The 115,343-nt window shown below is 67.8% G+C and carries 69 protein-coding genes and 1 tRNA gene (2 of these 70 cut by a window edge); 34 read left to right on the top strand and 36 right to left on the bottom strand.

Translation table 11 applies throughout. The features are described from left to right. Positions 1-548, top strand: partial view of a ribulose-phosphate 3-epimerase gene (gene rpe, locus ODR01_RS05350; protein ID WP_316976576.1) — the 3' portion only. 112 nt of this gene lie to the left of the window's left edge; only the last 548 of its 660 coding nucleotides appear in the window; the start codon falls outside the window, past its left edge; the stop codon is at positions 546-548. A gap of 96 nt (positions 549-644) precedes the next feature. Here rpe and ODR01_RS05345 read toward each other — a convergent pair whose 3' ends face one another. After that, positions 645-848, bottom strand: coding sequence for a hypothetical protein (locus ODR01_RS05345; RefSeq protein WP_316976575.1), 204 nt, complete (start codon positions 846-848; stop codon positions 645-647). A 147-nt stretch (positions 849-995) separates the two neighbouring features. On the opposite strand from ODR01_RS05345, the gene ODR01_RS05340 reads away from it, so the two are divergent. Beyond that, the gene (locus tag ODR01_RS05340) at positions 996-1,937 is read left to right on the top strand and encodes a hypothetical protein (protein ID WP_316976574.1); all 942 of its coding nucleotides are present in this window, start codon (positions 996-998) and stop codon (positions 1,935-1,937) included. Positions 1,938-1,974: 37 nt separating this feature from the next. On the opposite strand, the gene ODR01_RS05335 is transcribed toward ODR01_RS05340, so the two are convergent. From ODR01_RS05335 to ODR01_RS05325, 3 genes are read right to left on the bottom strand one after another with little or no spacing between them, the layout of a single operon-like run. After that, entirely contained in the window at positions 1,975-2,472 is a 498-nt protein-coding gene (locus ODR01_RS05335; protein WP_316976573.1) for a universal stress protein, read from the bottom strand. Between the two features lie 4 nt (positions 2,473-2,476). Then, a complete protein-coding gene (locus ODR01_RS05330) occupies positions 2,477-3,241 on the bottom strand; it encodes a TIGR02186 family protein (protein WP_316976572.1) in 765 nt (254 codons plus the stop codon). Next, positions 3,238-4,152, bottom strand: coding sequence for a sulfite exporter TauE/SafE family protein (locus ODR01_RS05325; RefSeq protein WP_316976571.1), 915 nt, complete (start codon positions 4,150-4,152; stop codon positions 3,238-3,240). The genes ODR01_RS05330 and ODR01_RS05325 overlap by 4 nt, the downstream gene beginning before the upstream one ends. Before the next feature lie 417 nt (positions 4,153-4,569). On the opposite strand from ODR01_RS05325, the gene dsrE2 reads away from it, so the two are divergent. Next, a complete protein-coding gene (gene dsrE2, locus ODR01_RS05320) occupies positions 4,570-5,076 on the top strand; it encodes a sulfur carrier protein DsrE2 (RefSeq protein WP_316976570.1) in 507 nt (168 codons plus the stop codon). Between the two features lie 40 nt (positions 5,077-5,116). Beyond that, the gene (locus ODR01_RS05315; RefSeq protein WP_316976569.1) at positions 5,117-5,338 is read left to right on the top strand and encodes a sulfurtransferase TusA family protein; all 222 of its coding nucleotides are present in this window, start codon (positions 5,117-5,119) and stop codon (positions 5,336-5,338) included. On the opposite strand, the gene ODR01_RS05310 is transcribed toward ODR01_RS05315, so the two are convergent. From ODR01_RS05310 to ODR01_RS05295, 4 genes are all read right to left on the bottom strand, one after another. After that, on the bottom strand, positions 5,314-6,195 hold the full coding sequence (locus ODR01_RS05310; protein ID WP_316976568.1) for a metallophosphoesterase family protein: 882 nt from the start codon (positions 6,193-6,195) through the stop codon (positions 5,314-5,316). The genes ODR01_RS05315 and ODR01_RS05310 overlap by 25 nt on opposite strands. A 14-nt stretch (positions 6,196-6,209) precedes the next feature. Further along, the gene (locus ODR01_RS05305; protein WP_316976567.1) at positions 6,210-7,634 is read right to left on the bottom strand and encodes a hypothetical protein; all 1,425 of its coding nucleotides are present in this window, start codon (positions 7,632-7,634) and stop codon (positions 6,210-6,212) included. A 101-nt stretch (positions 7,635-7,735) separates the two neighbouring features. Beyond that, positions 7,736-8,032 carry a hypothetical protein gene (locus ODR01_RS05300; RefSeq protein ID WP_316976566.1) on the bottom strand — a complete coding sequence of 99 codons (297 nt, stop codon included), beginning with the start codon at positions 8,030-8,032 and terminating at the stop codon, positions 7,736-7,738. A 36-nt stretch (positions 8,033-8,068) separates the two neighbouring features. Further along, positions 8,069-8,596 carry a glycine cleavage system protein R gene (locus tag ODR01_RS05295; protein ID WP_316976565.1) on the bottom strand — a complete coding sequence of 176 codons (528 nt, stop codon included), beginning with the start codon at positions 8,594-8,596 and terminating at the stop codon, positions 8,069-8,071. Between the two features lie 224 nt (positions 8,597-8,820). Between ODR01_RS05295 and ODR01_RS05290 the strand changes: the two genes are divergently transcribed. Next, on the top strand, positions 8,821-9,915 hold the full coding sequence (locus ODR01_RS05290; protein WP_316976564.1) for a hypothetical protein: 1,095 nt from the start codon (positions 8,821-8,823) through the stop codon (positions 9,913-9,915). 1 nt (position 9,916) lies between these two features. Then, positions 9,917-10,696 carry a DUF2927 domain-containing protein gene (locus ODR01_RS05285; protein WP_316976563.1) on the top strand — a complete coding sequence of 260 codons (780 nt, stop codon included), beginning with the start codon at positions 9,917-9,919 and terminating at the stop codon, positions 10,694-10,696. Here ODR01_RS05285 and ODR01_RS05280 read toward each other — a convergent pair. Continuing rightward, positions 10,638-11,093: an NUDIX hydrolase gene (locus tag ODR01_RS05280; RefSeq protein WP_316976562.1), complete on the bottom strand. Its 456-nt coding sequence runs from the start codon at positions 11,091-11,093 to the stop codon at positions 10,638-10,640. The genes ODR01_RS05285 and ODR01_RS05280 overlap by 59 nt on opposite strands. Before the next feature lie 96 nt (positions 11,094-11,189). Between ODR01_RS05280 and ODR01_RS05275 the strand changes: the two genes are divergently transcribed. The 3 genes from ODR01_RS05275 (at position 11,190) to ODR01_RS05265 (ending at position 13,850) form a co-directional block, all read left to right on the top strand. Further along, the gene (locus ODR01_RS05275; protein ID WP_316976561.1) at positions 11,190-11,594 is read left to right on the top strand and encodes a Crp/Fnr family transcriptional regulator; all 405 of its coding nucleotides are present in this window, start codon (positions 11,190-11,192) and stop codon (positions 11,592-11,594) included. A gap of 120 nt (positions 11,595-11,714) precedes the next feature. Next, complete coding sequence (locus ODR01_RS05270) at positions 11,715-12,500, top strand: DUF502 domain-containing protein (RefSeq protein ID WP_316976560.1); 786 nt, start codon at positions 11,715-11,717, stop codon at positions 12,498-12,500. A 63-nt stretch (positions 12,501-12,563) separates the two neighbouring features. Further along, on the top strand, positions 12,564-13,850 hold the full coding sequence (locus ODR01_RS05265; RefSeq protein WP_316976559.1) for an MmgE/PrpD family protein: 1,287 nt from the start codon (positions 12,564-12,566) through the stop codon (positions 13,848-13,850). Positions 13,851-13,853: 3 nt separating this feature from the next. Here ODR01_RS05265 and ODR01_RS05260 read toward each other — a convergent pair whose 3' ends face one another. Beyond that, positions 13,854-14,324, bottom strand: coding sequence for a nucleoside deaminase (locus ODR01_RS05260; RefSeq protein WP_316976558.1), 471 nt, complete (start codon positions 14,322-14,324; stop codon positions 13,854-13,856). Between the two features lie 17 nt (positions 14,325-14,341). Continuing rightward, a complete protein-coding gene (recG, locus tag ODR01_RS05255) occupies positions 14,342-16,426 on the bottom strand; it encodes an ATP-dependent DNA helicase RecG (RefSeq protein ID WP_316976557.1) in 2,085 nt (694 codons plus the stop codon). 71 nt (positions 16,427-16,497) lie between these two features. On the opposite strand from recG, the gene ODR01_RS05250 reads away from it, so the two are divergent. The 3 genes from ODR01_RS05250 (at position 16,498) to ODR01_RS05240 (ending at position 21,938) form a co-directional block, all read left to right on the top strand. Further along, on the top strand, positions 16,498-16,761 hold the full coding sequence (locus tag ODR01_RS05250; protein WP_316976556.1) for an FAD assembly factor SdhE: 264 nt from the start codon (positions 16,498-16,500) through the stop codon (positions 16,759-16,761). Between the two features lie 4 nt (positions 16,762-16,765). Continuing rightward, a complete protein-coding gene (gene mfd / locus ODR01_RS05245; protein ID WP_316976555.1) occupies positions 16,766-20,251 on the top strand; it encodes a transcription-repair coupling factor in 3,486 nt (1,161 codons plus the stop codon). A 73-nt stretch (positions 20,252-20,324) separates the two neighbouring features. Then, a complete protein-coding gene (locus ODR01_RS05240) occupies positions 20,325-21,938 on the top strand; it encodes an MBL fold metallo-hydrolase (protein ID WP_316976554.1) in 1,614 nt (537 codons plus the stop codon). Here the strand turns inward: ODR01_RS05240 and ODR01_RS05235 are convergent. The 6 genes from ODR01_RS05235 to ODR01_RS05210 form a co-directional block, all read right to left on the bottom strand. Then, on the bottom strand, positions 21,935-22,585 hold the full coding sequence (locus tag ODR01_RS05235; RefSeq protein WP_316976553.1) for a DsbA family oxidoreductase: 651 nt from the start codon (positions 22,583-22,585) through the stop codon (positions 21,935-21,937). The two genes, ODR01_RS05240 and ODR01_RS05235, sit on opposite strands and share 4 nt — an antisense overlap. Positions 22,586-22,595: 10 nt before the next feature. Continuing rightward, complete coding sequence (locus tag ODR01_RS05230) at positions 22,596-23,945, bottom strand: diguanylate cyclase domain-containing protein (protein WP_316976552.1); 1,350 nt, start codon at positions 23,943-23,945, stop codon at positions 22,596-22,598. A 129-nt stretch (positions 23,946-24,074) separates the two neighbouring features. Next, the gene (locus ODR01_RS05225; protein ID WP_316976551.1) at positions 24,075-25,523 is read right to left on the bottom strand and encodes a TrkH family potassium uptake protein; all 1,449 of its coding nucleotides are present in this window, start codon (positions 25,521-25,523) and stop codon (positions 24,075-24,077) included. 187 nt (positions 25,524-25,710) lie between these two features. Beyond that, the gene (locus ODR01_RS05220; protein ID WP_316976550.1) at positions 25,711-27,246 is read right to left on the bottom strand and encodes a GNAT family N-acetyltransferase; all 1,536 of its coding nucleotides are present in this window, start codon (positions 27,244-27,246) and stop codon (positions 25,711-25,713) included. Between the two features lie 26 nt (positions 27,247-27,272). Then, positions 27,273-28,265, bottom strand: a complete 993-nt coding sequence (locus tag ODR01_RS05215) for a D-alanine--D-alanine ligase family protein (RefSeq protein ID WP_316976844.1) — start codon at positions 28,263-28,265, stop codon at positions 27,273-27,275. Beyond that, on the bottom strand, positions 28,265-29,494 hold the full coding sequence (locus ODR01_RS05210) for a KamA family radical SAM protein (protein ID WP_316976549.1): 1,230 nt from the start codon (positions 29,492-29,494) through the stop codon (positions 28,265-28,267). Before ODR01_RS05210 ends, ODR01_RS05215 begins: the two co-directional genes overlap by 1 nt. A 415-nt stretch (positions 29,495-29,909) precedes the next feature. Between ODR01_RS05210 and ODR01_RS05205 the strand changes: the two genes are divergently transcribed. After that, a complete protein-coding gene (locus ODR01_RS05205) occupies positions 29,910-31,340 on the top strand; it encodes an FAD-dependent oxidoreductase (RefSeq protein WP_394356806.1) in 1,431 nt (476 codons plus the stop codon). Between the two features lie 4 nt (positions 31,341-31,344). Here ODR01_RS05205 and ODR01_RS05200 read toward each other — a convergent pair whose 3' ends face one another. The 7 genes from ODR01_RS05200 to ODR01_RS05170 form a co-directional block, all read right to left on the bottom strand. Beyond that, positions 31,345-32,451 carry an ABC transporter permease gene (locus tag ODR01_RS05200; protein ID WP_316976548.1) on the bottom strand — a complete coding sequence of 369 codons (1,107 nt, stop codon included), beginning with the start codon at positions 32,449-32,451 and terminating at the stop codon, positions 31,345-31,347. Further along, positions 32,448-33,275, bottom strand: a complete 828-nt coding sequence (locus ODR01_RS05195; protein ID WP_316976547.1) for an ABC transporter ATP-binding protein — start codon at positions 33,273-33,275, stop codon at positions 32,448-32,450. The genes ODR01_RS05200 and ODR01_RS05195 overlap by 4 nt, the downstream gene beginning before the upstream one ends. 81 nt (positions 33,276-33,356) lie before the next feature. Continuing rightward, positions 33,357-34,403: an ABC transporter substrate-binding protein gene (locus ODR01_RS05190; protein ID WP_316976546.1), complete on the bottom strand. Its 1,047-nt coding sequence runs from the start codon at positions 34,401-34,403 to the stop codon at positions 33,357-33,359. Positions 34,404-34,540: 137 nt separating this feature from the next. Beyond that, on the bottom strand, positions 34,541-35,731 hold the full coding sequence (locus tag ODR01_RS05185) for an HD domain-containing phosphohydrolase (RefSeq protein ID WP_316976545.1): 1,191 nt from the start codon (positions 35,729-35,731) through the stop codon (positions 34,541-34,543). Beyond that, entirely contained in the window at positions 35,728-36,966 is a 1,239-nt protein-coding gene (locus ODR01_RS05180; RefSeq protein WP_316976544.1) for a response regulator, read from the bottom strand. Before ODR01_RS05180 ends, ODR01_RS05185 begins: the two co-directional genes overlap by 4 nt. A 16-nt stretch (positions 36,967-36,982) precedes the next feature. Then, positions 36,983-38,848, bottom strand: a complete 1,866-nt coding sequence (locus ODR01_RS05175; RefSeq protein ID WP_316976543.1) for a sensor histidine kinase — start codon at positions 38,846-38,848, stop codon at positions 36,983-36,985. Between the two features lie 42 nt (positions 38,849-38,890). Beyond that, positions 38,891-39,766, bottom strand: coding sequence for an ABC transporter substrate-binding protein (locus tag ODR01_RS05170; protein ID WP_316976542.1), 876 nt, complete (start codon positions 39,764-39,766; stop codon positions 38,891-38,893). 185 nt (positions 39,767-39,951) lie between these two features. On the opposite strand from ODR01_RS05170, the gene ODR01_RS05165 reads away from it, so the two are divergent. Further along, positions 39,952-40,998 (top strand): DNA-binding response regulator, encoded by a 1,047-nt coding sequence (locus ODR01_RS05165; protein WP_316976541.1) that lies wholly within the window; start codon positions 39,952-39,954, stop codon positions 40,996-40,998. A 16-nt stretch (positions 40,999-41,014) separates the two neighbouring features. Here ODR01_RS05165 and ODR01_RS05160 read toward each other — a convergent pair whose 3' ends face one another. Further along, the gene (locus tag ODR01_RS05160; protein WP_316976540.1) at positions 41,015-42,169 is read right to left on the bottom strand and encodes an acyl-CoA dehydrogenase family protein; all 1,155 of its coding nucleotides are present in this window, start codon (positions 42,167-42,169) and stop codon (positions 41,015-41,017) included. Between the two features lie 208 nt (positions 42,170-42,377). Between ODR01_RS05160 and ODR01_RS05155 the strand changes: the two genes are divergently transcribed. Next, entirely contained in the window at positions 42,378-43,085 is a 708-nt protein-coding gene (locus ODR01_RS05155; protein WP_316976539.1) for a winged helix-turn-helix transcriptional regulator, read from the top strand. Positions 43,086-43,119: 34 nt separating this feature from the next. Here the strand turns inward: ODR01_RS05155 and efp are convergent, their stop codons facing one another. Further along, positions 43,120-43,689: an elongation factor P gene (gene efp / locus ODR01_RS05150; protein WP_316976538.1), complete on the bottom strand. Its 570-nt coding sequence runs from the start codon at positions 43,687-43,689 to the stop codon at positions 43,120-43,122. Positions 43,690-43,808: 119 nt separating this feature from the next. Between efp and epmA the strand changes: the two genes are divergently transcribed. The 4 genes from epmA (at position 43,809) to ODR01_RS05130 (ending at position 47,326) form a co-directional block, all read left to right on the top strand. After that, positions 43,809-44,852 carry an EF-P lysine aminoacylase EpmA gene (gene epmA, locus ODR01_RS05145; RefSeq protein WP_316976537.1) on the top strand — a complete coding sequence of 348 codons (1,044 nt, stop codon included), beginning with the start codon at positions 43,809-43,811 and terminating at the stop codon, positions 44,850-44,852. Next, entirely contained in the window at positions 44,825-45,883 is a 1,059-nt protein-coding gene (locus tag ODR01_RS05140) for a lysine-2,3-aminomutase-like protein (RefSeq protein ID WP_316976536.1), read from the top strand. Before epmA ends, ODR01_RS05140 begins: the two co-directional genes overlap by 28 nt. 227 nt (positions 45,884-46,110) lie before the next feature. Next, positions 46,111-46,509, top strand: coding sequence for a DUF1801 domain-containing protein (locus tag ODR01_RS05135; RefSeq protein ID WP_316976535.1), 399 nt, complete (start codon positions 46,111-46,113; stop codon positions 46,507-46,509). A 58-nt stretch (positions 46,510-46,567) separates the two neighbouring features. Further along, entirely contained in the window at positions 46,568-47,326 is a 759-nt protein-coding gene (locus tag ODR01_RS05130; protein ID WP_316976534.1) for a 4'-phosphopantetheinyl transferase family protein, read from the top strand. Here the strand turns inward: ODR01_RS05130 and ODR01_RS05125 are convergent. Then, positions 47,284-48,120, bottom strand: coding sequence for a metallophosphoesterase family protein (locus tag ODR01_RS05125; RefSeq protein WP_316976533.1), 837 nt, complete (start codon positions 48,118-48,120; stop codon positions 47,284-47,286). The two genes, ODR01_RS05130 and ODR01_RS05125, sit on opposite strands and share 43 nt — an antisense overlap. 144 nt (positions 48,121-48,264) lie before the next feature. On the opposite strand from ODR01_RS05125, the gene ODR01_RS05120 reads away from it, so the two are divergent. The 7 genes from ODR01_RS05120 to ODR01_RS05090 all read left to right on the top strand — a co-directional run bounded on the left by ODR01_RS05120 (position 48,265) and on the right by ODR01_RS05090 (position 54,745). Further along, a complete protein-coding gene (locus tag ODR01_RS05120) occupies positions 48,265-49,068 on the top strand; it encodes an FkbM family methyltransferase (protein ID WP_316976532.1) in 804 nt (267 codons plus the stop codon). Between the two features lie 21 nt (positions 49,069-49,089). After that, complete coding sequence (locus ODR01_RS05115; protein WP_316976531.1) at positions 49,090-50,340, top strand: cytochrome P450; 1,251 nt, start codon at positions 49,090-49,092, stop codon at positions 50,338-50,340. Further along, positions 50,340-51,596, top strand: a complete 1,257-nt coding sequence (locus ODR01_RS05110) for a hydroxymethylglutaryl-CoA synthase family protein (RefSeq protein WP_316976530.1) — start codon at positions 50,340-50,342, stop codon at positions 51,594-51,596. The genes ODR01_RS05115 and ODR01_RS05110 overlap by 1 nt, the downstream gene beginning before the upstream one ends. Before the next feature lie 24 nt (positions 51,597-51,620). After that, positions 51,621-51,869, top strand: coding sequence for an acyl carrier protein (locus tag ODR01_RS05105; RefSeq protein ID WP_316976529.1), 249 nt, complete (start codon positions 51,621-51,623; stop codon positions 51,867-51,869). Next, positions 51,847-53,085, top strand: a complete 1,239-nt coding sequence (locus ODR01_RS05100; protein WP_316976528.1) for a beta-ketoacyl synthase N-terminal-like domain-containing protein — start codon at positions 51,847-51,849, stop codon at positions 53,083-53,085. Before ODR01_RS05105 ends, ODR01_RS05100 begins: the two co-directional genes overlap by 23 nt. Continuing rightward, the gene (locus ODR01_RS05095; RefSeq protein ID WP_316976527.1) at positions 53,075-53,830 is read left to right on the top strand and encodes an enoyl-CoA hydratase/isomerase; all 756 of its coding nucleotides are present in this window, start codon (positions 53,075-53,077) and stop codon (positions 53,828-53,830) included. Before ODR01_RS05100 ends, ODR01_RS05095 begins: the two co-directional genes overlap by 11 nt. A gap of 216 nt (positions 53,831-54,046) precedes the next feature. Further along, on the top strand, positions 54,047-54,745 hold the full coding sequence (locus tag ODR01_RS05090; RefSeq protein ID WP_316976526.1) for a hypothetical protein: 699 nt from the start codon (positions 54,047-54,049) through the stop codon (positions 54,743-54,745). A gap of 91 nt (positions 54,746-54,836) precedes the next feature. Here the strand turns inward: ODR01_RS05090 and ODR01_RS05085 are convergent, their stop codons facing one another. The 8 genes from ODR01_RS05085 to fabD all read right to left on the bottom strand — a co-directional run bounded on the left by ODR01_RS05085 (position 54,837) and on the right by fabD (position 103,812). Next, positions 54,837-56,579, bottom strand: a complete 1,743-nt coding sequence (locus tag ODR01_RS05085; RefSeq protein WP_316976525.1) for an AIPR family protein — start codon at positions 56,577-56,579, stop codon at positions 54,837-54,839. A gap of 648 nt (positions 56,580-57,227) precedes the next feature. Continuing rightward, on the bottom strand, positions 57,228-59,198 hold the full coding sequence (asnB, locus tag ODR01_RS05080) for an asparagine synthase (glutamine-hydrolyzing) (RefSeq protein ID WP_316976524.1): 1,971 nt from the start codon (positions 59,196-59,198) through the stop codon (positions 57,228-57,230). Positions 59,199-59,201: 3 nt separating this feature from the next. Continuing rightward, positions 59,202-59,456, bottom strand: coding sequence for an acyl carrier protein (locus ODR01_RS05075; RefSeq protein WP_316976523.1), 255 nt, complete (start codon positions 59,454-59,456; stop codon positions 59,202-59,204). A gap of 206 nt (positions 59,457-59,662) precedes the next feature. Then, a complete protein-coding gene (locus ODR01_RS05070; protein ID WP_316976522.1) occupies positions 59,663-60,658 on the bottom strand; it encodes an acyltransferase domain-containing protein in 996 nt (331 codons plus the stop codon). Beyond that, positions 60,655-80,295 carry a non-ribosomal peptide synthetase gene (locus ODR01_RS05065; RefSeq protein WP_316976521.1) on the bottom strand — a complete coding sequence of 6,547 codons (19,641 nt, stop codon included), beginning with the start codon at positions 80,293-80,295 and terminating at the stop codon, positions 60,655-60,657. Before ODR01_RS05065 ends, ODR01_RS05070 begins: the two co-directional genes overlap by 4 nt. Continuing rightward, entirely contained in the window at positions 80,292-81,617 is a 1,326-nt protein-coding gene (locus ODR01_RS05060; RefSeq protein WP_316976520.1) for a flavin-containing monooxygenase, read from the bottom strand. The genes ODR01_RS05065 and ODR01_RS05060 overlap by 4 nt, the downstream gene beginning before the upstream one ends. Beyond that, on the bottom strand, positions 81,614-101,509 hold the full coding sequence (locus ODR01_RS05055) for an SDR family NAD(P)-dependent oxidoreductase (RefSeq protein ID WP_316976519.1): 19,896 nt from the start codon (positions 101,507-101,509) through the stop codon (positions 81,614-81,616). The genes ODR01_RS05060 and ODR01_RS05055 overlap by 4 nt, the downstream gene beginning before the upstream one ends. Continuing rightward, complete coding sequence (gene fabD, locus ODR01_RS05050; protein WP_316976518.1) at positions 101,509-103,812, bottom strand: ACP S-malonyltransferase; 2,304 nt, start codon at positions 103,810-103,812, stop codon at positions 101,509-101,511. Before fabD ends, ODR01_RS05055 begins: the two co-directional genes overlap by 1 nt. 395 nt (positions 103,813-104,207) lie before the next feature. Here fabD and ODR01_RS05045 point away from each other — a divergent pair, with 395 nt between their 5' ends. From ODR01_RS05045 to ODR01_RS05035, 3 genes are read left to right on the top strand one after another with little or no spacing between them, the layout of a single operon-like run. Further along, the gene (locus ODR01_RS05045) at positions 104,208-105,836 is read left to right on the top strand and encodes a cyclic peptide export ABC transporter (RefSeq protein WP_316976517.1); all 1,629 of its coding nucleotides are present in this window, start codon (positions 104,208-104,210) and stop codon (positions 105,834-105,836) included. 2 nt (positions 105,837-105,838) lie between these two features. Beyond that, positions 105,839-107,488, top strand: a complete 1,650-nt coding sequence (locus tag ODR01_RS05040; protein ID WP_316976516.1) for a cyclic peptide export ABC transporter — start codon at positions 105,839-105,841, stop codon at positions 107,486-107,488. 31 nt (positions 107,489-107,519) lie between these two features. Beyond that, the gene (locus tag ODR01_RS05035; RefSeq protein ID WP_316976515.1) at positions 107,520-108,509 is read left to right on the top strand and encodes a prohibitin family protein; all 990 of its coding nucleotides are present in this window, start codon (positions 107,520-107,522) and stop codon (positions 108,507-108,509) included. Positions 108,510-108,518: 9 nt separating this feature from the next. Here ODR01_RS05035 and ODR01_RS05030 read toward each other — a convergent pair. After that, positions 108,519-108,608 (bottom strand) — tRNA-Ser (locus ODR01_RS05030). A gap of 215 nt (positions 108,609-108,823) precedes the next feature. Between ODR01_RS05030 and ODR01_RS05025 the strand changes: the two genes are divergently transcribed. From ODR01_RS05025 to ODR01_RS05005, 5 genes are all read left to right on the top strand, one after another. Further along, complete coding sequence (locus tag ODR01_RS05025) at positions 108,824-110,758, top strand: DUF2207 domain-containing protein (RefSeq protein WP_316976514.1); 1,935 nt, start codon at positions 108,824-108,826, stop codon at positions 110,756-110,758. 117 nt (positions 110,759-110,875) lie between these two features. After that, positions 110,876-111,856 (top strand): potassium channel beta subunit family protein, encoded by a 981-nt coding sequence (locus ODR01_RS05020; protein WP_316976513.1) that lies wholly within the window; start codon positions 110,876-110,878, stop codon positions 111,854-111,856. Positions 111,857-112,073: 217 nt separating this feature from the next. Continuing rightward, the gene (locus ODR01_RS05015) at positions 112,074-113,363 is read left to right on the top strand and encodes a lactate racemase domain-containing protein (protein ID WP_316976512.1); all 1,290 of its coding nucleotides are present in this window, start codon (positions 112,074-112,076) and stop codon (positions 113,361-113,363) included. A gap of 61 nt (positions 113,364-113,424) precedes the next feature. After that, positions 113,425-114,903, top strand: a complete 1,479-nt coding sequence (locus ODR01_RS05010; protein WP_316976511.1) for a mannitol dehydrogenase family protein — start codon at positions 113,425-113,427, stop codon at positions 114,901-114,903. Positions 114,904-114,978: 75 nt separating this feature from the next. Beyond that, a protein-coding gene (locus ODR01_RS05005; RefSeq protein ID WP_316976510.1) for a YdcF family protein crosses the window boundary here: on the top strand, positions 114,979-115,343 show its beginning. 436 nt of this gene lie beyond the right edge of the window; only the first 365 of its 801 coding nucleotides appear in the window; its start codon is at positions 114,979-114,981; the stop codon falls past the right edge of the window.

Here is a 115,343-nt window from a genome sequence, read left to right as displayed (position 1 = left end):
TCATGGACGGGCATTTCGTGCCCAATATCACCATCGGTCCCGCCGTCGTCGCGGCCCTGCGGCCGCACACCCAAAAGCCGCTCGACGTGCACCTGATGATCTCGCCGGTCGACGCCTACCTCGAGGCCTTCGCCAAGGCCGGCAGCGACATCATCACGGTGCACGCCGAAGCCGGCCCCCACCTGGATCGCAGCCTTCAGGTCATCCACGCGTTGGGCAAGAAGGCGGGGGTCTCGCTCAACCCGGCGACGCCGGCCTCGGTCCTCGAATTCGTGCTCGACCGGATCGATCTCGTCCTCGTCATGACGGTCAATCCGGGCTTCGGCGGCCAGGCCTTCATTCCCGCGCAGGCCGCCAAGATCCGCGATATCCGGCGGATGGTCGGCCAACGCGCCATCGAGATCGAAGTCGACGGCGGCATCAACGAGAGTACGGCCGGGACGGTCGTCGAGGCCGGCGCCGACGTGCTGGTCGCCGGCAGCGCGGTCTTCGGCAAGGGAAGTTACGCCGACCGGATTGCCGCCCTCCGGGCGGCGACGCGCCGATAATCTGTCTCGACCCTTCGGGTCGTCTCGCTGATTCTCCATTACAGCTCCGGCCCCACGAAGGGGCCGGAATGTCTTTTGACCGCCTGGGGCGGAAGCCTACTGCGCCAGGCAGTACGGCCATCTGTTGCTATAAGCCGTGGCGGCCAGCCCGTCGTCGGCGCCGTGGGCGCAGCGGTAGACATCGGTCATCGCCGTGGCCGCCAGCCCGTCGTCGCCCGTTTCCGGCCGCGCCGCCGGCGCGTTGAGGGCGCCGCCGCTGGCCCGCCAGGCCGCCATCAGAGTGCCTTGGACTTCTTGCATCGTCGTCCTCCGCGTCGATTTGTTTTCAGGAATTCGTTCCGCCGATCATAGGCGCAATTGCGGATTGCGCGCAATCCCGCCCGGGCTTGCGGCGCCGCCCCTTCTTGCATCAGACTGCGCCGCGCCACAAAAAGAAGGGCCGTCCCCATGGTTCTGGTTGCGATCGGCGAGGCCAACATCGATGCCTACCTCGCCTTCATTTTCGAGGAGGCCGACGAGAATGGCCGCGAGTTCATGGCGACCATCGACTTGCGCGGCGCCGTGCTGCGCCGCCGCCAGGACCATTTCTATCTCGAGGACAGCCGGCCGGCGGCCTCGCTTTCGGTCGACCGCAAGGAGCGCCCCGACGGCAGCCTGATGGTCAGCCTGACCATCACGCCCAAGGGCCGCCAGTCGGGCCCGCTGCTGGCCGCGCTCGCCGAGTTCCTGGCCGTCGAGGAGAAGTCGGCACCGCGGCTGCGCCGCTACCGGCTGACCGCGCCGCCCGAGATGACGATGCCCGAGGCCGGGCTGGCCCGCCTGGGCTTCGCGGCCCGCCCCGGGCGCGTCAAATACGTGCGCGATCCCGGACCGCCCAACGAAGGCGAGTTCCCGGGCGCCGAGGCGGCGCTCGCCAAGGGCTACGCCATCGCCGAGATCGACGAGGCGATGATCGCCGCAAACCCCGCCCTCTTCGCCACCGTGACCGACATCTTCAACCGCGGCTTCGCCGGCCAGGCCGGCATCTCTGCGCGCGACGAGGCGGTCATGCGCGAGCGCCTCACCGCGCCGGGCTGCGGCACCCTGCTGGCGATGAAGGGGGCGGCGATCACCGGCTACATGCACTTCACCAAGCTGGCCAAGGAGGTGCTGGTCGGCGAATACGCCAGCGTCCGCCGCCACTGGGGCAGCGGCTCGGTCGACTTGATGTGCCGGCGCATGGCCGCCCTGGTCGACGAACGCTGGGGCGGCCCCATCGTCGGCTACGCCGACGTCACCAACGCGCCGTCCTGCGCCGCCATGGAACGCGCCGGCATGCGCCGCGCCGAGGAATACCCGGTGTGGGAATTGAGAGTCGAGGCGGGCGCCCCGATTGGCCCCATCCCCTGACCGGTATGGGCGAGATCCGGGACAAGACGTCCGGCCGTCAGCTCAGGGCGTCGATCTCGTCGTTGGAAAGATTGCCCGGCACGATGGTGATCGGCACCCGAAGGCCGCCCGCCTTCTTTTGGACCAGGTATGAAATCAGCGGCCCGGGGCCATCCGGTCCGGTGGCGGCGCCCAGAATGAGCAGCGAGATGCTCTTCTCCTCCTCGATGACCGCCAAGAGCTCGTCCTTCACGTCGCCCTCGCGAATGTAAAGGACCGGCATCTTTCCGGTTTGCTTCTGAACGGCAGTGGCGATCAATTGGATCGTTTCCTCGGCCTCTTCCCGCCGTTCCTCGCGCATCAGATCGCCGATCGCCAGCCAATGCTGGAACTCGGCGGGTTCCACCACGCAAAGAAGGCCGACGCGGGCGTCCTGGCGGTTGGCCTTGCGACAGGCGAACCGCAGGGCCGGCCACAGTTCGGCCGTTTCGTCGACAACGCACAGGAAAACGCCGCCGTCGGAAGGGGTTGCGCCTTCAGCCTCAGTCTCAGCCATTCCTCTACGCCTTGCTGCGGAAAAAGACGCTGGCCAGCCATCCTGCCACGCAGGCAATCGCGATGGCAAGAAGCCCATAGGCCAGCCCGTTGGTATGGGCGAGATCGAAAACCCGGGCCTCGAATCCGGCCCGGGACAGGATGAGAGGGGTACTGGCCGATCTCACGACTTCGCCCCCCTTGATCAGAAAAACGGTGACCCGATAAGGCCCGACCGAGGCGTTGGCCGGGAAATGGATGTCGGTGCGGAACAGACGGCTGCCCAGGAACTTCACCTCGGTCGGCTCGGCCGGAAACAGGTTGACGCGCTGTTTGTTGCGCACCAGCGCCGTCCGGAACGCGCTGGCCTCCTGCTCCGCGATTTTTTCGGAAGGCGTCAACCACAGATGATCGACGCCGATCCTCTCCTGGGCCTGCTCCTCGGGGGGCAGGATCTGATCGAGAGGGGCGCTGCTGGCCAGGGCATAGAAGGCCGGCACGTTGCTGAAAACCACCTCGTCGCTGTTCAGCCAAATCCCGCCGACGCGTGCCTTGCGCCGCACCACCTCGGTGCGGCGCGGTCCGCGAACCTCGACCACCACGTCGCCGGCCCCCTCCGTCGCCCCGAACAGCACCAGCTCCGCCCCGGCGTAGTTCAGCGCGACCGACACCTCGTGCCGGGACAGGTCGATCACCAGTTCGTCATGGCTGAGTGGAACGGCGACGGCAGCCGGCTGGGCCCCGAAAAGAACTGGAAACATCCAGGCGGCGAGGTTGAGGCCCTCGATCATTGCGACCCCACGATGCCGAGCGAATAGAGATCGCCCGGCGTCCTCACCAGATCGAACACCAGCTGCGCGCAGACGGTCAGCACGAGAGCCGCCAGAAGGACGCGAAGCTGGTCGCCCGGCATCTTGGCGCCGGCCCGCGCCCCGAACTGGGCGCCGATCACCGCGCCGACCAGCAGAACCAGAGCCAGCATGATATCGACGGTCTGGTTGGTGACGGCCTGCAGAACGGTGACGTTGGCCATTACGAACACGATCTGGAAGAGCGACGTTCCGATGACCACCGTGGTCGGCATGCCCAGCAGATAGATCATCGCCGGAACCATCACGAAGCCGCCGCCCACCCCCATGATGGCCCCCAGAATGCCGACCAGGAAGCCGATGCCGATGGGCGGCAGGACGCTGATGTACAGGCGCGACCGCCGGAACCGCGTCTTGAACGGCAGGCCGTGAATCCAGAGGTGGGTATGCTGGCGCCGGCGGACCTGCCTCTTGCGGCGGATCGCCGCACGCACGCTCTCGACGAACATCAGGCCGCCGATGACGCCGAGGAAAATGACGTAGGCAATCGTGATCACCAGGTCGATCTGGCCGATCTCGCGCAGAAGGGTGAACAGCCAGACGCCGAAGACGGACCCCAGGATGCCGCCGACCAACAAGACGGATCCCATCTTCAGATCGACGTTGCCGCGCCGCCAGTGCGCGATCGCCGCGGAAACCGACGCGGCGACGATCTGGTTGGCGCCGGTGGCCACGGCGATGGGCGGCGAGATGCCGATGAACATCAAAAGCGGTGTCATCATGAAGCCGCCGCCGACCCCGAAAAGGCCGGAGAGGAAGCCGACTCCACCCCCCATGCCGAGGATCAGAAAGAAGTTGACCGACATCTCCGCGATGGGGAGGTAGACCTGCATGGCGGCTCAGTCACGCTCGAAAGGCAGGGAACGCGCATCCCCGACGCCACAACACCGCCGCCGGGAGCCACGCGTCTCGCCGACTTTCTGCTGCACGGCCATAGCGTCGCCTTCCATGGCAAGATGCCCGACGTGTCACCCCGTCGTTGCCGATGGTGGGGAAACCGTCCCAGCCAACCAAAACCGGGTCCCCGACGGGGGTCTCCGCCGCCATTCCCTCGCGGAACAAGGGGCTGCGTCATCTAAATGACCCCTCAACACCTTGTCAACTCGGTATTCTGCGGCGGGTGGGGCCTTTTCCCCACAATCCGAACGGGATGTCTTCCATCCGTCATCGCAGGGTGGATTGTCGATCCGCTTTCCGCTATTTTAGATTTTCCTAATGTTCTCATCCCCTATCGCCAGGAGACGTCCGCCATGAGCGGGGAAGACGCCATCGCCAAGCAAAAACAAATGACCATCATCGTCACCAAGGGCACCCTCGACTGGGCCTATCCGCCGTTCATCCTGGCCACCACCGCCGCCGCCATGGACGTCAACGTGTCGATGTTCTTCACCTTCTACGGCTTGCAGCTTCTGAAAAAGGATCTCGGCCACCTGCGGGTTTCGGCCCTCGGCAACCCGGCCATGGAGATGCCGCTGGCGGGCCTTCATCTGACGATGCCCAACGTGGCCGCCGCGCTGCCCGGAATGGACGCCCTCAGCACCACCCTGATGCGGAACCTGATCAAGCGCAAAGGCGTGGCTTCCATCGAGGACCTGCGCGAGGCGGCCCTCGATTCCGAGGTCGAGATGATCGGCTGCCGGATGACCATGGATCTCTTCGAATGGACCGCCGGGGACCTGGTCGAAGGCATCGCCATCGGCGGCGCCGCCACCTATATGGAAAAGGCCCTGAAGTCGGATATCAACCTGTTCATCTGATCCGCCGACGGCGGAAAACCTGGTCAAAAGGAGAACCTCCATGGCGGAACTCGACGCCCGCGGACTGAACTGCCCGATGCCCATTCTCAAGGCGAAGAAGGCGCTCAAGGAGTTGGCGGCCGGCGACACCCTCAAGGTCGTGGCGACCGACCCCGGCTCGGTCAGCGACTTTTCCGCCTTCTGCCGGACAACCGGAAACGAGCTCGTCGAGCAGAGCGAAGAGAACGGCGTCTACACCTACGTCATCCGCAAATCCACCTGACATCGTCCCGGCCAACGAAGGGAACCGGCGGCGATCGGCAATCCTGTCCGCTGCCGCTCGGCATCCGGCAGGATGTCGAGATTGGGCCACAGGCCGGTCTCCAGCCCCCGCGCATACCCCTCCGGCAGGCCGCGCGTGCGCATCTTGCGGGCCTGGACGGCGTGATCGTAATCGAGGGATCGGTGCTCGACGGCAATGTCGCCGCCCTCCGGGCGCAGGACGCTGTACCAGCCGCGCGGCGTACCGTCGTTGGCCGGCATGCCGATGACGCCCGCGTTGTGCCACAGCCGGCCGCCGACGATGCGGCTGAACGGCAGGCCGCAATGCCCGGCGATCACCGCATCGGTCTCCTGCAGACGGCGGAATTCCTCGGCGACCTCGCCCTCGGGCGTCGAGGCGAAGAGAAAGCGGCTGATCTCGGAAACCCCGCCGTGGACGACCCGGAAGCGGCGCCCTGCCAGCCGGAAAGCGACCTGGCGCGGCAGGGTTCGCATCCACGCCTTGGCCCCGGCGTCGAGGTGGGCGACGGCATAAGCGAGCCATTGGCGCGACAGCACGTCGCAGGCGCTTCCCGAGGCGAAGCCGCATCCGCAGTCGGCGCCGTCCCCGGCCAACGATTCCTCGCAGTTGCCCATGACGGCAACGATGCCGGCGGCGCGCAGCAGATCGACCGTCGCCTGGGGATCGGCGCAATAGGCGCAGGCGTCGCCGGTGCAAAGGATGCGGGACGCCGGGATATCCAGCCGCACGGCCTCGGCAAGGACGGCGCGGGTGGCCTCCAGGTTCCCGTAGGGGCCGCCGAATACCAGGATCGGCGCTTCGAAGCCACCGATATCGAGGATGGGCCCGCCGGTCATCGGCGCGCTTCCGGTCAGGCCGGCTGAACGGCGCGGCGCGGCCGCAACGCGGCGACGAGCGCCCCCGCCACATAGCCGGCCGTGCAGATCAGCAACCCGAAGACGTTGACGCCAAGATCGTCGGCATAGCTGCCGGTTCCGATGTCGAGAGCGGCCGGAAGGATCTCGACCCCGGTCGCGCTTTCGACGGTCATCAGGACGCCAAGGACAAGGCCCGGCCAGAAAGCCAGGTGAAAGCTGAGACGGCCGGCCGGCCGTATCCACGCCAGCAGGAAGATCGGCGCCAGGCCCATCACCATGGTGCCGCTGATGGTCGTCGCCGCGATGACGGCCGGCCCCACCTGGCCGCCCAGATAGACGGCCAACAACGGCAGGTTGCCGAGAAGCGCGATGGCCAGCATCGCCTTGCGCCCGCGCGCCGAATGGCGTTCGGTGGGCGGCGCCTCGTCGTTGGACCAGTCGCGCGCCCCCACCTTGGCGGCCGAGGCGAAGGTCGAATCGAGCGTCGAGCCGGCGCTGGTCAGCATGATGGCGTTGAACACCAGCATCATCGGCAGCCCCAGCGCGGCGGGAACGGCGACGCTGGGATCGCCCGCGAGGCCCATGGCGCGGGCGTAAAGACCGACTCCTGAAAACAGCAGGATGAAGCCGCCCGACACCAGTCCGGCCAGCAGGAAGGCGCGCAGCATGACCCCCGGCCGGGTGACGAAGGCGCGATCGGTCATGACCGGATCGTGGAATCCGTAAGACAGGACCTGGACCAGGGCCAGACCGCCAAAAGTCAGCCCGGCGGCGTGGGAGGCCGGCCCGACCTCCGGCAATCCCGATGCCGCCAGCCCGGGGCCGACGGCGGCCAGCACCACCACCAGCAGGACGGCCGCCAGCAGCATCTGGGCGCCGTCGGTGATGAGGCTGGACCGCAAACCGCCGCGCCAGGAATAGTAGAGCGTGAATCCGGTGATGGCTGCCGCCGCCACCCAATAGGCGAGGCTGCCTTCGGGCCCGTAGTAAAGCGCGCCGACCTTGGTGTTGGACCACACCTCGTTGAACAGGCGGATGGCGATGGCGGCCAGGAACAGCTTGGCGCAGAACGGCCCGTACTTGGCGACCAGGAACGCCGGCAGCGAGCGGAAGCCGCCGCGGACGCGCAGAAAATAGACGGCGATACCGACGACGGCAAAGCTCAGGTAATAGAAGGCATAGCCGACGCCGCCGGCGATGCCGAACGCCGCGCTCAGGCCGGCGGCGTTGGAAATGGACTTGGCGAAGATCCAGGTGACGGCGGCGCTGGCCACCAGCAGCCACAACCCGGGCTCGCCGCCCTGGCTCGACCGGCCGTCGAAAAACTGCCCGGCGCTGACTTGGCGCGGCATGATCGCCCAGATCAGGGCGCCGTAGCCGGCCAGCACCAGCCAGACCAGCATCCCCACACTCGTCATGCCGCAATCCCCCTTCGGATGCCGTTGCTACCGTCGCTTCCCAGGTACGCAGGCACCCAGGCGAAGGCAAATTACAACCGCGTGATCGGGGGCGAGGAACGCTATCGGTCGTCCGACTTGAGCCAGCGGCGCAGCACCGAAGCCGCTTCGTCCGGATGATGCTCGACAATGTCGCCAACCGTCCGTTTCGAGGACGCGCGAACCCGCCCCCTGATGCGGCCGTCCCCCGGCGGGCCGGCGGCAACGGACGGCCGTTCGGTCGCGCCGGGAGGCGCCGGCGGAAGTTTGGGCGGCGCGATGCGGGGAGCGGGGCGGGAAGGGCGTCGCCGGAGAAGCACGACCGCCCCGCCCGCGACTACCACCAAGGCCAGCAGGCCGAAAATCAGGACTTCCGCCATGGCCACCCCCGTTCGGAAACGGCGCTCGATGATATCCTAGGCGATCTTCTCCCAGCGGCAGGCCAGGCCCAGTTCGCCCGCCGTGTTGTCGACGGTGGCCAGGCACGATGGCGCGCCGCCCTGCGGAATCCACACGTCGGCGGTGATGGAGTAGCGCTCCTCGCCGCCTTCGATGCCCTTCTGGGCGTTGAGGCGCACGACGTTGGCCTTGAACTGCACGAACACCTCGCACAGGCGGGCGATCAGCCCGGGCCGGTCGCCGCCGGTCACGGTGATGCGATGGGTGACCCGCCCCGAGGGCCCGTGCGTCGGGGCCATGCCGAACGGGCGCACCGCGATGTCGGCATCCGCCAGTTCGGGGATCGCCCTCAGGTCGCTCTCGACCGTGGCCAGATCGACGCCGTCGGGCAACCGGCAGATGGAGGTGAATTCGGCGCCGCCGCCCAGTACCGCGAACACGGTATCGCTCAGATTGCCCCCGAGGTCGAACAGGCGCCCGGCAACCGCCGCCACCAATCCCACGCGATCCGGACACAGAACCGAAATCAATACCGTTTTGGCCATGGCTCTCCCCACTGCGCTCGAAATGCCCGCCGTCCGTCGCCGGGGCGAATGGATTGGCCTTCCATAATGAAGCTTTCGCCCGGAAAGGAAAGGGGTCTCGGCAACCGTCGCCGGCCGGCAACGGGGCGGCTATCGATCGGTAATCTGCGTTAACCATTTCATGGTATCGTCTGTTGCCGATGGTGGCACGCAGCGGTTGCGGCGCCCCGGGAAAAGGACGAGCGATGATCGGAAGGACGGCGCGAACGTGGGGAGGGGCCCTGCTTCTGCTGGCCTGCGCCGCGCTTTCCGAGGCCCGCGCGGCGTCGGCGCCGGCGCAGGTTTACGAGCATCCGCAACGCAAGTATGCCGTCACCGTTCCGGCCGGCGCGCGCATCCGCGAGCCCGGCGACACGGTGGACATCGCCATCGACTCGGACAAGGGATACGGCGTCATCCTGCAGACCAGCGACGCCGGCCCCGACACCACCATCAGCGAAACGGCGGCCACCCTGGAAGCCGCCTATCTGGGGCCGGGCAAGCCGTGGGAGCGCAAGATCGGGCAGGAGGTTTCGCTGATCGCCGGCATGGTTGCCTTCAGCGGACAGTACGAAGGGCAGGGGGCGCGCTATCACGTCGTCATCACCCGCGGGCCGGTCAACGCCTATACCTTCATTTTCCGGGCGCGCAGCGAGGCCTTCGACACGCTGGAGCCCGAGTTCCACTGGATTCTGAACGCCTTCCGTCTGGCCCCCGGAGACATGCCGCCGACGCCGGCCGCGCCCGAGGCGGCCCGGCCGAAACCGGGCGTAGAACAGGCCGTCCTCGGCGCCGAGCCCTCCGTGCGCCGCTTCGCCGAGCACCGCCTGGGCTATGCCATCGAATACGATCCCGAGTGGGTCCTTGAACGGCCAACCGGCGAAGCCATCATGGTGAGCGGCCCCGAGGGGACGGACGCCTTCTATGCGACGGTCAGCATCCAGAACGTCGCCCCGCCCGACGCCGAAACCGCCGTCCAGGCGGCGTCGATGGCGATGGACCAGATCCGTGTGCAGTTCGAGAAACAGGCCAAGGACGTGATCTTCGAGCGCCAGGGCCCCTACGTCTATAAGCGGGACGAGGTGTTCCTCGTGGGCCAGGAATTCGCCGTCGCCTATTCGCAGGGCAAGCAGACCTACCGCCAGTGGTCGGTGGTGGTCCCCCGGCCGGAGGGGAAAGTCGCCTATATCTGGTCGTACCGGGCGCCGGCCGATCGGTTCGCCCGCCACATGAAGACGGCCGAACGAATTCTGGGATCGTGGGTCATCGCCAAGCCCGATCAGGACGCCGAGAGGCGCTAGGATGCCATCTCGCCCGACGCCGACGATATTCCGCGCCCTGCTGCTCGCGGCTGGGCTGGCGGCGACGGCCGCCTCGGCCGCCGCCCAGTCCCCGACAGGCGGTACGCTGCCGCCGGTCGATGACCTGGTCCGCTATTTCGACACCATCGTCTTCGGCTCCGAAATGGGCCCGGCCTACGCCAGCACGGTCATCGCCAAGTGGCCGGGAGACACCCTGACGGTCTCGCTCGAACAACGCGCCACGCCGGAGCACCTGGGCTTCGTCTCGGCCCATCTGGCGGCGCTGGGCCGCCTGACCGGAAAGAAGTTCAGCGGAACGAAGACGCCGGAGTCGGCCGCCATCCGCGTACTGTTCCTTAGGCGCAACGAGATGGCGGCCATCGGCGGCCCCAACGTTGATCCGCAGGCCATCCGCGAAGCCGCGGCGGCCGGCGGCTGTTATTTCCTGTCCTGGAAGCAGCCGGAAAGCCGCATTGTCAAGGCGATCGTCGTGGTGAACGTCGAGCGCGATCCGGCGCTCATCAACAGCTGCCTGCTTGAGGAACTGACCCAAAGCCTGGGCCTGCCCAACGACAGCGACGCGATGCGGCCGTCCATCTTCAGCGACCGCGACCATCTCTCCGAACTGTCGCCGCACGACGCCATCCTGGTGCGCACCCTGTACGATCCGCGCATGAAGGCGGGGCTGCCCAGGGCGGCGGCGCTTGGCGTCGCCAGGACGGTTATTTCCGAGCTGGCGGGTTCCGCAAGATCGTCCACATCTCATGGCCGAGGCGGATGATCCGCTCGGTTTCCGACCACAGCGTCAGGCCGGCCAGGTCGTCCAGCGAGAACCAGCCGACGGCGGCGGCATCGTCGCCGGCAACGGCGGCATCGCCGTCGGATTGGGCGACGACGTCGACGAGGGTGTAATGGTAGCGGATCCGGCCATCGGGATCGCGATGGATGGAATCGATGACATCGACGACGCCCAGCACCTCGATGTCGAGGCCGGTTTCCTCGCGCACCTCGCGGCACGCCGCCTCGAACACCGTTTCGCCGACCATCTGGGCGCCGCCCGGCAGGCTCCAATCGCCGGCCTTGGGCGGATTGCCGCGACGGGCCAGCAGAACCCGGCCCCCGTTAAGAACCACGGCGCCGACGCCGACGAATGGACGGTCCGGATATTCACGGCTCATGGAAATCGACCGAAAAGCGGATGGCGAATTGTGACTGTCGCCGGCGACACTAGAAGTGTAACGTGATTTCGGCAATCCCCAAGGGGCGAGGCCGCGATGGCGCAGGACAAGGTTCTCGAACGCAAGGTCTTCCAGGCCGGGGAAATCATCTTCAAGGAAGGCGACGAGGGTCTTCGCGCCTATGTCGTGCAGGCTGGCGGGGTCGAGATTTACAAGGTCAAGGACGGCAAGCGGGTGGTGCTCGGCGTCGTCGGCCCGGGCGGTATTTTCGGCGAGATGGCGCTGATCGACGACGTGCCGCGCATGGCCTATGCCGCCGCCGTCGACGTCACCACCGTCATCCTGATTTCGCGCCAGATGCTGGAAGAGAAGCTGGCCAAAGCCGACCCCTTCCTGCGCGGCCTGATCAACGTCTTCGCCGGCAACCTGCGCTCGATCGCGCAGCGCGCCATCGTCGACGACCTGCCGCATCCCGGCAAATCGGCGCGCCCCGACGGTTGAACCGCCGCCGGACGCGGCGGACAACGCCGATCACCCTTCGCGACGGTTGTCCCCATTGCCTTTCCCATCCGTCTGTACGATGGTGAAGCCGCAAACCCAACCTCTGGAACTCAACGAGAAATGGTCCCCGAAGACGAAAAACCGGCAGAGCCGGCAGACGATGGCTCCAAGGGCTCGGGCAAAAAGAGCCTGAGCGCCAAATTGCGCGCCTATTTCTTCGCGGGAATCCTGGTCACCGCGCCCATTTCGATCACCGTCTATTTGGCCTGGATCTTTATCCACTTCGTCGACCTCAAGGTCACCAGGCTCATCCCCGCCCACTACAACCCCGAGACCTATCTGCCGTTCGCGACGCCGGGCCTGGGGCTGCTGATCGTGGTGACCGCGCTGACCCTGATCGGCTGGCTCGCCGCCAGCTTCCTGGGGCGCTACTTCCATCGGCTGATCGACCACCTGTTGGCCAAGGTTCCGGTCGTGCGCAATGTCTACGGCACGGTCAAGCAGATCTTCGAGACGGTTCTCGCCCAACGGTCCGGCGCCTTCCGCGAGGCCGTTCTTGTCGAATATCCGCGGCGCGGCATGTGGGCGGTCGGCTTCATCACCGGCCGCACCGAAGGCGAGATTCAGAACCTCACCGAAGACGAGACGATCAACGTCTTCCTGCCGACGACGCCCAACCCGACCTCGGGCTTTCTGCTGTTCGTGCCCAAGAGCGACCTGGTGCGCCTCAACATGTCGGTGGAGGAGGCGATCAAGATGGTGATCTCGGGCGGCATCGTCACGCCGCCGGATCGCCGCAGCCCGGAAGAGAAGGTGAAACCCAAGGTTTCCGCGGCAACCTACGAAGAGGTCGACATCCTGCGCGAGCGGGACGGCATCCCGGTGCTGGTGTCGCGGAAGGAATAGGCGGGGAACCGGCCGGCCGGACGGACTTGGCCGCCGCGATGCGCCGCCGTGGAGCGTCCTGGAATGACCCTGACCGAACAGCTGATCCGCTATGTCCGCGCCAAGCCGATTGACGAAGCCGACCTTCGCGCGGCCGCCCTTTACGTTCTCGACGCCATCGCCAACGCCGTCGCCGGGCGCGCCTCGGGGCCGGGCCGCATCATGGCCGACTGGGCGGCGCAAGCCGGCCGGGACGCCGGGCGCGAGGCCTTTTTCCTGGGCGGCATCATCCACTCGCTCGAAACCGACGACCTGCACCGCGCCTCGGTGGTCCATCCGGGCTGTGCCGTGGTGCCTGTGATCGTCGCCCTCGGCCGGCGGAACGGCATGGCCGGCCGTGCCCTGCTGACCGCCACCCTGCGCGGCTTCGAGGCCTGCTGCCGCGTCGGCATGGCGGTCGGTCCCGCCCACTACCGGATCTGGCACAACACCGCCACCTGCGGCCCCTACGGCTCGGCGATGGCGGCGGCCGATCTGCTGGGGCTCGACGACGGAAAGGCCATGCACGCGCTCGGCAACGCCGGCACCCAGTCGGCCGGCCTTTGGCAATTCCTCGACACCGGAGCGATGAGCAAGCACCTGCACGCCGGACGCGCCGCCGAAGCCGGCCTCGTCGCCGCCGAACTGGCGGCCCGGGGCTTCACCGGGGCACCGGCCATCCTCGAGGGCGCCAAGGGCTTTTTCGCCGGGGCCTGCCCGGACGCCCGGCCGGAAGCCCTGCTGGCCAACCCCGACGATCCCTGGCAGCTCCGCCAGACTTCGATCAAGCCATGGCCGTCCTGCCGGCACACCCATCCCCTTGTCGATGCCGCGCTGGAGGCGCACGCCGCCCTGCGCGGCCGCTCCATCGCCGCCGTCACCGTCACCACCTATCCGGCGGCGCTCGCCGTCTGCGACCGTCCGCGCCCGGAGTCGGAATACGAGGCCAAGTTCTCGCTCTACCATTGCGCCGCCGCGGCGCTGGGCGACGGCGAGGTCGGCTTCGGCTCGTTCGATGAAGAGGCGCGCCGGCGGCTGGCCGGCCTCAGCGACAAGGTGACGGTAAGGGTGGGAGAACCCTTCGCCTCCAACTACCCGAAAGCCTGGGGAACCCGTGTCGAGATCCAAACGGCAGACGGCGGCCTTGTGGCGGCCGAACGCCTGGTCTGCAAGGGCGACCCCGAGATGCCGCTGGACGCCGCGCAGATGGTGGCCAAGGCCGGCCACCTGATGGCCTTCGGCGGCCTGGAGGACAAGGCGGCGCGCACGCTGATCGACGGCATCCTGGCCATGGCCGACGACGGGCCGCTGCCGAAAATCGATGAGAGTTGAGCCTCAGTAGGCCTTCTTGTCGGACTTGGCCGTCCAGCCGTCGAATACCTCGAGGGCCTCCCCTCCCAGCAGGCGAACCATGGGAAGCGAGCGCTTTTCGGGAGGGGCCGCGATTTCCTCGTAGAGAAGGGCATCGTCGAAGCCGATGGCGGCGGCATCGGCCCGGCCGTTGGCGTAGTACACGCACTTAAGGCGTGCCCAATAGATGGCGGCCAGGCACATGGGGCAGGGTTCGCAACTGGTGTAGATCACGGCGCCGCCGAGGTCGTGCGTCCTTAAGTTCCGGCCCGCCGCACGGATGGCCATCACCTCGGCATGGGCCGTCGGATCGTTGGCCGAGGTGACCTCGTTCCAGCCTTCGCCGACGATGGCGCCGTCCTTGACGACCACCGCGCCGAACGGCCCGCCGTGCCCGGCCTCCATGTGCGCCCGGCTGAGTGCGATGGCGCGGCGCATGAAATCCTCATGGGTCATCGTACTTCGTTCCTTTCTCATCCCGAACGCAGGAAGCGCACGGCGGCGTCGCGTTCGAACAGGTAGAGCAGCGTGCGCAGCGCCTGGCCGCGCGCCGATTCAAGCTCGGGGTCGCGCTCGAGGATCATCCTGGCGTCATCGCGCGCCACCGCCAGCAGGTCGGCGTGCGCCGCCAGGTCGGCGACGCGGAATTCGGGCAGGCCGCTCTGGCGGGTGCCCAGCAACTCGCCGGCCCCGCGCAGCCTTAAGTCCTCCTCGGCGATGCGAAAGCCGTCGTCGGTCTCGCGCATGATGGCCAGGCGGGCCCGCGCGGTTTCGGAGAGGGGGGCGGCATAGAGCAGCAGGCAGGTCGACGCCTTGCTTCCCCGCCCGATGCGGCCGCGCAGCTGATGAAGCTGGGCCAGGCCGAAGCGTTCGGCGTGCTCGATGACCATCACCGTGGCGTCGGGTACGTCGACGCCGACCTCGATCACCGTGGTGGCGACCAGCACGGAGGGCGGCCCTTCGGCGAAGGCCTGCATGGCGGCGTCCTTGTCGGTCCCCTTCATCCGCCCGTGCACCAGCCCGACCCGTTCGCCCAGCGCGTGGCGCAGGAAATCGTGGCGTTCCTCGGCCGCCGCCACGTCGAGGACTTCCGATTCCTCGACCAGCGGACACACCCAGTACACCTTGGCGCCGCCCGCCAGCGAGCGCGACACGCCGGCCACCACGTCTTCCAGCCGCTCGATCGGCAGCACCCGGGTATCGATGGGCTGGCGGCCGGCCGGCTTTTCGGTCAGGCGCGACACGTCCATGTCGCCATAGGCGGTCAGCATGAGGGTGCGCGGGATCGGCGTCGCCGTCATCACCAGGACGTCGACGCCCCGGCCCTTGGCGGCCAGCGTCAGGCGCTGATGGACGCCGAAACGGTGCTGTTCGTCGATCACGGCAAGGGCCAGATCATGAAATTCGACGCCTTCCTGGAAGAGGGCATGGGTACCGACGGCCAGATCGATGCCGCCGTCCGCCAAGGCTTCCATCAGGGCGGCGCGGGCCTTGCCCTTCTCGCGCCCGGTCAGCAGGCCCACGCGGATGCCGGCGGCGGCGGCCAGCGGCTCGATGGTGGCCATATGCTGGCGGGCCAGGATCTCGGTCGGCGCCATCAGCACGGCCTGGCCGCCGGCCTCCGCCGCCGCCAGCATGGCCAGGAGCGCCACCACCGTCTTGCCGCTGCCGACGTCGCCCTGCACCAGGCGCAGCATGCGGGTCGGCGCCGCCATGTCGGCGACGATTTCGCCCAGCGCCACGCGCTGCGAGGCGGTCAATTCGAAGGGCAGGGCGGCTTCAACCTTTGCCCGCAGCCGCCCGTCGCCGGCGATGGCGCGGCCGGGAAGCCGGCGCATGTTGAGCCGTACCAGGGCCAGCGCCAACTGGTTGGCCAGCAACTCGTCGTAGGCAAGGCGGGCGCGGGCCGGCGCCATCGGTTCCAGCGCCGCCGGGCCGTCCGGCCGGTGGGCGGCGGCAAGGGAATCGCGCCAGGCGCCCCAGCCGCGCTGCCTGGCCAGGGGCGGGTCGATCCATTCCCCCGGGAAATCCGGCGCCAGGTCGAGGGCGGCGGCCATCGCCTTGGCCAGCACCTTGAGCGTCAGGCCCGCCGTCAGCGGATAGACCGGCTCGACCGTCTGCAGGCGTTCCAGCTCGTCCGGCGTGCCGATGTGATCCGGATGGGTCATCTGGATCTCGCGGCCGAAATGCTCGACCTTGCCGCTGACGACGCGGACCTCGCCCTCGGGCAGGGTCTTGCGCAGATAGTCGGCGTGGGCGTGAAAGAAGACCAGCGCGAGGGTTCCGGTGTCGTCCGCCGCATACACCTTATAAGGGAGGCGCGGGTTGCCGGGCTTCACGTGACGCTCGACGCGCACCGTCATGGTGGCGATCTCGCCCGGGCGGGCCTCGGCCACCTTGGGCGCGTAGCGGCGGTCGATGAGGCCGCTCGGCAGATGCCAGTAGAGGTCGACGACGCGCCCGCCGGCCATCGTCTCGATGGCCTTGGCCAAACGCGGTCCCACCCCGGGAAGCGAGGTGACGGGCTTGAACAGCGGAAACAGGATCTCCGGGCGCATGCTTCCCATTCGTGCAGGCTGACAGGACCGGCGCAAGGGGTTATATCCTACGGTAGCCGACGGAGGACACAATGCCCGAATCGCCCGACATCCGCCGAAAGCGCCTCCTGTTCCGCAGTCGCCAGCGCGGCATGCTGGAAACCAGCCTGCTGCTGCGCGCCTTCGCCGACCGCTATCTGGCCGAACTCGACGGCGGCCAGCTCGATGGCTTCGAGGCCCTGCTGGAGGCCAACGACAACGACCTTCTCGATTGGGTGGTCGGCAAGAAGGCGGTGCCGGCGACCATCGACGGCGCCCTTGTAGATCTTATAAAGAACTTTAGAAAAAACATTTAGTCTGTTGAAAAATTTACTAGAAAAACTCAAATCCCAAGGCCGTCTTCAGGTCTGGGGCGCTCCCCAGGGATACGACGCGCGGATTCTCGCGGAACTGGCGGCGGGCGGGCTCGACATCCTGTTCATCGCTCGCGACGACGTCCGTTTGGCCCAGACCTCGGAAGCGGTGGCCTTTTTCGCGCCCGACGTCGAGCGGCTGGAGTTCCCGGCCTGGGATTGCCTGCCTTACGATCGCGTTTCGCCGAACGCCCAGATCGTCAGCCGCCGCATCGACACGCTGACCCGGCTTCTGACCGGCCGACCGAGCCCGGCTCAAGCCCGCATCGTGCTGACAACGGTTTCGGCCATCCTGCAACGAGTGCCCCCGCGCGAGGCTTTTGCCGGCGCCACGCTGACCATCGCCGCCGGCGGGCGTCTCGATCCCGGCGCGGTGACGGATTTCCTCGTCCGCCACGGCTTCGGGCGCTCGGAAACGGTGATGGAGCCGGGCGAGTTCGCGGTGCGCGGCGGCATCGTCGACGTTTTTCCGCCGGGCCTCGACATGCCGGTGCGCCTCGACTTCTTCGGCGACGAACTGGAAGGCATCCGGACCTTCGAGCCGACCTCGCAGCGATCCACCGGCAAGCTCGAAGCCACCGTGCTGAAGCCGGTGAGCGAGGTGCCCCTGGACAAGGAGGCCATCCAGCGTTTCCGCACCGGCTATCGCGAACTGATCGGCGCCGCCATTCACGACGACGCCTTGTACGAGGCGGTGTCGGAGGGCCGGCGCCATATCGGCATGGAACACTGGCTGCCGCTGTTTTATGGCCGGCTGGAAACGCTGTTCGACTACCTGCCGGCCGGCGCCGTCATCCTCGACCACCAGGCCGAGGAAGCCCGCGATGCCCGTCTCGATCTGATCGACGAATACTACCTGACCCGCCGGAGCATCGCCGACGGCAAACTGGCGGCCACGGCCACCCCCTACAACCCGGTGCCGTCCGAACGCCTTTACCTTGACGCCGCGGAATGGCGCACTCTCCTCGTCGAGAAACCCCTGGCCACCCTGTCGCCCTTCGCCGGCCCGGTATCCGAAGACAGCCCCGATGCCGGCGGCCGCCCGGGCCGCGATTTCAGCGATGCCCGCGTGCGGCCCGACGTCAACGTCTTCGACGACATCCGCGACCATGCGAAAGCCGAGATGCGGGGCGGGCGGCGGGTCGTCATCGCCGCCTTCTCGGCAGGCTCGCGCGACCGCCTGGGCTCGCTGCTCAAGGAACATGGCCTGGATGCCCTCAGCCCGGCCGAAACCTGGGCCGAGGTAAGCACGCTCGGCGCCGACCGCGTGGCCATGGCGGTGCTCGGCATCGAGCGCGGGTTCGCCGGGCCGGACGCCGTCTTCATCAGCGAGCAGGACATCCTGGGCGAACGGATGAACCGGCCGAGCCGGCGCAAGATCCGGCCCGAAAACGTCATCGCCGACGCCACCGCCTTGAGCGAGGGCGACTTGGTGGTGCACGTCGACCACGGCATCGGCCGCTACGACGGGCTCACCACCATCGAGGTCGGCGGCGCCCCGCACGATTGCCTGCGCATTCTCTACGACGGCGGCGACAAGCTGTTCCTGCCGGTCGAGAACATCGAGGTGCTGAGCCGCTATGGCTCCGACCAGACCGACGCCCAGTTGGACCGGCTGGGCGGCGCCGCCTGGCAGGCCCGCAAGGCCCGCCTCAAGCAGCGCATCCGCGACATGGCGGAAAAGCTGATCGGCGTGGCGGCCGCCCGGCAACTGCGCCCGGCCCCGGTGCTGGCGCCGCCGGAAGGCTTGTTCGAGGAATTCTGCGCCCGCTTCCCCTATACCGAGACCGAGGACCAGTACCGCGCCATCCAAGACACCCTGGGCGATCTGGCGCGCGGCATTCCGGCCGACCGCCTGATCTGCGGCGACGTCGGCTTCGGCAAGACCGAGGTGGCGCTGCGCGCCGCCTTCGTATCCGTGCTGTCGGGCCGACAGGTCGCCGTGGTGGTGCCGACGACGTTGCTGTGCCGCCAGCATTTCCAGACCTTCCGCGCGCGTTTCGCCGACTATCCGGTGCGCGTCGAGCAGCTGTCGCGGCTGGTCCCCGCCGCCACCGCCAAGCGCACCAAGGAGGAGCTGGCCAAGGGAACGGTGGACATCATCATCGGCACCCATGCGTTGCTCGCCAAATCCATCGCCTTTAGCGACCTCGGCCTGCTGGTGGTCGACGAGGAACAGCATTTCGGCGTCGCCCACAAGGAACGCCTGAAACAGATCAAGTCGGACGTCCATGTCCTGACGCTCAGCGCCACGCCGATTCCGCGCACCCTGCAAATGGCGCTGACGGGCGTGCGCGAGTTGAGCCTGATCGCCACGCCGCCGGTCGACCGCCTGGCGGTGCGCACCTTCGTCCTGCCCTACGATCCGGTGATCATCCGCGAGGCCATCCTGCGCGAGCGATACCGCGGCGGTCAGACCTTCTACGTGTGCCCGCGCATCGAAGACCTGGAAGGGGTCAGCGAGGCCCTGGCCAAGCTGGTGCCCGAGGTCAACGTCATCCTCGCCCACGGCAAGATGACGCCGAGCGAGCTCGAAGCGCGCGTCGCCACCTTCTACGACGGCAAAGCCGACATCCTGCTGTCCACCAACATCATCGAATCCGGCCTCGACCTGCCGTCGGTCAACACCATCATCATCCACCGCGCCGACCGCTTCGGCCTGGCCCAGCTCTATCAGCTGCGCGGCCGGGTCGGCCGCTCCAAGGTGCGCGCCTACGCCTACCTGACGCTGCCGCCGCGCCAGAAGCTGACACCCGCCGCCGAGAAACGTCTGGAGGTCATGCAGACCCTCGATTCCCTGGGCGCCGGTTTCTCGCTGGCCAGCCACGACCTCGACATCCGGGGCGCCGGCAACCTGCTGGGCGAGGAGCAGTCGGGCCACATCCGCGAGGTCGGCGTCGAGCTTTACCAGCAGATGCTGGAAGAGGCGGTGGCCGAGGCCCGGGGCGCCGGGGAGGGGGACCTGGCCGATACCGAGTGGAGCCCGCAGGTCGGCCTCGGCATGGCGGTGCTGATCCCGGAAAGCTATGTCGCCGACCTCGGGGTCAGACTCAGCCTGTACCGGCGGATCGCGCGCCTGGCCGACGCCGCCGAGATCGACGCCCTGGCTGCCGAGATGATCGACCGTTTCGGGCCGCTGCCGGCCGAGGTCGACAACCTGTTGCAGACGGTGGCGGTCAAGTGCCTGTGCCGGCAGGCCGGTGTTTCCAAGGTCGAGGCCGGCCCGCGCGGCGCCGTGCTGTCGTTCCGCAACGACTCCTTCGCCAACCCCGAGGGGATGGTGCGCTTTCTCACCCAGCAGGTCGGCACGGCAAAGCTGCGTCCCGACCAAAAGCTGGTCTACATTCGCAGCTGGGACGACGTCACGGCCCGCCTGAAAGGCGTCTCGTGGCTGATGAAGGAACTGGCCGCCGTCGCGGCGGCAAAAAACTAGCGGCGCGTGGCCGCCCCATTCAGGAGGAACCCCGTCCGAACGGCGGGTTTCGGCAACAGCGGAGAAAAGGCCGATGGAGTTCAAGATCAAGTTCTGCGGCGCCGCCCGTACGGTGACCGGCTCGTGCTACCACGTCTCGGTTCCGGGGTTCCGCTTCCTGGTGGACTGCGGGATGTTCCAGGGCACCAAGACCATCCGCGAACTCAACTATGGCGACTTCCCGTTCGACGCCAAGGCCGTTGACGCCGTCTTCCTGACCCATGCCCACATCGACCATACGGGCCTTTTGCCCAAGCTGCTGAAGAGCGGCTTCGACGGGCCGGTCTTCGCCACCGAGGCGACGCGCGACCTTCTGACCTACATGCTGCCCGATTCCGGCCACATCCAGGAATTCGAGGTGAAGCGGATCAACCAGCGCAACCGGCGCCGCGACCTGCCGCCCGTCTTTCCCATCTACACCAAGGAGGACGGGGCGCGGGCGGCCGAGGGCATCCGCTATGTGCCGCTTGAGGAATGGTTCGATGGCGGTCCCGGGGTGCGGGTCCGCTTCTGGAACGCCGGCCACATCCTCGGTTCCGCCTCCATCGAGTTCGAACTGGCGGCGGGCAAGGGAAACGGCAGCGCCAAGCGGATTCTCTTCTCGGGCGACGTCGGACCCGACCAAAAGACCCTGCAATCCAATCCGCAAGGCCCGAAGGACCTGGACTACCTGGTGGTCGAAAGCACCTATGGCGACCGCGACCGCTCCGACCTGTCGCCGGAGGCCCGCCGTGGCGCCTTGAAGGCCGAGATCGACGCGGCGGTCAAGAGCGGCGGCAACATCCTGATCCCGGCCTTCGCGGTCGAGCGCACCCAGGAACTGCTGTTCGACCTCGGCATGCTGATGGACGAGGGCCAGATCCCCCAGATCCAGATCTATCTCGACTCGCCCCTGGCGATCCGCGCCACCGAGGTGTTCGAGAAGCACAGCGGCCATCTGGAAGGCATCAACGGGACCGTCAATCCGTTCCGCCATCCTTCCATCCGCTTCATCCAAAGCGTCGACGAAAGCATGGCGCTGGAGGCCGTCCGCTCGGGGGCCATCATCATGGCGGCCAGCGGCATGTGCGACGCCGGCCGCATCCGCCACCATCTCCTGAACAACCTCAGCAACCCCAAGGCCACCGTACTTTTCGTCGGCTACCAGGCGCCCGGCACCCTGGGCAGCCTGATCCTGGACGGCGCCAAGAAGGTGCGCATCCATGGCCAGGAAGTGTCGGTGAAGGCGCGCATCCGCTCGGTCGACTTCTATTCCGCCCATGCCGACCGCGAGCAGATCGTCGACTGGATCCGCGCGCGCCTGCCGGTCGCCGGCGGCATTTTCCTCAGCCATGGCGAGCAGTCGGTCATCGAGGCGCTGCGCAGCCGCCTGATCAAGGCCCAGTTCGACCCGAACCTGGTGTTCGTTCCGCAACTGGACGAGGTCTTCGACCTTGCCATCGACGGCGCCCCGAAACGCCATCTGGACCGCCCGCGCCTCGATCCGGCGAGCGTCAGCGAAACCGCGACGTCGGACTGGCACAACGACTATGCGGCGCTGTTGCTCGAACTCGCCAACGACCTTCGGACGCTGCCGGACGTGGAAACCCGCCGGCGCCTGCTCGTCGACCTGCGGCGCACCCTGAAAGGCGGGGAACGGGCGGCCTAGGAGGAACAGGTGGCGTTTTCGGCCGTCACCGCCGCCGCATCGATCAGGCGGGCCAGCACCTGCGCCTCGTGGGCGCCGGAGATGATCATCGAGCCGTTGAAGACGAACGACGGGACGCTGTTGATTCCCATGCGGTGGGCACGGGCGTTTTCCTCGTAGACGAAGGCGACGTCCTCGTAGCCGGTGAGGTAGGCGGTCAGCGCCTTTTCCTCCAGGCCGAGCGCGCCTCCGATGGCGAGCAGGGCGTCGGTTTCGCCGATGTTCCTGCCGTTGATGAAGTAGTTGAAGAACAGGGCCTCGACAGCCGCCTCGCCGCGCCCGGCGCGGGCGGCGAACTGCACCAGCCGATGGGAGTTGACCGAATTGGGAGTGGTGCGGATGCGATCGAACGCGAAATCGATATCGACGGACTGGCCGGCGTCGGCGATTGCGCCGTAAACGCGCCGCACGCGGGATTCGCTGCCGAATTTGCGCACCAGATAGGTCCCGCGCTCCATGCCGCCGTACGGCATGTCGGGATTGAGCAGGAACGGCCACCAGCCGAGTTCCACCTTCACATGGGGACGCGAGCGCAAGGCCGCCTCCATGCGGCGCTTTCCGACGTAGCACCACGGACAAACGGTATCGAAGATCACGTCGATCCGCATGGGTCGGCTTCTACTCCATTTGCTGGCGGGCCCTGGCGATCATGGCTCCCGCGTCGTCGTCGGCGTCAAGCTCGGCCCAACCGACCTTGACCGTCACCTTGACCGGCCGATAGACGTCCTTCACGGCAAAGTCGGTGTATTCCAGGATGCCGGTGACGCGCCCGATGACCGCCTCGGCCTCGTCGAGCGGCGTGTCGGGCAGGGAAACGCAGAACTCGCCGCCGCCGAAGTTGGCGACGACGTCTTCGAGGCGCACCAGCCCGGAAATCCACTGGGCGACCTGGCGGGTCAGTTCGCGGGCCGCTTCCTCGCCGAATTCCTCCCGGAAGGGGACAAGCGACTCCGCCACCGAGAAGACCAGGACGGTCAGATGCTTCTGCCAGTCGCGGGCCTCGCCGATCAACGCCGTCAGGTGGGACCTGAGGAAGCCCGGCATGTAGCTGTGGGTGTGCATGCCCCGCGTCCGCACGGTCTTGGTGGCCTCGATGGCGTCGCGGATCCGCCAGCGGATCTGCTGCCGGCGACCATAGGATGCCAGGAAATAGCGCAGGCGGTCGTCGGCGGCGGCATGATCGAGCACCAGGCTGGCCCCGGCGCGGATCGCCTCGCCGTGCGGGACGCTGCCCGGAGCCTCCTCGATGATCAGGAGCGGCAGATTGAAAAGGCGCGGATGGTTGCGAACCTCGTTGCAGAATTCCAGGGCATCCTCGACGGAGATGCCCTCTCCCGCCTCCATGACGACGGCGTCGAAGTCGCCTTCGAACAGGCGGTCGCGCGCCTCGAACGGCCGGGCCTGGTAGTCGACCCTCTCGGCCCGCGTCGCCAAAGCCCTTGAAACCCGTCGCTCCAGCGCCGGAGAGCCGCCGACCGCCAGCACGCGATGCAGAACGTCGCCCACCGAAAGATCGGGATCGTCGGGGAGTGGAACGCCGAACTCGCGGGCCAGGGCGATGCGGCGCCGCACTTCGGCCAGTTGGGTGGAAAGCCGCATCAGGGGACGCATGCGCGTCATCAGCTCGACCGCCCCCGTCGCGTCCACGTCGCCGGCAAAGACGTCGTCGGCCCGCGCCGCCAGGGCCTCGTCATACAGCCCGGCAAACTCTTCGGCCACCCATAGGACGATGGGGACGTTCTCCAGCTTCCGCTGGCGGAGCGCCGTCGCCGTGGCGATTCCCGGCCGGCCCAGCGAGCCGACGTCGATGACGATCAGATCCGGGTGGCTGCCGCGAGCTTCCTCCCACACCTCGTCGGCGGTCTCGCAGATGACGACATTGCAGTTGCTGTCGGTCAGTAGGGTGCTCATGCGGTCGGTCCGCGCGGGATCGGTTCCGTGTAGCAGTATGTTGCCGAGGCGGTTCATCGCGTCCCTGTCCGTTTCTGCCCAGTCGATGCCTTGTGCGTAGCGGTCTACCGGCTTGCCGCGTTGATGCGGTCCTCCTGATTATAGGAATCCGAGGCCGGTGCCCGCCACACCAATCGGCGATGGCGTCTAACGCCGCCAAAAACCGGGAGAGAACAGGACCAAAACCGCCAGGAACTCGAGCCGCCCCAACAGCATGGCGATGGCCAGCACCCACTTTGCAGCGGCGGGCAGGGAGGTGAACGTGCCGGACGGGCCGATGATGTCGCCCAGTCCGGGGCCGACGTTGGCGACCGCCGTCGCGGCGCCGGACAGGGCCGTCACCAGATCCAGGCCCAGTCCCTCGAGGATCAGGCTGGTGGCCATCACCGTCATCAGGAAGATCAGGATGAAAACCAGGACGCCCAGGACCACGTCGTTCGAAACCGGGCGGCCGTCGTAGGTCAGGGCCTGAACGCCATGGGGATAGATGCGGCTCCAGATGTAAGCGCGAAAGGCCGCCCACAGGACCTGGAAACGAAACATCTTGATGCCGCCGCCGGTCGAGCCGGTACAGCCGCCGACGAAGATCAGCATGAAGAAGATCCCGAAGGGCATGGCCCCCCAGCGCGAATAATCGGAAACCGCGTACCCGGTGGTGGTCACGATGGAGACCACGTTGAAGGCGGACTCGCGCAGGGCCCGTTCGAACGTGAAGCCCCCCGATGACCACAGCCATATCGTGACCACGCCGACGACTATGCACAGGAAGCTGAAAAAGGCCCGGATCTGGCTGTCCTGAAAAAGCGACGCCGGCCCCTGCCGCAGCATGTGGATGTAGACGACGAAGGGCAGCGCGCCGAGCAGCATGAAGGCCGTGATGATCCAATGGATGAACGGGCTGTCCCAGTGGCCAACCGAGGCGTCGGAGGTCGAATATCCGCCGGTCGAAAGCGTCGTCATCGCATGGACGGCGGCATCGAACCAGGGCATGCCGGCAAGCCGCAGCAAGGTGGCGCAAACAATGCTGAGCGCGACATAGGAAAGCACCAGGGCGGCGGTATAGCGCTTGACGCTGGACATCGCCTTTTCCGAACGGTCGGACGATTCCATGCGGAAAAGCTGCATGCCGCCCACCTTGAGCAGCGGGAACATGGCCACCGCCATGACGATGATGCCGATGCCGCCGAACCACTGCAGCAACCCGCGCCACAGAAGAACCCCCGGCGGCAGGTCATCCAGTCCGGTCAGCACCGTCGAGCCGGTTGTCGTCAGGCCCGACATCGTCTCGAAGAAGGCATCGGTGTAGGTCAACGGCAGAAGGTCGGAAGAGGCAAAGGGCACGGCCCCGAAAACGGCGACGGACACCCAGCTTCCGGTGGTCAGCAGAAAACCCTGGCGCAGGTTGATGTCGAGGGGCGCGCCCCGAGTGGCAAGGACGAAGGAGGCTCCCGCAAAGTAGGTTCCCGCTCCCGAAATGGCGAAGACCGCCCAATTGGCGTTGCCGGCCATCCAATCCGCCGCCGCCGGAAAGAACATGGCGACCCCCAGCATCTGCAGGAACCACCCGATCACGTAGATCACCGGCGAAAAGAGCATGCTCGAATATCCTGCGGGGTCGGCCCGGCGCGAACGAGGGGCGACGCCATCGGCGCTTTCCATACTCGGCGCCGCCGCCGAAAGCCAGAGTCAAATCACTTGGCGATCGGGAACCACACCGGACAAGCTTAGCGGCGGGGAGCCTTCTGGCCGCGGGCGATGCGGGGCAGGGGGACGGCGGCGATGCTCAATCGCTGAGCTCTTTGAGGAAGATCACCTTGCCGTCGCCCGGCCGGTAAAAGTCGGCGAATTCGGCCGCCACCGTGTAGCCGGTGCCGAGATAGAATGCGCGGGTGGGGATGTATTTCTCGCAGGACGAGGTGTCGACGTAGATCTGGCGCGCGCCGAGGCGGCGCATGGCGTCCTCGGACCGCGCCAGGATCTTGCGGCCCAGTCCTTGTCCCTGCCGATCGGCACTGACGGCGATCCAATAAAGATCGTAGCTGGTCTCCGAGCCGGGGATCAGCCCGTAACAGGCATAGCCGGCCAGCCTGCCGCCCTCCTCGACCATCACGAACTCATAACCCGACGCCGGCCCCTTTTCGATCCGCTCCATGACCAACTCGGCGGCGATATCGATCTCTTCGGCCGAGAACATGGCGGTTCCGGCGACCAGCGTCCGTACGCCCTCGATGTCCTCCGCCCGCACCGCCTCCCGCCAGACGAGGCCGGAGGAGCAGCCGCCTTCAGGGGAGATCCCGGCGATGGGGGCCGTCGACCCGTCGTGGTCGCCGGCATCCACCTCGCTCCGTTGCCGGGCGAGGGCGGTCGCGACGATGCCTTCGATCATCTCGTCATAATCCAATCCGGCGCGCGCCGCGGCGGCGGCGAAGCCGGCATCGGGGGAAAGGCAGGGGTTGACGTTGATCTCGAGGATCCACGGCCTATTCATTGAATCGACTCGGAAATCCACGCGGGCATAGCCGACCAGATCGAACAGCCGCCAGGCGGCCAGGGCCAGGTCGCCCAACCGTTCGAGAAGGGGACCGTCGGCGGCCGGGAAGTCGAAGTGGCGCGGCGTGTTGCCGAAGGCGAAACTGCCTTCCTCCCACTTCGCCTCGTAGTCGACGATGCGCGGCCGTCCGTCCGGGTATTCGACGAAATCGATCTCGGCGATCGGCAACAGGCGCGGTCCGCCGGGCCCGTCCATCACGGCCACGTTGAATTCGCGGCCCTCGACGAAGGCCTCGGCGAAGAACCGGCCGCCGAAGCGGACCTGCCGGGCCGCGATCTCCTCGGCCGCCCGGCCGGCCGCCACCACGGAACCGGCGTCGAGCCCGATCGAGGCGTGCTCGCCGATCGACTTGACGATCACCCGCTCCACGCCCTCCAGTCCGCCGCCGTCGAGCGACCACGCGGGCGTCGGCAGGCCGGCCGTCTGCAACAGCCGCTTGACCGCCGTCTTCGACAGGGTGTCGCGCAGGGATTCGGCCGTGCCGCCGCTGTAGGCAAGGCCGAAATGCTCCAACGCCATCGGCGCCAGATGGGCCAGGGTGCCGTCGCCGGCCAGTCCCTCGACCAGATTGAACACCAGGGCGGGGCGGCGCGCCGCCAGGGCGGAAAGCGCCCCAAGGTCGAGCCCCAAATGGATGATTTCCGAGCGGTATCCCAGGCGTCCGAGGGCGCCCTGGATGGTCTCGGCGGCAATCACGGTATCGGCCTCGTCCGGCCGGTCGGCGGCGGCGCCGTGAAGGACTGGCACGAAGGCTGGCGCGCTCGTCATGATTTTTCAGGCTCGATCGCCACCCGTCAGGCCGAACCGACGAGACCGTAGCGCGCGATGGCCGCCTCCATGATCTGCCCGATCAAGTCCTCGTAGGCCAGGCCGGCCATGGTCGAGAGGATGGGCAGATCGGAATGGGTGGGATGAAGACCGGCCAGGGCATTCACCTCCATGAAGTGGGGAACGCCGTTGCCGTCCGACCGAAAGTCCAGGCGCGAGGCGTCGCGACACCCCAGCGTCTTGTAGGCCGCCAGTGCCGAACCCGCCGCCGCCCGAGCCTCGGCGTCGTCGGCGAGGCGATAGTTCACGCGACTATCGCACAGTTCCTTGTTGTCGAAGGAATAGACCCCGGGATCGGCATTGGCGCCGAGCAGAACCTCCAGTACGGCGATCACCCGGGCCCTGTCGCCGTTGCCGACCACCCCGACGGTGAATTCGCGGCCGGACAGGTAGGGCTCGGCGATCACCGGCTGGTTGAACCGGCCACGCAGGGCCCGCGCCGCCTCGGCCAGTGCGGCCGGCGACGTCACCTTCGATGCCGTGGTACAGCCCTTGCCGGTGCCTTCCGCCAACGGCTTGATGAAGACGGGGAAGGGAAGGGCGCGGGCGGCGGCGACGTCGTCGTCGCTTTCGATCAGGGCGAACGGCGTCGTCGGAATGCCGGCGTCGCGGACCAGCCGCTTGGCGACGGCCTTGTCCAAGGTGACGGCCAGGGTCAGCGGATCGGAGAAGACATAGGGGATGCCATAGGCCTCGAGGAGCGCCGGCACCTGCGCCTCGCGCGAGCGTCCCTCAAGACCTTCGGCGATGTTGAAGACAAGGCCCCAGGTATCTCCCTTGACCAGCCGCGCCGCCAGATGGCGGACATGGCCGATACGGTCGGTTTCGTGGCCGAGGCCGCGGAGGACGCCTTCGATCGCCGCCACCGTTTCCGGCGAATCGAATTCGGCCAGCGCCTCCTCCGAAAGGCCCATGCCGCGATAGTCGTCGCGCAGGTCGTAGGTCAGGCCGATGCGCATCACGGAGCCGCGCCCGGGCCTTTCCCGGCGCCGAAGCTGCCGTCGGGATCGGGATAGCGATAGATTTTGCCTTCGAAGTTGCGCAGCAGGACGTCGTCGCCATCGCGCCCCACCAGATACTCCGGCAGCAGCGGAATCTTGCCGCCGCCGCCGGGGGCGTCGATGACGAAGGTCGGCACCGCGTAGCCGGTGGTATGGCCGCGCAGCCCCTGGATGATCTCGATCCCTTTCTCGACCGGCGTGCGGAAATGCGCCGAGCCGGTGATCGGGTCGCACTGGTAGAGGTAGTAGGGCTTGACCCGGCGCATGAGCAGCCCGTGCATCATGCGCTTCATGGTGTCGACCGAATCGTTGATGCCTTTCAACAGCACCGTCTGGCTGCCCAGCGGGATGCCGGCATCGGCCAGACGCGCATAGGATTCGGTGACCTCCGGCGTCAGCTCGGACGGGTGGGTGACGTGGATGCTGATCCACAGCGGGTGATGTTTCCGCAGCATCTTCGTCAGCGACTTGGTGATCCGCATGGGCAGGACCGTCGGCACCTTGGTGCCCAGGCGGATGAACTCGACGTGCTTGATCGCCCGCAGGCGGCCCAGCAGATAGTCGAGCTTGTCGTCCGCGATGGTCAGCGGATCGCCGCCCGACAGCAGGACGTCGCGGACCTCCGGATGGGCCTCGATGTAGGCGAGCGCGCGGTCCCACTGGCTGACCGAGAACTGATAGTCGCCGCCCGCCTCGCCGACCATGCGCGAACGCGTGCAGTAGCGGCAGTAGGTCGAGCAGAAGCCGGTGGACAGGAACAGCACGCGGTCGGGATAGCGGTGCACCAGCCCCGGTACCGCCGAGTCGTGATCCTCTCCCAGCGGGTCGTCCGCTTCGCCCGGCGTGCGCAGGTATTCCTGGCCGACCGGGATATGGGTGCGGCGCAGCGCATCCAACGGGTCTTCGCGATCCATCAGGCTGGCATAGTAGGGCGTGATGCCGACCGGCAACGACCCCGTGCGGCGGCCGACCGCCTCGCGCTCGTCTTCCGACAGCACGAAGATGCGTTCGAGCTGGGCAAGCGAGCGGATGCGGTTGCGCAACTGCCAACGCCAGTCCGTCCATTCGGCGACACTGGCATCCGGGAAGAACCGCTTCTTGAAGTCGCGGCTCGCCTCGCCGAGCGGGAAGCGCTCGACCCGCCGGCGCTTCGGACGAAGCGGCGGTGCGTCGGTATTGTCCGCCACGGGCGGACGATCCGGCGGACGATCCGGTGTCTTGAACAGAGCTATGAGGTTGGGGGAACGGGTGGATATTGTAGCTGAGCTACAACTGGGAGGCTCTCCACGAGCCGCCATAAGATCGTCCATTTGGATGGATAATCCCACCTTCTGCGGAGGATCGTCGCGCGACCATCGTCGATTCTGTCATCACTACCGCAGGCGCATAACCATTGTATCAGTTCGGATTCGATTTCAAGTCGTTTTGAGCGTGTTTTGCCCCTTGAAGTGAATTTTTTTGTCGAGTGTTGCACCGCGAGATATTGTGTCGGACGATCCGCCTGCCCCCTAGTGGCGGCGATAGTGGCCGTTTTCGGCGGAATGCGGGGTGTGGCAGGCAGAAGCCGAGGTATGGTCGGCGTCTTCATCAAGAGGCTCTTGAATGGGATCACCAGACAAGGACAGCGAGCGGTTTTTCCAATCCGCCATCTACGACGCCGAAAAGCGGCCGCGCCGCCCCCCATCGGGGGAATCGATTCGCGAACCGGCGCGCGAGATTCCCGTCCATGCGCAATGCGACGTCCTGGTGGTGGGGGGCGGCCCGGCCGGCACGGCGGCGGCGGTGGCAGCCGCCCGGCTGGGTGCCGACGTCGTCCTGCTGGAGCGCTACAACCATTTGGGTGGGCTGTCGACCGGCGGCCTCGTCATCTGGATCGACCGCATGACCGACTGGGCGGGACGCCAAGTCATTCGCGGCTTCGGGGAAGAAATTCTCTCCCGTCTTCCCGCCGGATCGGTCGCCGGCCCGGCCCGCGAGGAGTGGGGATCGCAAGACGAAGGCAAGGCCGCTTTCTGGTCGCCGCGGCTGGCCGCTTTCCACGGCATCGTAACCCATTCGCCGACGCTGGACCCCGAGTGGCTCAAGGCCGAATCGCTCGAACTGGCGCTCGCCGCCGGTGTGCATCCGATCTTTCACGGCTGGGGCGCGCGGCCGGTGGTCGAAGACGGCCGGGTAGGGGGCTGCCTCTTCGAAAGCAAGCAGGGCCGGCGGGCCATCCTCGCCAAGGTGACCGTCGACGCCACCGGCGACGGCGACCTTTACGCCGCGGCCGGCGCCGCCCATGACGCGACGGTGAACGCCCACGACATCCACGCCTGCATGAACACCGCCTGGATGTTCGGCGGCGTCGACATGGCCGCGTTCCTGGGCTTCAGGATGGAGGAGCCGGACCAGTACGCCGCCTTCCTGGCCCTCGGGCGCGAAACGCTGCGCTATTTCGAGAAGGCGATGGTTTCCTGGCGCGACGACATCGCCGTCTTCCTGGGGCCGCGGCTTGCCGGCTATTCCGCCCTCGACGTCGAGGACTTAAGCGAGGTCGAGATCCGCAGCCGCCGCCTGATGATCGACCATCTGCATTTCTATCGCCGGCACGCGCCGGGTTTTTCGAACGCGTACCTTCTGCTCTCGGCCCCGCAGATCGGGGTTCGCCACGGGCGACGCCTGATCGGCCGCGGAACGGTGTGCCGGACCGATTGGGACGGGCGCGTGCGGGCCGACGAGATCGGGGTTTCTCCGGCGCCGTCGCCGAAGTTCGCCAATGTGTCGATTCCTTATGGCGCGCTGCTTCCCCGGGACCTGAAAGGGCTCCTGGCGCCGGGCCGCCATTTGGCCTGCGACATCGGCAGCCACGCCTTCCTGCGCGAAATCCCCCAATGCTGGACGACCGGGCAGGCGGCGGGCATCGCCGCCGCGCTGGCCGCCAACGCCGGGCGCGATCCCGGCGACCTCGACGTCGCCGCCATCCGCGCGGCCCTCGTCAAGCAGGGGGCGTTCCTCAACCCGCTGCCGGTCGCGGCAACCGCCGAGGAGTGACCCGCTAGTCGCGCTGCCAGGGCATGACCCGGCGCTCGATCCATTGCAGGAGATAGGTCAGCAGGATGCCCAGAATCATCACCACGACAAGGCCGGCGTACATCTTCTCGGGGTTCAGCACCTCCCAGTAATAGAAGGTGATGAAGCCCACCCCCTGCTTGGCGCGCAGGAACTCCACCGAGATGATGACGATGAGCGCGGTGCCCAACGCCAGACGCAGGCCGGCGAAAATGACCGGCAGCGCGGCCGGGACGATGACGTGGCGCAGCATCTGAAGGCCGCTGGCCCCATAGTTCCGTCCCGCCATCAGGAAAACCGGGTCGATGTCGCGCACCCCGGCCATGGAGTTGATGGTCATCAGGAAAAACACCGCCAGGGCGACGACGACGATCTTCGGCCCTTCGCCGAAAGGATCGGCGAACATCAGCATGACGATGGGGAAGATGGCGATCTTGGGCAGCACATAGATGGCCGAAAGGGTGGTGTCGAGCATCAGGCGGACCGTCTTGTTCATGCCCATGACGACGCCCAGCAGCACGCCGGGAATCGCCCCCAGCACGAAGCCGGCGCCGACCCGTCCCAAAGTCGCCCACACGTGGCTTTCGGCGATCAGGCCCCAGCCGGCGGCCCATCCCGATTGCGCCACCGTCTCGGGGATGAGCCAGGGACGGCCGATCAGGCTGGTCTGCGAGAAGCGGTCGTAGCTGACCGTCATCTCCCACAGGGCCTTGGCGATGCGGGTCGGCTGCGGAAACCAGGTCGCGCTGAGAATGCCGGCGTCGACGATCACCTGCCAGGCGACAAGAGCCAGCACCGGAAAGCCGAACGCCAGGGTGCGCTCATAGGCCCGACGGCCGCGCAACGGCACGACCCGGCCGATCCGTTCGGCAATCATCACGGCCAGCACGAAATCGCCGGACAGCCCCAGCCACCACAGCGAAAACCACAGGCCGGCCGCGAAGAAGATGGCGTTCCAGGCCACCGTCGCCGCGATCAGCCACGACAGGCCGCGCCAAAAGGCCAGTCGCTCGGCCCGCCGTCGGGCCAGCGTTTCCGGATCGGTTGCCTGCGGAATGGTGGGGTTGGCGTTGCCGTTGGCCAATGTGCTCATGCCTGCAACTCCATGGCGCGGGCGACCTCCTTGCCCAACAGATCCCAGACGGCGCCGCGCAATTCGGCGAAGCGGGCCGTGTTCATGGTTTCCACCGTGCGCGGCCGGGGGATGTCGATCTCGAAGGTGGCCAGATGGCGGCCCGGATGGGCGGTCATCAGGATCACCCGGTCGCTCAGCAGGATCGCCTCGTCGAGGCTGTGGGTGATGTAGACGACCGTCTTGCGTGTATCCTCCCAGATGCGCAGGAGTTCGTCCTGCAGCACGATCCGCGTCTGGGCGTCGAGCGCTCCCAGCGGCTCGTCCATCAACAGCACCTCGGGATCGTTGGCCAGCGCGCGCACGATGCTGACGCGCTGCTTCATGCCACCGGAAATCTGGTGCGGATAGTACCCGGCGAACTTGCGAAGGCCGACCCGCTCCAGCCAGTAGAGGGCGACCTCGTGCCGCTCGGCCTGGCCGATGCCCCGCATTTCGAGGCCGAAGGCGACGTTGTCGACGACGGTCTTCCACGGAAAGACGGCATATTCCTGGAAGACGACGCTGTTGAGCGGCTTCTTGGGATCGGCCCCCGGCCGGATCAGGACGCTGCCGGCGCTGAGTGTGTCGAGGCCGGCCAGAATCCGCAGGTAGGTGGACTTGCCGCAGCCCGACGGTCCGACCACACTGACGAACTCGCCGTCCGCCACGTCGAGGTTGAAATCCGTCAACGCGGTCATCGGCCCGCGGACGGTCGGATAGATCTTGGTGACGTTCCGGGAAATGATTTTCGCCGCCGTCGCCGTCTCCCGCGACGGCGACGCCTGCGCGCCGGACAATATCATCGGTTTGGTTCCAGACAGATGACTTCGTTGATGCCGAGGGCGGGCGGCCCCGAAAGGGCCGCCCGCCGTCCCGGACAGGGCCTATTTCTTATACTGGCCGAGCGCGGCGATCGCCTTCTTGACGAACTGGTCATCGGCCACAGCCTTCAGGTCGATGGGTTGCGTGTACTCCAGGCGGCCGTTTTCGCGATGCACCCGCTCGACGTCGCGCAGGCCGTCGAAGGAAACCACCAGATTGGGGTCGTAGACCACGGGATTGCCCTCGCGGATCGCCTGCTCGGTGGTGTTGGTGAAGGTCATGTAGGCTTCGATGTTGGCGGGGGCGAGATAGCCGTCGCCCTGCATCAGGCGCGCCGCCTCGGCCAGCGCCAGCACGAACCGCTCGGCGACCTGCGGCCGTTCCTTGAGAAACTTGCCCGATCCGACGAAGGCGACGGTCATCAGGCCAGGCGTCAGGTCGCCTTCAAGGACGGTTGCGTAGCCTCCCTTGATGGCCTGATCGGCATAGGGCGAACCGGCCAACGCGGCGTCGATCGTACCCCGTTCCAGGGCGGCCGGCATGTCCGCGTTGTTCAAGTTGATCAGTTCGACATCGCGGATGGTCAGCTTGGCGCGCTCGAGCGCCTTGGCGGCCAGGTATTCGCCACCGCTGCCCGGCCCGCCGGCCGTCGCGATCCGCTTGCCCTTGAGATCGGCGATGCCCTTCACCTTGCCCTCGGCGGCCAAGGCCTTGCGCAGCAGAAGCTGCGTCGGGCTGTTGGTGAAGGGCTCCAGCGCGCCCGGCGCGATGATGCGGATGTCCATCCCGCGGTTCCAGGCGTTCCACAGCGAGGTGACGATGGCGATGCCGCCGACGTCGATGGAGCCCTGGGTCAGAAAGGCGATCGCCTCGGTGCCCGACTTCACGCGCTCGAACTCGACATCGAGGCCGTATTTTTTGAACAGGCCGCGCTTGGACGCCACGTACACGGTAGCGAACTTCAGGATCGGTACATAGGCGACCTTGACTTTTTGCGGCGGGCTGAGGGGGGCGGGCAATTCCGCCGCCGTCGCGCCGGCGGCGGCGGCCAGCACCGCGGCGCCGGCCAATCCTCCCACCAGCCGCTTAAAACCGATTCTCCAAACCATGGCCTCTCTCCCTGCTTGTCCTTGTCCATCCAGGTTCGACCAAGCCTCCCCCGGCCCGTCGGCGGCAGCCGTTTCGCGATAGCTCCGCCCTGTCCCGCCGCGATACTAATCCGCAACGGCTGGCTGGACACGCAAATTTATGGATGCGATGGCGCCGCCGGCGCCGATAAGCGGCGGTAAACGTGGACCACCCGGATGGGTTCCCGGAATTTGTACATCACCGCCAGATTGCGGATGCGCTCGGCCTGAATGCCGTTCAGCGTGTTGCCCGCCTTGAGGATGAGCCGCCCGTCCTCCGTCACCAGATCGGACTTCAGGTGATGGCCGACCTCCAGTTGGGCGATCGAAAGCTCCTGGATGAACGGCCCGATCGGTCCCGCGTCGGATGGCAGAAGGCGGTCGCGGACGAGACGCAGCAGGTCGGGATCGTAACGGCCCAGCCGGGCCGCGAGAACCGCATAGGCCGACGACATGAAGCCGGTCTGTTCCGCCTCGGCGGCCAAGTCGAACAGGATGTGCAGCAGTCGGGCCTCGATCGGGATGTCGGCGCCGACCGGCTTGTCCCAGGGGAAGCCCTGCGCTCCGTCGAACGACCGGTCGCAGCAATAGACGATCTCCGCCACCCGGCACAGCCGGGGAATGTTGGCGATGATGTCGCGTCCCGTCATCGGTATGCGGTCGATGATTTCCTGTTCGGACGCCGTCAGCCATTCCCCCTTGTCCCTTTTCGCCATCAGTTCGGGGGGCACCGCCACGCTGCCCAGCCAGGCCAGCATCGCCGCCACCTCGATTTCCCAAAGCTGGATGGCCGGCAACTCCTCGACCAACGTCCGGCACCAGTCCCGGACCCTCGATGCCCGGCCGAAGCCGGCCGGATCGGCGAGGGAAAGGACATCGATCAGCATCTTGACGCTGCCGGCCAATGTTTTTTCGAGGAGATCGCGCTCGGCCGTCACCAGGGCGTACTGGCGCAACCCCGCCTCGATGCCGTCGGCCAGCACGTCCGGCAGGCAGGGCTTGGTGAAAAACCGGAAGATCTGGCCCCGGTTGATGGCTTCGATGGCGGTCTGCTGATCGACGTTTCCGGTCAGCATCATGCGCACCGTGTCGGGGGTCTGGCGTTGCAGTTCGGCAAGCAGGGAAATGCCATCCATTCCCGGCATCCGCATGTCCACCATGGCGACCGCGAACGGCCCTTCGGAGGCGACCAGCGCCAGGGCCTCGGCGCCCCCCTGCGCCAGATGCAGATCGAAGCCGTTGCGGAACTGCCTGCGCAATCCGGCAAGAAGGTTTGCGTCGTCGTCGACGATCAGCACGCGATTGCTCATTCGACACCCCCTCTGCGCAAGACCTCGTCGACGGCATTGCGCCAATCGGGAAGACGGTCGATCAGGTCGGAGGCCATCAGGAAGTCCATGTCCAGCCCCGAACGCAGCGCGATGTCGTCGAGTTCCTCGGACTCTCCCCTGGCCATCGCCGCGCCGCAGGTCTTGGCGAGGGCCTGGGCGCAATGGAGGATCCCCACAAGCTTGCTCTGGCCCTTGTAGCGGTGCGGCTCATGGTGATGGGCCACCGCCTCGACCACCGAGTCGACGAATCCCCACAGGCCGAGGAGATAGGCGCTGAGTTCCGTATGACTGGCGCCGAACACCTGGCGTTCCGCCTCGTAAATCGGCTGCACGCCGTTTTCCACCTGGTTCACGGCCCGACGGAAACGAAGCGGGAAATTGGCGACGAGGACGAGGACGCCGACATGGGCAAGCACCCCGGCGCACATGGCTTCCTGGATGGCGGCCTGATCCAGGTGTTCCAGTTCGGCGATGGTCCGGGCGGCCATGCCGACGCCCAGGCTTCGGTTGCCGAGGCGCCGGATGATGGCCGCCGTAGCCGTGTCTCCCGAATAGCTGGAGTAGATGCCGGCCATCAGGGTCAGGGCCTTGATGGTATCCAGGCCGAGAAGCCGCACGGCGTCCTTGAGATCGGTGATGCGGGTGGGAAGACCGAAGAACGCCGAGTTTGTAAGCTTCAGGGTTTCGGCGGTCATGGCGACGTCGCGCGACAGGATATGGGCGACGGAAGTGGACGACGCGTTCTTCGAGCGAAGTTCCTCGAGCAGGGCCAGAAAGACGTCGGGTGGGCTGGGCAGGGAATGCAGGCTCGACACCAACTGACGGAGCCCCTCGTCGTCGAGAAAGCGCCGCAAGGCGACGGCGCTGGAGACGGCTTCGACCAGGCAGTCGAAGCCGCACGGTTTCGAGAGATAGCGATGGGCCGGCCCGGCGGTGCGCAGGATCGCCTCCTCCTCGGCATAGCCCGACAGGATGATGCGAACGCTGGACCGGTAGGTCTTGCTGACGATCGTCAGCAGTTCGGCGCCGTCCATTCCCGGCATCCTGAGGTCGGACACGACGACGTCGAACGGCTGCTCGGCCATCGCCGCCAAGGCCTTCTCCGCGCTGTCGACGAAAACCATCTGCCAGGCCTCGCGCATCGGATGAAGCATGCGCCGCAACCCCCTGAGGACGTTTTCGTCGTCATCGACAAACAGGACGGTTGATGTCATGGGCTGGTCCCCCATGTCAGATCGACTCACGTGTCGGCGCGCCGCCTATCGGCGCTTTCCCTTTGGCGTTGGCGTTGCCCTTGGCGACGCCACGGACGGGAAGATGGACGACGAAGGTTGTCCCCTTGCCGGTCCGCGTCTCGAAGCGGATGGCGCCGCCGTGCTTGTTGACAACGATGTCGCGGGCGATCGTCAGGCCCTGGCCGGTTCCCTTGCCGACCTCCTTGGTGGTGAAGAAGGGGTTGAAGACCTTGCCGCGGATGGCCTCGGGAATGCCCGTGCCGTTGTCCTCCACCCGGATCACCGCGGTTTCCCCTTCGAGGGCGGTGGCGATGCGGATGCGCCCGTCGTTGGCATCGTGGCCCGCCGCGCGGACGGCATGGGCGGCGTTGACCAGCAGGTTCAGCAGAACCTGTGTGATTTCGCCCGGCAGGCAGATCACCGCCGGCAACGCGGGGTCGAAGGCCGTCTCCACCTTGGCGACGTGCTTCCACTCGTTGCGCGAAATGGTGATGGTGTTCTCGATCGCCCGGTTCAGGTCGGTCGGCGCCTTCCCTTGGACTCCGGGATGCGAGAACTCCTTCATGGCAAGGACGATGCGCGAAATCTGCTTGATGCCGAAAATCGACTGCTCGGTCGCCGAGGGAATTTCTTCGGCCAGGAAGTCGAGATCGGCGCCCCGGCGCAGATTGTCGATCTCGCGCATGCGGTCGGCAAACTCCTCGCGATCCTTGAGATCGTCGATCAGCGCCAGGCACCCCCGCACCAAGGCAAACAGCGTTGCGTGGGCGTCGGCCAGAAAGGTCAAATTGTTGCTGATATATTGGGACGGCGTGTTGATTTCGTGGGCGATGCCGCCGGCCAGTTGTCCCACCGCCTCCAGTTTCTGCGCGTCGCGCAGCTCGCTTTCGAGGCGGTCGCGGCGCAGGCCGTTGCGCCAGATCACGGCGCCGCTGACGAGAAGAAGAAACGTCAGCCCATAGAGCCCGCCGACCAGCCAAACGCTGGTGTTGCCGGTCAAAAGAGTGGCCTCGAGAATGGAGGCGACGAACCTGAAGGGCGTCGTCGCCACCGGAACGGCCACGGCAACCGTCCTGTCTCCGGACGCGCCTTCGGTCGTCACGGCGCCGCCATCTACCGTTCCGGCGATACGCCACGCCAGGGAAGAGCGCAGTTCCTCCCTCGGCGCATCATAAAACGCGCATCCTTCGTTGTCGGCGATGGCGACGGCAGCCTGCCTGCGCCGGACGGAAAGCTGATGTTCCTGGATCGACTCCCACCGCAGCCAAGCCAACACCTGGCCGACGAAGCGGCCCTTGTGGAAGAGCGGCCGGAGCACCACGACGACCGGAGCGGATGGGCACCCGTCGAACCGCACCACGGCGTCGGTCTCGTCCTTTGCCAGGAATCGCGACAGATTCGCGCCCTGAAGCTCGTGGATACCGGAAGTGTTTCCCCCCATCGATGTCACGTCGATAAGCGCGGTGCCGGCGGCGTCGACCATGACCATCCGTTCGTAGACGGCGTCGGCCCTGCTGCCGAACCGGCGGGTGTTGACCAGCCGCCGCATGGTCCCGGCGACCTCCTCCAGATTGGCGCGAAGACCGTACTGCAGGGACACCCCCAGATCCTTGTTGAGGAAGTACGCTTCGAGCGAGGGGGAAACGGCAAGATCGTCGAGATCGTTGCGACGGTCGGTGAAAAAGAAGCCGAGCCCATCGGCCCGGCGCTTCACTTCCTCGACGAATTCCGTCTTGTGGGCCGCACGCAGGTCATTCTGGGTCTTGTGGTGAAGAACGAGAAGAACAATGACGAACAGGAAAAGAATGACGCCCAGAACCGCCAACAAATATTTGTCGGCCGACGTATTACGGCCGCGCATCCATGCCCAAAGGTGTCCAGACAATGCTTTCATGACATCGATCTACTTGAAAAATTCCGGAAAGTAGGAAAGGGCGAGGGGATAGTATTTTTCGACGATCCCGCGGTATGTCCCGTTCCGCTTGATCTGGTGCAGAAATTTCTCGAACTCCCGGTGCAGCTGCGGCGAGTCCGGACGGAATCCCACCCCCATCTCCTGCGCCGGCGACAACGGCCCCACGACCTTGATCATGCCGGGCCACTTCTTGAGGGCGACCAGCGCGTCGGGAACGTCGAGCAGCGTCGCCTCGGTTTCGCCCTTGATCACCGCTCCCGCCATGTCGTTGAGCGAGCCCGCGAAAAGGACACTGCGCGCGCCCGTGGACACGATGTCGTAAAGCGTCGGATCGAGACAGGTGTTCACCTTGCCGAGAATGCTGTGGCCGCGAAGGAGGGTGCGGACCGCCGCGATATCCTTCCTGAGGTCGCCGCTGGGCTCGATGGGCCGGATGGGCGAGTCGGATCGCACGACAAACCAGATCTGGGTCGGGAAGTCCGGGGTCGAGAAGCGGACAACCTTTTGCCGCCACGGAATGATCGTCAGTCCGTTGGCGATCAGGTCGCCGCGCACCGGCACGACCTCGCCGAGCTCGACCGTGCCGCCCGACGCCTTGACCTTGCGGCCGATCAGATCGGGGATGACCGTGTCCCAGTCGGTCTCGACGTACGCGTAGCGGACGCCCAGGTGTTGGGCGAACATCTTCACGATGTCGACCGAAAAGCCGTCTCCCGCTCCGGTCACGAAGTTGGCGTAGGGAACGCCCAGGTGCCGGATCGCTCCGCGCGCCTTGATCTCCCGCAGGTCGTCGGCCTGCGCGCCAGCCAACGCGCCGAGCATGGCCGCGCACAACACTCCGACGAAGGTCGTCCTGCGAAACATCGCACCTATCCGATCCGGTGGACCTTCACCACGGGTACTCCGATGCGGCGAGCCCCGATATCCCCATTTGAGGACATGCGGCTTCACCCCTTGGCGACTTCATACGATAATGGCCGCCGCCATGACGTCGAAGGGAACCCCGCAATGACGGCCGGAAATCGGCACGATGGTCCGGGAGGCCGGCCATGACGGCGATGCCGCGGGTGATGTTCGTCGACGACGACACCCATCTGCTGTCGTCGCTCGTCCGCGCCTTCCACGCGAAGCGCGGCGTCTGGGACATGGCGTTCGTCGAGTCGGCGGAGGCGGCGCTGAAGGCGGCCGCCGAGCGTCCGTTTGCCGTCGTCGTCACCGACATGAGCATGCCGGGGATGAACGGTCTTGAACTGGTTCGCTCCCTCAACCAGCGATCGCCCGCCACCCGCTGCGTGGTCCTGACCGGAACCGCCGACCTTCAACTGGCCGCCGACGTCATCAATACGACCCGCGTCTTCCGTTTCTATACCAAGCCGTGCCCGGTCGGCCGGCTGATGAGCGGCATCGAGGAAACCCTGGCGGCGGCACGATTGGCCGAAACCACCGAAACGGAAAGCGGGAGCCGCCGGGCCTCCGACGTCGGACTTCTCGCGCTGGACCATATCGCGACGGCGGTCATCGTCGTCGACGGCAGCGGGCACGTGCTGCACATGAACCAGGCCGGCAGCGCGCTGGTGGCGGAAAAGGACGGTTTGACCGTCGATGCCAATCTGGTGTGCCGGGGCGCCACGCCGGATGAAACGCAGGCCCTGCTCGAAACCATCCGCCATCAGGCGGCGCGCGAGCGCGCGGACGACGCGGTCACGGCGGTTTCTCTGTCGCGGCCGTCGATGCGCCATCCCCTGCTGGTGATCGCGACGCCGCTGGGCCCGGAGCCGGACGCCGAAGGGCAGGCCTCGGTGGCCCTGTTCGTCGCCGACCCCGACCGGCCGCCGGCCCTGGACGCCGAAGTCATCGGCCGGCTGTACGGGCTGACCGGCGCCGAAAGCCGCCTGGCCTGCGTGCTGGCCAGCGGCAGGGACCTCGGTGATGCCGCCGAGGCCCTGCACATCACCCAGGAGTCGGCCCGGACCTACCTGAAACGGATTTTCGCCAAGACCAACACCCGGCGCCAGGCCGACCTCGTCCGCCTGATCCTGGCCTCGCCGGCCCTCATCCCCCAAACCGAACCCCGCGCACCGGGGGCGGCGGGATAGGGAAGGCAGCCGGCCTTCAGAAGATCCGATCCACCGGCAATCCCAGCGCCATGGCCCCGGCGTACTCGGCCTGCGGACCCGATTGCAGCGGATGATAGCGGGCGGCCTGGACGTCGCGGAACCGCCGCTCGAGACCGGCGGAGCGGTAAAATCCCGCGCCTCCCGCCAGCTCCATGGCGTACTCGACGGCCGAGATGGCGTGCCTGGCCACGAGTTGGCGGCCGATCATTACCTGATTGACGGTGTCGGCCGAAGGCGCGTTGAGGCGAACGGCCGCCAGCATCGACTCATGGGCCAGCCGGGCCGCCGTCAGATCGGTCTCCATACGCCCCGCCAGATCCACGGAATGGCGTCCGGGCGTCTTTTTCTTTGCCAGACCGATCGCAATGTCCCGCGCGCTTTCGGCCACGCCGAGATAGACGGCATAGATCAGCGGGAAAGCCATCGTGGAGATGATCTGGAAAAGCGGATGCCATTGGCCGGCCTTGCGCCGCGCGGCAACGGCCGCCTCGGGCACGACGTGGCCTTCGATCAGCACGTCGTGCGAGCCGGTGCCGCGCATGCCGAGCGTGCGCCAGGTGTCGAGGATCTTGACGTGCGGCGAGTTCATGGGGACGCCGAAATGCACGACCGTTGGCCCCTCATCGGCCTCCAGGATCGCCCCGGTCATCAGGATGTCGCCGGTGGGCGCCCCCGACGTGAAGACCTTCCGCGCGTTGATGCGATAGCCGCCCTCCACCTTCTCGGCCTTGCCGGAACCCGCGATCCAGTCCGATCCGCCGCTCGACAGCAGCAGAATGCGCTCGGCAGCGATCCGCTTCAAAAGCGGCTCGACGGCGGCAGCCTTCTGGTGCCGCCAGCGCCAAGCCGGGACGGCGACCTGATGGGTGTGCATCGAGAAGACGAGGGCGGTCGAACCGCAATGATAGGCCAGGGTGCGCAGCATGGCGGCAAGCCCGTCAATCTCGGCGCCGGCGCCCCCCAGTTCACACGGCACCCCGGCCTCGACGAGACCGGAGTCTTTCAGAAGGGCGACGTTTTCCGCCACATACTTGTCTTCGTCTGCCTCCGCATTGGCACGAGCGGCCAAAACGGGACCCAGTTCGCGCGCGATATCGGCCGCATTCGGCGCGGGGGGAGCGATGATTTTCATGGCTGATGGGGCACTCATGGCAGTCTCCCTGTAGCTGGAAAGAGCGATTAATCCGAACGGGCCGAATCATCGCACCCGGGGAACGCGCCCCTCCAGTCCAGGAACTGTATCGGCTGGCGGCCCCGAACCCACCGAACCCTTGCCTTGTCAACGCGCCCGGCAATGCCAATCTGCGCTGGTGCTACAGTGTCTGTACCGCCCGTCGACCCCCTTGAGGGAGGTCCCCATGCTCCGGCACCATGACCCGGGAAGCTACGGCCAGTTCTGCCCGATCGCGATGGCGGCGGAAATCCTCTGTTCGCGCTGGACGGTGCTGGTGGTCCGCGAACTGCTCAGCGGCTCCAGCCGGTTCAACGATCTTCGCCGCGGGGTGCCGCTGATGTCCCCCACGCTGCTGTCCAAACGGCTCAAGGAGCTGGAGGATGCCGGCGTAATCGTATCCGTGCCGACGACGCAGCGCGGCGTTGTCGAATACCGGCTGACCGAGGCGGGCGAGGGGCTGCGCCCGGTCGTGATGTCGCTCGGCCACTGGGGGCTGCGCTGGGTCGAATCGTCGCTTTCGCTCAAGAATCTCGACCCGTCGCTGCTCATGTGGGACATGCGGCGCAATCTCGACCCGACGCCCCTGCCGGCGCGGCGATGCACGATCAATTTCCTCTATCCCGAGGTCAGGTCCGGCAAGCGATCGTGGTGGCTTGTCGTCGACGGCGACACGGTCGATCTCTGTTCGAGCAATCCCGGCTTCGAGATCGATCTTTACGTGCGCAGTTCGCTCAGGAGCATGACAGCCGTGTGGATGGGCCTCTCGACCGTGCAGAAAGAGGTCGACGCCGGCCAGATCGAGATGATCGGCGACAGGACGCTCGCGCAATCCATGCAGCGGTGGTTGGGTCTCAGCGTCTTCGCCAAGGAGACGCGGGCACCCGCTTCGTAAGGACTGGCGTCGCCTCTGGCAATGCCCTCCCGACCTAATCCTTGGCCCGCTCGACGTAGGCGCCGTCGGCGGTCATCACCACAATGCGGGTACCGGGAACGATATGGCTGGGAACCAGGGTCCTGACGCCATTGGAAAGCATGGCCGGCTTGTAAGAAGAAGAAGCCGTCTGGCCCTTCACCGTCGGCTCGGTCTCCATCACTTCCAGCGTCACCTTCTGCGGCAGTTCGATGGAAACGGCGACGCCCTCGTGCACCGAGATGTTGCACGGCATGCCTTCCTGGAGATAGACCGCCTGTTCGCCGATGATGTCACCGGAAACGGTGACCTGCTCGTAGGTCTCGGGGTTCATGAACACGTAATGGTCGCCGTCCTTGAACAGATAGCTGTGCTCCGTCTCCTCGACGTGGGCGCGCTCGACCTGCTCGGTGGTACGGTAGCGTTGCGTGGTTTTGACGCCGTCGGAGATCCGGCGCATGTCGATCTGCGTCGTCGGCGTCCCCTTGCCCGGGAAAAAGCTTTCCGCGGAAAGCACGGTATAAAGCTGGCTGTCGATCTCGACGATCTGGCCCTTGCGGATGTTGCTGGCGATAACCTTGACCATGGCGAAAATATCCTCTTGGCGCGCCCGGGATGCTATTGTTACCGCGCACCATACCCATCTTTGTGCAAAAAGCCAGATCGGAGCGTAAGCCATGGCCCACAAACGGCGGCGGCGTCGGCATGACTGAGCGCTGGTGGATACCCTCCCGCCACCAGGACCGGCGGGCCCGGCTGCTGGCCCGCAACCGGGTCAAATCGGCGTTGCGTGCCCATTTCGAGGGGGAAGGATTCCTTGAGGTCGAGGCCGCCGCGCTGCAGGTTTCGCCCGGCAACGAGACCCATCTCCATGCCTTCGCCACGCAGGCCCTGACCCCCGACGGGCAGGCCCGGCCGCTTTACCTCCACACGTCCCCCGAATTTGCCTTGAAAAAGCTGCTGGCCGCCGGAGAGCGGAAAATCTTCGACTTCGCCAGGGTCTTTCGCAACCGCGAATCGGGCGTCCGCCACGCCCGGGAATTCGTGATGCTGGAATGGTATCGCGCCGAGGAGAGTTACTCGGCGCTGATGGACGATTGCGACGCGATTCTGCGCGTCGCCACCGAGGCCGCGGGGGCGACCACGCTGCGCCATGGCAACCGCGTGGCCGACCCCTTCGAGGCGCCGGAGCGGCTGTCCGTGGCCGACGCCTTCACCCGCCACGCCGGCATCGACCTTCTGGCGACGCTCGACCCCGCCGGCCTGGCGCTCCGCGAGCCGCTGGCCAAGGCAGCCATGGATGCCGGCGTGCGCGTCGCCGATGACGACACCTGGTCGGACATCTTCAGCCGGGTGATGGCGGAAAAGGTCGAGCCCGCCATCGGCAACGGCCGGGTGACGATTCTTTGCGACTATCCGCTGCCGGAAGCGGCGCTGGCCCGGCGCAAGCCCGGTCAGCCCCAGGTGGCCGAGCGCTTCGAGATGTTTGCCTGCGGGCTGGAACTCGCCAACGCCTTCGGCGAGTTGCGGGACGCCGACGAGCAGCGGCGCCGCTTCGAAGCCGACATGGAGGAGAAGGCCCGCCTCTATGGCGAGCGCTATCCCATCGACGAGGACTTCCTGGCCGCGCTGCCCCTGATGCCGGAAGCCTCGGGCGCGGCGCTCGGGTTCGACCGGCTGGTCATGCTGCTGCTGGGGGCGCCGCGCATCGAGGACGTCCAATGGACCCCGACGGTGGAACCGGCATGAGCGCCGACCCCAGGATCCGCACGTTGCCCGTCGCCCCGCCGCTGCGCAGCGTCGCCGAGCTGATCGCCGCCGGGCTGGTGCCGGCCGCCGATGGCCCGGCGCTGGAAGCCGCCGCCGCCGGCCATGCGGTGGGGCTGACCCCGGCCATGGCGGCGCTGATCGATCCCGCCGACCCCGCCGATCCCATCGGCCGCCAGTTCCTGCCCTCGGAAGCCGAGCTCACCCGGCGGCCGGAGGAGGACCCCGATCCGATCGGCGATGCCGCCCGCTCGCCGCTCAAGGGGCTGGTTCACCGCTATCCCGACCGCGTGCTGCTCAAGCCTTTGCATACCTGCCCGGTCTATTGCCGCTTCTGCTTTCGCCGCGAAAGCGTCGGACCCGAAGGCGCCGGCACCCTCACCGAGGCCGAGCTGCGGGATGCCTTTTCCTACATCGCGGCGCGCCCGCGGATCTTCGAGCTGATCGTCAGCGGCGGCGACCCCTTCATGCTTTCCCCCCGGCGGATGGGCTTCATCGCCGAGGCGGCGGCGGGCATTGCCCATGTCAAAGTCACGCGCTGGCATACCCGGGTGCCGCTGGTCGACCCCGGCCGGCTCAGCGAAAAGCTCATCGCGGCGCTCAAGCGCTTTCCCGGCGCCGTCTATGTCGCCATCCACGCCAACCATCCCCGCGAATTCACGCCCGCCGGCAGGGCGGCGCTGGCCCGCCTGGCCGATGCCGGCATCGTGCTCCTGAGCCAGAGCGTCCTGCTCAAGGGCGTCAACGACGACGCCGACGTGCTGGAGGCGTTGATGCGCGCGTTCGTGGTGAACCGCGTCAACCCTTACTATCTCCACCACCTCGACCTCGCCCCCGGCACGGCGCATTTCCGTACCTCCATCGCCGAGGGCCGGGCCCTGATGCGCGCCCTCTCGGCCCGCCTGTCGGGCATCGCCCAGCCGACCTACGTCGTCGACCTTCCCGGCGGCCACGGCAAGGTGCCGCTGGGGCCGGGGGCGGGAGGTCCACAGAAAACACGCGACCACCCATAAAAAACATTGATATCAGAGTATTAGATAAAAATATGGTGGGCCGTGCGGGATGAAGTTGGGCGCTACGGGTATCTGCGGGCGAACGCCATGGCCAACAAGACCTCCATCGAGTTCACGAAGGTTGCAGGGAAGACCGCCGCCAAGCCAGCCGTTGCGAAGCCGACCCTCCTCTCTGGCGGCAACCCTCAACTCCCATGTTCGGCTTGGCCCGAGAGGAAAAAAGCATCATGAGCGAGAGCGGATCTCGGGAAGAAAAATCTCCATCCCGGATGATCGACGAGAGAATCGGCGAGCTCGGCGACTGGCGGGGCGAGATGCTCTCCCGGCTCCGCGCCTTGATCAAGCAAGTCGACCCCGAGGTGGTCGAGGAGTGGAAGTGGAGAGGGGTTCCGGTGTGGTATCACGACGGAATGATCTGCACCGGCGAGACCTACAAGAATGTCGTAAAGATGACCTTTGCCAAGGGAGCCGCACTTGACGACCCATCGGGCCTCTTCAATTCCAGCCTCGATGGCAACACCAGGCGCGCCATCGACTTCCACGAGGGCGAGGAGATTGACGAGGAGGCATTGAAGGCTCTTATTCGCGCAGCCGTGACGCTGAACGCGTCCGGCGCCCACGGCTGATCGAACGGAAGCGATAAGAGTGGCAGTGTGACGGGTCGGCAAAGCGGAGAGAGCGCGGGTGGCTGGGGATTCTGTGGTGCTGTGGTGGTTGGGAGTGGAAGGCGTCGCCGCCGCCGACTGGCCACGGCTTGAAGCCCTGCTCGACGACACGGAACGCGCCCGCGCCCGCCGCTTTCACTTCGACCGCGACCGGCTGTCCTATACAGCCGCCCACGCCTTGGCGCGCGGGTTGCTGTCGGCGTGGGCGGGCGGCGAGCCGTCGGCATGGCGATTCACCATCGGCCCCCACGGCAAGCCCGAGGTGCTGACGCCGGTCACGTCGCCCCGCCTGCGCGTCAATCTCTCCCATACCCGCGGCCTGGCGGCGGCGGTCGTGACCGAAGAACATGACGTGGGGATCGACGTGGAATGGCTGGATCGCCGGCCGGCCAACGGCGATTTGGCCCGGCGTTTTTTCGCCCCCGCCGAATGCGCGCAATTGGAGGCATTCCCGCCCGCCTTGGCCGACGAAGCCTTCCTGTCCATCTGGACGCTGAAGGAAGCCTACATCAAGGCCACCGGCAAAGGGTTGGCGCAGCCCCTCGACTCTTTCGCCTTCACCCTGGATCCACTGGCCATCCGGTTCGAGCCGGGTGTGGAGGACGACGCCGCGGACTGGCAATTCCGGCAGTTCCATCCAACCCCCCGCCACCTGATGGCGCTGGCCTTGCGCCATCCCCCATCCGACGGGGTGACGATCACGGCGTCTGCCGTGGACGCCGACCGGCTGTGCCGTCAAGCCGAGGCCGCCGGACCGGGAAGAATTTCCCTCAGGTAATGGGCCATGCCCAGGCGCTGGTCCCACTGTCGGGGGTGGCCCAGGGAGACCTCCTCGAAGCGGGTGCCGTCGCGCCAGTCGGTGCGGCGCACATGCAAATGGCCGCTGACCGCCACGGACGCGCGGAACCGCCGGTGCCAATCGGCGGTGGCCTTGGTGCCGCACCAGGGGGTGAAGCGCGGCGCCCGCGGGATATGGATCAGATCCTCGCGCAAGGGAAAGTGGTTGATCAGCACGGTTGGAAGCGTCGGGTCCAGCTTCGCCAGCCGTTCCTCGGTCCAGCGACAGCGGGCGGCGCACCACGCCTCGCGCGAGGCGTGGGGCGCCGGGTCGAGCAGCATTTCGTCGGCACAGACGTTGTGGCGGGCGTCGGCCCAGGACACCACCTCGTCGCGGGGAATGGAATCGGGGCGGAAGCTGTAGTCGTAAAGCAGGAACAGCGGCGCAATAACGCAATCGCCGCCGGGGCCGGTCCATAGCGGGTAGGGATCTTCGGGCGTCACCACGCCGAACGATCGCGCCAGGTCCACCAGGGCGCGATAGCGCGCCTCGCCCCGCAGCGGCTGTTCATCGCCGTCCTCGGGGATGCACCACAATTCATGATTGCCCACCACCCAGATCACCTTCCGGAAGCGGCGGGTGAAGGCGGCGAAGGCCAGGCGCAGGTGTTCGAAGCGCTCGGCAACGTCGCCGGCCAGGATCACCCAATCGTCGGGAAATTCCGGCAGGGCGGCCAGGGCGTCGCGGTTGTCGGCGCTGGCCAGGTGCAAGTCACTGATGGCGAAGAGCTTCATGGGAGATGCTTAGCAGAGGCGGCCGGCGGCTGCAAAGCCGCAGCCGCCGGCTGGCCTTGACGCTGCCATCGGCATGGGTAAGACTTGCCGCAATCGTTGGATGCGATGAATCGATTGGCCTGATTTTTCTGGGAGAGGTTGTTCATGCAATCGGCGACCTTGCCCGATGGTCGGACGGTTTTTTGCGTCAACGCCTATGAAGTGGATTTCTCGGTCCACGAAATCTTTTCCGAGGATCTGGGCGCGCACGGATTGGCGTTGCCGGCGGCTGGAACCTTCCTCGATGTCGGTGCCAACATCGGCTTGTTTTCGCTGTATTTGCGCGACCGTTGCCCGCAGGCGCGCATCGTTGCCTTCGAGCCGATGCCCGCCGTGTTCGCCGCGCTGGAGCGCAACCTGGCGGCGATGACCCCGCCGGGACTGGCGGTGCCGGTCGGCCTGGGCGCGGAAGCGGGCTGGGCCGAGTTCGACTATTTTCCCGGCGTCGCCGCCTTGTCGACGCAGAACCGCGAAGTCGGACGGACCCTGTCGGCGGGCCTGCGCCGCCTGCTCGGCGGCCAACAGGCCGGGGGCGGCATCAAGGATATCCTGGACAAGACCGGCGCCACCCGGGTGGCCGCGGACGAGGCGTTCCTGGACGATTTGTTCCGCCCCGAAACGGTGCGCGCCCGCATCGACACCCTGTCGGCGCAGATGGCCGCCCTGGGGGTGGAGACGGTCGACCTGCTGAAGATCGACACCGAGGGGGCGGAGCGCGAGGTGTTGGCCGGCCTGGATGAATCCGATTGGCCGAAGATCCGCCAGTTGCTGGTCGAGGTCCATCTGGGATACGAGGCGACCGAAGCCATGGCCGCCGATCTGCGCGGCCGCGGGTTCCGCACGGCCATCGGTGCGCATCCCCTGTCCCAGGGCGGGGCGGCGGTCTTTCACATCTACGCGGCGCGCTGACCGCCAAGGGAGACGGGAACGATGGCAGAAACCACGACGGCGGCGGTCACCGGCCACGACTGGTGGGGCATGCTGACCGACCGGGCCTTCCTGGAAAATCCCTATCCGCAGTTGCGCCGGTTGCAGGAGCGGGGGCCCATCCATCTGGACACCCGGTCGGGCATGTATTTCGTCCTTGGCCACGAAGCCTTCGCGCGCGTGGTCAAGGCGCCGGAAATCGGCCGCGACACCCGCCCTTGGAAGAACGGCTGGTACAACGAGGAATACCGTCGGCGCGATCCCGTCGGCTATCGGCTGTTCGACGACTTCCAGCATCAGATGATCAATCGCGACGGGGCCGACCACAAGCGCATGCGCGGCATGTGGCAATCCTCGTTCTCGGCGCCGGCCATGAACGCCCTGGCGCCGACGATCCAGGCCGAGGCCGACCGCCTGCTGGGCCGGCTGCCCGATGAAGGCGAGTTCGACATCATCGATGAGTTCGCCGGCCCCATGCCGTTGCGGGTTCTGTGCAACCTGTTCAACCTGCCGGCGGCGCTCGACGACGACATCCGGCGCTGGAGCGCGTCGCTGATCCGCGTCGGCGACATCATGATGACGCCCGAACAGAAACAGGAAGCGCTGGACGCCTTGAATTCCTTCAAGGATTTCCTGCGGGCCACGTTGGCCGAGCGGCGGGCCAAGCCGGACGACAGCCTGCTTTCCGTCGTCATTCGCGCCCAGGACGAAGGCCGGCTCAACGAGGAAGAGACGCTGGTCAACATGGTGTCCATGCTGGTCGCCGGACACGAGACGACGGTGACCCTCATCGGCAACGGGTTGCTGCTGCTTCTGCGCGATGACGGGCAGATGGCGCGCCTGCGAGGCGACCGTTCGCTGGTGCGCCCGGCGGTCGAGGAATTCCTGCGCGTCGAACCGGGCGGCAACATGGTCCTGCGCGTGGCGGCGAAGGACGTCGACATCTGCGGCACGCTTATTCCCGCCGGCTCGCCGATCATCGGCATGATCGGCGCCATCAACCGCGATCCCGCCCGCTTCGAGCGCCCGGACGATCTCGACGTCGGCCGCCCGGGCAACGCCCACTTCACGTTCGGCGGCGGCCCGCATTTCTGCCTGGGGGCGCCGTTGGCCCGGCTGGAGGGGCAGATCGCCTTTGCCTCGCTGCTGGATCGCTGGCCGTCCATCGCCCTCGCCGGACAGCCGGAATGGCGCCTCGACCGCCTCAACGCGCGGGGCCTGCGCACGCTGCCGGTCAAGGTGGGGCGCCCCTGATGGCCATCGCCGCCGGCATCGAGGACCTCAACGTCTATGGCGGCTCGGCCTGCCTGGACGTGCGCGAGTTGTGCGTCCATCGCGGCCTTGATGTCGCCCGCTTCGAAAACCTGCTGATGCGCGAGAAGGCGGTGGCGCTGCCCTGCGAGGACCCGGTCAGCTTCGCCGTCAACGCCGCCAAGCCGCTGCTCGACGCCATGGGCGAGGCCGAGCGGGCTCGCATCGAGATGGTGGTGACCTGCACCGAATCCGGCATCGACTTCGGCAAGTCGCTCAGCACCTATGTCCACCACTACCTGGGCCTCGGCGGCAACTGCCGCCTGTTCGAGATCAAGCAGGCCTGCTACTCGGGCACCGCCGGTTTGCAGATGGCCGTGAACTTCGTCCTCTCGGGCACGTCGCCGGGGGCCAAGGCGCTGGTGATCGCCACCGACCTGTCGCGCTTCGCACTGGCCGATGCCGCCGCCATCCAGGAATGGGCCTATTCCGAACCCAGTTCCGGGGCCGGCGCGGTGGCCATGGTGGTCGGCGACGCGCCGCACGTGCTGCAGATCGATCCCGGCGCCTATGGCAATCACGGCTTCGAGGTGATGGATACCTGCCGGCCCGGTCCCGACACCGAGGCGGGCGACGCCGACCTGTCGCTGATGGCCTACCTCGATTGCTGCGAGCGCGCCTACCGCGACTACGCCCGGCGGGTCGAGGGCGCCGATTTCCGCTCCTCCTTCGCCTACCTCTGCTTTCACACCCCGTTCGGCGGCATGGTCAAGGGGGCGCACCGCCATCTCATGCGCAAGCTCTACAAGGCGCCGCCGGCCGAGATCGAGGCGGATTTCGACCGCCGCCTCGGCCCCAGCCTGGCCTTCGGCCAGCGCGTCGGCAACACCGCCGGCGGGTCGGTGTTCGTCGGCCTGGCCGGGCTGCTGGAAAGCGCCGAGCTGGCGGGGCCCTGCCGGGTGGGCATGTTCTCGTACGGATCGGGCTGCTGCTCGGAGTTCTTCAGCGGCGTCGTCACGCCCGACGGCCAGCGGCGCCTGCGCGCCCGGGGAATCGGCGCCGAGCTCGACCGCCGCCATCGCCTGAGCCTGGAGGAATACGAGCTGTTGCTGCGCGGCGAACAGGTGATCCGCTTCGGCCAGCGCGACGTCGCCATCGATCCCGGCGCCGTTCCCGCCGCCTGGGCCGCCCTCCAGGGTTCGGGAAGGCTTGTGCTGGAGGGCATGGCGGGCTACCACCGCCAATACCGCTTCGTCTGATCGATCGCTTAAAAGGGGGCCCGCTTGGACCGCGACAGCATTCTGGCCATCGTCATCGGGCAGGTCCGCGAGGTCGTGCCCGACCTGGAAGCGCAGCCGATTTCCGGCGGCGACGCCATGGCCGACCTCGGCATCAATTCCATCGAGCGCAGCGAAATCGTCATGAACACGCTGGAAGCCCTCGGCCTCGACCTGCCCATGGTGCAGACGCACGGGCCGCGCAACCTCGGCGAACTGGCCGATCTGCTCCATGCCAAGCTTAAGCGCACCTGAGATCGTCGTCACCGGCATCGGCGTCGCCAGCGGCCTCGGCCACGGCAAGGCCAGCCTGCTCGACGGCCTGCTGGCGGGCAGGGACGTGTTTTCGGTGCTGTCCCGCCCCGGCCGCCAGGCGCCCGACGGCCGAACCGCCTTCATGGGCGTGGAAATGCCCGACCCGCCCGACCTGCTGCCCAAGCGGGTGGCGCGCACCGCCGGCTTCGGCGCCCGCGTCGCCATCTCGGTGCTGGACGAGGCGTGGCGCGAGGCCGGACTGGACGATGTCGACCCCACGCGCATCGGGCTGGTGGTCGGCGGCTCCAACCTGTTTTCCCGCGAGCAGCTGCTGGCCGTCCGCGATTACGCCGGCCGGCTGGCCTTCGTTCCGCCGCGCCATGGCCACGTCTTCATGGACAGCGACGTGTGTGGCCTCTGCACCGCCAGCTTCGCCATTCGCGGCTTCGCCAACACCGTGGGGGCCGCCTCGGCCAGCGGGGCGGTGGCGGTGATCCTGGCGGCCGAGGCGCTGCGCGGCGGCCGGGTCGATGCCTGCGTCGCCCTGGGGGCGTTGCAGGACGTCTCCTACGTCGACCTGCTGGGGTTCCGGGCGCTGGGGGCCCTGGGCTCGGAGCGCTTCGACGGCCAGCCCGGCCGAGCCTGCCGGCCCTTCGATGCCGCGCACGACGGATTTCTTTTTGGCGAATCCTGCGCCGCCCTGGTCCTGCGCCGCGCCGGCGAGGCCGGGCCGGGTTACGGCGCGCTGATCGGCGCCGCCCAGGTCGCCGACGGCCAGCGCGGCCCCGAGCCATCCCCCGAGGGGCAGAAGCGGGCCATCGCCTTGGCCCTGGCCGAGGCCGGCCTTGGCGCCGCCGACATCGACCATGTGAACGCGCATGCCACCGGCACGCCCAAGGGCGACGAAACCGAACGGGAGACCCTGCTGGCGATGGGCCTCGAGCACGCCTGGGTCAACGCCACCAAATCCATCCTCGGCCACGGGCTTGCGGCGGCCGGCGCGGTGGAACTGGCCACCCTCCTGTTGCAGATGCGGGGCGGCCGCCTGCATCCCATCCGCAACCTGGAGAACCCGCCGGAACCGGGGCTGCGCTGGGTGATCGGCGGGCCGCAACCGCACCGCATTCGCCATGCCCTCAAGCTGTCGTTCGGCTTCGGCGGCATCGATACGGCGCTGGTGGTGCGCTCGCCCGAAGGGGGAAACCATGGCCTATGAAACCCTGGCGGTGGATTGCCGCGACGGCATCTTGACCGTGCACCTCAATCGGCCCGAGGCGGGCAACGTCATCAACAGCTTGCTGATCGCCGAATTGGGCCGGGCGGTGGCGCAATGCGAGGCCCCCGACGGGCCGTCGGTCCTGGTGCTGGGCGGCTCGGCGGAAGTCTTCTGCGCCGGCGGCGATTTCCAGGCGACGGCCGCCGCCGACGTGCCCGAGGACCCGGAACCGCTCTACGATCTTTGGCTGCGCCTGGCCAATGGTCCCTTCGTCTCGCTGGCGGTGGCGCGCGGGCGCGTCAATGCCGGGGGGGTGGGGCTGGCCGCCGCCTGCGATATCGTGCTCGCCGACGGCACGGCGAGCTTCGCCCTGTCGGAAATGCTGTTCGGCCTGTTCCCGGCCTGCGTGCTGCCGTTCCTGATCCGCCGGGTGGGGGCGCAAAGGGCCCATTACCTCACCCTGACCACCCAGCCGGTCGGCGCCGCCCAGGCCCTGGCTTGGGGTCTGGCGGATGCCGTCGAGGACCCGGTCGAGCCCCTGCTGCGCCGGCACCTGGTCCGGCTGCGCCGGCTGGGCAAGCCGGCCATCGGCCGCTACAAGCGCCACCGGGCGGAAACCGCCGGCCCATTGGCGGAGGCCAAGCCCGCCGCCCTGGCCGCCAACCGCGCCCTGTTCGGCGACCCGCAAATCCGCGAAAACATCCGCCGCTACGTGACCGAGATGAAGTTTCCCTGGGAAGAGTAGGGGGCGGCCAGTTCGGGGGGCGGCTTGGTGCCGGAAATGGCGCAACCCGCGCGTCTGTTCTGATACGGGGCCGGAAGCGGAAAGGCGGCTTGCGGACTTCGAACTGGTACAGCGGACACCTCGATATGAGAAAATAGGGAGCGCATCGCTTTCGCAATTTGCGTCGCGACGAAAAAGTCTTACAATTTTCGTCGCGACGTAAATGAAGGATAGATCATGAAGGATTGGAAGCGATTTAGGAGGAGCCTGCATTACATTGGGCCACTTTGGGTCCGCCTTTTTGGGGACGGTCTCGTCGGGAGGGTCTTCGAGGAGCCGAACGTCGAAGGGCGTTTCGCCTGGTATGTCGCCGATAGCCATCAGCTTGGCGCTAAGACGTTCCGGCAGGGTCTTGCGCCAAGTCTCGATGAGGCGAAGTTCTCGGCTGATGCGGCTGTGCTGGACAGGAAGCGTGGTAGGGCGGCTGCTGTTGAGGGCGAGTTGACGACCAGCACAGATCGGAACCGTCGACGGGTCGATCGGCTGCTGGCCTCCGAATCCCAGGCACGTGGGCTCATCGAAGATCTAGCGACCTATCATCAAGAGCTTGTCTCGACCGGCGAGGTTAAGACGGCAGATAGAATCGCACTGTCGTTGCGGCGGGCTGCGCTGAGCGGGTTTTCTGACTATGTGCGGCGCACGGCGGCGTTCTGTGTGCGGTCGGGATCAAGAATGGCATCACCCGAAGCAATGCAGGCGCACGAGGAAGCCGTATTGAGGATCGCGGATGAGCTTGACGCGCTTGCCGAAAATCCAAACGCTGGCGTCAACGATTTCGAGAAGGTCACGAACAAGCTACGCAAGATGGGGGCCTTCCCCGACCCGGAGCTCTACTCGACTGTGATGCAAAGTTTCCGGCTTAAAGCGGCGACGTGAAGGGGCCAAGAGCTGTATTTCGCGCTTCCGTTTTGGTGCGACAGAATTGGGCTGATAGCGGAATGCGGCAATGGAGCCGACTGCGACATCGTTAGGTCGCAACCGCAGGAGTTTTCAGGCCGTTCTCCTTGGCGGCGAGCGCGCGAATTCCCTCCGTCAGCGTTTGGACCTTGGCGGCGTCCCGCACGATCTGAAGGCCCCGGCCAACGGCCGCTCTGCGGATAAGGTCCGCGCAAATCTCGAACGCTTCCCGCGACCGTTCCGCGTCGGCCAACTGGGCGTTAAGGGGCTCGCACCAATCTGAGATTTTCTTGTTCTCGAACCCGGGAAACTCATTGATCTCGAACCGATGGCGGAAAGCCGGTAAGAAGTGAAATTTGAACGCGCGGAGATCTGCGGTATCCGCGTGCCCTCGACGCAAAAGACCCTCGAAACGGTAAAACGCGAGTGCTGCTGTATAGTAAGCTTCGGGCCGATGGCTGGCTTTGAATACGCGGTCACCGACCTGCTTGAGCAAGGTCGCTTGGTACCGTCCCGCCTGATGGGCGGCGTCCAGGAACATCGAGGCGAAAGCCTTCAACTGGACCCCGATTGGGATGATTCGGGTGCGCTCAACGTCGGCGCGGCTAGCGTACTGCTTGGATCGACGCTCGTAATAGAGCCGGCGATCATCTGGCATACCGGAATAGTAAATCTCAAGGTCCCGCTGGAATTTGGTCAGCGCGAGTAGGTCCTTCTCGTCAATCGGCGTTTGCCTGTTGGTCGACTTGATGACCTCCTGGGCAATTTCCTCGTCATCAGTGTAAATTAGCTTTACCGGCACATATAGTTTGTCGGTGAGGGTGGCGCGGTTCGCGTATAAAACGTGGCTCGTTTGGCAACCATTGACGATCTGGTAGTCGCGCACAGTAAATATTGGGCCGGTGATGGACAGGTCTCGAGCTACAATGGTGACCCCGTTGTTGCGTAGTACGAACTGATCGAGCAGGCCACCTGTCAATGTCGCAGACATATCCGCGTTGACAGGGTTTTCGCCCTGAAAATCGCGGACATTGTCGATGAAAACCGATTTGACGATATTATCGTCATCTCCGATGATGAGCTTGACGAATTCCGAGGCAGGCAGGGCACCCAAGTAGGCAGCTTTTACCTTATTAATAGCTGGTAATACTACAGTTCGGTCGAAGGTGATCTGGCGACTAATCGTATATTTCGTATTACGATAGAATTGTTGCAGGGCTTGTGCCCCGACAGGGTTGTATCGTACATCTGCGAACATGTTGGTTGTGGCAAGATCGCTGATCTGTTTCTTAATAATAGTCCCGAGGTAAGCATCGTCGTTCCAAATGCCTGTGGTGACATAGTAGATTCGACATTCGGGATTCTTACGGAAGTTGGCGGCACGCTTGTAAATCTCGTCGATTATTTTTATGCGCTTGCTGAGTTCCGGACTGATCGGGGGAGTGGTTTGGTGAGTGAAAACTGCGTCCTTCAGATGCTGACCGAGGGCCATCATGGCAGCGCCATCGAAATTCGCCGAGCGCTTAGCCTGCACGAAAATGAATTCCGCCTCCAGATAACCATTCAGCTTCTGGATATCATCAACTTCCTGTTCATCGTCGATCAGGCGACCATTGAGAATTATCCCGCACCCGTCGATACCAAGGTCGGCATTGCCGCCTAGCACAACGTCGCTGGTGGCGAACTCCTCGCCATAGCGCGAAGCAATGACCGAGAACGTTGCGAAGTGCTCGAACTGCTTGTCTTCGGCCAATCCGTCGAGCTCGTTCTGCTTCACAAACTCGCTGAGCAAAGCTTTGGTAATTGGATCCATGTACTCCTCCACCCGGCGCACGGTAAGGTTCGGCGCCCCCAACGATCATTAGCTGCAAGCCCTAGCTGGTCAAGTTTGTTGGGCACGGGTGGAAGAGATTGTGGCCGTGTTGGTCACAATACTGCTGCCAGAATGAGATCGAAATATGGCCCGAAAGCTATCGTCTGGTCGCTTCGCCAGCCAACCGCGCTTCGGCCAGCCTCCATCCGGCTTTCGCACCAAGATGTTGGCTTCAGGCATAGCTGGGGTCCTCTGGACTTTTGCGGCGCGTTATGATAATATTCCTCATCTTTGCTATCTGATAGGTAAATAAGTCTTGGCCGAACGGGCCGTGCGGGTGTCCGTCGGCGGACGGCCGTGGGGTCCGGAAAAGGCCCTCGTCGGGCGCCCATAACGCATTGATGAGAAAAGAGAAAACGGCGAAATGATGACAAAGGACGACAAACGATGACAATCCTATCGCCGAATTGGCGTTTTGGCCTTGTTTTTCAAGGCGTTGGCCGAAATCGGCGTAACCGGGAATTCATCGTTCTCGGCCCCGATCCGGCCCGTCCGGGAACGGCGGCGGAGCCGGGGTTCGGCGGGGGGTTCCGATGTCGGCCTGGGGCGCCCATCGGGCACCGCCGTGGCCGGCCGTTCCGCGAGGGGCTACGCCGCCCCCCGCAGATCCACCATCCGCACCAGGGGAGGATGCACGCGCCCGGCCTTGTGCCCGGCCACGCCGTCGCGGCCGACGAATTGGCGGTGCAGCAGGGCGATGGACAGCAGGAACAGGAAGGTCTGGTTTTCCTTGGTGCTGATTTCGGCCGCCGGCCGGCTCAACACCTTGGCCGTCAGGCGGCGGGCGAAGTTGGCGTCCAGGAAGGGGAGCTTGGCCAGTTCGCTTTCCGATTGCACCAGTTCCAGGTAGTCGGGCCGGGTCTCGGCAAAGGCGGCGGCGTCGGGGGCGCGATAGGGGAACTTGCGCTTGTTGACGATCGATTCCGGCAGACGGCCGGCAAAGGCCTGGCGCAACAGCCGCTTTTCCTCGAAGCCGTCGTCGAAGCGCAGATTGAGGGTCGAGGCCAGATCCACCACCGCCGGGTCCAGGAACGGACAGCGGTTCTCGATCCCGTGGGCCAGCGCCGCGCGGTCGCCCTGGGTGGACAGCAGATAGCCCGGCAACAGGGTCTTGTATTCCAGCCACTGCGCCCGCTGCACCGGGGACATGGCGGCCATTTCGCCATGCCCGGCGACCAGGGCGGAAATGGCGGCGAAGGGATCGCCGGCGCCCTTGATCAGGCGGGCCGAGAAGCGGCCGTTCTGGAACTTGAGCTCGTGCGAGAACAAGCCCGGCATCCGTTCCTGCGAGAACTGCTGGTAAAGCCCGGTCAGGGCGGCGATGTCCTGGGGGCCGTAGTGGCCGAGGTGGGGGTAAAGGCGGGCCAGACGCCGGCTGCGGGTGTCGTCGTCGATGTCGTCCCACCGGCTGCGCAGAAGGGTTTCCTTGAACAGGTCATAGCCGAGGAAGGCTTCGTCGGCGCCTTCGCCGCTCAGGATCACCTTGATGCCGCATTCCTGGGTGCGCCGCGACAGCAGGAACATCGGAATGAAGGCGCTGCGGAAGGCCGGCACCTCGGCGTGATAGACCGCGTCGGGACAGGCGGCGGCGATGTCTTCATGGCTGACGCGCAGGGTGTCGTGGCGCGTGCCCAGGTGGGCCGCCACGACCTGCTGTTCGGCCGATTCGTCCAGCGCCGCATCGTCGAACGCCACCGAGAAGGTGGCGGGCGGCCGGCCGCCGATGTCGCGGGCCAGGAGGGCGACGATCGCCGAATCGATGCCGCCGCTGAGATAGACCCCCACTTCGACGTCGCTGCGCAGGCGAAGGGCGACGCTGGCCTCCAGATGCCGGCGGATCAGTGCTTTGGCCTCGTCCTCGCCGGCCGGCGCCGGGCCCTCGGGGAAGGCCAGCCGGGCATAGGTGTGGCGCTCCAGCCCGCCCCGGTCGAACGACAGCCATTCGCCCATGGGCAGCGCCTGGATGGCCCGAAAGCCGGTCTGGTCGGGCAGCGGCGTCCATTGCCCGAGGATGGAGGCCAATTGCGCCGGGTCCTGCTCGAAGGCGAATCCGGGCACCGCCAGGAACGCCTTCATCTCCGAGGCGAACAGGAACGCGTTGCCGTGGCGGGCATAGAACAGCGGCCGCTTGCCGAAGCGGTCGCGGGCCAGCACGAGGCGCCGCTCGCGGCGGTCGAACAGGGCGAAGGCGAAGCCGCCGTTGAAGCGGGGCAGGCATTGCTCGCCCCAGGTCATCCAGGCGGCCAGCACGACCTCGGTATCGCAATGGGTGCGAAAAACCACGCCCTGGGCTTCGAGGTCGGCGCGCAGCTCGCGGTAATTATAGATTTCGCCGTTGTAACACAGCCAGAACCGGCCGCCCGGATCGCCGAGGGGCTGGGTTCCGCTCTCCAGGTCGATGACGGCCAGCCGGGCCGTGCCCATGGCCCAGTCGTCGCCCACCGCATAGCCCAGGCCGTCGGGCCCGCGATGCGCGATGGTCCCCAGCATCTCCAGGATGGTGTCGGGCAGCGCCTCGGACGGCAGGGCGGTGTCGATCAGGCCGGCGATTCCACACATGGCCTAGGCGGGTTCCTCGCCGCGCCGGGCCACCTTCTGCGCCACGGTTTCCCTGATCTGGGTCAGGCTGACCAGGACGTTGCCGGTCATTTCGGCCTCGGTGAAGGCGATGGCGAATTCCTTTTCCAGGAACCGGCACAATTGCACGTATCCGAAGGAATCCATCACCCCTTCCTTGAACAGGTTGGTGCCCTCGGGAAAGCTCTCGTCGAACTCCACCAGGAACTGGTCTTCGATGAAGGCGCGTATTTTATCCATGCGGCTCACGGGCTCGAAAATCGCTGAAATGAATGGGTAGCATTTATACCAAAGTTGGGCCAGGGCGACGGGCTATTCTTCTTCGTCACCCCCGCGCAGGCGGGGGTCCAGGGCGAGTGACGGAGCGGTTGCCCTGGATTCCCGCTTTCGCGGGAATGACGACCCATAAAGCGGTGATTCCGCGCGGCCGTAAATTGCCCAAGACATCAAGCATGGCAATGGCCCAGCGCCGCGACGGTCTTGCGCAGGCGCTCGACGTTGTCGCCGAAGGGCGAGACCACCGACAGCAGCCGCGACGGCGAGGTGGCGCCGAGGCTCTGGCGAAACACCGCCGCCAGGGTGCCCGACGGACTGAGGTCGACATAGATGGCGCCGCCCTGCTTCTCCAGCGTCAGCAGGGTCTGCTGGACGTTCATCCGCTGGCGGACGATGCGCCACGAAAGATCGGGCGTCGCCGGTCCGATGACGCCGCCGGTGCAACAGGACCACACCGGCCAGAAGGCCGCTTCCCGCCGCTGCTGGCCGAACGCGCCGCGCCAGGCATCCTCGGCGGCATCGATGAAGCGGGAATGGAAGGCGAACGGCACCGGCAGGCGCTGGAAGGCAGCCTCGCAGGCCGCCAGATCGGCCTCGATGGCCGGCAGATCCGCGGCCAGGGCCGACAGCACGAAATGGCCATCGGCGTTGACCCCGGCCACCTCGCTGCGCGCGGCAAGCAGGGGGCGGCGGGCGTGGAGGTCGGGCGAGCCCAGGACGGCCACCATGCCGCCGGCCGGGCAGGTGCGCCGGAACAGGGCGGGCTGGTCGGCCACCGCACACAGGGACGCCTCGAAGGACGTCATGCCGGCCACGCTCTGGGCGACGGTTTCGCCCAGGCTGGCCCCCAGCAGCATGTCGGGGCGCAGGCCATGATGCAGGAGCGTTTTGGCCAGCGCGTATTGCACCAGGAACAGGGCGGGGTGGCTGGCCTCCAGGCGGTCGAAGGGGGTGGCCGGCCGGCGGCCTTCCCCATAGAGCTCGGCCAGGATCGAAAATCCGTGCCGTTGGGCGACGATGGCGTCGCCCGATCGCATCCAGTGGCAAAAGACGTCGTCCTCCGCCATCAGATCGGCGGCCATTCCGTAATATTGCGATCCCTGGCCGGCGAAGCAGAAAAGGACGGGCAGGGGCGGGGAGGCGGCTCGCTGGGGATAGCCCGTCACTTTGGCTTGTCCCGCCGGGCCAGGGCATCGTCGAGAAGGGCGACGCACGCCTCGAGGTTGGGATGACGCAGGATGGAATGGTGGTCTCCGGGCACCGTGCGCAGCGTCATGCCGCCCCGGGCCAGCGCACCCCAGCCGCAGGTCTCGTCGTCGAGCGCGACGTCGGCCGCGCGCACCAGCGTCATCCCGACGTCGCAGGGGGCCGGGTCATAGGCCAGCAGCGCGGCGTTGTGGGCGCCGTAAAGGTCATGCAGGCGGCGCAGCCGGCCGGCATCGCCGGCGTCGAATTGCCCGGCCAGCGCGGGCAAGGCCAGAAGGGTTCCCGCCATGTCCTGGCCCTCAGGAATCGGCGGCGGGTCGGCGATGCCAAGAACGTCGCGGGCGAAGGCGCGGGTCAGCGAATGGCCGTTTCCGTCGCCCTCCGTCAAGGCGTCGAAGCGGCGCAGCAGCGCGGGGGTGTAGCTTTCGATCAGGCACAGCAGGGCGACGTCCTCGCCGCCCTGGCGCAGCTGGCGGGCCATTTCGAAGGCCAGCACGCCGCCCAGCGACCAGCCACCCAGGGAATAGGGGCCGTGCGGCTGAACCTGGCGTAGCGCCTGGATGTAGCGGCCGGCCATCCGCGGCAGGTCGGCGGCGGCGATCGCGGCGGCCGGATCGTCCGCCCCCGGCGCCTGCAGGCCGTAGATGGCGATCGGCGTGGCGAGCCGGCGGGCCAGATCGACATAGCAGGAAACCGTCCCCGCCGCCGCATGCGCCAGGAACAGCGGCGGCTTCGCGGCGCCGGAAGGATCGGACAGGCGCAGCGGCACCAGCACCTCGTCCCGGCCGGCCGGCGTGGCCGGGCCGCCGTCCGTCACCTGACGGCGCAGAACCCGCGCCTGCTCGGCGATGGTCTGGGCGGCCAGGAAGTCGCGGGCCGAAGGCCGATAATGGAAGGTCCGCTCGATGTCGGAGAGCAGACGGACCCACAGCAGGGAATGGCCGCCGCAGGCCAGGAAGTCGTCGTGGATGCCGATGGAGGCGGGCTCGCGCCCCAGCACCCGGGACCACATCCGCAGCAGGCGCTCCTCCATCTCGTCGCGGGGCGTGTCGCCGCTCTCGCCGTGGGGCCGCGCCTCGGGCAGGGCGGCGCGGTCCAGCTTGCCGCCGGCGGTGAAGGGCAAGGCATGCAGGCGGACAAAGGCGGCGGGCAGCATGTGGGGGGGCAGGCGGGCCGCCGCGTAGGCGCGCAAGGCATCCTCGTCGATGCTTTCCGATTCGGAGACCACATAGGCGACGAGCACCTGGCCGCCACTGGTGTCGACCCGGGGCACCACGGCCGTCTCGCGCAGGCCGAAGGCGCGCAGCACGCTCTCCACTTCGCTCAGCTCGACCCGGAAGCCGCGGATCTTGACCTGGTGATCGACACGTCCATGAAAGGCGATGATTCCCTTGCCCCCAGGCACGAACGCCGCCATGTCGCCGGTCCGGTACAGCCGCGGCGCCGGCTTGCCCGACGGCGGTTCGACAAAGCGTTCCAAGGTCAGGTCGGGGCGGCGGTGATAGCCGAGCGCCAAACGGTCCCCGCCGATATGGAGTTCGCCGATGATCCCCTCGGGAACCGGGTTGCCGTCGCGATCCAGGATGTAGGCCCGGGTGCCGGGCAACGGACGGCCGATGGGAACCGTCCCAACCGGCAGGGTGGTGTCCACCTCGTGGGTCAGGCAGGTGATGGTCGCTTCGGTCGGGCCATAGGCGTTCAACAGCCGCGTACCGGCCAGCGGGCTCTCCTGCCACAGGCGCACGGTGTCGGGAGGCAGTGCCTCGCCGCCGACGATGCACAGGCGCAGGGAGGGCGGCGGCAAGGCGGCCACGCCTTTCCAGGCCAGCAGGATTTCGCGCAGATAGGCTGGCGGCAAATCGGCCACGGTCACGCGATGGTCGGTCAGGGTGCGGCGAAGGTGATCGGCGGTCCAGACGGCGTCGGTACGCATCAGCAGCCGGGCCCCGGCGGCCAGCGTCGGCAGAATCTGCTCCAGGGCGGTGTCGACCACGTGGGGGGCGAATTGCAGGACGACGTCGTCGGCGCTGAGGCCGTAATGATGGATGACCACGTGGGCATGGTCGGCGATCGCGCGGTGCGACACCAGCACGCCCTTGGGGCTGCCGGTCGAACCCGACGTGTAGATCATATAGGCGGGGTCGTCCGGCGCCGGCCGGGTTTTGAGGGCGTCGGCGGAACGCTTGGCGATGGCCGCGCCATCCCGGCTCAAATCGACGACGGCTGGCAGTTCCGCCAGTTCTCCCAGGCGCCCGACCAAACTGCCGTTGGTGACGATGACCTTGGCGCCGCTGTCGGCCAGCATGGAGGATTGCCGGCGGGCCGGAGCGTCGCCGTCCAGCGGGATCCAGACGGCGCCGGCGGTCATCGTCGCCAACAGGGCGACGATGCTGTCGGTGCAGCGATCCAGCAGAACCGCGACGGCGTCGCCGGGGCGCACGCCGCACCCACGGAGATGCCGAGCCAGGCGGTTGGCGCGGCGGACCAGCCGGCGATAGCTCAGGCTGTCGTGATCGGCCACGACCGCGACGGCATCGGGGTGGTCCTTGGCCTGGCTGGCAATCCACTGCGGCAACAGCCCGTCGCGGCGAGGCAAGGCGGGAGGCTTGGCCCAGGGTCCGAGCAGACGCCGGCGCTCACCGGCCGCCATCATGTCGAGGTCGCGGACAAGAGAGCCGGGCCGGGCGCAGATGGCCGTAGCGAGCCGAGCGAAGCGGTCCAGCAGGCGGTCGATGGTGGCGTCGTCGAAACGGGCCCCGTCGAAGCCCGCGACCAGGCGCAGGACGCCTTCGTCTTCGTACACCTCGATGCCGAACGGACAGTCGCCCTCCTGGCTCAGTTCTGGCAGGAAGGTGGCTTGGCCCGCCTTCGCCGGCAGTGCCAGGGAAGCATCGATGGGAAAGTTCTGATAGGCGAAGCTGACCTGATAAGGCGGTTCGCCGGAAAGCGAGCGGCCGAGGTTGCGGGCGATGGCGGCGAAGGGGTATTCGCCGTGGTCCAGGCCGTCGATCATCCGCCGGTGGACGTCGCGCAGCACCGTCTCGGCAACCATGTCCCCGGAAACGGTCGCGCGCAGCGCCAGCATGTTGACGAAGTAACCCACCGAGCGTTCGAACCGGCGTTCGGGCCGGCGCAGGGTGGGCACCCCGATCAGCATGTCTTCCTGGCCGGTGTGGCGGTAGAGCAGGATAGCCATCACGCCCAGCAACAACGACGCCGGCGTGATGCCCAGTGCGGCGGCAGTCCGTTTCGCCGCCTGGGCGAGGGGGGCGTCCAGCACGCGCTCCAGGCTGCGGCCGTCGATGGCTTCGCCCGGCTGGGCAGGGCGGTCGGTGGGCAGGTGGACCACCGGCAACTCGCCGTCCAGCTGGTTTCGCCAATAGGCGCGCTGCTTCTCACCCGCCGGGGAATCCATGAACCGGCGTTCCCAGGCGGCGAACCGGGCGAAATCGGCCTGCTCGGGGGGCGGCGGCGCTTCGCGGCCTTGCGCGAAGCGGCCATAGGCGTCCCACAACGCCGCTGCCGTCACCGCAGCCGAGGCCCCGTCGAACACCATGTGGTGAACGGTCAGCAGCAGAATTTCCTGGCTGTCGCCCAGGGCGCCGCCATGCAGCAATTCGAAGCGGGATGGCGCCGCCGCACGAAGATCGAACGGTTGCGCCGCCCGCTGGCGGGCGAAGACCAGCGGGTCCATGCCCTTGGGGACCTCGATCCGGTCCAGCGGCTGCGCCACCGGCAAGGCCTCCAGCGACGGTTCGGGCCCGTCCTCGACCACACGGGCGGTCAGCACGGGAAAGGCCTCCAACAGCCAGCGGCAAGCGCGGCCCAAGGCCTCGTGATCGATGTCGCTGACGCGGAATGCCAGCGGCACGTTGTAAACGCTGGAGCGGGGATAGAGCGATTGCACCACCCATAGCCCCTTCTGTCCCTCGGTCATGGGCACGCGCCAGTGTCCGGATGGGTTCTCCGGCTCTGCAGGGCCGGCACGAACCGGGACCGTGGACTGTAACGCCGCCACCCGGCCGGCCAGCAGGCTGGGGGTGGGATATTGCTCGAAATCGCCCCGCGCAAGGCTGACCCCACTGGCCTCCTCGATGGCGTAGCCCAAGCGCAGGGCGATCATGGAATCGAGGCCGAGCGTCGCGAAGGAGGCTGTCGGCGCCAGGGTGTCAGCGGCCACGCCCAGTTCGCCGGCCAGGACGCCGACGATCAGGTCGCGCAGGGCGGTTGCATCCGCAGCGGGCGCGAGGGTGGCGTCGGCCGCTGCGGCCTGGGGCAACCAATGGCGCTCGCGGGCGAACGGATAGCCGGGCAGGACCAGCGCTGGACCGGTTTCCTCCGGCCCGGGTTCGGGCAGGACGTCGGTCGGGTCGCCGGGGTGGGCGGCCTCCAGCCTGGCGATCAGATCGTCGCGGTTGCTGGCGATAATCTCGATAGCGTGCTCCATGGCCTCGCGGCCTTGGATCAGGGTGTGGGACAGCCGGCTGAGCGACAGGTCCGGAGTCCGGCGAACAAAATCGGCCAACCGCGAGCGCAGCTCCGCCAGTTGGTCGGGCGTGCGCGCGGACAACGGGAAGCGGCGGCGACGTTGGGTTTCGGCCACGGCGGGAACGGCCGGCGCTTCCTCCAGGATCAGATGGACGTTGGAGCCGCCGGCGCCGAACGAACTGACGGTCGCGCGTCGCGGCGAGGCCTGGCCATCCACCACCGTCACCGGCCAGTCGGCCGCCTGCCATTGCGGGCGGAAGGGGGTGGCATCGAAGTCGATGGCGCGGTTGGCCTGGTCGGGCTTGAGCGAGGGCACCAGCCGCCGGTGCTGCAATTGGAGCAGCACCTTGGTCAGCTGGGCCATGCCCGAGGCGGCCTCGGCGTGGCCCATGTTGGACTTCACCGAGCCGATGGAACAGGCGCCGTCCTCGACGCCGAAGGCGCGGAAGGCGCGGGTCAGGGCCCGTATCTCGATGGCGTCGCCCAGGTGGGCACCGCTGGCTGCGGCCTCGACATACCCGATGGTGCGGGCATCGACTTTGGACTTGCGCAGGTTGTCCTCGATCAGCCACGCCTGGGCCTCGGCGCTCGGCACGCCGAAGCCGGCCGAATGACCGCCATGATTGGCCGCGCTGCCCTTGATGACGGCGATCACCAGATCGCCGTCGCGCATCGCGTCGGCCAGTGGCTTCAACAGCACCGCCCCCACCCCTTCGGCCGGCAGGTAACCGTCGCCCTCGGCGAAGCTGCGGCTGCCGGGATGGCTGGCCACCAGCCCGGTGCGGCTGAGGCCGATGTACTTGGCCGGAAGCAGCGACAAGTTGACGCCGCCGGCGATGGCCAGCCGGCATTCCCCCATCCGCAGGCTCTGGCAGGCCTGATGCACCGCTTGCAATCCGGACGAGCACATGCTGTCGACGGCGACGCTGGGGCCTTGCAGGTCGAAGAAGAACGACACCCGATTGGCGATGCCGGAATAGGAATTCAGGAGCAGCAGCGATTTGCTCTCGGCGTCGGTGTCCAGCGCCCCGTAATGCTGGTACATGGCGCCGACGAACACCCCGACCTTGGCGCCGTAATGGTCGCGCAGCTTGGCGCGGGTGTGGCCGGCGCGCTCCAGCAGATGCCAGGTGGCTTGCAGGAACAGCCGCTCCTGCGGATCGGCCAGATCGGCGGCGCGCGGCGAATAGCCGAAGAACTCGGCATCGAAGCCATCGACGTCGCTCAGGAATCCGCCCCATTTGCAGTGGCTGGCGCCGGGCTTGCCCTTGGCCTCGGAATACTGCGGGTCCCAGCGTTCCGGCGGCACTTCGGTGACGCAGTCGCGCCCCTGTTCCAGCACCGTCCAGAAGTCCTCGATGGTGTCGGCGCCGGGGTAGCGCCCGGCTACCGCGATCACCGCGACGTCGCCCTCGACGCCCGATGGTCCCGGTGCCGGTTGGGCCGCAGGCGCCGTGTACGTGGCGGCAAGCGCGTCGGCGAGCTGGGCAATGGTGGGATGCTCGAACAGGATGGTCGCGGGCAGCGGGCCGACCCGGCGTTCCAGGGCGGCGACGATCTCCATCGCCGAGACCGAATCGACGCCGAAGCGGTCGATCGGCGCGTCAGGGGCCAAGCGGTCGGCGGGGATTTTCAAAACCTCGGAGAAGCAGGCGGTGACCAGAGCGGCCGTCGGCTTCGGCCTCTCCGTCTCCGGCTTCGTTTTCGAAGCGGGTGCCGGCGCTTCGGGCGTGGCCGCCTGCAACGCCTTACGTATGCGGTCGTGGTCGCCGTCCAGCACGAGGATTTCGTCCTCGTCCTTAAGGGCCAGGGCGGCTGCCAGGGCGGCGAGGGCGGGACCGTCTTCCAGCGGGCGGACGCCCACGTACCGGTCCATGCCGGCGATGGCTTCGTCGGACATTTTCATGCCGCCGTCCCGCCAATAGGGCCAGTCGATGGCGAGCGTGCGTCCCCGTCGTTCGCCTAGCGCCACCAGGCGGTTGCGGTGGGCGGCGAAGGCGTCGAGCCAGGCGTTGGCGGAGGCGTAGTCGGCCTGTCCGGGATTTCCCAACGCGCCCGTAGCCGAGGCGAACAGCACCATCATGTCGAGGTCCAGTTCGGCCGTGGCGGCGTCGAGAGCGAGGGCTCCGGCCACCTTGGGCACCATGACTGCCCGCAGATCGGCCTCGTTCTTGCGCACCAGGAGCATGTCGCGGGTTACCCCGACCCCGTGCAGGACGCCATCCAGCCGGCCATGCGTGGCCCGGATCTCGGCCACCAGCGCGGCCACCGCCGCGCGGTCGGCCACGTCGACCTGGCGATAGGTCACCTGGGCGTCGATCGCGTCGAGCCGCTGCCGCGCTTCGGCCGACAACGGCGAGCGTCCAACCAGCCACAGGGACGGGCGGCGGGCGGCGGCGGCGATGCCGGCACACACATGTCGGCCGACGCCTCCGGCGCCGCCGGTAATCAGATAGACGCCGCCATCCTTCCAGGGCGACGGGGCGGCGGGAGAGCTCAGTTCCTGCCATTGCCGCACCAGCCGCCGGCCGCTGTCGTGACGGATTTCGGCGTCGGTCTGCGCCGCCGCCTGGTCGGCCGCCAGCAGGGCGGCGACGTCGCCGTCGCGATAGTCCAGCGCCACCATCTGGCACAGCACGCCCGGCCGCTCCTGGCGGGCGACGCGCAGCATGCCGGCCAGGCCTTCCAGCAGGTTTGCCTGACCGCTCAGCGGTACCACCACCTGGACGATGGCGGCATCCGGACGGTCCCTGAACAGATCCTGCAACAGCCTAAGCAGCCGCGCGGCATGGCCGATGAAGTCGTCGCCTTCCCAGACTGCCACCTCGGCCGGGGCGAGGGCGTCGGCAAGCCGGGAAGCCAGCTCGGGCGGCGGCGCGCACAATACCACCAGCCGCCGCCCCGTGGCGGCCTCTCCGCCGGCCGCCTTGTCGCGCCAGCGCGGGGCGAACAGCAGCGGCAGCGCGACGGCCGCCGGGGCCTGCTTCGACGCCTCGCCGCCCGGTACCCAGAAGCGTTCGCGGGCAAACGGATAGGCCGGCAGGCCAATGCGGGGAGGCCGGGACTGGCCGGCATGCAGGGCGGACCAATCCACTCTGGCGCCATCGGCCCACGCCGCCGCCATAGCATCCGCATCGCCGGAGGAAAGGGAAGGCTTGCCGCGTCCCGCCCGACCTTGATGGATGCCGGGTCCGCCGGAGGCCCCGCCCAGCACCTTGTCGAGGGCGGCCATCAAAGGGGCGCGGCCGTCGGCGACGACCGCCAGGCGTTCCTCGAACGCCTCGCGTCCGCTTTGCAGGGTGTGGGCGACAGCCGCCATGTCGGACTCGCAGAGGCCGTCCAGGGATCGGCGGAAACGGGAAACCATCTTGAGCAGCCGCTCGGGATCGCGGGCCGACAGGGGATAGACGTGGCGCCGGGGTGGTGTCGCGGGCGGCGGTGGCGCGACGTATTCCTCGAGGATCAGATGGGCGTTGGCGCCGCCGGCGCCGAACGAGGACAGCCCGGCGATCCGCGGCCCTTCGCGCCCGTCCACCGTTGGGCGGCGCCATTCGGCCGACCGCTGCTGCACCACGAAGGGCGTGGAGGCGAAGTCGATGCCGGGGTTGAGCGTTTCCGAGTGCAGCGACGGGACCAGCCGGCGATGGCGGAACTGCAACAGGACCTTGGACAGCCCGGCCATGCCGGCCGCGCTTTCGCAATGGCCGATGTTGGATTTCACCGAGCCGATGGCGCAAAAGCCGGTGTCGCCGGTATGGGCGCCATAGGCCTTGGCGAGCGCGGCGATCTCGATGGGATCGCCGAGGCTGGTGCCGGTGCCGTGGGCCTCGACATAGCTGACCATGCGCGCCGAAACGCCCGCGGCGTCCAGCGCCTTGCCGATGACGGCGGCCTGGGCGGCCGGGTTGGGCACGGTGTAGCCGTTGGTCTTGCCGCCGTGGTTCAGCGATGAGGAACGGATGACGCCGAGGATGCGGTCGCCGTCGGCTACCGCCTGCTCCAGGGGTTTCAGCAGGACGGCGCCGACGCCTTCGCCCGGCACATAACCGTCACCACCGCGGCCGAAGCTTTCGCAGCGGCCGTTGGACGACATGAAGCGGCCCTGGGCCAGCCCCAGGTACTTGTTGGGATGCAGGCTGAGGTTCACGCCGCCGGCCAGCGCCACCCGGCACGAGCCGCCGCGCAGGGCGTCGCAGGCCAGATGGATGGCCGACAGCGACGACGAGCACATGCTGTCGACCGCCAGGCTGGGACCGTGGAAACCGCAGAAATAGGACACCCGGTTGGCGATCGAGGCGGCGCTGCTCGACAAGGCCAGCGGCTGGCCGCTTGCGGTCCGTTCGGCGCCGTAAAGCTGGTATTCCTCGTACATCACGCCGACGAACACGCCGACGTCGGCGCCATCAAGCGGCGGCCGCGCGGGCGCGATGGTGGCGCGGGTATAGCCGGCATCCTCCAGCGTTTCCCAGGCACATTGCAGGAACAGGCGCTCCTGCGGGTCCATGTACTCGGCCTCGCGCGGCGAAATGTTGAAGAACAGCGGATCGAAGCGGTCGACGCCGTCGAGGAAGCCGCCCCACTTGCTGTTGGTCTTGCCGGGCCGGCCGGGGGTGGGGTCGTAATAGCGGCTGTGGTCCCAGCGGTCGCTGGGCACCTCGGTGATGCAGTCGCGCCCCTGTTCGAGGTTGCGCCAGAACTGATCGAGGTCGCCGGCGCCGGGATAGCGGCCGGCGAGGCCGATGATGGCGATGGGGGCGCCGGCCGCGGGCGGCCGTGTCGGGGCTTGGCGCCAGGTTTCCGGGGCGCTCGCCGGCGGGGCGGGTGGCTGGGGAGCGGCATCATCGAACAGCCGGCCGAGCGCCTCCGCGTGCGTCGACAGGAAATAGCCGGTCAGGGCCTGAAGCGTGCGGTATTCGAAGAACAGCGTCTTGGGCAGGGGGCCGAAGTCCCTTTCCAGCGCGTCGGTCAGGCGGGTGATCATCACCGAATCGATGCCGTAGGCCTCCAGTTCCGCCTCGGCTTCGATCTGCTCCACCGCCATCGCCGCCTCGCGGGCCACCAGGGCCGCCAGATGGCGGGAGGTGCTGGCCTCCAGGTCCTTGGCCAGGGCGGCTCGCTTGAGGACGCGAAGGGTGAAGCCACGGAACCGCACGCAGACCTGTCCATCGTCGTCGGCCAAGTCAAGGTCCAGCTTGTGGATGCCGGCGCCGCCGGGAACCTTCCGCAGATGGACCCACATGGCGTCGGTGGTGGGCGCCAGCACCTCGACCCGTTCCATGCCGAAGGGCAACGCCACATTGCCGTCGCCGTTTTCCTGGAAGAAGCCGATGGCGGCCTGGAACGCCCCATCGACCATGCTGGGATGGAGGGAGAACGACGATCCGGCCGCCGCCGCCGGCAGGCGCAGCCGCGCCAGCACCTCGCCCTCGCCGAGACGGACCTCCTCCATCGCCCGGAAAGCCGGGCCGTAGTCGAGGCCCAAGGCGGCATAGGTGGCATACAGCCGTTCCGTCGCCAGCCCCTTGGCGCAGCGCCGCCGCAGTCCGTCGAGGTCGATCCGCTGAAGTGCGGGATCGTCCAGGGGGCCGACGGTGCCGAGCACGTGGGGGAGGGAATCGATGCCGCCGCTCAACAGCCGGAAAACGCTGGCGCCGTTCTGGCCGGGAGCGAGCGGGATGGTCACCGATACACTGCCGGCGTCAAGCCGCAGCGGGTGCTGCCAGACGACCCGGCTGAGGGCTACCGGCGCGAAGGGGCAGCCGGCGGCAAAGGCCGCGCGCGCCAGTTCCAGCCCCATGGCGCCGGGAAGGATACGGGCGCCGCGCACCCGGTGGTCGCTAAGGTAGAACGCCTCGGCTTCGAGGTGGACGGTGTAATCGGCCGTCGCCGCGGCCGTGACGCCGGGCGCCGATCCGGCGAACGCCGCGTTGACGTGGTGGACATCGCGGGCGAATGGATAGGTCGGCAGCCGCAGCCGACGCCGGGGCGAGGCGTACAGGCGGGACCACTCCACCGTGTCGCCAGCCACCCAGCGAGCGGCGATGACGTCCGGCGTCGCATGAGGATCTACGGCGGGGCCCGACGCCTTGTGCCCGGCATCCAGCTTGCCGGTGGCGATGCCGGTCGCGTCGCCCGCCAGGAAGCAGTCCAGGCGGGCGCGCAACTGCGCCAACGAAGTCACCACCGTCGCCAGACGGTGCTTCATGGCGTCGCGGCCGACCTGAAGGGTGTAGGCCAGATTGGGTAAGTCTGCCTCGGCCAGCCGGCCGCCGGCGATGAAGGTCGACAGGGCGCGCGCCTGGTCCCTGAGCCTGTCGTCGTCGCGGGCCGACAACACGGCGATCACCGGACCGCCGTGCGGTGCCGGCGCCCCTGCGGCGGGCCATTCCTCCAGGATGACGTGGGCGTTGACGCCGCCGAAGCCGAAGCTGCTGACGCCCGCCCGAAGCGGCAAGGGCCGTCCGGCGGCATCGCGCACCGGCTGCCATGGCTGGGTTTCGCGGATGATGCGAAACGGGCTGTCCGACAGGTCGATGTAGGGGTTGATCTCGGCGCAATGCAGGCTGGGCGCCAGGGTGCGGTGCTGCATCTGCAACAGTACCTTGATGATCCCCGCCGCGCCGGCGGCCAGTTCGAGATGGCCGATGTTGGACTTCACCGACCCGAGGCCACAGCCGACGCCGCTCAGTTCCTCGGCCCCGGCGGGGGCGGCGCGGAAGGCGGCCTTGAGCGCGTTGATCTCCACCGGATCGCCGAGCGCCGTGCCGGTGCCGTGGGTTTCCACATAGCCGATGGTGCTGGGGTGGATGCCGGCGCGCACCTGGGCCTCGCGCAGCAGGTCGGCCTGGGCGGCGGTGTTGGGGGCGGTCAGCGAATTGGCGCGGCCGCCGTGGTTGACGGCGCTGGAGCGCACGATGGCCAGGATGGGGTCGCCGTCGCGCCGGGCCTCGGACAGGCGCTTCAGCACAACCATGCCCACGCCCTCGCCGCGCACGTAGCCGTTGGCCTCAGGCGAGAAGGTCTTGCAGCGGCCGTCGGGCGACAGCATCCCCGCCTTGGCGTAGGCGATGTGGGCCGCCGGGGTGACGATGGTGTTGACGCCGCCGGCCAGCGCCATGTCGCAGTCGCCGGCCCGCATCGACAGGATCGCCCGGTGGAGCGCGACCAGGGAACTGGAGCAGGCGGTTTCCACCGGCTCGCTCGGGCCATGCCAATCGAGGAAGTAGCTGATCCTGTTCGGACCCACCGACGGCACTGCGCCGGTGGCCGCATACCCTTCGGCCCCCGCATCGCCGCCGGGGATTTCGTGATATCCGCTGATGGTGGTGCCGACGAACAGGCCGACTTGGCGCCCCGCCAGGCTACGCGGGTCATGGCCGGAATCCTCGATGGCCTTCCACGCATGCATCATCAGCAGGCGCTGCTGCGGGTCCATCAGCTTGGCTTCGCGCGGGGATATGCCGAAGAACAGGGAATCGAACTCGAACACCCCGTCGATGAAGCCGCCCCAATGGATGTTGGTCTTGCCCTGTTCGGTTTTGGGGTCGCCGTCGAAGGCCTGCCAGTCCCAGCGATCGGCGGGAATGCGGGTGATGCAGTCGCGCCCCGCGCGCAGGTTGTCCCAGAAGGCGTCGCCGTCGAGGGCTCCGGGGAACCGGCAGCTGTAGCCGACGATAGCGACCGGATCGTCAAGCGCGGTCGACGCCGCGGCGGTGACGTGGGCGGGAGCGGTCGCCCGGACCAGAGCGGCGGGGACTGGGGCTTCCTGCCTCGGCGCGGGCGGAAGCGGGGCGGCTGGCGTCACGCTGCCGGCGATGTGGCCGGCCAGCCGGGACAGGGTGGCGAACTCGAAGAAGTCGGCGGGGGTCAAGGACAGGTTCAGCTCGGCGTTCACTTTGGTGGCGAAGCCGGTCATGGTGATGGAATCGAACCCGAACTCGCCCAGCTCCGCCTCGGGATCGAGCGCCGAGGGATCGACCTCCAGCACGCGGGCGGCAATGGCCGTCAGCATCGTCAGCGCATAGGCGGCCGGGTCCACCGTCCGTGGCGCATCGGCCTGCGCTACCGGAACGGGCATGGCCACAGGTCTTGGCTCGGGCGGCGGCGGGGTTGCGCCGTTGCCGATGTGGCCGGCCAGCCGGGACAAAGTGGCGAACTCGAAGAAGTCGGCGGGGGTCAGCGACAGGTTCAGTCCGTCGTTCACCTTGGTGGCGAAGCCGGTCATGGTGATGGAATCGAACCCGAACTCGCCCAGTTCCGCCTCGGGGTCGAGTGCCGAGGGATCGACCTCCAGCACGCGCGCCGCGATGGCCGTCAGCATCGTCAAGGTATCGGCCGCCGGGGTCGCCGGTTCCTCAATTGCGCTGTGGAACACGGGCTCGGGCGGCGGTTCGGGGACCTCCGGCGCGGCGGGCGCCAAGGCGGTGGGCGCGGGCTCGGCGCGCTTGACCCAGAAGCGGGTGGCGGCGAGGGGATAGCCGGGCAGGGCGACGCGACGCGGCCGGGCGGCGCCATAGAGCGCCGTCCAATCCACGGCGAAGCCCTTCGCCCACAGTTCCAACAGGCCGTCGGCGCGTCCGCGCAAGGCCAGCCCGGCGACGGCGCGGCGCAGTTCGCCGTCGCTTTCCAGCACCGAGATGGCGGCGCGATGGGTCTTGACCCGGCCCTGATGAAGGGCGGGGTCAAGGGTGCCGGCGACGAAGGCATCGAGCCTGACGATCGCCTCTTGGCGCGTGGCGGCGGCGAAGGCCAGCCGATGCTCCATGGCGTCGCGCGCCGTCTGAAGCGTGAAGGCGATGTCGGCCAGGGTGACGCCTTCGCGTTCCTCGGCGATGAAGGCGCGCAGGTTCCGCGCCATCTGGATCAGCGCGTCGGACGAATGCGCCGACAGCGCCATCAGGAATGGACCGGTGGCGGCCGGCGCCGCCGGAGCGGGATCGGGCAGGTATTCCTCGACCACCACATGGGCGTTGGCGCCGCCGAAGCCGTAGCTGCTGACGCCGGCCCGGCGGGGCAGCGGGTTGCCGGCGCCGTCCAGCGGCCGGGTCCACGGCCGGCCTTCGCGGATCACCTCGAACGGGCTGCCCGTCAGTTTCAGGTACGGATTCAATTGGTCGCAATGCAGGGTCTTGGCCAAGGTGCCGTGTTGCATCTGCAACAACACCTTGATCAGGCCGGCGATGCCGGCGGCAATTTCCAGATGGCCGACGTTGGATTTCACCGAGCCGATGCCGCACCGCATGGCCGGCGCCGGGCCGTACCTCTCTTCGGCGGAACGGGTCAGGTCGGCGAACGCGCTCGTCAGGGCCTCGACCTCGATGGGGTCGCCCAGCGGCGTGCCGGTGCCATGGGCCTCGATGTAGCTCACCGTGCGCGGATCGAAGCCGGCGCGTCCATAGATGGTGCGCAACAGGTCGGCCTGGGCCTTGGGATTAGGCGCGGTCAGCGAGCTGGAACGGCCGCCGTGGTTCTCGCCGCTGGCGCGGATCACCGCGATGATGCGGTCACCATCGCGGCGGGCGGCGGCGAGGTTCTTCAGGAACACCAGCCCGAGCCCTTCGGCGCGCGCGTAGCCATTGGCGGCGGCCGAGAACGGTTTGCAGCGGCCGTCGGGCGACAGCATCCCGGCCTTGTTCAAGCCAACGAAAGTGTCGGCCAGCAACAGCGCGCTGACCCCACCGGCAATGGCCGCCTCGCAATGGCCGAGGCGGATCGCCTCCACCGCCCGATGGACGGCGACCAGGGCGCTGGAACAGGCGGTTTCGACCGCCACGCTGGGACCATGCAGGTCGAAATGAAAGCTGATGCGGTTGGGGCCCAGCGACGGCGCCAGGCCGGTCATGGCGTAGCCTTCGATGGGCGTTCCCGACTGCTTGATCACTCGGCCGTAGGCGCTGTCGGCGATGCCGATGAAGACGCCGGTCGACGAGCCCGCCAGGCTGCGCGGGGCATAGCCGGCATCTTCCATCAGCCGCCACGCCTGGGTCAGCAGGAGGCGCTGTTGCGGGTCCATCATCCGCGCCTCGGGGGCGGACAGGCCGAAGAAGCCGGGGTCGAAACGGGCCATTTCATCGATGAAGCCGCCCCAGCGGACATTGCAGCGCCCGGGTTCGGTCTGCGGATCGCCCCAGATGGCCCGCCAATCCCAGCGGTCGGCGGGGATTTCGCGGATGCAGTCGCGACCCTGCTCCAGATTGCGCCAGAAGGCGTCCAGATCCTCGGCCAGGGGGAAGATGCCGCTCATGCCGGTGATGGCGATGGCGTCTTCGAGGGCTGGCGCCATGGGCCTCGCCATCGGCGCCGGGGCGGGGACGGGCGCCACAACGGCCGGAGCGGGCATCGGCGGGGCAGTGACCGGCGCGGGCTGCGATACGGCTGTCACCCCCAGGCGGGCGGCCAGGGCGGCGCCGTGAGCGGCGCCCAGGTGTCCGGCCAGTTCTTCAAGCGTCGGATGCTCGAAGAACACCGTCGGCGTCAGATCAAGATCGAACCGCTCGTTCAAAACATTAGCAAACTGCGTGAAGCCAATGGAATCGAAGCCGTATTCGGCTAATTCCGTGTCGGCCGCCAGATCGTTCACCGCCACCTTGAGCTGTTGCGCGGCAGCGGCCGTCAGCGCCGCCAGGATCTGTTCGTTCAAGCCGGACGAGGTGGCGGCGACGGGTGCCGCCTCAACCGGCGCCATGGCCGGCTCCGCCATCACGCGGCGGCGCACCTTCTCGGGGTCGCCTGCTGCCACCAGCAGGCGCGGCGCGTCGCCGTTCAAGGCACTGTAAAGCGCGGCCAGCCCATCGGCGGTTTGCAGCGGCACCAGGCCGGTGACGCGGGTCATCAGGGCCTGGCTTGCCGCATCCAGGGTCATGCCGCCTTCGGCCCATAGCGGCCAGGCGATGGATACGGTTCGCCCTTCGACCAATCCGGCGCGGCGGCGGACTTCGCGTGCGGCGGCGAAGCCGTCGAGGAATCCGTTGGCGGCGGCGTAGTCGGTCTGGCCCGTATTGCCGAGCGCGGCAGACAGCGACGAGAACAGCACGAAGAAATCGAGCGGCACGGCACCGATGGCGCGGTCCAGATTGAGCGCGCCGGCCACCTTGGGGGCCAGCACCGCCGTCAATTGCCCGGACGTCTTTTCGGCCAGGAGGCTGTCTCTCGTCACTCCGGCGGCATGGATCACCCCGTCGAGGCGGCCATGACGGCGACGGATCCCGGCCACCAGCGCGGCCGTGGCCACCGCGTCGGCCAGGTCGCACGCCTCGTATTCGACGGTACCCTGGCCGTCCAGCCACGCCCGGGCTTCGGCGGTCAACGGCGAACGGCCGGCAAGGACGACGACCGCCCCCGGGGCCGAGGCGCGAATGGCGAGGGTAAGCAGCCGGCCCAGCCCGCCCAACCCGCCGGTGATCAGGTAGACCTTGCCGTCCTGCCAGGGCGCCGGATGGGGGACAACGGCAACGGGCGCGAAGCCCTCCTGCCACAAGGCGCCATCCTCGACCCGCAGTTTGGCTCCGGCCGGGGCGGCAGCGGCTTGCGTCAGGATCGCCGCCAGGGCCGTGGGCGCCATTCCCGGAGGGACGATGACAACCTGCCCGGCCAAGGCGGGCCGCTCCAGCCCGGCGCTGCACAGCATGCCCACCATCCCAGCCAATGCCTCGCAATCGGGGCCGTCGGCCAGCACCAGTTGGATCAGTGTCAGAGAGGACGCCGCTTGCAGTTCCGCCAGAAGCCGATGCGCCAGCAGCCGGAACCGCTCCTCCAGCGGGAGCGCTTTGTCGCCTCCCGCAATGCGGCAACTCCAACCCGGAAGATGGGGCGCCAGCGCCGCCGGATCGGCCACGCCGTCGCACAGCAACGCCATCCGGACGGCGGTAGTGGCAACCGATCCCGTCGCCGGTCGATGCCAATGAGGAGCGAACATCTGCACCGAAGAATGGTCCGTCGCCGGCAGACGGGTGGCGAAGCCGCGCAGGCGCACCCGCACCTGTCCCACCGTGTCCATCAAATCCATATCGAGGGTACGCACGCGCGGCGCCGCCTCGGCCTGGGCGGCGGCGCGGACATGCACCCACATATCCGGCACGCATGGGCCGAGCACTTCGATCAAGTCCACGGAGAAGGGAAGGGCGGCGCCTTCCGAAGTCCCGCCGCCGGCGTTCAGGGTGACGCCGATGGCGGCCTGGAACGCGCCGTCCATCAAACTGGGATGCAGGGGATAGGCGTTCAGCGTGTCCGCCACGGTGGCCGGCAGGGCCAGATGGGCCAAGACCTGGGGGCGTCCCTGGGTGTCGCTGCCGGTGGACAAATGGGTAATGGCGCGATGCGCCGGGCCGTAATTCAGCCCCATGGCGCCGAAGGCGGCATACACCTGTTCGGCCGAGAAGGCTTGCGTATGGGCCGCCCGCAAGGCCGCGACGTCGGCCGCCGGCCCGGGTGACGCCGGGGTGTCGGCAAGGCGGAGCTGGGCGTGAAGGCGCCGGGGACCATCGGCGGGTAGGCTGGCGATTTCGATCTGCCGGACGACGCCGCTGGCGTCGCGGTTCAGCGTCACCTCGACGCTCAGCGGCGCCGCGACCATCATCGGCTGAATCCACACCACATTGCGCAGGGCCGTGACATTCAGGCCGGCGCGGGCGGCGACGGCGCGGGCCAACTCCAGATAGGCGACGCCGGGCAACACCGGCTGATCGCCCAAGCGATGGTCGGCCAAAAAGAACTCATCGCCCTTGAGCTCAACCAGGTAACGATCGGGGCCGCCTGGACGGAGCGTGAAGCCCTGCGGGGCCACACGGGCGGCGGTTGCCGCCGAGGTGGGCAGCCAGAACCGCTTGCGGATGAAGGGAGTGGTCGGCAAAGCCAGACGATGACGGCGGGTCTTGGCATACAGCCGGCCCCAGTCCACGGTCCCGCCGGTCGCCCAGTAGGCGGCGATCTCGGTCGCCGGCCGCCCGGCCGGGTCGACTGCCGGGCCATCTCCACGGCACTGCTTGGCCACGCCATGGGCGAAGGCCGCGCCACCACCAGCGAGGAAGCCATCCATCTGCCGCACCAGTTCGGCACCATCGTGAACGACGAAGGCGACGCGGGTACGCCGGGCGTCGCGGCCAACCTGCAGGGTGAAGGCGAGATCGTCCAGATCGGCTCCGTCGACCCGGGAGCGCAGATCGGCCACCGCCTGGCGCAACCCGTCTTCGGTGCGGGCCGAGACCGGCACCACCAGCGGGCGCGGGCCGGGTACGGGGAAAGGGCCGGCGGGAGCACGATACTCCTCGATCACCACATGGACGTTGGTGCCGCCGGCCCCGAACGAGCTGAGCCCGGCGCGCCGGGGCGCTTCGATGCCGTCGACGACCGGCCGGACCCACGGCCGCGCCTCGTTCAGCAGGAAGAACGGGCTGCCGGCCAGATCGATCAGCGGGTTTGGTTCCTCGCAGTGCAGCGAGCGGTACTGGATGCCGTGGCGCATCGCCAGCAGCACCTTGACCAGCCCGGCGATGCCGGCGGCGGTTTCGGTATGGCCGATGTTCGATTTCACCGATCCCAGGCCGCAATGGGGCGCGGTCGGCGGCTCCAGGCCATGGTCGCGGTACAGTTGGGCGAAGGCGGTCTTCAGCGCCTCGACCTCCGCCGGATCGCCCAGCGAGGTGCCGGTGCCGTGACATTCGATCATGGTCACGGTGCGCGGATCGATGCCCGCATGGCGGTAGGCGTCGACGATCAGGCGGGCTTGCGACCGAGGATTGGGGGCGGTCAGCGAGGTGGCCGCGCCGCCATGGTGCTCCGCCCAGCCACGGATCAGGCCCAGGATGGTGTCGCCGTCGCGTTCGGCCAGATCCAGGCGCTTGAGCAGCACCGCGCCGACCCCGTCGGAACGGGCGTAACCGTCGGCCTGGCTCCCAAAGGACCGGCAGCGCCCGCCGGGCGACAGCATGCCCACCTGCGAGAACAGGATATGCTGATCCGGCGTCAACATCAGGTTCGAACCGCCGGCGATGGCCATGCTGCAGCCATCCTGGCGGATGCTCGTGATGGCGCGGAGCAGGGCAACCAGCGAACTCGAGCAGGCGGTGTCGACGACCTGGCTGGGGCCGTGGATGTCGAGCAGGAAGGACAGCCGGTTGGGGCAAAACGCGTGTCCCAGGCCGGTCATCTGCTGGGCTTCCATGATGCCGGCGCGATTGACCATGTTGACGTAGTCGAGCAGGTTGATGCCCAGGAACAGGCCGATCTTTTCTCCGCTCAGCGAGCCCGGCGCATGACCGGCCCGCTCGATCAGCGTCCACACGCATTCGATGAACAGCCGGTGTTGCGGATCCATCAGTTCCGCTTCGCGCGGCGAGATGTTGAAAAAGGCCGCGTCGAACAGGTCGTGACCGGGGACGAAGCCACCGTACTTCACGTTGGTGAAGGGGCCCTTGCGCGGATCGCCGTCGACGGAATGCCAGTCCCAGCGGTCGGCGGGAATCTCTTCGATGCAGTCGTTGCCTCGGCGCAGATGGGCTTCGAGCGTCTCCAGATCCGGGCTTTGCGGGAATTTGCCGGCCATGGCGATGACGGCGATGGGGCAATCGGTCATCGCGGGTTCGCGGGACACGGCGGATTTGGGGCGACGCATCGCGCGGTGGCGGGCCAGCCACGCCGGCACGTCGTCGGCGGTGGCCTTGGTGGGGGTCATGGGCGCCGCCGCCGGTGGAGCCAGCTCGGCTTGGGCCGCCGCCTTTGCATAGTGGGCGGCGATGGGCTTGGCGTAACGCTCGCCCAGGATGCGGGCCAGATCGTTGAGGTGGCGGGCCTCGAAGAAGGTGGTGGGCGCCACCGAGATGCCAAAGACGCGGGAGATCTTCACCATCACTTCGGTGATGGCGATCGAATCGACGCCGAAGTTGGCCAAATTCTCGGTGGGGTCCAACTGCTCGGCCGGAATGCGCAGGGCGTCGGCGGCGATGCCCAGCACATCGGCTTCCAAGCGCTCCCGCAGGCCGGGGATCGCCGCCTCGGACGGCTGGGCGGCGGCCGGGGCCGATGGCGCCTCGGCCGGGCCGATGCCGGCCATCAGCTCCTGATCCAGCAGGCGGCTCATGGCGGCATCGAGATCGGGGGTGGGCTTGTCGGTCATCGCGCCACCACGGCAACGTCGTCTTCCTGGGCCAGCATGTCGCGATAGTGGCGCATGTGGCCCAGCAGCTTCCACAAATCGGCCTCCCACAGGTGGCGGTAGGATTTGACGAATTGATCCTGCCCGAGGTCGGGCCGGTCCACCTTCTTGGCGGCCAGGAACGCCTCGAGGCCGGGCGTGCGGCCGGCCAGCGCGCGGGCGTAATTGAGCACGAACAGTCCCTGGGTCTTCAGGCCGTCGCCCAGACCGGCGGCGGAATTGATGAAGCCCATGAACAGCAGGTTGTCGTGGTTGCGCGGCGTGGAATGCAAAAACAGGTCGGGAATGCCCGATTTCCATTCCAGCAGCGTGCTGTCGAGGAAGGGAAAGTCGCGGCGATAGCCGGTGGCGTAAAGGATGAGGTCGATGTCCGCCGCCGAGCCATCCTTGAACGTGACCGTCCTGCCGGCGAAGGACGCGATGTCGCCCTTGGGGACGATATCGCCGTGGCCGATGTGATAGAGGATCAGCGAGTTCATCACCGGATGCGCCCCGTCCAACGGATAGTCCGGGCGAGGCAGGCCGTAATCGGCGCCGTCATAGCCGGCCAGCCGGAACACCTGGGCGATGTAGGCCTGGGTCTCCTGCTTCGTCTTGAACTTGGCTCCCAGTTCCATCATCCATTGCGGCGTCGGCTTTCCGGCGATGAACTTCGGCTGGTAGTAATAGCCGCGCCGCGTGCTGTGGTAGACGGCGGACGCCGCATGCACGGCGTCGACGGCAAAGTCGCAGCCGGAATTGCCGCCGCCCACCACCAGCACCCGCTTGCCGCGCACCTGGTCCAGGCCCTTGTAGTCGCGGGAATGCAGCACCTCGCCGGTGAAGGTGCCGGGATAGGCGGGGTCGGGATAGCGGGGTTCGCGGTGCAGCCCGGTGCACACCACCACCAGCGAATACACCCCGTCATGCCCGGCGCCGCTGGTCAGCCGCCAGCCGCTGCCTTCGGGCGTCAGGCGGGAGATGGGGGCGTTGAAGCGGGCGCGGTCGTAGAGCCCGAAATGGCTGGCGTAGGAGCGGATGTAGCGCAGCATCAGGCGATGGTTGGGATAGACCGGATAGTCGTCCGGCATCGGGAAATCCGGCACCTGGGTATTGAACTTGGGGGAAATCAGGTGCAGCGACTCATAGGTGCGGCCGCAGGCGGCCTCGCTGTTCCAGACGCCGCCGAAATCGGATGCGGCCTCGTAGAGGTCGAAATCGATGCCGCCCTCGGCCAATTCGCGGCCGACGCCGATCCCGGTCGGGCCGCCGCCGATGACGGCGACTTTGAATGCCTTGCTCATGATTCCAGGCCTTCCCCTACGAGGATTTCCGCCAACTCTGTGAAATGCGCCGTCCTCAGGCCATCCAGACACAGGCGCGCGACGCCCTGATCGTCCAGCACGGCAATGTTGGGATGGGTTTCACCCGGACGGGTCCAAACGCGGACAATAAATTCCGGCGGCACGGGACCGGCGGTCAGCGCCCGGTCCATCGCCAGCGGGAAGGGCAGCGGCCCGCCCTCGGCCCGCCAGCCGTTGGCGCGGAAGGCAGTCAGCCGCCACGCCGCGTCGAGAACCAGGGGATCGAAACCGGCGCCATCGCCTGAATGCACGACGCGGGCCATCAGGTCGTCGCCCTGGCGCCAGACCTCGCGCACCTGGGCGGCCTCGGGAGCCGCCGGGCCGGAATGGGCGTCGCAGCCGGCGGCGAAGCGGCGGAAGGCGTCGCTGGTGCCGACGCGGGAGGGCGAAGCGTCGGGGGCGATCAGGTCAAGCGGCATCGCCGCCTCGTCCCCGGTCAGGATTTCGCCCACGTGGCAGGGCGTCGCCTCCTCGCCATCCGCCGCCACCCGATAGAGCAGGCCTTCGCTGTCGGCCTCGATCGTAACGTCCAACTGGCGCGGCTTGCCGTTCACCCGCATCGGCGCCCCCCACACCAGATGCCGGAGGCCCAGCACCGGCCGTCCGGTCGCCCGTTCGGCGGCGGCGCGGGCCAGTTCGGGCAGGAACAGCCCCAGCACCACCCGTTCGGTGCCGGTGGCGTGGCTGGTGACGAAGGGCTCGTCGCCCTGGATCGGGACCGAGAACCGCGCCGGGCCGGGACGCGCGTCCAACAGCGGGTGGGACCGCGCCGGCGTTTGCGGGGCTATCGCCGCGGCCTCGGCCGGCGGCGTCACCCAATGGCGGTCGCGGCTGAACGGATAGCCGGGCAGATGCAGGCGGCGCGCCGCCGGGGACGCACGCCAGTCCACCGACATGCCCTTGGCCCACAGCTCGGCCACCTTGGCGAGCTTGCCGCCATCCGCCGAGGCAAGCCACTTGGCAGCCAGCGCGCGGGCGTCATCGTCCTGCTCGAACAAGGCGATGGCGTCGGCATCGCCCGTGGAGAGGGTAATGCCGGCCAGGGGCTGTCCGGCGTCCAACGACTCCAGGGCGCGCAGCAGCCCGTCGCGGTCATCAAAGACGAAGGCCAACCGCACACCATGGACCTTGCGGCCGACCTGCAACGTGTGGGCGAGTTCGCCGAGGTCGATTTCGGCATGGGCGGCGATGAACCGCTCCATCGCGCCGGCATACTCCATCAGCCGATCCCGGGTTCTGGCCGACAGCACGAAGATCCAAGGCCCCGGCCGGCTGACGGCGGCCGGCCGCTCATGGCTTTCGACCACCACGTGGGCGTTGGTGCCGGAGAACCCGAAGGCGCTGACGGCGGCCCGGCGCGGGCCGCCCGTCGGCCGCGACCATGGCCGCAGGGCGGTGTTGACGGTGAACGGCGTGCCATCCAGCGAGATGTGCTCGTTCATCTGTACGAAATTGATGGAAGGCGGCAGTTCGCCCCTCTCCACCGCCAGCATGGCCTTGATCGCCCCGGCCACCCCGGCGGCGGCCAGCAGATGGCCGACGTTGCTTTTCACCGAACCCAGCGCGCAGGTGCCGGGGCGATCGCCCAGCCCGGCGAAGGCATCGCTCAGTCCCTCGATCTCGATGGGATCGCCCAACGGCGTGCCGGTGCCGTGCGCCTCGATCAGGCCGATGCTGGCGGGCTCGATGCCGAAGCGGCCGTAAACGTCTTTCATCAGCCGGGTCTGGGCTTGCGGGTTGGGCGCCGTGATGCCGTTGGTGCGGCCGTCCTGGTTGACGCCCCAGCCGCGGATCACCGCGTGGATGGGATCGCCGTCGCGTTCGGCATCTTCGAGGCGCTTCAGCAGCAGGACGCCGGCGCCTTCCCCCGGAACGAAGCCGTTGGCGCGGTCGTCGAACGTGAAGCAGCGGCCGTCCGCAGACAGCATGCCGACCTTGGAGGTGTCGATGAACATGCCGGGCCCGATCAGGACGCACACGCCGCCCGCCAGCGCCAGGTCGCTGTCGCCCACCAGCAGGCTGTTGCACGCTTCGGCGATGGCCACCAGCGAGCTGGAGCAGGCCGTATCGAGCGAAATGCAGGGGCCGCGCAAGTCCAGCAAATGGGCAATGCGCGCCGCCAGGATCGAGCCGGAGGTGCCGAGCAGGCTGTAGGCATTGTGTTCGTCGATCAGGTCGCCGTAGCCGCTGGAGCCGGCCCCGACGAAGACGCCGCAACGGCTGCCGGCCAGGGCCGTCGGATCGAGGGCGGCGTCCTCGAAGGCCTGCCACGCATGCTGCAGGAACAGCCGCTGCTGCGGGTCCATCAACTCGGCTTCGCGCGGCGTGATGTTGAAGAACGGCGCGTCGAAGCGGTCCACGTCGTCGATGGCGCCCATCCACCGGCAATAGGACGTGCCGGGATGCAGGGGGTCGGGATGGAAATACGTCGCCACGTCCCAGCGATCGCCGGGGACCTCGTCGATGCAGTCGCGACCCGAGCGGATGTTGCCCCAGAACGCTTCCAGGTCCGGCGCCTTCGGGAACCGCCCCGAGGCGCCGATGATGGCCACGGCATCGGCGGCGGAACGCGCGGTGCGGGCCGGCCGGACAACAGGTTCCGGGCGGACGGGCGACGGTTGGACGACGGCAACGACCGGTACCAGTGGTGCCGGCGGCGGCGTTTCCGCCGCCGGGACGGGCAGCAGTCCGGCCACGTGGTCGACCAGGGCACCGACGGTGGGGTGGGCGTAGACCGCCGTGGCCGGCAATTCCACCTTCAACAGGGCGTTGAGCCGGCGTATCCAGGTCACCGCCAGGATGGAATCGAGGCCCAGTTCAAGAAATCCGGCGCCGTCGCGAATGTCGTCGACGGCGATCATCAGATCCTCGGCCAATGAATCGATCACCGCCTTGCGGACCGGGCCACGGCCGGCTGGGGCTGCGGAGGCGGCGGCGACGGCCGATGGGACGGGCGGGAACATCTGCTCGATCCTTTCCTGCACCCGGGGATTGCCGACGAAAGTCTTTTCGTGCATCGCCAGTTCGCGGGCGAAAACGGCATCCAGCCGATCCACGATGGGGCGGTTGGCCTGAGCCTTGATGGCGATCAAGCGCTCGCGCGGCTGGCGGGCCAGCCCATGGGCCAGCGCCAGCGCGGCCGGTAGGACTTGCGACGCCGGTAGCACGCGCAAATTCGGGCTCCGTCCGGCCAACTCGCGGCCGCGGTATTCGCGGGCGGTAAACAACACCTCGCGCCCCAGGTCGTCGCCCAGGCGAAGCGGGAAGATCAGGGTCGCTCCGGCGCCGGGGGTGAAGCCGTACCACAGGTAATTGCTGTGATAGACCCCCTCGGCTGCCGCCAGCGCCCGGTCGCAGAACATGCCCAGCGACCAGCCGGCGCCGATGGCATGGCCCTGCATGGCGGCGATCACCGGCAGCGGGCAATCCAGCGGCAGGCTGTAGATCTTGCGGTCGGTAAAGCGGGCCGTCCCCTGTTGCAGCGCCTGCAAGCCGTCGCGCGTGCCGCCGCTGGCGAAATAGCCATCGAAGCCGGTCAGCACCACCACCTTGGCGCCTTCCAGCCGGCCGACGGCGGCAAAGGCCTCACCCAGGCCGTCCATGAACGGCTCGGTGAACGAGTTCTTGTGCTGGCGTTCGACCATGCGCAGCACCACGACACCGTCATCGTAAGTCTCGATGGTCATGCACGAGGCGGCCAGGGGGATGTCGCGGGCGATGGTGGCGGCGACGGGTGGCGCCGCTTCGGCCTCGGCCCATAGCGCCTCAAACTCCGGCGCCGGGGGCTCGGGCAGACGGTCGGGCTGGCGCATGGTCCGTTTCAGTTCCACCAGCGCCAAGTGCGGCGCCTGGGCGATCTGGCGGGCCAACGCCAAGGCGGCGGCTTCCACCTGCGAAGCCGGGCTGCGCAGCATGCCCGGGCGTTGCCCCTCGAAACGCACGCCTTCGGCCAGCACCGCAAAATCGGCGGCAAGCACGGTCTTGAGCCCGGCACCCGAGGCCGCCTCCGCCAGCGCCGCCACCACCGGCACCGGACAGGCGAGCAGCGCGGACCCGTCGCCACTTCCCTCGGCGCCATCCCAACTCCCGGCCGTCGAAACCACCACCGCCCGAATGGAATCCTCCACCGCCACGGCGCCCAGTTCCTCGGCCAGCCGGCGCTCCGGCGCGGCGCCCCAGCGGCCCGACAGGCGCAGATGACGCACACCGTCGGCATCGGGCGGCCGGCTTAGCTCGCCGGTTAGCGCGGATGGCTCCAGCGGCGCCAAGATCACGCGGCCGGCCGGGGGCTGGGCCGCGAAGGGCCCGGCGAGCCGGACGGGATCGGCCAGCCGAAGCGGCACTGCCTTCGGCTTTTCAAACGGCCCGTCCGGCGCGGCCGGGGTATCGACCCAATAGCGGCCGGCGGCAAGCGGCGTGGTCGGCAAGGGCACCCGCCGGCCGCCGGGGACCCGGATTTTGCCCGACAGCGACGCGCCGCGCAGATACATTTCCGCCATCCCGTCGAGGCTTGGTGACGCCCCCGACGGCTCCTCAATGCGTTTGTCATCGACCTCGGCCGCCTTGACGCCGCTGGCATGATCGCCGGCCAGCCAGCGGCGCAAGCGGGTAGCCAGTTCGGCCAGATCGCCGGCGATCACCGCCAGCCGGTGGGCCAGGTGACGCCGCCCCGCCAGCAGCGTGAAGGCGACATCGGCAGGATGCAGGGAGGGGGTGGACTCAAGGTGGCCGGCCAGGCGTTCCGCCTGCTCGCGCAGCTGGTCGGCGTTACGGGCGCTGAGGATGAACAGGTGCGGGCCGACATCGTCGGGCCGGGCGGGCTGCGCCGGGGCCTCTTCGACCACCAGGTGGGCGTTGGTGCCGGAAAATCCGAACGAGCTGATGGCGGCGCGGCGCCGTCCGGCCGGCCCAACGGGCCACGCCGCCGGCTGGGTATTGACGTGAAACGGCCCGTCCTCGAAGCGGATGGCCGGATTGCCGCCGTTGAAATGGAGCGTCGGCGGAATGGTGGCGTGGCGCAGGCTCAGCAGCACCTTGATCAGCCCGGCGATGCCGGCGGCGGTGGTGGCGTGGCCGATATTGGACTTCACCGAGCCCAGGAGGCACGACTTGGGACGTCCGGCCCCGAAGGCGCGGGCCAGGGCGGCATGTTCGATGGGATCGCCCAGCCGGGTACCGGTGCCGTGCGCCTCGACAAGCCCGATGGTGGCGGGGTCGATGCCGAACTGCTCGTAGACGCCGCGCATCAGGCGCTCCTGCGACGCCGCGCTGGGCGCGGTGATGCCGTTGGTGGTGCCGTCCTGGTTGATGCCGGTCGCCACGATCACCCCGTGGATGGTGTCGCCATCGGCCACGGCCGCCGACAGCGGCCGCAACAGCACCGCGCCCACGGCCTCGCCCGGCACGATGCCGTCGGCCCCGGCGCCGAAGGCGGCGCAGCGGCCGCTGGGCGACAGCATGTTGGCCTGGTTGGCGTAGCGATAGAACCTGGGCGTGCAGTGCACGAACACGCCGCCGGCCAGGGCCATTTCGGACTCGCCGCTCCACAGGCTCCGGCAGGCCATGTGCACGGCCACCAGCGCGCTGGAACAGGCGGTATCCACCGCCACCGCCGGCCCCTTGAGGTCGAGGAAATAGGCGATACGCGATGGGATGAGCGAGCTGGTGTTGCCCCAGAATGCCTGTCCCGGCGGCTGGCTGCGGAACAGCTCCTGATAGTCGCCGGAGCTGCAGCCGACGAACACGCCGCAGGCCCGGCCGGCCATGTCGTCACCGGCATGGCCGGCGTTTTCGAGGGTCTTCCAGGCTTCCTCCAGGAACAACCGCTGCTGCGGGTCCATGTAGGTGGCTTCAAGGCCGGAAATGCCGAAGAACACCGGATCGAATAGCTCGATGCCATCGATGAAGCTGCCATGGCGGCCATAGGAACCCGGTGCCGCATCCTTGTAGAACGGCGCCAGGTCGAAACGGCTGACCGGCTCGACCAGATCGTCGCCGGCAACCAGATGCCGCCACAGGGCCTCGACATCGGGGGATTTGGCGAAACGGCCGCTCATGCCGACGATGGCGATGGGCTCGTGGGCGACGGGCGCCGCCGCCGTCGATCGGGCCGGAGCCACGGGTTCCGGCGCGGCGGCGGGATTTTGCGCGGCCAGGAAACCTTCCAGTTGGGCCACCGTGGTGAAGTCGAACAGGTGGGTGTGATCCAGCTCGACCTTGAGCACCCGGCGGATACGGTGCACGAGGTCGGCGCCCAGAATGGAGTCCAGGCCGTAATCGGCGAACGGGCGGTCGACGTCGATGGAGGCCGGCGCCATGTTGAGCGTCTCGCCGACCAGGGCCAACAGGCGGTCGCGCAACCCGTCGCCGGCAACCGGGGCCGATGCTGCCGGCTGCCGGACGGCGGCGGCGGGACGGGATGCCGGCACCGCCCGAGCGTGACCGGGAGCGCGGGCGGCAATGATCTGCTGGCCCAGCGCGCATTCCTCGGGCGTCGAGCCGGCAACCCAATCGAGCCCGCTTTCGGCCAGCAGCGAGCGCCACGCATCCGGCGTCAGCGAGGGCGTGCCGGGGATGCGCCGCTCGGCATCGGTGAAGCGCCACCAGCCTTCCAGCAGGCCGAAGGTCACGTGGGTGAACAGGCTGGCCTGGCTGGTTTCGTTGATCAGCAGCAGGCCGCCCGGCGCCAGCAGCTCGCGCACATGGCCCACGGTGCGTTTCATGTCGGCGGTGGCGTGCAGCACGTTGGCGGCGATCACCAGATCATAGGCGCCGGGAGCGACGTCCTGGCCGGCCAGCGGCTTCTCGACGTCGAACACGGCGGTGACAAGCTGCGGCCAGCCCGGGCCGAAGCGGCGCTCGGCATGGATCAGGAAGGCCCGCGACAGGTCCGTATAGCGGTATTCCTCGATGCGGCTCGCATGCGGGGCCAGCGCGTCGAACACCGGCCCGCTGGTGCCGCCGGTGCCGGCGCCGATTTCCAGGACGCGCAGGGTCCGGCCGGGAGAGCCCCGCACGAAAGCCTCGGCCGCCTGGGCCAGGGTGCGGCTGAAGCGGACCGCCGCCGGGTTGTCCTTGTAGACCGCCTCGACCAGAGTCATGGCGCCGTCGGGGAACATCACCGCGGTGGCGGGGCGCCGGCCGCTGAGGATGTCGGGCAGGGCGCGCAGGGTGGCTTCGGCCAGCGCCATCTGCGCCGCCGGGCCGCCCTGGTGGCGGTAGCGCTCCCACGCCGACCACGGATCGTCCCCCCCGGCCGGCGGACATTCGGCCAGCAGGTTTTCCGCCGCGTGTTGCCAGCGGGCGAGGGCCGGCACGATTGCGGGCCCCTGGCGTAAGGTCGCCGACAGGATGGCGGCGATGTGGCGATCCAGCCGGCCGGCCTCGAACAGCAGCGCTTCCTCGCCCCGAGGCGCCGTAATGGCGGCGGCGACGCCATCCCCCGACGGCAACCAGAAGCGGCGGCGCTCGAACGGATAGGCGGGCAGCGAGACGATGGCGGGACGCGCCTGGCGCGGCAACGCCGCCCAATCGACGTCGAGGCCCTTGACCCACAGGCCGAGGATCTTGTCCAGCCGGCCCTGGGTCCACCAGCGGGCGATCACCTCGCCAAGCGCGTCCTCGTCGCCGAGCGCGCCCAGGATGTCGCGATGCTCGCCGGCCCGGCCGGCATAAAGGCCGGCGCCGTCGGCACCGTCCAGCCAGCCGCGCAACGCCGAGACCACGGCGGGAATTGATTCGGCCACCAGCGCCAAGCGGCACTCCATGGCCTCGCGCCCGATCTGCAAAGTGTAGGCGAGATCGGCCAGCGGGGGTGCGCTATTGGCGGGCACCGCCTGGGGCTGTTCGGCGCCCACATGGGCGGCCACCTGATCGAGCGTGCTCAGATGCGCGAAGACGGCGGGGTCCGGGGCAAGGCCGAACCGCTCCTCGACCCAGCGCCGCAAGGCCAGATGCTGGGCGGAGTCCATTCCCAGGGAATCGAACGGCTCGGCCCCATCGATCTGCTTTGGCGCCACCGCCAGCATGCGGGCCAGTTCGGCGCGCAGTTCATCCGCCAAGCCGGCCGTCCCGACGGCGGCTCCGGGAGCGGGGGCGTCCAGCATCGCCAGCAGTTGCCGGACCTGCTCGCGCAGGCGGTCGGGATCGCGGGCCGACAACACCACCGCCTGCGGGCCGGGTAGGGACGGCGTGGCTTCGGCCGCCGGGAAGGAGGACGTTGGCCATTCCTCAACGATCGCATGGGCGTTGGCGCCGCCGGCGCCGAATGACGACACGCCGGCGATGCGCGGGCCTTGCGGCCACGGGGCCAGGCGTCGTTGCAGCACGAACGGGCTGGCCTCGAGGTCGAGGTTCGGATTGACCTCGTCGGCGTGCAGGGTGGGCGGCAGCTGGCGGTGCTTCATCGCCAGGATGACCTTGGTCAGCCCGGCGATGCCGGCCGCCGCCTCCAGATGTCCGATATTGGATTTCACCGAGCCCAGCGCGCAGAAGCCGCGCTCCGGGGTGTCGGCGGCGAACGCTTCGGTCAGGCCGGCCAGTTCGATGGGGTCGCCCAGTTCGGTGCCGGTGCCGTGCGCCTCGATCAGGGTGACGGCGCGGGAATTCAGGCCGGCTCGGGCGAGGGCCTGGCGCACCAGATCGCCCTGGGCCGCCGGGTCGGGGACGGTGTAGCCGTTGGTGCGGCCGCCGTGATTGATGGCGGTGGCGCGGATCAGTGCATGGATGCGGTCGCCGTCGGCCAAGGCGCGCGACAGCGGCTTCAGCACCACGCAACCCACCCCCTCGCCGGGGACGAAGCCGTTGGCGCCCTTGCCGAAGCTGCGGCAGCGCCCATCCGGGCTTAGCATGCGCGTCGCGCTGAGGTCGATGAAGGCCCCGGGGTGCAGATAGAGGTTGACCCCGCCGGCCAGCGCCATGGTGACGGCACCCGAACGAAGGTGCTCGCACGCCTCGTGGATGGCGGTCAGCGACGACGAGCACATGGTGTCCACCGGCAGGCTGGGACCGGTGAGATTGAGCGTGTGCGACACCCGGTTGGCGATGCCGGCGAAGGACGTCATGGGACGCACCATCGCGCCGCCATCGCCCATGAACGGCCCATGCAGGGCGAAGCCGGTCTTGGTTACCCCGACGAACACGCCGACGTTCGCTCCGCCGCGGCCGGGATTGGCGGCCGCCAGCCGGGCGCGGGTATAGCCGGCATCCTCGCACGCCTGCCAGGCGCACATCAGGAACAGCCGTTCCTGCGGGTCCATGGCCGCCGCGTCGCGCGGCGCGATCTTGAAGAACAGCGGGTCGAAATCGGCAAAGCCGTCGAGGAAGGCGCCCCATTTGGCATAGCTCATGCCGCGTGCCACCGCCTCGTCGGGGTCGGGGTTGAAGAACCCATCCACGTCCCAGCGCTCCGCGGGGATTTCGCCCACCGAATCGCGACCCGCGGCCAGATTGGCCCAGAAGCCGTTCAAGTCGGCGGCGCCGGGGTAGAGGCCGCTGATGCCGATCACCGCGATGGGTTCGGCAACGGGGCCAGGGGATCGGACGGCAGGCGCCGCCACCTTTGCCGGCGCGGCCACCGCTGCCGGAGTGCCGCCCAGGCCGACCCAGTGCGCGCACGCCTCGGCATGGCGGCGGCTCAGGGTGTCGGCAACCTCGGCCAAGGTGCGGTTTTCGAAGAAAAGCGTCTTGGGCACCCCTCCGATGACGTCGCCCAGGGCGGCGTTCAGGCGGGTGATCATCAGGGAATCGATGCCGTATTCTTCCAGCGGCGTGTAGGGCTGGATGGCGCCGGCCGCGAAACCGCCGACGCGGGCAAACAGTTCGCGCAATTTGGCGCCCACCCGTTCGGCCAGGCGCTGGTCGCCGGCGGGCGGGGCTTCGGCCGGCACTGCGACCGGCCCGTGGGCGGCGGCGAAGAAGGCACGAATGCGGGCGGCATCGCCGGCCATCACCGCCGCGCGGGGCACCCCCGCCGCCAGAATGCGCCGCAGCGCCACCAGTCCCGCGTCGGTCGGCAGGGGCCGCTGCCCCATGCGGCCGAACAGGGCGGCCTGCGCGGCCTCGTTGGCCTTCATGCCGCCTTCCGCCCACAGCGGCCAATCCACCGCCACCAGGGGCAGGCCCATCCACTCGGCCAGGGCACCCATGAAGCCGTTGGCGGCGGCGTAATCGGCCTGCCCGGCGTTGCCCACCACGCCCGACAGCGAGGAGAACAGCACGAAGGCATCCAGCGTCACATCGGTGCAGGCTCGGGCCAGCGCCAGGGTTCCCGCGACCTTGGGCGCCAGCACGGCCGCCAGGTCATCCGCGGTCTTGCGCAAGATCAGGCCGTCCCTGAGCACGCCGGCGCAATGGACCACGGCATTCAGCGTTCCCTGCACCTCGACGATGTCGCGCACCAGGGCAGCCACCGCCTCCGGCCGGCTGGTATCGACGCGGCGGTAAACGGCCGCCGCGCCCAGGCTTCGCAGTTCGTCGAGAAAGTCGGTGCGCCGTGAATCCTCGGCGGCGGTGCCGGTCAGCACCAGCTGGGCGCCGGGGGCGTGGCGGGCGATGTCGCGGGCGATAAGGCGGCCCAAGGCCCCCATGCCGCCGGTGATCAGGGTGATGCCGCGCGGCCGCCATGGGGAAGCGGAGGCGTCTCCACCCGCCAGTTCCGTCCAGGCGCGCACCTGGCGGCGGCCGCCGGCATGCCGCACCCGGCTTTCGAGCGGACCGGCAGCCTCGTCGGCCAGCAACCGGGCCACGGCGTCGGCGCCCAGCCCGGCCTCGACCTCGACGACCTGCACGCTCAGGCGCGGCGCTTCGAGAGCGGCGGTATCCAGCATGGCGCCCAGGCCGGCATAGACCTGCCGCTCGTCGCCGACGGGCACCGCCAATTGGATCAGCGTATCGGCCATAGCGCGGGCGGAACGCACGGTGTCCAGCACCGTTTCGGCCATCGCCCCATAGCGGGCGCCCAGGTCCCCCGGCGCGGCGGCGCCCGCAACCAAGTCGGCGCCAAAGCCGGGCGCCACGGCAATCTCGCAGGCGATCACCACGCGACGGCCGGGACGGCGCCCGGTCTTGGTAAGTGGGGCCTCGCGCCAGCCGGGAGTGACGATGACGGCGGCATCGTCAGAGGCGCCGGGCAGCCAGAAGCGGGTCGCGGCGAAGGCGCGCGGCGGCAGCGGGCGGCGGCGCGGCGGCGCGGCCTCTATGTAATCCTCGACCACCACGTGGGCGTTGGTGCCGCCGAAGCCGAAGCTGCTGATGCCGGCCCGGCGCGGCCGTCCGGCGTCCACCGGCCACGCTTCGCTCTGGCGGACCAAGCGGAACGGGCTCCCTGCCAGTTCCAGGTGCGGGTTGACCGGCGTGCAATGCAAGGTGGCGGGCAGGGCCTCGCGCGCCATGGCCATCACGACCTTGATCAGCCCGGCCAGTCCGGCCGCCGCTTCCAGATGGCCGATGTTGGATTTGACGGTGCCGAGGCCGATGAACGGCTGGACCACGGTTTCCGTGCCCATCAGCCGGCCATAGGCGCGGCGCAGGCCGTTGACCTCGGCCGGATCGCCCAGGTTGGTGCCGGTGCCGTGGGCTTCGATGTAGGAGACACTGCGGGGGTCGATGTCGGCCATGGCCGCCGCAATCAGTTCGGCCTGGGCGTTGACGTTGGGCGCCGTCAGCGATCCGGCGCGGCCTCCATGATTTTCGGCGCCGCCGATCAGCACGGCGAGGATTCGGTCGCCATCGCGCTCGGCATCCTCCAGGCGCTTCAGCAGGACGGCCGCCACCCCTTCGCCGCGCCCGTAGCCGTCGGCGGCGGCGCCGAAGGTCTTGCAGCGGCCCTCGGGGCTCAGCATGCCGGCCTGGTGCGATCCCTCGAAGCCTTCGATGGCCAGCGTCAGGTTGACGCCGCCCACCAGGGCGGCGGCGCAGGCATCGCGGCGCAGGGCCTCGGCCGCGCGCAGCAGCGCCACCAGCGAGCTGGAACAGGCGGTGTCCACCGTCTCGCTGGGGCCGCGCAGATTGAACACGTGGGACACCCGGTTGGCCATCATGGCGAGCGAATTGCCGGTGGCCACGTAGCCGTCGCAGGCCACGCCGTGATCGGCAAGCAGCCGGGCGTAATCGAGCGAACTGGCGCCGACGAAGACGCCGGTATCGGCCGGCAGTTCGTCGGGGGCATAGCCGGCATTCTCCAGCGCCCGCCAAGCGGTTTCCAGCAGCAGCCGCTGCTGCGGGTCCAGGCGCTCGGCCTCGATGGGCGAGATGCGGAAGAAGGCGGCATCGAAGCGGTCGATGTCGGTCAGGAACCCGCCGTGCCTGGCGAACCCGGCTCGGGCCACGCGTTCGGCATAGGCGGGGCCATAGCGGTCCAGCGGCAGGGGGCCGGTCAGGTCGTCGCCGGCCAACAGGCGGTCGAAGAACGTCCCTAAATCCGGCGAACCGGGGAAGCGCCCGGCCATGCCGACGATGGCGATGCCGCCCCGCCGGGACTTGGGTGGCGGCGCGGCGCGCAAGGCGGGCTCGGGCGCCCTGGCGGCCTGGGCCGGGCGGCCGGCGGGGGCATCGCCACGAAGCTGCACGCGATGGCGGGCGATCAGGTGGGTGCTCAGCGCCTCAAGATGTTCGCATTCGAAGAACACCGCCGGCGACAGCGGGATGCCATAGGCGGTGGCGATGGCATCGGCCAGTCGGGTCAGGGATATGGAATCGAAGCCCAGGTCGTAGAAGGCGTCGCGCAAGGCCATCTGCTCGGGCGGGAACTTCAGGAGCGAGGCGGCGATGACGCGCAATTCCAGCCCAAGCCGAGACTCGGGACTTGCTCCCTCTCCGCCCGTTGGGGGGAGAGGGAGGGGCTCGTCGCGAAGCGATGGGAGGGTGAGGTGGGCGCCAGCCAGCGCCCTGGAATCCCCCACCTCACCTTGATCCTCTCCCCCCCCTTGGGGCGGAGAGGAAATCGAGAGAGCTTGCAGTCGGATGCCGGCCATGGTGGCGACCGTGGCACCGGCTTCGTTCAAGAACCACAGGGCGAAGGTGCCGTCGCCGGATGGCCGGGCCAGCACCTGGGTGATGGCGCCGGCCTCCACCAACCGGATGTGATCGATGGCTCCGGGGGCGGCCCCCGCCTGCCCGGAGGCCAGCAGAAGCGCCTGGAAGGCGGCGCCCAAAACGGCGGCGGGCAACTGCTCGCGGCTTTTGAAATGGTCCTGTTGCGGAGGATCCTTGCGCAGCGCGCACAGGACGCCGCCGTCCTTCAACAGGCGGGCCTGCTCCAGCACTTCCAGATAAGGCTGGAAGTCGAGGCCGCGTTCGCGCATTCGGGCGTAGATCTCCGCCGCGTCCCATCGCGTGGCGCCCTCCAGCGACGGGATCGGCGGCGGGGCAGGAGCGTCGGACCCGGTCGTGATGGTGGCCTCGACCCAGGGGAAAGTGCTTTCGGCAACGGCGTCGATCCGCACCTCCAGGCCGCCCGCGATCGGCTCCAGACTGGCCGACAGTTCCGTCACCTGGGGCCAGGCCATCTCCTGGCGCACGGCGAGGGCGGCGATGGTCAGCGGCCCCTCCAGCCCGGCGATGCGGGCCAGCGCCGCCACCGCCTCGATGGCCACATTGGGCAGCACGGCGGGCGTGCCGTTCCGCTTGAAGACGAAATCCAGCAGCTCGCCCAGATGAATGGCGGTGGAAAAGCGCAGGCCGGTCAGGTCGGAGTGGTTGGTGCCGACAAAGGGGTGCAGCTTGAGCTTGGCTCCCAGCGGATGCACGACCGAGGGCGCATCGGCGAATTCCGGATACCAGCAGCGCACCCGCTCGAACGGATAGGCCGGCAGCGACAGTCGGCGAGGATGGGAGCCCTGGTGCAGACGCTCCCAGTCGATGGCGGCACCCGATATCCAGGCGGCGGCGATGCCCTCCAGATCGCGCGCCCCGATGGCGTCCTCCAATCCGGCGCTGTCGGGGTCGGCATCGAGGATCGAGCGGGTATAGAGCCACCCGGCGCCGGCGCCCGGCGCGGCGACGAACGCGCGCAGGCGCTCCGTTGCCGTCGCCAGATCGGGAACCACCAGCGCCAGCCGGCACGGCAGCTCGTTCCGGCCCACCTGCAGGGTATAGGCGAGATCGGTGAGATTCTGGCCGGGATGGTCCTCCAGGTGGTCGAGGAACCGCCGCACCAGGGCGGTCAGGATGGCCTCGCCCATCGCCGAGAACACCAGCAACTGCGGTTCCGCCGGGACCGGCGGGCGTGTTGGGGCGACGTATTCCTCGATGACGATGTGCGAGTTCATGCCGCCGGCGCCGATGGAGGTCACCCCCGCCCGGCGGGGAATCTCGGCCCCCGTTTCGTCGCGCCGGCGGAGCCAGGGAGCCAGTTCGCGCTGGACATAGAAGGGCGTCTGCTCGAAGGCGATGTTGGGGTTGAGCGTCTCGGCGTGCAGCGACGGGGCCAGCTGGCCGTGGGCCATCTGCATCAGGACCTTGACGATGCCGGCCAGACCCGAGGCCCCCAGCAGGTGGGCGATGTTGCTTTTGACCGTGCCGATCGGGCAGACCTGGACGGCATCGGTGTGCTTGCGGAAGGCCTGGGTCAGCGCCTTGATCTCGATGGGATCGCCGAGCGCGGTGCCCGAGCCGTGCCCCTCCACATAACCGACGGTGCCGGCATTGATCCCGGCATCCTCCAGCGCTCGCTCGATGGCCGCCGCCTGCTGGCGGGGATTGGGCACGGTGAAGCCGTTGCGCACGCCGGCATTGCTGACCGCCGTGCCGCGAATGACGCCATAGATGTGATCGCCGTCGCGTTTGGCGTCGGCCAGGGTCTTCAGCACCAGCGCGCCGACGCCTTCGCCGAGGATGGTGCCGTCGGCCCCCAGCCCGTAGCCGCGGATCACCTCGGCCGTCTTGGTGGTGAAATGCTCCTGGGACGTGGCGATCAGCTTCTGCGGATGCAAAAGCAGGCTAACGCCGCCGGCCAACGCCATCTTGCAGCGCCCGGCCCGCAGCATGTGCACCGCCTCGTGCACGCAGGTCGACGAGGCCGAGCACATGGTGTCGAGGAAATAGGACGGCCCGGTAAACCCATAGAAGTACGACACCATGTTGGGCACGGTGCCGGTATAGCTGCCGCTGGCCAGGGCGCCGCGCATCAGCATGTTCTGGAAGCCGTAGAGGTCGTATTCGTTGGTCATCGAACCGACGATGACGGCCACCTCGCCGCCGTAGCGCGCCTGGAGGGTCTCGCGCGAATAGCCGGCATCCTCGAACGCCTCGACGGCCGCTTCCAGAACCAGCCGGACCTCGGGGGACATCAATTCGGCTTCGTACTGGGAAATGCGGAAATAGCGCGGATCGAAGGCGGCGATGTCGTCGAGGAAGGCGCCGGTGCGCACCACCGTCTTGCCCAGCACGTCGCGTTCCGGGTGCAGCAGGGCCTTGTGGTTCCAGCGGTTGGCGGGATAGGGCTCGAAGCCGTCCAGACCGTTGGCCAGCATGTGCCAGAAGGCCTTCTGGTCGGCCGCCTTGGCGACCCGGAGCGACAAGCCGACGATGGCGATGTCGTGGCGGCCACGCCCGTCGGCCGGCTCCTCGCGCCGGACGTCGGCGGCGGTCCCCCGCAGCGGCTGGGCCGGCGACGGGGGAGGGGTGGACATACCGGCCTCGGCCAGCGCCTTGGCCAGGGCCGGGCCGTGATCCTGGGCCAGGTGGGCGGCGATGCCGGCGAGGTCGACATATTCGAAGAAGAGCGTCTTGGACAGCGGGCCCAGCGCCTCTTCCAGCCGGTTGGTGGCCTCGACGATGGCGATGGAATCGAGGCCGTACTCCTCCAGCTTGCGGTTGATGCGGATCTGTTCCGGCTCCAGGTGCAGTACGTCGGCCAGGATGGCCCGCACGAAGGACTGTGCGCGAACGGCGAGCGTGCCATCCGGGGCCATATCGGCCGTCTCGGCGCCGTCATCGGCGGCGCGGCCGAAATCGCCCAGGGTGCGACGCAACCGTTCGGTCTCGCCGTGCAGCACGGTGATTCGGGGAGGGCCGCCGGCGGCCAGGATGCGATCGAGGGCGGCCAAGCCGGCTTCCGTGGGCATCGGAACGGTACCAAATCGCCGATGCAGGGCGGCCAGCGTGGCATCGTCGACGCCCATGCCGCCTGCCGCCCACAGCGGCCAGGCGATGGCAAGCGTAACGCCTTGTCGTTCGCCCTTGGCCGCCATCGCCATCCGCTGGTCGGCGAAGCCGTCCATGAAGGCGTTGGCGGCGCCGTAGCCGGCCTGCCCGGCATTGCCGAAGACGGCCGCCACCGACGAGCACAGGATCAGGAAATCGAGCGCCGTATCGCGCGTCGCCTCGTCCAGGTTCACGGTACCGGTCACCTTGGGCGCCAGCACCGCCGACTCGGCGGCGCCGTCGCGGGCCAGGATGAAACCGTCGTCGAGCAGGCCGGCCGCGTGGATGATGCCCTTGAGCGGCCCGAGGTCCGGCACGATCCGCTGCAGCGCCGCGCGGTCGGCGACGTCGCAGGCGACATAGCGCACGTCGGCGCCGCCGGCCCGCAATTCCTCCAGACGCGGATCGTCGGCGCCGATTTCCCGGCGGCCGCTCAACACCACATGGTGGGCGCCGCGGCCGATCAGCCAGCCGGCGAAGATCCGCCCCAGCCCACCGAGGCCGCCGGTGACCCAATAGACGCCGTCGGGGTTAAGCGCGGGCACCGCCTCGGGCAGGTCCGTTGTCTCGGGCATCCAGGCCAGGCGCTGGCCCTGGTCGTCATAGCGCAGCTCGGGCCAGGCGTCGGCGCGATGGCGTTCACCCTCGACGATGGTGGCCAGGCGTTCAGGCGACAGCGGACCGGCGATGCGGATCACGGCGCCGTCCAGCTTGGGTTGCTCAATCATCGCGGACTTCAGCAAGGCGGCCAGCGGCTGGGTCAGGAACGCCGGCAAATCGTCGGGGGCCAGCACCAGGATCTGCTGGCGCCGGCGCGGCTTGCCCCGCAGGATGTCGGCGATGCGGCCATAGAGCGCGGTGAACCACGCCGTCACGGTGGCGGGGATGTCCAGGGCGTCGGGCGGCGGCAGGCGCAGCACCTCGATGGCCGGATCGGCATCCAGTCCGGCCAGGACGAGGACGCTCTGCATGGGTTCGGCGCGCCGGTTGGTCAGCGGTGCCGGCTGCCAGCGGCCGACGGCGAGGAACGGGGCCTCGACGGTTTCCGGGGCCAGGCGCGGCAGGGTGGCGGCAGCCGATGCCGGTGCCATCACCCGCAACGACAGGTCATGGAACGCAACACGCAGGCCGCCGTCCTTGTCGAAGAGCTCGATGTCCAGCCGGCGCAGCCCGTCGGTGGCGGGCTCGTGGGCGGCGCGGACCCGGGCCCACATGGAGGCCTCGCACGGCCCCAGCATCTCGATGCGGCGGCAGGCGAAGGGCACCGCCGCCCCGGCCATCGCCACGCCCTCCAGCCCCACCCAGGCCTGGATGGCGGCGTCCAGCATCACCGGATGGGCCGGCATTGTCGCCAGGGTCGGATGCAGGCGGCGGCCCAGCTTGATCTGGGCCACAACCTGGCCCTCGCCCTGGTAAACCTGAGACAGCGCCCGGAAGGTGGGGCCATGGACGACGCCGCTGGCGCGCAGGCGGGCGTAGCATTCCTCCGGCTCCAGCCGGTGCGGCAGGGCGGCGCGCAACGCGTCAAGATCGACGCGCGCCATATCCGCCGAGGCGGCGGGCCGCAACACGCCCTGGCAATTGGCGACGGTTCCGCCGCCCGCTTCCTGGATGGCGAACGCGACGGCATCGCCGCCATCGCTCCGGCGCGACAGCCGCAGATCCACGGTGACCGGGCCGTCTCCGGCCTGTATCGGCCGGGTCCACACCACGTTCTCGAACGCCAGGGCGACGGGCGAGGGGGCAAGCGCACGCTCGGCGGCGGCGCGCGCCATCTCCAGATAGACCATGCCGGGCAGCACCTGGATGCCGCCCACATGGTGGTCGGCCCAGAAGAATTCCGGCCCCTTCAGGCGGGTCTGAAAATGGATGCCGGCAAAGTCCGAGAGATTGCGTTGCACCAGCGGATGGGGCACCACGCCGTCGTCCTTGGCGCCAAAAGATTCGTCCATCCAGTGGCGCTGCCGGTCAAAGGGATAAAGGGGCGCGTGGATGCGGCGCGGCTTCGGTTCCTCGCACCACAACTCGTCCCAGGACCCGTCGCCACCCGCGACCCAGGCGGCGGCGGCCGCCCAGGGGCCAATGGATTTCGACGGCACGGTTTGCGGCCGGATGAGGGCCGGGTGGTCATGGCCGGCGACGGCGGCGGCCAGGGCGGCGGCCAGGTCGTCCCAACGCTGCGCCACCACGGCCAGCCGGGCGGGCATGGCCTCGCGGCCGGTTTGCAGGGTGTAGGCGAGGTCGGCCAGTACCGTGTCGGCAGCATGGTCCCGCGCGAAAGCCAGCACTTCGGCGGCGTAGGCGGTGAGCCGCTCGTCGTCCTTGGCCGCCAAAGGCACCACGTGCGGCCCGGCGCCAGCCTCGGCGGCGGGCGCGGCGGGAGCGTCTTCCATCACGACGTGAGCGTTGGAGCCGCCGAAACCGAAGGAGCTGACGGCGGCCCGCCGGGGCGCGGCGGCATCGCGGGGCCAGGGCGTGCTCTCGGTCTGGATGCGGAACGCGCTGCCGGTCAGGTCGATAAGGCTGTTGAGGCGCCCGAACGCCACATTGGCCGGCAACACCCCGTGGCGCAAGGCGGCCAGCACCTTGACCATACCGGCCACCCCGGCGGCGCCTTCCAGATGGCCGATATTGGTTTTCACCGAACCGATGCCACACGATTCGGGCCGTGGCGCGCTGCCGGCCGAGGCGTGCAATTGGGAGAACGCCTGCTTCAGCCCGGCAATCTCGATGGGATCGCCGAGCGGCGTGCCGGTGCCATGGGCCTCGATGTAGGAAACACTGTCTGGGGCGATGCCGGCGGCCTGGTGCACCTCGACAATAAGGGCGGCCTGGGCCTGGGGATTGGTCACGGTCAGGGAATTGGTGCGCCCGCCGTGATTGACGCCGATGCCTCGGATCACCGCGTGGATGGGGTCGCCGTCGGCGACGGCCTGATCCAGCCGCTTCAGCAGCAGCATCGCCCCGCCTTCGCCACGCACATAGCCGTCGGCAGCGGCGTCGAAGACCTTGGCGCGGCCGTCCCTGGACAGCATGCCGGCCTTGGCGAAGGCGACGAAATGGTTGGGCGACCAGATCAGGTTGACGCCGCCGGCCAGGGCCAGATCGCATTCGCCGTTCTGCAACGTCCGAACGGCGTCGTTGACCGAGGTCAGCGAAGCGGCGCACGCGGTGTCGTTGGTGACGCTGGGGCCCCGGAAATCGAAGAAATGCGATACCCGGTTGGCGATGATGGAAAAGGCGATGCCGGTGGGGGCGTAGGCGTCGAACTGGGTCAGATGCTTTTCCAGCAACTCGGCGTAATCCCAGTGGCAGACCCCCATGAACACGCCGGTGCGGCTGCCGGCCAGGGCGCCGGCGCAATACCCGGCATCCTCGATGGCATGCCAGGCCATCTCCAGGGCGAAGCGCTGCTGCGGGTCCATCCACGCCGCCTCGCGCGGCGAAACGGCGAAGAAGGCGGCATCAAAACAATCGGCATCGTCGAGGAAGCCGCCCCAAATGCTGTTGGTCTTGTTTTCGCTGGCCGGATTGCCCTGCCATTGGCGCTTGTCCCAGCGTTTGCGCGGGACTTCGGAAATCAGCGAGCGTGCCGCCGCCAGATGGCCCCAAAAGCCGTCCAGGCTATCGGCCCCGGGAAGGCGCAGGCCGACGCCGATGATGGCGATGGGGGCGGCGGATGGGTTCATCAGAGGACGCCGGCCAGGCTGGAGAAACGGCGGTTGAGCAGGGCCGAAGTTTCCTCCAGCAGCCTGAGCGCGATGTCATCGGCGTGGCGCTGGCGCCACGAGGCCATGGCGTCGTCCGCGACCCATTGGTTGAAGGCGCCCAGGGCCGGGCCGCAATGGATCTGGAAATCAACCTTGTGCTCGACATCGCCGGCCAGCGCCCAGCGGCTGCTGTCCCGGAAGTAGCGTTTGAACACCAGCGCCATCTTGTGCTTGGGCATGCGCTCGGCCCTTTCGATTTCGGCCGGTGGATAGGAGGCGCAAAGCCCGGCGAACACCTCCTCGCAGCGGCAATGCAGATAGCGTTCCTCGATCTGGGCGCGGGTGGCGGCGTCGATCGCGTCCAGCGAATCGAACTGGCGGTAAAGCGCCACCAGCTTCTCGGCGCGGGCCGGAAAGAACAGCCCCTTCTTCAGCACCTGCACCTTCGAGCCCAGCTCGAACATTTCACCCGACGGAGCATAGGCCGTGTCGTTAACGCCCATGCCTTCCAGCAGGTCCTTGACGACGTCGCTGGTTCGCGCTTCGACGGTGCATTGGTTGACCGATCCGGTGACGATGAATTCGGCACCCAGCACAAACACGGCCGCCGCCGCCTCGGGCGTTCCGATGCCGCCGCCCGCGCCCACGTGGACGCGCCCGAACCGCGGAAAGCGGTCGGCCGCGGCATCGCGTATCCGCAGCATGGCGGGAATCAAGGTGAACGGCCTGCCCTGGTCGGTGTGGCCGCCGGAATCGGATTCAACGCAGATGGCATCGGCCATGGGCACATGACGCAGCAATTCGGCCTCGTCGGCGTCAAGGGCGCCGCTCTCCACCAGTTTGGTGACGATCCGCTCGGGCGCGGGGGCCAGGAACTGGGCGGCCACTTCGGGCCGCGACACCTTGGCGATGATGCGGTTGCGAGCCGCGATGCGGTTGCCGGCCGCCGCCTCCAGGCCCTTGGCGCGATACCGCACCAGGGCGGGAGTCACCTCCATGAAGGCGGACGCTTCGGCGGTACATACGCCGTGGGCAAGCAACAGATCGGTCAATTCGTCTTCCAGGTGGGGGCGGTTGACGTGGGCGAGGAAGTTCACGCCGAACGGCGCCCCCTCGGGAATCTGGGCGCGGATGGCGGCGATGGCCGCCGCCACCTCGGGCATGGGCAGGCCGCCGGCGCCGAAAAAGGCCAGGATGCCGGCCCTGGCCGCGCGTGCCACCAGGTCCACCGAGGAGATGCCCTGGTACATGGCGCCGCACAGACAGGGATGACGCACGCCGAAATCGTCGCAGAAGGCGCGCGATCCCAGGTTCGCCGGGGTGATCCCGCCGGACGACCGGGACGGCGCGGACGGCGGGGCGGGCAAGGGTTGCGTCGGCTGGGCGGCGGCTTCCTCGGCGGCCAGAAGGGCGCCATCGAGCGGGCCGGCCTCCATCTCGATGCGCTTGACCATCGGCTTGACCACCGCCTGGCCTTCGGGACCGATCTCGGTGAAGTCCTCGAAACGGGCGCCCTTGGCCAGCAGGTAGCGGATGCTGTCGCACCAGCGGACCGGGGCGGTGATCTGTTCGATCATGCGCTCGCGGATGCGATCGGCACTGTGGGGGCGGGCGGTAACGTTGCAGATGACCGGGATTTGCGGCTTTTCAAAGGGAATGTCGGCAACGAAAGCGGCGAAGTCCCGGCCGGCCTCGGCCATGAGCGGGGTATGGAACGCGCCCCCCACCTGCAGCACCACGTAATGGCTGGCCCCGGCCTCGCGAAACAGGGGCTCGGCGGCGATCACGGCATCGCGCCGGCCCGACAGCACGATCTGGCGCGGGGTATTGAAATTCGCCGGATAGATGTCAGCCAGATTGTGGCGACGGATCACCTCTTCGATCGCACCGGCCTCCAACCCCAGCACCGCAGCCATGCCGCCGCTCTGGGCGCGGTCCATCAGTTCGCCGCGCTTCTGCACCAGGCTGAGGCCGGTCCGGAAATCAAAGACGCCGCCGGCGAACAGGGCGACATACTCGCCCACGCTGTGGCCCAGCACGCAATCGGGCCGTCCGCGCGCCGCCCGTTGCTCAAGGTACTTGAGCGCTGAGACCACATAGATGGCCGGCTGCGTGAAATTGGTCCGGGTCAGCCGCTCGATCGGGCCATTCAGGCAGAGCTCGCGAATGGAATAGCCCAGGCAGCCGTCGGCCTCAGCCACCAGATCGGGAAACGCCTCGAACAGCTCGGCGCCCATGCCGATCCGTTGGGCCCCTTGGCCCGGGAACAGGAATGCCTTCATACGCCCTCAACTCGTCGCCGTGAGACTCCCACGCGACCCTGACCGATCAAGCTTGCCCCTCCGTCCGCCCCATTGCCGACGCGCCCTCCGGGCGGCGAACCGCCCTTTACCCCTGGGCCCCGCGAGGCCGACTGCACAGGAATACGTTGGAGGAAGGCGCCGTCATGACAATGGGTATCAAATGCAGCGTCCTATCCCGGCGACGATTTGTCAAACAGATGGTGCGGGGGAGGGGAGTTTGGTTTCGCCCTCTCCCCCGCCGTGCGGCGGAGAGGGCGAATTTATGCGGCAAGGGAGATGAGCGAGCGTGCCGAAATTGCCATCGGCGGGAGGGGTTGTTATGGTGCCAGCCGCGCTGCGATTCGACAGGCCGCAACCTCTGATTGGCTTCTTCCATGTACCTGCTGCGGCTACTCGAGACGGACACCCGCAATGCCTACAGGGGCATCATCGTCCTCACCGTCCTGGCCGGGGTCGGCAACGCCGGGCTCATCGGGCTGATCAACCAGGCGGCCGAGAAGGCGGCGCTGTCGGAAACCGTCAGCCTGCGCGACCTCATCCTCTATGTCCTGGTGTTCGCCTTCTATTACGTGGCCAACCGCGCCTCGCTCAAGGAATCCAACCGCTTCCTCCAGGAGCGGCTGAGCTTTCTTCGCCTGCGCGTCGTCGGCAAGATCCGCTCGGCGCCGCTGCGCACGCTCGAAGGCATCGGCCACGGCCAGCTGTTCGCGGCGGTCGCCCAGGAAATGAACCACCTGTCGCAGAACCTGCCGCTGTTCGCCGCCGCCGCGCAGGGCGGCTTCCTGCTGCTGTTCTGCCTTTTCTACATCGCCACCCTGTCGGTGCCGTCGTTTCTTCTCATCGCCGCCTTCACCATCGTCGGGCTGTTCATCTTCTGGCGCCGCCGCATCGCGCTCAACAAGGCGCTGGAGGAGGTCTATGCCCACGAGGCGGCGATGCTGGATTCCATGGCCAACTTCACCGAGGGGTTCCAGGAAATCCGCCTCAACGCCGCCAAGAACGACAGCCTGTTCGCCCGCTTTTCCGAGATCGTCAGCGAGCTCGAACGGGCCGTCGTCGGGGTCGGCGGGCGCTGGGTCATGCTGCTGCAGTTCTCCAACATCTTCCTCTACGCGCTCTTGGGTCTGGTCATCCTGGTCTTGCCGATGTTCTTCGAGGGCGCCACCGACACGATCTACAAGATCGCGGCGGCGGCACTCTTCTGCATCGGACCGGTGACCGCCATCACCGCGGTATCGCATCTTTATGCCAGGGCCGCCGTCGGGCTTGGCCATGTGTACCGGCTGGAAGAGGCGCTCGATCGGGCCGAACCACCGCCGCAGCCGCCGGTCGAGACGCCCGGCTTCGCCGGCTTCAAGCGGATCGATTTGGAATCCATCCGCTTCTCGTACCTCGACCCCCAAGGCCAGGCGCTGTTCACGTCCGGCCCCTGGGATTTCACCTTGCACCGGGGCGAAACCGTTTTTCTCACCGGCGGCAACGGCAGCGGCAAGTCGACCATGATGAAGGTGCTCTGCGGCCTCTACACGCCGGGCGAGGGACGCATCCTGGTCGATGGCGATCCGGTGACGGAAGCATCGCGGCAGGCCTACCGCGAGATATTCACCGCCATTTTCCCCGATTTCCACCTGTTCGACCGCCTGCACGGCCTGGGCGAGGTCGACCCGGCGGCGGTGACCAAGCAGATCGAATGGATGGAACTGGGCGGGAAAGTCACCTTCGCCGACGGCCGCTTCTCGACGCTGGAGCTCTCGACGGGGCAGCGCAAGCGGCTGGCGATGGTGGTCAGCCTGCTGGAGGACCGCGACATCTATCTGTTCGACGAATGGGCCGCCGACCAGGATGCCCATTTCCGCGAGATCTTCTACACCGAGATCCTTGCCGAGCTGAAACGGCGCGGCAAGACCGTGCTCGCCGTCACCCACGACGAGCGCTATTGGTCCCACTGCGACCGCCGACTGGTCATGGATCTGGGCACCGTGCGGCCGGCGGGGGAAGGCTGAGCATGGCGATGCGCGAATTTATCAGGCGCGCGCCGGCCCGCGACATCCGCACGATGCTGGCGCTTGCGCTGATCGCCGGGCTGGCCAACGCCTTCCTCATCGTCGTGGTCAACGAAGTCACCGGGGAGATCGCCGAGGGCGGACGCCCCGGCGTCGTGGCCTGGGTGGGGTTCGCGCTGGCCTTCGGGCTCTTTTACCAATGCAACAATGTCGCCCTGTTGCGGGCCAACGTCGTCATCGAGCGCCTGCTCAAGGGCCTGCGCACGGATGTCATGGACAAGCTGCGCCGCTCCGAGCTGCAAACCGTCGACCGGCTGGGAAGGGGCGGCCTCTATACCCTGGTTTCCCAGGAAACCAACCACCTGTCGGTGACCTTTCCGCTGATGGTCAGCGGCGCCCAGCAGGCGATCCTGCTGGCCATGTCGCTCTTTTATCTCGCCTACCTGTCGCCGGCGGCGCTGGGCGTGTTCCTTCTGGCGGTATTGCTGGGCTACGTCGGCTATCGGATGGTCAGCAAGGGGTTACGCGCCGCCATGGCGGTCATCCAGGAGCGCCAGGCCCGGATGCTGGATTCGATCGGCGACATCATCCACGGCGGCAAGGAGCTGCGCCTCAACCAAAGGAAGAGCGACGACGTGTTCGCGCTTTATCGCGACATGTCGCAATCGGTGGAGGGCCAGCTGATCTCGGCGGGCGAGATCTGGTCGGCGCTGCTGCTGATGGGCGCCTTCGTCACCTACCTGATGCTGGGCGTGGTGGGCTTTGTCTTCCCGGCGAAGCTGCCGAACTTCAACCAGATCGTTTTCCAGGTCGTGCCGGTGCTGCTGTTCTGCATGGGGCCGTTGACCAAGCTGGTCGCCCAGTCGCCGATGTACCTGCGGGCCGACGTCGGCCTGCAATCCATCCTCGACATCGACCGCCAACTGCTCGAAGCCGGCGGCGTCTCGACCCAGGAAGCGCGCGACCTTTCAAAGACTTATGCGGACTTCCGGACTCTTTCCTTTGACCGCCTGCGGTTCAGCTACCGCGACGCCCAGGGGGCGCGCACGTTCACCGTTGGCCCGCTCGACCTCGCGGTGACGCGCGGAGAGACGGTGTTTCTGGTCGGCGGCAACGGCAGCGGCAAGTCGACCGTGTTGCGTCTCGTGGTCGGCCTGCTGCCGGCCGAGGGGGGCAGCATCCTGGTGGACGGCGCGCCGGTCGAGGGGCGCGCCGTGGCCGGTTACCGGGAATTGTTCTCGGCCATCTTCGTCGATTTTCATCTGTTCGACCGCCTGTACGGTCTGGAAGGGGTGAGTCCCGTGACCGTCAATCGCATGATCGAGGAGATGGAACTGGGGGGAAAGGTTCGCTACGAGAACGGCCGCTTCACCCAACTGGCACTCTCCACGGGCCAGCGCAAGCGCCTGGGCCTGATCGCCGCATTGCTGGAAGACAGGGCGGTCTATGTGTTCGACGAATGGTCGGCGGAACAGGACATCCGTTTCCGCGAGTATTTCTACACGCGCGTCCTGCCGGACCTGAAGGCGCGCGGCAAGACGGTCATCGCCGTCACCCACGACGACCGCTACTGGCACGTCGCCGACCGCCTGGTCAAAATGGACCTCGGCCGGGTGGAATGGGAACGCAGCGGCGGCGATCATGCAAATTGACGCCCATCCGGCGCCTGCGTATCGTTCGCCAATGACCGAACCACCAAGGGTCCGCTTCCGCCAATGGCGCCGCCGCCACGCCATGGGCATTTACGCGCTCCAGCTCAGCGTGCTGGCGGCCCTGATCGTCGCGGTGCCGTTTTCCCTCATCGAGATCCCGGCCGGCCATGTCGGCGTGTTGTGGCAGCGCTTCTTCGGCGGCACGGTGACCGACGATTCCTATAGCGAAGGCCTGAGGGTGATCTTCCCCTGGGATCACATCACCCTTTACGACGCACGCCTGCAGAATTCGGCCCGCTATTACGACACCATTTCGTCCAACGGGTTGAGCATGGAGGTGGACATTGCCGTGCGCTTCCGCATCAATCGCGAAGCCGTCGGGGCACTGCACAAGCTGGTCGGTCCCCGTTACGACGAGGTGCTGGTCTATCCCGAAATCGGCTCCTACGCCCGCGATTACATTTCCCGCTACACGCCCGAACAGCTCTATTCCGCAAACCGCGCCTTCATCCAGGCCCAGATCCTGAAGCGGATGCGGGCCGACGGCGGCGCCTCGCTGCTGCGTGGCCAGGACGTGGGCGAAAAGCTGGTCGAGGTGGAAGATGTCCTGATCCGCAGCGTCAGGCTGCCGACGCGGGTCGAGGACGCCATCGAGCGCAAGGTCGAGCAGCAACAGGCGGTGCTCGAATACGACTTCCGCATTGCGCGCGAAACCAAGGAGGCGGAGCGCAAGAGGATCGAGGCCATGGGGGTGCGCGACTTCCAGGAAGCCGTGGCCGGACAGATCACCGACGAATACCTGAGGCTGCGCGGCATCGAGGCGACGATGGCGCTCTCCACCGCGCGCAACTCCAAGATCATCATCGTTGGGGGCGGGGAGGGATTGCCGGTTATCTTCAATCCTCCCGGCGACATGAAGGCGCCAGGCGTTTTGCCTGTTGACCCTGCGCAGGCAGGCGGCGAGGCGGCCCCGGAAGGGGCGCCGGCGGATCCTTTCGGCCGGCCGTCCCGGATTCCCTGACTCGGCGCTTGGCGGATGGGGTGGGATTCGAACCCACGAGGAGCGTAAACCCCTGCCGGTTTTCAAGACCGGTGCCTTCAACCGCTCGGCCACCCATCCATCCGCGGGCCAACCAATAGCGAATCATCGGACGGTTGTCTAACAGAAGGGACCGGGCCTCCGTCTGACGCCGATACCGTTTCCCTTCCTCGCGGAACCCAACGCCGTTACCATCACCATCGCTCCGGCGAATCCGTGGAAACGTCACGCGGGGAAGTTCGATGGTCGCATTCTCGATGCTTGCCACAAACGCCCGCGCCGGCGGGTGCGGTCACATGACCGGGCGTCTCGCCTTCCTGGGGCTGCTGGCCAACCTGCTGCTGGGCTTGGCGGCCGTCCGAACGGCCGCGGCCGAAGAAGCCATCCTCGACTATAAAAGCCGCATCGTCGTCAACGCCGACGCCACGTTGACGGTGACAGAAACGCTGCACGTACGGGCCGAGGGAAACGCCGTCAAGCGTGGTATTTTCCGGGCTTTTCCAACCCTTTATCGCGACCGCTTGGGACGAGACGTGCGGGTGACGTTCGATGTTCTGGACGTTCAACGCGACGGCCGGCCGGAGCCGCATCGGCTAGAGGCGGCATCGAATGGCAGCATTCTCTACATCGGACAGCCCGACGTCCTTCTGCAGCCGGGGAAACACACCTACACCCTGGAATACCGGACCGACCGTCAGATCGGTTACTTCGCCGACTACGACGAAATCTATTGGAATGTCACGGGCAGCGACTGGACCTTGCCCCGCCAGCGCATCGAGGCGGTCGTGGTATTGCCCTATGGCGCACCGGTCCTGCGCCATGCCGCGTATACCGGCCGGACCGGCCAACATGGCGAAGACTACGCCGTCGATCGCGACGCCAACGATGACATTCGTTTCACCACCACCCGCGTCTTCGGCCCGGGCGAGGATCTGACCATCGCGGTGGCTTGGCAGAAGGGGTATGTCGCCGAACCGTCGGCGGCGGGCCGCGTTTGGGGTACGGCCACCGACAATGCCGGCGCCATCGCCGGGACGTTCGGCCTGTTGCTCGTCCTGGCCGCCCACGTCGTGATGTGGCGCCGGGTCGGGCGCGACCCCAGGCGGGGCCCTATCGTGCGCGTGTCCCAACCGCCCAAGGGTCTGTCGCCGGCCGTCGTGCGCTACATCATGCGTGGGGAGTTCGACGACAAGGCTTTTGCTGCTGCCATCGTCGATATGGCGGTCAAGGGCGCGCTCTCCATCGAGGCCGGCGACGACACCTTCACCGTGCGCCGCACGGGGGAGGGGGGCGCCGACCTGTCGCCCGGCGAAAAAAAGATTGCCGCCGCGCTTTTCGGCGGTTCCCGCGCGGAGGTGGAGATCGGCAAAACCTATCAGCCGGCCGTCGGCGCTGCCCGTGCCGCGCTCGAGAGGACGCTGAAGGCCGAATACCGTCGCGCGTTCTTTTCGTCCAACCGAACCTGCCTGCTGCCCGGCGCAGCGTTGAGCGCATTGACCTTGGCCGCCATGATCCTGGCCGCGCCGTCGCCGGCCGATGCAGGCGGCGTCATGGTTTTCTGCATCCTCGCTCTCGGTGTGCTGGCCTTCTTCGGCTACCGGGGACTGGGAAGATGGAAAGCCGCCTTTGCGCGGCGCGGCCGTGGCGGCCGGCCCATCGCCCCCGCCGTGTTCGGGGTGATCCTGCTCGCGACGGTAGTCGGGATGGCCGCCTTTGTCGGCAAGGCCGCTCTCGAGGTCATCGCGCCGACGACTTTCGTGCTTCTGGTGCTGGTGGTTCTGGTGAATGCGCTGTTCTTCCACCTGATGTCGGCGCCGACGGTCGCCGGGCGCCGGATCATGGACGCCGTCGAGGGCTTCGGGATGTACCTTTCCGCGGCCGGGCAGCTCCGCCAGGACGCTCAGAATCCGCCGGCAATGACCTCTGCGATGTTCGAGAAATATTTGCCTTACGCGCTGGCCCTCGACGTCGAGACCGCATGGGGCGAGCGGTTCGCGGCGGCCCTCGGCGTTGCCAAGCCCGGCCAGGAGACCTTTCAACCCGCTTGGTATTCCGGGCAACCCGGCGAACAAGGTGATAGCCACTCTTTTCCCGCCGCGATGGGCGGCGGCTTGGTCGGTGCCGTCTCCGCCTCGGCAACCGCACCGGGTTCGACCGCCGGGGGTGGCGGCAGCGGCGGCGGCGGATCGGCCGGCGGCGGAGGAGGAGGCGGGGGCGGCGGCGGGTGGTGAGAACAAGCCCTCTCGCCAACCGACCTAAACCACCTATATCTGATGACGTATCTTGCCGGCGCCGGGACGCACGTTCCGGCGCCGATCGTCGACAACGGTCAGCGAAGGGGAAAGATATTGGAATATCGTCGTCTCGGGAAATCGGGCCTGCAGGTCAGCGCGCTGTCGTTCGGTTCATGGGTCACGTTCGGCAACCAGGTGGACGTCGGCGACGCCCAAGCCTGCCTCAAGGCGGCCTACGATGCCGGCGTCAATTTCTTCGACAACGCCGAGGCGTATGCCAAGGGCCGCTCCGAGACCATCATGGGCCAAGCCCTGAAGAACCTGGGATGGCGGCGCGACAGCTATATCGTCTCCAGCAAGGTGTGCTTCGGGTCGGTCAACGAGCCGGCACCGACCCAGCGCGGCCTCAGCCGCAAGCATGTTACCGAGGCCTGCCACCAGGCGCTGGAACGTCTGCAACTCGATTATCTCGACCTCTATTTTTGCCACCGCCCCGACCCCGAAACGCCGATCGAGGAAACCGTGCGGGCCATGCACACTCTGATCGAGCAGGGCAAGGTGCTCTATTGGGGAACCTCGGAATGGTCGGCCGCCGACATCGGCGAGGCCACCCGCATTGCCCGCGAGCAGCACCTGACGCCGCCCACCATGGAGCAGCCGCAATACAACATGTTCGAGCGCGACAAGGTCGAGAAGGAGTATATGCCCCTCTATGACGGGATCGGGCTCGGCACCACCATCTGGTCGCCGCTTTACGGCGGCTTGCTGACCGGCAAGTACAACGACGGCGTCCCGGCCGGTTCGCGCCTGACGGTGGAAAGCTACGCCTGGCTCAAGGACCGCATGCTGGGCCCCGAGGGGCAAAAGAAGATCGAGAAGGTGAGGGCGCTGTCCACGCTGGCGGCCGGCATCGGCACCACCACGACGCGTCTGGCCCTGGCCTGGTGCCTGAAGAACCCGCGCGTCAGCACCGTCATCCTGGGGGCCTCGCGGGTGGAACAATTGAAAGACAACCTGAAATCCCTGGATGTCGTCGAGAAGCTGACGCCGGATGTCATGGCAAACATCGAGAAAATTCTTAACAACGCCCCATAATATATTGATTTTGTAGAATTATTTCAGCGCCCTTGCATCGGCGCCGGTGGGGCGGCAAAATTGGCCCAACCACCGGGCCAAACGCCTTGACTTGCGCCGCCGTTTGCGACGATTCTTCCGGACCAAAGCCGGAAACGGTGGTGGCCAGGACCCCAAAAGCGGGCCGGAAACGCGGGGAGAAGCGGTCGCTCGACATGAAAGACAAGGAGACTGGATCGTGGCGGTATTGATTTCCGACGGCGCTCCCGATCGCGTCATTTCCAGGACCGAGAAGGAGGCGCATCTTCGCGCCTTCATCGACAAGCTGGGTTACGTGCCGAAGCGCGTCCTGCTGCTGCCGCCCGACATCACGCGTTTCTATTCGGAAGCCGGCTCGATCACCGCCTATCTGCACGCCTATCTCAAGGGCCGCGCCGAAGCCGTCCACGTGATGCCGGCGCTGGGCACCCACACGCCGATGACGGAACCCCAGATCCGCAGCATGTTCGGGCCCGACATTCCGCTCGAAGACTTCCTGGTCCATGACTGGCGGAACGGCGTCAAGAAGGTCGGCACGCTGCCGGCCGAGTTCATCCGCGAACTGTCGGGGGACCAGCTTGACTATGCCGTCGACGTCGAGATCGACACCGCGGTGACCGACGGCGGCTACGACCTTATCCTTTCCATAGGCCAGATCGTGCCGCACGAGGTGGTCGGCATGGCCAACTATACCAAGAACGTCTGCATCGGCGTCGGCGGCAAGGACATCATCAACCGCAGCCACTTCCTGGGCGCCGTGGTCGACATGGAAAAGCTGATGGGGCGCACCGACACCCCCGTCCGCCAGCTGCTCAACCACGCCTTCGAGACGTTCCTGGGCCACCTGCCGATCCAGTTCATCATGACGGTGATCGGCCGCGACGGCGACGAACTGGCGCTGCGCGGCCTCTATATCGGCCGCGAGGAGGCCTACCGGCAGGCCTGCGAACTAAGCCGGCAGGTCAACCTCAACCTGCTCGATGAGCCGCTGAAGAAGGTGGTGGTCTATCTGGAACCCGGCGAGTTCAAGAGCACGTGGCTGGGCAACAAGGCGGTCTATCGCACCCGCATGGCGATCGCCGACGACGGCGACCTCATCGTCCTGGCGCCGGCGGTGCGCGAATTCGGCGAGGACAAGGGCATCGACGCCCTGATCCGCAAGTACGGCTATTTCGGCACCCCGGCCACATTGAAGGCGGTCAAGGACCACGCCGACCTCGGCGGCAATCTGTCGGCGGCGGCGCATCTCATTCACGGCTCCTCGGAGGGGCGGTTCCGCATCACCTATTGCACGCGGCCGGAAAACCTCACCAAGGCCGAGGTCGAGGGCGTCGGCTTTCAGTGGGCGTCCTATGACGAGACTGCCGCCAAGTACGATCCGGCCAAGCTGAAGAACGGCTTCAACGTGATCGACGGCGAGAAGGTGTTCTACATCGGCAATCCGGCGCTCGGCCTGTGGGCGCGCAAGGAATTGTTCCAGAAAGGGTAGGGCGCCGGGCGGCCCCTTCGGCCGCCGCCGCCAGCCCGCATCATCGACAGGGGAAGAAAGAATGAAGCGACTGAACACGGACGTCCTCGCCTCGCTGCCCGCCGGGGTGGCCGTTCCCGCTTACGACCGCAAGGCCGTCAAGGTGGGCATCGTGCATCTGGGCATCGGCGCCTTCCATCGCGCCCACCAGGCCGTCTTCACCGACGACGTGCTGGCCAAGGGCGCCACCGAGTGGGGCTATTGTAGCGTCGACCTGCTGGGGCCGGACGTGCGCGACCGCCTGGTCCCGCAGGATACCCTCTATTCGGTCTCCGCCCTGAGCGGCGACGGCATGAAGACCCGCATCATCGGCTCGATCGCCGAGATCATGGTCGGTCCCGAGGACCCCGAGGCGCTGCTCAAGCGCATGTGCGATCCGGCGGTGCGCATCGTTTCGATCACCGTCACCGAAAAGGGCTATTGCCACGATCCGGCGAGCGGCAATCTCAACATGGCCCATCCCGGCATCAAGGCCGACCTCCAGACACCCGGCCGGCCGACCACCATCGTCGGCTACCTGGTCGAGGCGCTCAGGCGCCGGCGGGCCGCCGGCACGGCGCCGTTCACCGTGATGTCGTGCGACAACCTGTTCTCGAACGGCATCATCGCCAAGCGCGTGGTCACGACGTTCGCCGCCGCCATAGACGCCGATCTCGGCAAGTGGGTCGAGGCCAACGTCGCCTTCCCCTGCACCATGGTCGATCGCATCACGCCCTCCACCACGCCCGACGACATTGCCAGGGTCGAAGCGGCGCTCGGCGTCCACGACGCCTGGCCGATCGTCTGCGAGCCCTTCACACAGTGGGTCATCGAGGACAACTTCCCGACCGGCCGGCCGGCCTGGGAAACCGCCGGGGCCGAGATGGTCAAGGACGTCGAGCCGTTCGAGTTCATGAAGCTCCGGCTGCTCAACGGCAGCCATTCGGCGCTGTCCTATCTGGGCGCGCTCGCCGGCTATCAGACCATCGCCGAATGCATGGCCGACCCCGCCTTCGTGCGCTTCATGCGCCGCTTGATGGACGAGGACGTGACGCCGACGCTGCACATGCCGGCCGGCGTCGACGTCGGCGCCTACAAGGACAGCCTGGTGGAGCGGTTCGTCAATCCCGCCATCAAGCACCGCACCACCCAGATCGCCATGGATGGCTCACAGAAGCTGCCGCAGCGTTTCTGCGGCACGGTGCGCGGGCGCCTGGCGGCTGGCGGCTCGGTTAAGCACCTGGCGCTGGCGGTCGCGGCGTGGATGCGCTACGTCACCGGCATCGATGAGAGGGGGCAGGCCTTCACCGTTTCCGATCCCATGGCGGCGCGCCTCAAGGCCATCGGCGAAAAGGCCGGCAGGAACCCCGAGGCCCTGGTCGCGGGCTACCTGGGGGTATCCGAGATCTTCGGCAAGGACCTCATCGCGGCCCGGCCGTTCGTCGAAGCGGTGACGAATTGGCTCTCCTCGCTCTACGCCAAGGGCGCCGCGGCGACCGTCGCCGAACACTACGGCAAGTAGCCAAGCGGTAGTGACCTCATCGCGCGGCGGGCGGGCGGCGTTGCGTCGGCCCGCCCGCCGGGCTACACACCTTCCATGTTCTTCAGCCTCTCCAAGATCCTGTGGTGGTTCGCGGCCCCCGCCAACGTGCTGTTCCTCCTGCTGGCGGCGGGCGTGCTGTTGCTGTGGACCCGTTGGCGGCGCCTCGGCCGGGGCCTGGCGACGCTGGCCGTCCTCCTGTTCATGACGATCACGGCGCTGCCGCTCGGTTCGTGGATGATCCAGCAGTTGGAAGACCGCTTTCCGATGGTCTCCCCGTTGCCGCCCAAGGTCGACGGCATCGTGGTGCTGGGCGGCGCGGTCAACCCGTGGATGACCGTCGAACGCGGGCAGGTCGCGCTTGGCGACCATGCCGACCGGCTGACCGAGTTCGCCGCTCTGGCCCGGCGATATCCGGAGGC

The organism is Shumkonia mesophila (assembly GCF_026163695.1).
GTDB lineage: Bacteria > Pseudomonadota > Alphaproteobacteria > Rhodospirillales > Shumkoniaceae > Shumkonia > Shumkonia mesophila.
Note: the sequence above shows the minus strand (reverse complement) of the source record. Positions and strands in the feature narration are given on the sequence as shown.

Bases quoted from the DNA above. Each gene is read 5' to 3' on its own strand.
- ODR01_RS05075 (WP_316976523.1), bottom strand. From the start codon at position 59,456: ATGGATAAAATACGCGCCTTCATCGAAGACCAGTTCCTGGTGGAGTTC.
- ODR01_RS05260 (WP_316976558.1), bottom strand. From the start codon at position 14,324: ATGACCCATGAGGATTTCATGCGCCGCGCCATCGCACTCAGCCGGGCG.
- recG (WP_316976557.1), bottom strand. From the start codon at position 16,426: ATGCGCCCGGAGATCCTGTTTCCGCTGTTCAAGCCCGTCACCTCGCTT.
- ODR01_RS05185 (WP_316976545.1), bottom strand. From the start codon at position 35,731: ATGAGCAATCGCGTGCTGATCGTCGACGACGACGCAAACCTTCTTGCC.
- ODR01_RS05220 (WP_316976550.1), bottom strand. From the start codon at position 27,246: ATGACGAGCGCGCCAGCCTTCGTGCCAGTCCTTCACGGCGCCGCCGCC.
- ODR01_RS05180 (WP_316976544.1), bottom strand. From the start codon at position 36,966: ATGACATCAACCGTCCTGTTTGTCGATGACGACGAAAACGTCCTCAGG.
- ODR01_RS05045 (WP_316976517.1), top strand. From the start codon at position 104,208: ATGTACCTGCTGCGGCTACTCGAGACGGACACCCGCAATGCCTACAGG.
- ODR01_RS05010 (WP_316976511.1), top strand. From the start codon at position 113,425: ATGAAGCGACTGAACACGGACGTCCTCGCCTCGCTGCCCGCCGGGGTG.
- ODR01_RS05330 (WP_316976572.1), bottom strand. From the start codon at position 3,241: ATGATCGAGGGCCTCAACCTCGCCGCCTGGATGTTTCCAGTTCTTTTC.
- ODR01_RS05290 (WP_316976564.1), top strand. From the start codon at position 8,821: ATGATCGGAAGGACGGCGCGAACGTGGGGAGGGGCCCTGCTTCTGCTG.
- ODR01_RS05120 (WP_316976532.1), top strand. From the start codon at position 48,265: ATGCAATCGGCGACCTTGCCCGATGGTCGGACGGTTTTTTGCGTCAAC.
- asnB (WP_316976524.1), bottom strand. From the start codon at position 59,198: ATGTGTGGAATCGCCGGCCTGATCGACACCGCCCTGCCGTCCGAGGCG.
- ODR01_RS05060 (WP_316976520.1), bottom strand. From the start codon at position 81,617: ATGAGCAAGGCATTCAAAGTCGCCGTCATCGGCGGCGGCCCGACCGGG.
- ODR01_RS05160 (WP_316976540.1), bottom strand. From the start codon at position 42,169: ATGAGTGCCCCATCAGCCATGAAAATCATCGCTCCCCCCGCGCCGAAT.
- ODR01_RS05115 (WP_316976531.1), top strand. From the start codon at position 49,090: ATGGCAGAAACCACGACGGCGGCGGTCACCGGCCACGACTGGTGGGGC.
- ODR01_RS05295 (WP_316976565.1), bottom strand. From the start codon at position 8,596: ATGGCCAAAACGGTATTGATTTCGGTTCTGTGTCCGGATCGCGTGGGA.
- ODR01_RS05285 (WP_316976563.1), top strand. From the start codon at position 9,917: ATGCCATCTCGCCCGACGCCGACGATATTCCGCGCCCTGCTGCTCGCG.
- ODR01_RS05110 (WP_316976530.1), top strand. From the start codon at position 50,340: ATGGCCATCGCCGCCGGCATCGAGGACCTCAACGTCTATGGCGGCTCG.
- ODR01_RS05040 (WP_316976516.1), top strand. From the start codon at position 105,839: ATGGCGATGCGCGAATTTATCAGGCGCGCGCCGGCCCGCGACATCCGC.
- ODR01_RS05265 (WP_316976559.1), top strand. From the start codon at position 12,564: ATGACCCTGACCGAACAGCTGATCCGCTATGTCCGCGCCAAGCCGATT.
- ODR01_RS05095 (WP_316976527.1), top strand. From the start codon at position 53,075: ATGGCCTATGAAACCCTGGCGGTGGATTGCCGCGACGGCATCTTGACC.
- ODR01_RS05175 (WP_316976543.1), bottom strand. From the start codon at position 38,848: ATGCGCGGCCGTAATACGTCGGCCGACAAATATTTGTTGGCGGTTCTG.
- ODR01_RS05100 (WP_316976528.1), top strand. From the start codon at position 51,847: ATGCCAAGCTTAAGCGCACCTGAGATCGTCGTCACCGGCATCGGCGTC.
- ODR01_RS05190 (WP_316976546.1), bottom strand. From the start codon at position 34,403: ATGGTTTGGAGAATCGGTTTTAAGCGGCTGGTGGGAGGATTGGCCGGC.
- ODR01_RS05035 (WP_316976515.1), top strand. From the start codon at position 107,520: ATGACCGAACCACCAAGGGTCCGCTTCCGCCAATGGCGCCGCCGCCAC.
- ODR01_RS05205 (WP_394356806.1), top strand. From the start codon at position 29,910: ATGGGATCACCAGACAAGGACAGCGAGCGGTTTTTCCAATCCGCCATC.
- ODR01_RS05165 (WP_316976541.1), top strand. From the start codon at position 39,952: ATGACGGCGATGCCGCGGGTGATGTTCGTCGACGACGACACCCATCTG.
- efp (WP_316976538.1), bottom strand. From the start codon at position 43,689: ATGGTCAAGGTTATCGCCAGCAACATCCGCAAGGGCCAGATCGTCGAG.
- ODR01_RS05065 (WP_316976521.1), bottom strand. From the start codon at position 80,295: ATGACCGACAAGCCCACCCCCGATCTCGATGCCGCCATGAGCCGCCTG.
- ODR01_RS05300 (WP_316976566.1), bottom strand. From the start codon at position 8,032: ATGGCGGAAGTCCTGATTTTCGGCCTGCTGGCCTTGGTGGTAGTCGCG.
- ODR01_RS05240 (WP_316976554.1), top strand. From the start codon at position 20,325: ATGGAGTTCAAGATCAAGTTCTGCGGCGCCGCCCGTACGGTGACCGGC.
- fabD (WP_316976518.1), bottom strand. From the start codon at position 103,812: ATGAAGGCATTCCTGTTCCCGGGCCAAGGGGCCCAACGGATCGGCATG.
- ODR01_RS05170 (WP_316976542.1), bottom strand. From the start codon at position 39,766: ATGTTTCGCAGGACGACCTTCGTCGGAGTGTTGTGCGCGGCCATGCTC.
- ODR01_RS05270 (WP_316976560.1), top strand. From the start codon at position 11,715: ATGGTCCCCGAAGACGAAAAACCGGCAGAGCCGGCAGACGATGGCTCC.
- ODR01_RS05125 (WP_316976533.1), bottom strand. From the start codon at position 48,120: ATGAAGCTCTTCGCCATCAGTGACTTGCACCTGGCCAGCGCCGACAAC.
- ODR01_RS05310 (WP_316976568.1), bottom strand. From the start codon at position 6,195: ATGACCGGCGGGCCCATCCTCGATATCGGTGGCTTCGAAGCGCCGATC.
- ODR01_RS05335 (WP_316976573.1), bottom strand. From the start codon at position 2,472: ATGGCTGAGACTGAGGCTGAAGGCGCAACCCCTTCCGACGGCGGCGTT.
- epmA (WP_316976537.1), top strand. From the start codon at position 43,809: ATGACTGAGCGCTGGTGGATACCCTCCCGCCACCAGGACCGGCGGGCC.
- ODR01_RS05345 (WP_316976575.1), bottom strand. From the start codon at position 848: ATGCAAGAAGTCCAAGGCACTCTGATGGCGGCCTGGCGGGCCAGCGGC.
- ODR01_RS05230 (WP_316976552.1), bottom strand. From the start codon at position 23,945: ATGAACCGCCTCGGCAACATACTGCTACACGGAACCGATCCCGCGCGG.
- ODR01_RS05025 (WP_316976514.1), top strand. From the start codon at position 108,824: ATGACCGGGCGTCTCGCCTTCCTGGGGCTGCTGGCCAACCTGCTGCTG.
- ODR01_RS05195 (WP_316976547.1), bottom strand. From the start codon at position 33,275: ATGATATTGTCCGGCGCGCAGGCGTCGCCGTCGCGGGAGACGGCGACG.
- ODR01_RS05135 (WP_316976535.1), top strand. From the start codon at position 46,111: ATGAGCGAGAGCGGATCTCGGGAAGAAAAATCTCCATCCCGGATGATC.
- ODR01_RS05235 (WP_316976553.1), bottom strand. From the start codon at position 22,585: ATGCGGATCGACGTGATCTTCGATACCGTTTGTCCGTGGTGCTACGTC.
- ODR01_RS05305 (WP_316976567.1), bottom strand. From the start codon at position 7,634: ATGACGAGTGTGGGGATGCTGGTCTGGCTGGTGCTGGCCGGCTACGGC.
- ODR01_RS05340 (WP_316976574.1), top strand. From the start codon at position 996: ATGGTTCTGGTTGCGATCGGCGAGGCCAACATCGATGCCTACCTCGCC.
- ODR01_RS05055 (WP_316976519.1), bottom strand. From the start codon at position 101,509: ATGAACCCATCCGCCGCCCCCATCGCCATCATCGGCGTCGGCCTGCGC.
- ODR01_RS05215 (WP_316976844.1), bottom strand. From the start codon at position 28,265: ATGCGCATCGGCCTGACCTACGACCTGCGCGACGACTATCGCGGCATG.
- dsrE2 (WP_316976570.1), top strand. From the start codon at position 4,570: ATGAGCGGGGAAGACGCCATCGCCAAGCAAAAACAAATGACCATCATC.
- ODR01_RS05325 (WP_316976571.1), bottom strand. From the start codon at position 4,152: ATGCAGGTCTACCTCCCCATCGCGGAGATGTCGGTCAACTTCTTTCTG.
- ODR01_RS05225 (WP_316976551.1), bottom strand. From the start codon at position 25,523: ATGCTCTTTTCGCCGGTGATCTACGTGATCGGGTGGTTCCTGCAGATG.
- ODR01_RS05200 (WP_316976548.1), bottom strand. From the start codon at position 32,451: ATGAGCACATTGGCCAACGGCAACGCCAACCCCACCATTCCGCAGGCA.
- ODR01_RS05315 (WP_316976569.1), top strand. From the start codon at position 5,117: ATGGCGGAACTCGACGCCCGCGGACTGAACTGCCCGATGCCCATTCTC.
- ODR01_RS05140 (WP_316976536.1), top strand. From the start codon at position 44,825: ATGGACCCCGACGGTGGAACCGGCATGAGCGCCGACCCCAGGATCCGC.
- ODR01_RS05275 (WP_316976561.1), top strand. From the start codon at position 11,190: ATGGCGCAGGACAAGGTTCTCGAACGCAAGGTCTTCCAGGCCGGGGAA.
- ODR01_RS05090 (WP_316976526.1), top strand. From the start codon at position 54,047: ATGAAGGATTGGAAGCGATTTAGGAGGAGCCTGCATTACATTGGGCCA.
- ODR01_RS05280 (WP_316976562.1), bottom strand. From the start codon at position 11,093: ATGAGCCGTGAATATCCGGACCGTCCATTCGTCGGCGTCGGCGCCGTG.
- ODR01_RS05155 (WP_316976539.1), top strand. From the start codon at position 42,378: ATGCTCCGGCACCATGACCCGGGAAGCTACGGCCAGTTCTGCCCGATC.
- ODR01_RS05085 (WP_316976525.1), bottom strand. From the start codon at position 56,579: ATGGATCCAATTACCAAAGCTTTGCTCAGCGAGTTTGTGAAGCAGAAC.
- ODR01_RS05250 (WP_316976556.1), top strand. From the start codon at position 16,498: ATGCCCGAATCGCCCGACATCCGCCGAAAGCGCCTCCTGTTCCGCAGT.